We start from the raw sequence: 115,343 nt of genomic DNA on the forward strand, positions 1-115,343 counted from the left end.
TAATATCCGTTTTAATTTTATCTGAGTCACATAGATCTTGAAGATAGATCAAACAGATTTGTTGTTCGTAATATTCAAAAGAATGGACAATTAAATCATTTGATCCCTGAAATTCTTGCTTAAGAGCATCTATTACTGTAACTTGACTTCTCATAAATTTATGCTTCCTTTTTTATATTTCTTTAATTATTATATAGTATGTCAAATTAAAGCTTATCCATTCTATTCAAATTCGTATTACGATTCTTCCACCTTATTGATTTGAGAATTAATTAAGTTATTTTAAGAGTTTACTAATTGGAAATACCATAATCAAAATAAAAAAAGCTCTTACTAGAGCTTTTATATTGATTACCTTCTTTCTTGTATTTATAAATGAAGAAAACAAACCATATAGTCAAATAAAAAAAATATTGTTGACCTATCTAAAGAAAAAGTCCGACGAATCTCTTGTGTTCCAACTATGTCATTTTTTAATTCCTTACAATTTTAATCGAGGCACTAGTGGGGGTAAGGTATTTCTTTTCCTCAATGGAAAAATCAGATTGTTGACGACTTATTTCTGCGTATTGAACTACCTTGCCCTCATTAAGAAAAACCAATAAGTATAGATCATCTCTCATGTTAATCTTACTAGGGTCTTTAAAATAAACTTCTAATTGTTTATTTATACTTTCTTGAGTTGTATAAGGTGGAAAGACGAAGGCTTTGTCCCAAGTGAATTTAGCCAAAGACAATAGATCTATTTCACTTTTACTTTTGTTTTCCACTACTGAATGAATAGACTCTTCTAATTTTTTATTCTGTTGTACTTTACTTACACTACAACCTACTAACAAATAGAAAGAAAAAATGACATTACTAACTTTCTTCAATTCATATCCCCTTTTTCTTAATTACTATAAAACTGCTTACATACTCTCTTCAATTCACGCAAACCAATTTACTAAATTTTAACATACTCACTCTTTTATTGAACTAGACCGCATTATGTTGAATAAAAAAAGCGATCTTCTATTGAAGAATCGCATTGGTAATTATATTCCATTTTATTCGAATACTTGGCGAAGCTCAATCTGTCCTTCTCCAAGTCCATGTGGGTCTGGCGCCCGCATCGCCCACTCGATGGCTTCCTCTCTAGATTTCACATCAATGAACCAGTATCCTGCAATCAACTCATTAACTTCAGCGAAAGGACCCTCTGTGATGATCGGCGGTTCTCCTGGAACAGGGTAAGTAATACGAATACCATTCGAGCTTGGATGTAGTCCACCGACTGACACCAGAACTCCAGCTTCCTTCAGTTCTTCATTATATTTCTTCATCGCAGCAAACATAAGATCCATCTGTTCCTTTGGCATAGTCCCTGCTTCAGAATCCTTTGAAGCCTTCACAACCATCATAAATTTCATTTGTAACTCCTCCTCTGGGATTTGGCTTTCTATTGTTAAAGCCTTATACATTGGTAACATATATATTGTTTATACTATCCTCATTCTATCTTGGTTCAAGCTATTTGATTTGACAGTTTCGTTCATTTCAATTGAATAACAGTTCAGAACAAAATATTAGTTAATCTTTAACATATTTCTTATAGAAGTCACCAAAGACTACGATACTAGTGTCAAACCCAGCAGCTAGATTACTGTACTTCTTAATGATTTTCATCCTTGAGTAATTTCTATTATACTTTATTTCCTCAATGTTTTTTTCAAATGTTAAACATTCTCCAATTAGTATATCTCGATCTTCCTTTTCATTTGGATGAATAGTCCCTAAATCTAATTGAGTTAAACCCTCTCTTGCCTTTTTCACTTTTTTTAAGATTAAGTCAAGTTCATCGTATTTCAACTTTGTTTTCTTTTCACTGATTAACCACTTTTGTTCATACATCGCGAGTATTGATTGTATTTCGCCGTTTGGTTGGAATGTGTATTGGATATTTTGAATGTCCTTTCGGTAGATTTCTAAACCATCCGAATAAGGTTCAAATGTTACCGTTTTATTCATACTAAAACTTGTACTTTACTCTTTGCATTAGTTAGATATGAAATTCTTCAGAAACTGTAGTTAACTTAAGTGAACCGCTTAGAAAATTTTATATTAATCTAAACAAATAGTAGATTAAATTAATTATAAAAAAAGTACATGTATTTCCAATGAATGTAAAAAATATATGTAAAATATGGGTAATTTGCAAAAATCACTTTTATCATTCTACATACAAAAGATAAAACATTGGAGAATCAAATGACAATAAAGAAATATATAGTTTCATTTATGATTTTAACAGTAATTTTAAGTGGTTGCTCTAACTATAAAGAATTAAATCAAATATCGATTGTTCTAGCAATGGGGGTCGACTACTTACCGAAAGAAAAAAAATATGAGATGATCCTTCAAATTCTTAATCCTAGTTCGATTGCCACACAATCAGGTTCACAAGGTGTTCCAATTATTTCATTAGAAGATAAAGGTAAAACCATATCAGAAGCAGCACGAAATGTGACAAAGAAAGGATCTCGAACAAATATTTATTCTCATATTGCACTTGTCGTAATAGGAGAAACATTAGCAAGAGAAAAATCACTGAATTATATTTTTGATGTATTTGAAAGAGATTCAAAAATACGTGTAAATATTCCAGTAGTTATTGCTAGAAATAAAAACGTAGATAAAGTAATGAATAATTTGGCAACACTTGATAAACTTTCAGCTAAATCAATTGTAGGTAAAATTAATAATACATCAGCTCTTTTAGGTGAAAACCAAAAAACATTAATTCGTCATGCAATTTCAGCAATTTCTAGTAGTGGAAGAGAACCAATAATAAATGGTGCAAGTTTAAAAAATGAAAGTGAATCATCAGAGACACTTGAAGATTGGGGTAAAGTCAATTCAAGTTTTGATATGATAAATGGCACAGGGATATTTAGAAATGCAAAATTAGTTGGGTGGTTAGATGGACCACCAGCAAAATCAATCCAAGTTGTTGATAATTTGATCAAAGAAACTAATTTAGAAATACCATGTAATAAAAAAGAATATGATTCGATGGAGCTTACTCGGGTAAAATCAAAGACTGAAATTAAAATGAAGGGCAATATCCCAATCATTACGATCAAAATTAACTCCATTGGACATATTGACGAAGTGCTTTGTAATGACAATTTTGATAAAGCAGCATCCCTCAAAAAATATGAAATATCAGCTGAAAATGTTTTAAAACAATCAGTAGAAAAAGGGATAACTGAAGTTAAAAAACTCGGTGGAGATGCATTTGGATTTGGTGAAAAATTATACACCGCTAACCCTAAAGTTTATAAAAAATATGAGAAGAATTGGAACGATACATTTAAAAAGGCAAAAGTAACAGTTAGTGTCGATGTTAAAATTAATGATGTCGGAATGAGAAAGAAAGCTTATCCTTATTAGGTGAGAAGGTAAGAAAGGATAGCTAATGGCAATCCTTTCTTTCTTTTTTCTAACATGTTATTAGAATTATATATACTTATCCAAATGTATCTAAGAGAATTGTTCGTTCAATTAGAAATAAAAAAGAGAGAAACTCAGGATAAGGAGTTTCCCTTAAAAAATAGGTGATATTGGTAAAAAATAAAATGTAATTTTACCCTATATTATATAAAAAGTAATAGTAATTGTTTAGGTTATCTGCCTTTTTGAAAGGTGATATTTTCCAATAATTATACAACTAATGTATTAGCTGTATAAGGAATACGTTTAATCTGAAAATTCTTTGATCAAAACCTCTAATTCTGTTAGTACTATATAATTTTCTTCGTTATTTCCCTCAATTTTTTTAAAATCACTCTACATTTTAATCTAGTAATTCCTACTTTACAGAATTTTTAATTGATAATACCCCATCTTCCATATAATATACTTTGTCACAATAACCTAGCATTCGTTCATCGTAGGTCACCAAGATTGCAGCTTTTTTTATTTTCTTTACCTCACTAGACTAAAATAACAATTACTTCATTTTATAATATTCCAATTATATCCTTTATCGTAATTTTATATCTAGTTTAAAATAAGTAATTTAGTACCTTTAATAACAAATTTCCATCAATATTATAACATTACTTATAGAACTTATCCTACGAGTACTTCTATAGTTAATGTTCCAAAACAACTTTTCCATTAGAAGCTCTCGATTGATCTTGAGCAATTAACAACTCAAAGGGCTAATCGTCTTATTATAAAACTCCTTCTTCAGCTAACTTGCCAGTTTGTTCATAAAAAAAAGAGTCACTTTTGTGATCTAACTATTGCTTGGTTCTTTCAATCAAAAGTTTTCACGATTAAATTTTAAGATTATTTGAATACAGTAAAACTATCTTTTGATGTATTTTTACATATTATTTAATAAAAATGAGATACTAACATTTTTGTATAAAAGAACAGTTTAATGATTTGAATTACCTGAAATTTTAAACATCATAAAAGATTTTATTTTGTACTTGATTTATTTAGTTCAAGGGTGTAAATTAATTGATGTATCAATCGTTGACGTATCAATTATTGATACCTCAACAATTATTAACCGTTAATAATAAACAATATCCTATTTGTTTTGGAGGTTACGCGTGCCTAATAGAAATGAAACAAAAGTATTATCACTATTAAAAGAATTAAAAGTTCAAATTGAAACAACATTTGAAAAATGCATGGGAATTAGTCAATCACGATTAGAAATAATGAATCAATTGTATGAATGCGGAGAAATTAGTCAATCACAACTTCAAAAAACATTAAAGATTGATAGTGCTGCTATTACTAGACATTTAAAGCAACTGGAGATAAATGGAAAGATCACTCGAAGAAAGTGTGAAACTGATAACAGACTAACCTTGGTTAGTTTAACTCAATTGGGACAAGATCAAATGTCTAAATTATGGAAAGAAAAAGTAGAGTTTGTTGAGAGTATGCTTAAAGGCTTTTCAAAAGAAGAAATTGACTTAACACTCGACTATTTAAATCGCATTCAAATCAATATGAATCAAATAAATTCCAATCGAGATAATCTAGAGTAATTCTTAAAATGATAAAAAGGAGAAAACAACAATGACTACGACAACATTAACAAATAATTTTAATGAAATATTAAAAGGAAGACGCTCAATTCGTAAATATGATTCAAATGTAAAGATCTCAATGGAGGAAATGCATGAAATAATTGAAACAGCTACTTTAGCACCTTCTTCAGTAAACATGCAACCGTGGAGATTTTTAATCATTGAAAGTGATGAAGCAAAAGCTACTTTAGCACCTTTAGCTCGATTTAATCAATCACAAGTTGAAACATCTTCTGCGATGATTGCCCTGTTTGGAGACTTAAATAATTTTGACTATGCTGAAGAAATTTATGGTCGTGCAGTTGAATTAGGTTATATGCCAGCTGATGTTAAAGAAAAACAATTAGAAACACTTAGTGGCTTCTTTGCAAACAGTACAACAGAGCAAATGAAAGATACAGTTTTAATTGATGGTGGATTGGTAGCAATGCAATTTATGCTAACGGCTCGTGCTTATGGCTATGACACTTGTCCGATCGGTGGCTTCGAAAAAGACAAAATTGCAGAAGCATTCGGCATGGATAAAGATCGATATGTTCCTGTTATGTTGATCTCAATTGGTAAAGCTGTTGATGCAGGATATCAATCTGTACGCTTACCAGTTGAACGTGTAGCAGAGTGGAAATAAAAAATAAAAAAACACTATGAAAAGAAGGTAAATATACATGATTATTATTCATGCGACAATGACAATTGATTCAACAAAAGAAACAATATTTTTAGAGGAAATGACTTCGCTATTAGAATCATCAAGAGCCGAAGAAGGAAATATTTCATACGATTTAACAAAACAAACTGATAAGGAAAATGAATACATCATGGTCGAAATTTGGAAAGACATGGGTGCTGTAGCTGCACATAATACAAGTGCTCATTTTACATCGTTTGTTGCAAAAGCGAAAGATTACCTAACTGCCCCTACTGAAATCAATCTTTATGAAGCAAATAAATTAAAGTAATTTGTTGTACTTTTTTTAGTAGGAAATATAAAAGGAAACTTTAATATTTTGTTATGAAATGTTTACAAAAAAGAACCTATCTTATACTAATGTTAAGATAGGTTTTTTCATTCAAAGATTAAAACAATATTGTAGTTTTTATCAAAAAAAATCCTTATCCCTTTTTTTAATAAGGATTTTTTTCTTGTACAACTATCGCAAGCGCACAACCTGATTTTTTAAAGTTTAGTTTACCTTTGCATAAATGCATGTATCAATTAGTTTTTTTCCATCAGCTGAAAGATCTTCATTACGTAAGATCCCTTCAAGCTCAAAACCTAGTTTTTCAGGAATCGCACGACTTTTAGTGTTTTTAGATTCACATCGTATTTCAATCCTTCTAAATTTGAGTAGTTGAAAACCAAAGTTTATTATCCCACTTACAGCTTCATTCATATATCCATTGCCACTAAATTGCGAGTTAATCCAGTATCCAATTTCACATTTAGAAACCTCCCAATTAATTCTGTGAAGGCTAGTCGTCCCAATAAAATCATTAGTACCCTTATGATAGATAAGATAGCGAAAGCTTTCTCTTTTCAAAAATTCTATATGGGCATTTCTCAGGAGAATTTCCGTTTCTTCAACTGTTGGAATTGACTGGAATAAAACCAACCATTGCTTTAACTCATTAAAAGAATCCTTAATAGCTTGGTGTACTATATTCCCTTCCCCAGCTGGAAGTGGTGCTCGAAGAATTAGTCTGTCTGTTTCAATTTGTAACGGAACATCTAATAAAATAGGATTCATATAATTTCCCCTCTCGAAAATGCATGCCAGGTATATCCGAGATTACACCCATTTTCACAAATACTCCCTTAGTTTCCATAATCCTTTTTTGATACTCATACGTAATGATGTTAACATGCTGAATTGAAAAAAATGTGAAAAGGGTCGATTGTTGCCGTTCTTTAGCAATCTGTCTATTTACGCAAGCATATCTTGATATTCTTTTTTGCGTTCAAATTCAGCCTTAGCAAATGGACAAAGTGGTATAATCTTTTTGTCTTGTTCTCTCATCTCTTCTACAACGGAAGCAACAAGTTTACTTGCAATTTTTTGTCCTCTCAAGGATTCATCGACAAAAGTGTGATCAATGATCACTTTTGATGTCCCAGCTTGTACAAATGTAATTTCAGCGATAATTTTCCCTTCATCATTCTCAATAAAGTGTTTTTTCTCTGACTTTTCAATAATCATATTATTTATCATCCTTTTTATAAATATATTGTAGTGCACCACTTGGACATAAATCGATCGTTTTCATAGCTGAATCTGCTTCTCCATTATCAGCAAGAATCCATGGCTTTCTTTTTGTATCAAACACTTTCGGCATTGTCTTTACACAATTACCTGAATGTGTACAAATATCTTTATTGAAATAAATTTCAATCTCTTCTCCTGAATATTTTCGATATCCTTTACTTAGTAGGTCTTCTTTATTCATTTCATAATCCCTTCTCATTTTGTATATTTTCTTTAAACAAACACACTTATTAATTATTATACTGCTAACCTAAAAAAAGCACGACTTTTGGGGTGCTTTTCCCTTTGCCTAAAAAATAAAAATGTAACATTATCATTTTAAATTTATTTTGGGTTTAGTAGTTGTTAATTTTTTTATAGAACTAGCGCATGTGTTAATTCTATAAGTAAATTAGATCCATTTTGCAAACCAAGCAACATAGTATGCAGCAGGAATAAATAAAAGTTGAGACAAGATTGTGCCCAAAAATTTCGAACTAATCATAGTTATTGAATAGCTTTTTAAGTAGATATAATCACTTTGTTTTTTCATTACTCTATCTGCTAATACGGATGCTTTTGGATCAATAAATAAAGTAAGTAAAATTGTAGAGATTCCATTAATAACACCAGATGACATTAATGCTGCTTGAGCAAAATCTTTAGGTACTAACATTGATGCATATATTGATGAAAGAACAGATATTGTATACACAGAAGTGATAATAACATTTACAACAAAGAGACGTTTTGGAATCGTTTTTAAAGTGATATCTTTTAAATATGATATACTTGGAACTCTAAAACACTTAACAATCTTATAAAATCCGTTACGATTTAACTGACTTATAAACAGTCCTATAACTGAACCACGTTGATTAGATAACTGTATGATTGCCCTTGAAAAGATATTTACAAAAGTAGGAAATAGAAGGATTCCAAATAACACTCCAATTGTAGATACTCCAATTAAGATTCTATATTGTTCCTCTATATAAGTTAATTTGTTAACATCTGGCGCATTAGCAATGAGTTTTGCTGTCATTGGTTGCTGAATCATCGTCGAGAACCTTGAAACAATTACTAGTGTGCTAAATAAAGATAATGCAGTTGCAATTAATTTTACTCGCGCACCTGAAATCCTTGTTGAATAAGCTAAAGTTTCAATCATTGTCACAATAAATATAAATACAGATATTATGATTACTTTTCCTGTAATAAGTTCCATAACTAACTCCTCAATATCTCTAAAATATGAATATTAAATTTTAGAAAATCAATTACTATTTAGGTAAGCCAATTTAACTTTATTCAATATAAAATCTCTGAATCCTCTTTTTAAGTATTATTAAAATTTACTAAACTACGATTCTTTTAAACAAAAAAATCGACTTAATAGTCGATCTTGATAGTAAACAACGCATTTGCTAGTTCAGAACTTATTCTCTATATTTAATCCAAAATCTTTAAAATGATCTTTATATTTTTGAATTCTATTTGCATCATTTTTTGAATTTAAAAACGGTTTTCTTTTCCCAGTAACTATTATATCTTTTTCATCAGCAATTTAGCTCAACTAAAAAATCGACTTTTTCAGCCGCTCATATTTTCAACAAAAGCGCTCGTTTGTTTAATAAGAAAACATTATTTTTTTACAATCGGTATATAAATATCAAAATGTGGATCATTCAGATCATGATCTACTGGATAATGTTCATGTTTAATCGGCATATAAGGATCATAGTAATCTACACCAGCTTCTCTAAATGCGGTATACTCACTATCAAATAACCATTTATGTAAATCCGTATAGGTCTGTTGTACATCATCTCCTTTGTTATGTGTGGTTTTCACATACGTCCATTCAGGAACCCATATTTCAATCATTCCATCAGGAACTTCCTGCTCCTCATTCACTTCATACACCGCGTAATGTGTGAATCCATTCTCAATCACATGGTAAGATAGACCTAATTGAACAGTTGGATTCACCTTATACTCTAACTCATTAGCACGGTCTTTTACTTGTTGAATGACGTTTTTTAAATTCGGAGCAATTTCAGAGAATGTTCCCTCCCATATTAATCCCACTGCCCGATAAGCCGGTAACGTTATCATTTCATAACTCAAGTTATTCCCTCCTTTTCTAACAATTTTCGCTATCTATGGGTGAATCACCTTCTTTTAATAAACTTCCAAATTTATAAATAAAAAAAGCAACCAATGGTTACTTTTGCGCTTCAACTAATGCTAGCGTTCGTTAGATAAGATTATTTCATCGATCTTGCAATTTCTAATATTTTTTCTTCCGATAAACTCATACTATCTATTTTTATATGCGTTCCACCTTGGTTCCAAAAAAGTAAACCACCAGTAATGAGTTGACCATGATTATTATCCATTTGACCACTGTTTGCCCATTCTACGAAGTATCCTTTGTTTCCATTAATATCGACCTGTTTAGCGTTAGGTCCTAAATGCTCATCTTGTACTCGTAATTCTTTTCTTTGTTCAATCCCAATTAAAAGCTTAGTATCGTTGCTGTCCATGTAATGTAACCTAAAATAGGTGAACTTTTCTTTTTCTCCCCACGGGTATGTTTTTATTTCTAATGTCCAATCCTTTGGAACGTTTTTGGGAGCAAAGACCTTAAAATCTACATTATTCTTTAAAGTAGGTAAAGTAATGCTGTTGTGATTATACTTAATTTCTTTAGCCTTGATGATCACTGGGCTACTAATTAAAAATATTAGTACAATGAACAAACGAATAGAAGAAACCAAATTACTACCTCACTTCTAATTTAATTTTTGGTAGCTTATTAAAAGAATAGCTACCTCATGAAAAAGTTCTAATATAAAATAAGGTTCAAACCTAAATCGTCAGTATCGAGAACGGTTTTGAACCTATTTTTAGTTTAAATATATTAAGACTACATATAACAATTAGTCTTATTCCATTCAAATTGTTTTTAGCTACTAAGGTTGTGCTGTATTTTTGACCTAATAAAATTTACAACAAATAGAAAAGGAATATAAACATAAATTACATATAATCCAATTGTTCCTACAAAATGATTTAACATATTTAAACTTACTCTGCCTTTTATAATGAAAACTGTAGAATAGATTATTATTGAAATAATCAAAAGAGAGAACTTTGGTTTTACATTAAATGTGACTTCTAGAATTCTACCAACACTCCAAAGTGGTATACAAACTGTCGGCATTACAACAAATAACCACATGAAAATAACTACATACTCAAAACGTTCAAGAATTGGGAACGAAATGATCTTTGTCATATTTAATGTTGCCCAAAGTGCGTGTTTCATTTGTTCTTCATTAAAGTACATACATGATATGATTAAAATTACTGTATATAAAACCATAGTGGTTAAACTACTAATCTGTGCCCATTTATGTGATTTTTCCGGATTTTTAATAAATGGATAATATATTAATATTGACTCAAATCCCAAATAATTTATAGTTAAATCTTTAGTCGCCTTCATTATGCTAGTGAGGGAATGATTAAACATAGGTAAGATATTTTTTAGTTCGGCATATTTCATGGGAAATCCTATAAAAAATATAAGTAAAAAAGGTATAACGGTCCCCCAAAAACAAACACCAAGAACTACTCTAAATCCACCGGTAATAGCATAATATATTGCGATTATGAAAAAAAGACCTAGGTACCAAGCTGAAAAAGTAGGAAAGATCCATATTTGCAAGACATTTATATAAGTTCTAAATACGATTAACGCAGAAAAAATTAAGTATGTACTAAAGACTAATGTAAACAGCGTTCCAATTAATTTTCCAAAAATATTAGTATGGATATTGATTAAATTGTTATCGTTTTTTAACATTTTATATAATAAGAAAATTATTATGTTAATTGATATTCCGCTAATAATTGACACGATCCACCCGTCATAACCTACATCAGCAGATATTTTGTTTTGAAAGCCTAACATTCCTACCCCAGTTTGTGCGCCATTAATCAAAAAGAATACAAAAAACGGAGATATCTTCTCTTGCTCGCCTATAGGATGTTTCATAATTTTCTCCTTTTCTTTATTCCCCTATCCCAGATTGTAATATTGTTGTATCAACATCTACTTTAACTTTCATCTCTTGGAAAGTACTTTTGTAATCATCTAGTGACCAGTATTTCCTTTTACTTCTTATGAAATTACCAAAGCCTAATCCGTCCACATTTTTAGCCTGTAATTGGCGAACTAGCTTTTCAGATTCTTGCTTAATTTTCTCTTCTATTTGTTTTTCTACTTGTATAATATGTTTGTTTTTCTCAAGGTTGATCCACTCTGGTGAATCCTTAATCATTCCACTTAACTTTAGCTTGATATGAATTGTTGGTATTTTACTGTTATTAATAGAGTACTTTACATTGCTGTTTATATTTTGTAATAGCAACAACCCTTTTTTATCCTTTAGATGGATCGGAAATAAATGCATCCCTGATGACGAATCATTATACATGAGAGTAAAGAAGAAAGATTGGTCAACATTTAAGTTCATCACAAATTTCCCTTCTTTTAATAAGCTCAATCCACCAATGGTTACTTCATCATTTTCATTCTTTCTTAAATATGGTAAAAATGAATCTTCCCATTTGTTGTAATACATACAAAGGAATGTATGTAAGTTAAACTGTGGAATGTTTCCTGTTTTTATATTTTGTTTAATCATATTAAAGATATATAATGTATCCTTTTTCTCGGTTAACTTAATTAATTCTTGCGCTTCTTGTTCTGTAATAGCTAAATATAAGATCCTACCAATATCAGGATTATTAACCAAGCTCCTAATTGTTTCTCCAATACCTTTTTTAGCGTAATTCATACCAAATAAAACCGTTCTCAATTGGCCTACTTGGATTGTATAATTTGATTGATTATTGATTCTAAAAAGAACTTCATTATCCGTTTCAGACACCCCAGAAAGAGTTTCTGATTTTGCTGCTATTCCCTCTAAATAGTTTGGTGAAACGATTGTACCTTTTATATTTTTTCCTTCCTTATCAAATCCGATTGTATGAACAATCCGGATTTTATTCACTTCATTACTACATCCCGTTAGCAAAATACACATTCCAATACAAAAGTATCTCCAATTCAAATTCATACCTTATCGCTCCTTGCTAAAGCTAATCCTTTTTTAAGCGAGCTTTTTTACTATTATATCGCCACAAGTTTTTCGGCCTAAGATAGCCTGCTCTTTTTGATGTAAGACTATATGAAGACCGGATTATTGTATCTGCTAAATCTGCCTTTCTAAATGGATAAAAAGGTAATAAATAAGGCGCTCCTAATGAGGTCAATCGTAATAGATGAATTAATATCATGATCATTCCAAATATTATTCCGTATCCTCCTACTGCACCTGCTAATATAATCAAAGGAAACCTTAATAAGCGAATCGTATTTGACATTTTAAAAATTGGAGTTGTAAAGGATGCTAAAGCTGATAAAGCCACTATGATTAACAATATATTACTACTTAATGCAGCTGCCACAGATGCCTGTCCAATTACAATCCCTCCTACTATCCCTAAGGTTTGTCCAACTTTTGTCGGAAGTCTAGCACCGGCCTCACGTAGTAGTTCAATTGTAATTTCTAAAAATAGTACTTCTAGTAAAGGAGGAAATGGAACATTAGCTCTTGAGAAAACAATTGGCCCCATTAAATCTTTCGGAATCATTGTATAATGATGAGTTAAGACAGCTACATAAATTGAAGTAGTAAAAGTTGAAAAGAACACACCAAAAATTCGAATTAACCGAAAAAAAGAACCAACTATCCAAGGCAGATAATAATCTTCAGGTGAAATAAAGAAATCGAATAAATTAGAAGGTGCCGTTATAGCATAAGGAGATCCATCACTCAAAATAGCAACTTGTCCATTAATCATTGTATATACTGCACGGTCTACCCTTTCAGTTGATAAAAATAAAGGAAAGGGAGTATTTGAGTTATCTGAAATTAAATGTTCTATAGTTGTTGCGTCAAAGATTACATCAAAATCTAATTCTGTTATTCGTTGTCTTATTGTATTTATATATTCTTCGTTTGTAATATCTTTAATATAAGCTACTACTATTTTAGTTTTAGATGTTGAGCCCACAGTAAACTCTTCAAAAATCAGGTTTGGAGTTACGATATGTTTCCTTAATAAATTTAGATTTACTTGAATGTCTTCAACAAAGCCAGTTTTTGGACCAACGACACTATATTCATTCTCAGAGTCATTGTAAATTCTTTTTCCGACCTTCACATCTTTTACATTAAGAAGTGCTACTTTTTTAGGTTCACCTTTTATTTGTAAGAGAATATTTCCTTGTAATAATTTTTCTTCTACTTCTTTAGCATCTGAAGTAACAGATATATCATTTAATGGAATCATACTTTTAATTTCGTTTATATCATTTATTTCTTGATTCAAATATGGAAGAACGAAATGATGAATAGTTTCAGAATCTACCAATGTCTGATAAAAAAATAAATTATATGTAATATTATTGATTGGAAGGTTTATATGAGCAAAATCGCTTGATTGACTTACTAAATTTATCATTTGATTTATATCTATCGTGTTGTTTTTCGCTTCCACTTTCTTTCTATTTAAACGACTTTGCATAGTTACTCCTCCTTTTCAGAAACAAAAGGTTAAATGAAAATTTTCTTTCATTATTATTTGTGGAAAAAGTAAATGTATTCATTAAAATAAAATGGGGACGTCTCATAAGTCGATTTTTATGACTATGTGACGGCCGTCTGCATTCGGATAGTTTGCTACATACCCCCAAAATACTAAACTAGTTTTACTACCTACTCGGCTCACCAATATAAATTCCTCTTTAACTGTAGCATAATAGTTTTTAGCAAATTCTCCACCTGAATCATACACATAACCTTTATTTGTTTTTGTAAAACTATTTAAACTTACCATTTCCTTACCCGAACTGTTTTTTACAAGAAAAAATAACGATTCGTTCTCGCTCATCTTGAAATTAGACCATTAATATTCTGGAATTGGTAATTTTTTTCTTTTTCTTATTCTACTATCCTGCCAAATAAATAAAAAAGCAGCCAATGGCTGCTTTTGATCTTTTACTAACGCATTCGTTAGATTGAACTGGATTATTTAAGTAGTAAAAAGGGTCTTTAGAAGGTCCTTTTTACTTAAGAAGTATTAATTATCAAGGGAATTAATACTAGCATCATTTTATAACTTGACTTTATACATCAAAAAGATGAACAGAATCGCTAAATAAATCCCTTTATTCACCAACTAAGCCATCACCATCTCGATCATCCATATATTTATAGAGCCATGAATCTCTTGTAATTGGCATTTTATAGCCAGCAGCCTTTGCTTCAGCGATCGTAATAATTCCATTATGATTGGTATCGACCTTACTAACATCTTCATTACTACTTTCCGTTTTGTTTGCAGGCAAATTGCCTGACTTCGGTGTCTTACTTCTAGTACCTTTGGATTCCTCTAAATTTTTGTTCACTTTATCTGGGTTTACATTGTCAAATTCATCCGTAATGGTTCTGCCCTGAATTTTGTATGTGAATTTATAATGGTTAGGAATTTGCGTCTTAGTATTTGGATATGTAATTACTGCTACGAAATCAGTGCAACCTCCTGCATCTCGAATCACTTTTTCCATATAAGCTTGATCACCATGCCGATTGAGATTGCTGTCTTGAGGTGTAATGTTATATGCATTGGATACTCCCCCAAGCGAATCAGCAATCACATGCCCTTTATCCAAAGTTGGACTCTCTGTACCAGGAACATTTGCTTCATCAGAGTAATATCTACCTGTTGACAAAACGTGATCAGTTTTCGAATTTTGAAGTGTTATCTTTTTCGCCTCAACACGAATTAGCTGACCGAAATCATTTGTATAAGCCCAATATTCCCGTTTTCCAAATCCGACATCTACTTTGACATTCGACATTCTATGTCCTGACATATCCCCGCCGTTTACTTCAATTAGGGTATATTTGCTGTAATCAAATTCTCCCGTTGTACCTGTTACCTCACTAGATATAGGAACACTTTTGTTGGGTTCACTTTCACTTGTTGGGGATTGCACTTTATTTGATGAAGTCTGTTCAGTGATTTTTCCACAACCCACAAATACAGATAGTGAAATCACGGTAAATAAAATCAAATATAATCTTTTGTTCACACTTTTGCACGCCTTTCTCATGTTTCTACTCTAGACAAATCACATTTAACGATAACACATTTTGAGCGTTTGTTGGAATATTTCTATCGATTGTATTGAATCTTTATGCAACTAACTTGAACATTTTTTATATAAAAAATGACCGACAAAATTGTCGGTCACGTTTCATGTTGTACGAGTATGGCATGCGATAGTGTATTAAGGTTTAAATATATGTGATTGATAATCGTTAATTAGCTCCTATAAGTTAGTTTTCATTTGCACCTTCAAATCTATATACATCATTCTAACTTTTAAATTAATTTAAGGGTAGTCTAAAATATTGAATAGTAATATTTAAGTTAGGAAAAGTTAAGCCGTGTACAAATTATTTTCCTAAATAGTAGGTGATTTAAAATTAGACCGAATAATTATAAAATCTTGTTTGCAATTTTGTTGCTTATCTTATGGAAACTATTAATAGATCGTTCACCTGGATCATTTAATGTAACCTTGCATTTAATAATTTCCATTAGTGTAATTGCAATATCATGTAAATTATTCTTTGAAAATCGCAATCCACAAAGTACACTTTCTTGGCTATTATTACTCGCAGTCACACCTACATTTGGAGTTATTTTATATCTACTATTTGGACGTTTAAAGACAAGACGAAAAAAACTAATTCGACATTCAATGTTTAAAATCCCTCAAAATAATATTGTTAAATCGGATAATCGTATTACATTGTCATCTAAATCCTCTAAATTAAGTTCTATTATTGAAAAATTAACTGGTGCTCCAGTTGATCAAAATACAGATGCTACTTTATTAATTAATGGAGATGAAATGTTTTCTAAGCTAAAAGAATCTCTCTTAAATGCAAAACATTCCATCTATATCCAGTACTATATCTTTCGTACTGACACAATTGGTAATGAGATACTTGACATATTAAGAATGAAAGCAAATGATGGAATTGATGTACGTTTGATAATTGATGGTTTAGGAAGTAAAAGTTTTAAAAAGAAGATTTTTAGAACTTTAAGTGATTTTGGGGTTAAAGTAGCTAAGTTTGATCCAATTACAACTTGGTCATTTGGTACAATAAATTATCGAAATCATAGAAAAATCGTAGTAATAGACGGTATTAATGGGTTTACTGGAGGGTTAAATGTTGGAGACGAATATTTAGGGAGGTCAAAACTAGGGTTTTGGAGAGATACCCATTTATTGATCGAAGGTAATGCGGTAAAAGATTTAGAAAATATTTTTCTGCAAGACTGGTACTATTCTACTTTATATGATTCAGATGAAACGATAAAAAATATTTTAAACAATGATTCTAAAAAAACTAATCCGATTAATGAGCAAGTTAGTAAAATAAATTTTACAGGTGCTGTTCAAATAATTGGAAGTGGTCCTGACACAAAAGAACCAACAATGAGAAATGCGTTTCACTCTCTACTTACAATTGCTGAGGATAGTATCTGGATTGCTACACCTTATTTTGTTCCTGACCAAGAAATATTAACCATTTTAAAGCTTAAAGCCCTTTCTGGTGTAGATGTTCGAATAATATATCCAGGAAAAAGTGATAGTATTTTAAGTGATTCAGCTTCGCAATCATATTTTGCTCCTCTATTAGAAAGTGGAGTAAAAATTTATAAATATAAAAAGAATTTTCTACACGCCAAAGTAATACTGATTGATAATGAAATCGCTTCAGTTGGTACAGCTAATTTAGATATTCGTAGCCTTCATTTAAATTACGAATTAACAACCTTTTTATATGATTCAAATGTTGTTAAGCAAGTTAACCAATCTTTTATTAACGATTTTTCGGTTTCAACTCAAATAATATTTTCAGAATTTAAAGAACGAAGCCTATTTAAAAAATTTATTGAATCCTTAACACGCTTATTTTCACCATTATTATAAAATATTACTGTATGAATGGATGATACAAAGAGCGGTTATGAAAAATTCACCTCACCAATTATTTAAAAACATTAATAATTGGAGGTGAATTTTTTGTGAAATTTCATTTTGTCGTACAATAGTGCACGATACGCGTTAGTTTATGATGTTAAGGCGAAACACTGCTATTCAAAATTTCGAAATTGTTCCGGCAACAATTCAACTTGCTTGAGTTTTATTTCATTTTTTTGTTCTGACAATACAAAATCGATAAAAGATGGTAAATCACCAACAAAGGTTTTAACACCCTTAACATGATAAAAGGTACTAGTCGTTTCAAAATCCAAAATATCGTTTTGTTCAGAGTATAAGTAAATTGGTTTTCCAACTCCCAAAGCAATACCAAATTCGATATGGCTCCCTTTACCAGCTGGACTCAAAACAATGATAAAATCTGATTCTAGTACAGCGTTTACTTCTTCTTCACCAATTTGTTTTAAGTCTTTCAAAGTGTTGGCAGGTTGATTTTGAGTCCAATCATAAGTTTGAAAATATCCTTTTTCATTTAAACAAGAAGCAACTAATCTTACCGTATCTATATTTCTAAAACTTGATGCCACGTAGTACTTCATTTTCATTTAACTCTCCTTAAATTTGCTTTACTTACTAAACACACTACTTTCAGCTTAAACTAAACTGCTTGTTAGCAAAAAATCCCACATTACTGCCAATCATGTTATGCAACTAAATCATTCGTTAGTTGAAGATCGAATATTAATTAACTTACCATCCATTATTTGGAACAACAATATTTTTCCAACCATCTTTTGAATGTACTTGAATGATTTTACTGTTACTCAAAATCTCAACTGGTTTCCCATCAACATTATACGTCGTTACTTTAAATTTAATCTTTGCTGAATCGTATTCACGGTGACACACAGTTACTTCTTATTTTTAATAATTTAGTTAAAGCTAAATGAAAACTAGCGATCACTAACCCACCTAATAAAATAATAATAACGATTATAATATGATAAAAAGAAATTAATTTAAAACCTATTATTAAAGAAGCAATTAAAAACAGAATCATAATAACGTACCTCTTGTTTGCAAATAGACTAATAAAACAACTTGCAAGTATAAAAGTTGAAGGAACGAAAATAAAGATTATTACAATATTATTAAATAAAAGAAACTCATCTTCAAAAGGTCCCGTGGGATAAAAATTAATACTAAAAAACAATGAAACAAAGATACTAATAATTAACCAAGCTTTATATAACATTTACTTTTCCCCTTTATTCACCTTTTTTAATAGTACCTTTTATTTGACCACACACTCTAGTAATTTGTGAAAAGCTACCGTTAAACAGATCAATATTTCATTTTCTTACAAATCTATTACTCTTTATTTAAGTAATGTATACTATTATATTTCGAATACCCGTATACACAAAAACAATAGTTTGGATGAGAAACATTCCCTGTATTATTGAAAAAAAAGAAGTTACCAAATCGAAGGTAGCTTCTCTTTTGTTATTAATTAAGGTATAGTAGTAAACTCCACATTTAACAACCATTTATCCAGCGCTGACTTAGGATAATATATCTTTGAACCGATTTTTATATGAGGAAGCTCGCTTGTATAACTATCATCACCTTCTGGTAACTCAGTTAACTTTTGAATTTCCTCCTTACTTAAACCTAGATAATTAACTAATTCTGACTGTGTTAATAGTTGGTGCTGAACTGCTTGTTTTGTCGAAACATTGGGTTGAGCGAATAAACCATTATGGATAATCCAACTTCCTATTACAATGCATACACCTAAAAAGAATATTGAAAATGCAACTAGATTATTTTTCATTCTTCACCTCTTTTTATCTAATTCACTCACAGACATAATTACTCTTTCTTATTGAATATCTTACCATTAGCTCAATTTAAAAAAATCATCTGTAATCATATAATTTTAACAATAATTTACTTTGAATTTCTAAAGCAAATTATCCTATTAATAAATATTAAAATCCGATTACACAATAAAAAAATCGACTATACAGTCGATCAATTTGAACTCCTAAGGCTGAGCTTATTTGAATAAGAACCAATCCCTATTGCTCTTGGTATTGTCAAAACTTTTGTTTTGACTTTCCTACCGGCTAGAGATCTCCTTAAAATTGTAAACCCCATTAATTTGTGAAATACCCGTTAATAATTGAATCCACAGTTTCAATAATTGAAGTAATAGCTGTTTTTTTTTGTTTATTCACTAAAAGTAAAACATCGTACTTATTATTTAGTTCATTAAGTTGTACACTTAAGGGTGTAACAAATTCTTGTGAAATTGTTTCGTTACGATATTGTATAAATGCTTTCTCTGCTGCTGAATATCTTGTCCTAACTTTATCTATTTCTTTTGTTAATTCGTCTAACTCTTTATCTAGTCTTTTAATTTCTGCATTTAATTCTTTCTTCCATCTAAGTAATCCATGTACATTCGTATTACTCAATGTGTATTCCTCCCTAAATATCGAATACTACATCGTACTCCATTGGATACTTGTTTGTTCCTGATCATATCATAATACCGCTTTCATGGCTGGGACTTGCACCCTATAGAATATGCACATGCTGGGCGCACATAAGAAAGGCTCAAATTAAATTTCAGCTTAATCAATTTCAAAAGGTCAATATTTTTCAACTTTTCAACATCAAGATTTCATATTTAATTTCTATTGTTCACTTCACTCCAGAGAAGTCAAATTGGAACATTTTCAGCATAAAACTAACAATAATAATTTATCTTCTTATTCATTTAATATGAAAACTCACCCTTCCCCAATGGAAAAGACCTCGAACTTCTAGCTCAAGGTCTTTTGTTAAGTTCTATAATTAATTTACTTTTTTAATAGTTGCTACACTTCTATTATTCGATTTATCGTAAGAATATATTGTAAGAATCGTATTTTTACTTTGAGGTGAAATTTTAACTGACCAAGTTCCACTTTTTGTTACAGTTGTTGAAGCTAATAATGAATTCTTTTTATATATTTTAATAGTTGCATAAGGTTCACTATTACCAGATATTGTCTTGCTATTGGTAGTAAATGAACTTACAAGCGGTGCTTGTGGTGAAATGACATCTTTCACGCTAATTGATTTTGGGTAGCTTGTTACTCCATATTTGTTTCTTACAATTACTGTAATCTTTGAATCTGCAGGTTGAGGTTTAATCTTTAAACTATATGCTCCTTTGTTATTTACAGTAGTAGAGCCTATATTTTTTGAACCATTTTTCACTATAACAGTAGTGTAAGCTTGAGCTTTTCCAGTAATTATTGTACTTTTATTTGTTAGTTGATTAATTGAAGGCATTGCCGGTGCTTTTAATACCTTAATAATGGTAGCTTTACTGCTATTATTTGAATTATCTTTTGCTGTAACCGAAAGTAATGTACCAACCTTTTGCTTTGGAATTGTAATAGAGTATTTTCCATTACTTGATACTCTTTTTGAACTAATTAGTTTGTTATCTTTTATGATATTCACTAATGCGTAAGGCTCCGCTTTACCTGTCACTATAGTTGTAATATCACTTACTGGGTTGACAACTGGTGCAGTTGGAGGGGTTTTATCAATCAGTTTTGCTACGGTCGGTTTACTTTTATTTCCTACTAAATCCGTAGCAGTTGTATTAACGTAACCTGTGTCATTCAAACCTTTAATCGATAATTTAAATTTCCCATTCTTATCCGCTTTTGTTGTAATTACATTTTTTAATACTGTATTTTGTGTTGTGTTTAATTTCGTTTTTGTAGAAAACAGTTTTGCATTCATTGGCTTCACAGAAAAACTGGAACTGCTAGATGACATTGCATTTGTTTGTTGTAAACCTGAACGAACAGAATTTTGTATCGCATTTGCAGAAACAGACACCGTAGCATTTGGTTCGGTAAAACCTTGCATTACATATGTTTCTTCATCAATATTTGTAATAACTGGTGGCTTTGGCGCTACCGTATCACGAAGCACTTTTTCAGTTAAGTAATCTGCCCCTTGTGGAGCATCTGCTAAACCGAGTTCATCATAATCGTACCATAAGTTTACATTTGAATTTGCTTTAAGCGGTTTTTCTAGTTCTATTTTAAAAGACCCATCAGGATTAGTTATTGTATTGTAATTTTGACTTGTTAAAGCGTATAGATGAATATTACCAGGTGCGTGCCCAGTAATGGTTAAAGATGAATCGTATAACGGATCAACAAAAATTTGAGATGCCGCTTTACTTTTTACCTCAACAGAAATATAGTCTGTTAAACCTTGATAAGAAGCTTTTACAAGAGTATTACCTGTTTTATTTGCAATAATTTTATTAGAATGATCAATTGTAACAATAGAATTATCTAATGATTCAAGTGTAATTTCATTAGGATCTAATAATGTTCGAACGCCAGCATCATCTATGTATTCTAGACTATAATAGGTCGAGGATCCTTCGCGTAACAAAATAGCTGGATCTTTAAATTGTATTCTTTTTGAATTGTTTTTCAAAATTGGGAACCTCTGAACTTCAACGTAGCTAGAATTATTTTCATTATCGATTTTTGTGTAAGCAATTTTATTATTATTTTTTGAGAAAACTACATCTTTTATATTTTTTTCATTTCCAATATAAGACCCCGTTTAAGCATTGAAAAACTTAATCTGATCATTATAATGAAGAATTATTACATTTTTACTTTCATCATATGAAATTTTATTTGGTAAATCATCATGAGTTTTTGTTGATTGATTTAGATAAGCATCTAGCTTTATGCTTGAAGGCTCAAAGTTTCGTTCTACATCTAATTGAATAAAAGGCGAATTGACTGTAGAATCTGATAGCAAATTTAATTTATTACCATCAGGACTAAATGATATCTGTTTAAATATGTGATATTTTTGGAAAGGTTTATCTATTGGTAGTTGATAAGGGTTAATAATTGTTTTTATAAGTTCATTCGTTTCATAATTAATAATTTCAATATTAAATCCGAATGCAACTGCAACTATTGGCTGAGTTGGGTGCATAGCCACTCTCATAACCTGTTCAGAATCTTCATATTTCTTTTCAAATAGGATTGAATTAGTTTTTATATCATAAATCGTTAATACATTTGCTTTAATAAGCTCAGTAGGTTTTGACGAATACGCAAATGCAATAATATTATCTTTATCCTCTTTAAAAGAAAATCTCGGAAAATAGTAAGGAAGTTTAATAATTTTTTCACCTGTATTATCAAACAACATTGTATATTCCCCACTAGATACTAAATAATTTCCATTTGGGCTATATGTTAAATAGTCAGTGTTATTATCTACTTCTAAATTTTTTAATAAAGTTCCTGTTTCAGTGTCATACATTCCTATTAGATACTCTTTATCTTTGTTGAAGTTTGGCCTATCTTTACCAACAAACATTGTCTTCCCATCTGGAGAAAGTGCAGGGTATGTACCGTACGATGAAAAAACTATCTGATCAGTTGTATCAGACTCTGCAAATACACGATTTAAACCATAATTAGGTGCAATACAATTTAAGAGCAAAAAACAAAGTATAATGATAATATTATTTTTCCTTTTCATAGAAATCTCCTTATAGTCTAAGTTGTCTTATTATTTAAAGTATAGTTTAAACATGGAAAAATTAATATATTAATAAATTAAAATAATAATTACATATTATATGAATTGCTATTTCGTAAAATTGATCACACTAACATTCAATACATATTGAATTTAATTTATTATGGCAGGCCCGCAGAGATAATGTTCATTCATTTTTTACTTATTAATGTTCAAAAATAAACATAAAAAAAAAGCCGATAATCAGCTTCTTAATTTTTCACTTAACTAATGTATGTTTAGTTGATTAAGGAAATTAAATTAGTTTTTTCATTTCATAAAAATTGAAATGAAACTAAAAATAAATGCACCGACCATTCCGATTAATGCAATACCTTTAGTTGTTTTACTTGCTTGTTTAGTATGTTTTGAAACTGAAATGACTACGATAAGCGAAACCATCAAAACAATTCGAGCATCAATTTGGTGAAAGAAATACAAAAAAACTGATAACAATATTGCGAATGTTGAGACTATTTTTCTCATTAATTGATTCCACCTTTATTTTACAAAGTATACTTAGAAATAAGTTTGACTGTCTTATTTTTTTTCGTTTGTTTCAGTATTAAATAAATCTTTTAAAGGATTATGATTAGAGATATTAAATAGTATTAACTGATAAAATAAACCACCAAGAAATAAAATCCACCCTACTCCCCTCAACACTATAGGTCCTTCAAATGTATTAAAATACGTCAATGTTACAAGTATTAGTCCAAATAATATGTATAAAGTGCAAATAAGATTTTTCATATTTAATCCTCCTTTAGTTATATAAATAATAATAATTTTATCATTATTTTATTTTTATTTTCTAAAGCAATTTAACCTATTTATTCCTATTTCTAATTGAACTAACCTGCCAAATACATAAATAAAAAAGCAGCCAATTGCTGCTTTTGATCTTTATCTAATGGACTCCGTTTTAGTTGAAGATGGATTGAATTTTATTTCCTACTTCTTTTGATCTAACTCAATCCTAAATAGTTGAAACGTACCTCAAGTTCTATATAAATCTATTTTTGGAACTCTATTCCATGGTTATGTTATTTATTAAAATAGGCATAGTCATCGCATATAAATCATATCCTTTTGCCCAATAATCCTGTTTTACCAACTGTGTCCTAAATCCCATTTTTTCAAAGAAAACATTTGCGAATTGTGATGTCCGAACCGCTATACTTGTTATACTGCTATTCATTTGAATTTCATCTATACAATGTTTAACAAGCTTCGAACCAACTTTTTTTCCTTTATAGTTAGGGTCGGTAAATATCCAAGAAATTCCACCAATGTTTGTCTCAGGAAAATAATAACCACAAGCTCCAACTATTCTTTCATTTTCAATATAGACAAAATATGTAGAAGCATAGTTTTTTAGATATTCTTTAAGGTCTCTAATTTCTGATGGATCAAAACTATCAGGAACATTTAGATTAAACACTTCCAAAACTTCTGGTAAATACTTATCTTCATATTGATATATCAATTTTTCCTCCTAAAATACAATATTTTAAAAATATGAAATATTGTTTAATTTTATCATAAACAAAATATACAAAAGCTAGTGTTTGGAAATTTTTTATATGTATATTTTATTCAGTGTTAGTTTACATAAAAAAGTTATCAGTAACAAAGATTCCTTTCACTGTTAATTCAACTAATGCTCTCGTTAATTCAATCAGTATTATTTACTACTTTTACTTTTTCTTTTGAAAAAATAGATTAATAAACCTAATAATAAAATTGGTGTTGTCACGATAATAATTGGCAAATATGCAGTTATGTAAGAAAAATATGAAGTTGATTCTGAAATCTGCATCTGGATTCCTCCTTCTTATTGAGAAATATTTATTGATAACATATTAAATACATAATATATAAATACCTGCATAATTGAACTAAAGCGTCATTGTTTAATAAAGAAAGTCGCATTAGCAACTAGTAAACTAATATAACTAATGCATGCGTTAGTTGAACAAGATTGTATTAATCTCTGTCTTAGATTCCTCTTCATCAAATACGAATTAAGGAATGAAATTACATATCATAAGGTTCAAGCTTCAAAATAAATTCTTCAACATCCTTGCCTCTTGCGTTTGAAAAATCCTTATCTTCAGAGATGATTTTAAACCCACATTTTTCCAACACTTTGATGGAGACGAGGTTATCTTTAGCGGCACGAGCATATAGCGGGCGTAACTTTATATACTTCAGAAACTCTGTCAAAGCTAAAGTTGCAATACCTTTACCCCAATATTCCTTCCCAATCCAGTAGCTTACTACTGGTTCAGACCCTTAATTTGGTCAACTATTATTCTATCAAGCTTTCATTTATTTCTTTTAAAATCTCTCTATTTATTTCATCTGACATTGTTCAAATTCGCATAAGTTGAACTGAAAACTCAATAATTTAAGTAAATTTACTTTCGAGTAACATTAACTCTTTTATTAACTAATTTATCAAATAAAAACAAGAGGATTCCGACTAAGATTGTTAAAGATAGTATGAACTCAAACTTGAATTTTTTAGAACCATTTACAACATCAAATAATGTAAGTCCATTTGAAATTAATATTGTTAAAATCAAAATATAACCATAAATTTTCTTTGCCATAAATACTCCTTGAATAAAGAATAAGACTTTTTATGTAATTCAAGAAAAGGTACTAAAGCATGCCTTAGCTGTCCACTTTTGTTCATTAAGCCTGTAATAGATGTAACTTGCATCATCAATTGAAAGATCTAGTTCCGTTGAAGCAATAATTGTATTACCTAATGCAATAATAGCCAATAAAAAAATAATTGCCCCTCCTTCTTTAAACTTTAGTTTATTTTTTGTATGAAGTAATCTTGTTAAGATTGTTAAAATTAAAAAGCTTGATGTAAATGCAATTATCTTAATGAATTATATATTTATATCACTGACAGCTTCCTTTAAATTATATAATTCTTCTCTATTTTCTTCGTTCTCTTCAAATACCGATTTATTCCCTTTGTGACCTAATGTCCAAGTGTACTCATTACCTTCTTTTGTTATTGAATACTCGTATCCCCTGCTTTTTCTTCACTAACAACAGAGGATGAACCTGCATCAACATTCGGAATAGGTATTATGAGAATTGAAACAGCCAGAAATAGCCAAATGAATATTTTTTTCAAGAAATTCCTCCTTCCATTCTTTATTTTACCAAATTATGGAAATTCGAGGAAAATTTCTTGTTGAACTAAATGTTTGCTTCGTTATCAAACTATCCTGCCAACTACATAAATTAAAAACATTTACTACATTAAAAAAGAGTACCGATTAGGTACTCCTGATCTACAACTAATGCTCTCGTTAGCGACATTAGTTCCGCAGTTTCTTTTCCCGTTTGTGTCCGATATAACTGCCTTCTTGCACATCACCAACATAGCAATATCCAAGCCCTTCATAAAACGCGTTAAGTTTGATGTTTGAAGCTTCACAGTCTAATCTAATCGCATCGACACTATTATCAAGTGCCATTTGTTCACATAAATTTAGTATCTTTGTCCCAACTCCTGGAACCTTAGTATCGCTAACAAGGTTGTGAATATAGTAATTTTTTGATCCATCCTTGTACCATCGCTTATCTTCTTCGAGCAATACAACCGCACCAACAACCTTACCAGTTAATTCATTATACATAACAAAAAGTTGACCTTCTTCAATTTTGCTTTTAAAGTAGTCTCTTGGGTAGGAATCGAGATAATTTGTTTTATTCCATTGATTTATGTTGTTTTTATCCATCCAGTTAATTCGCTTTTCAATAAGATGATATATTTCTTCTATTTCACTTGTTTCTGCTTTTCGAAAATTGTAAAATTCCATACTTGATAAAATCCTTTCCATATCCCATACTTTTTCGTATTTTTTATAGTAATATGACATTCTCATTCTTTAATTCTTCTATTAGCTCTTTGTGTTAAAAATTATACCATTTTTTAATGCACATTCTGCCCGTAAGTACATTAAAAAAAGCCACAAAAGTGGCTCTCAAACTTTAACTAACGCTATCGTTAGTTATTTCACAGTTAATATTATTTTTTTTCTGATTCACAATTGTTTCTTTATTATTTATCCATTGAATACTAAAAGGTTCGCTAGTTAAACACAATTTGCTAAATTTATCAATTTTACCAAACAATAAAATTTACTTATTAATTGGAAATACGACCTTGATCGTAGTTCCCTCATTTAGAATACTATCAATAGTCATTTTCCCTTTTAATGTTTGAATAGTCTTTAAAGCAACCATTGAACCTAATCCTGTTCCTTTTTCTTTGCAGCTATAATAAGGCTCTCCAAAGCGGTTAATTTGCTCTTTACTCATCCCAATTCCGTTATCTTTTATTATTACTGTCGCTACTTTTTTATCAGTAAACGAAACAATTTGAAGTTCTCCACCGTCTGGCATTGCCTCTATTCCATTTTTTATTATGTTTAAAAAACATTGACGGAAATGATTCGCATTCCCAAAAATAATTCCTTGCTTTAGATTATCTGTTATTTGCACTGAAGTCATATTTGCTAATGGTTTAATAATTTCGATTACATTTCTAATTTCACGATCAATAAAAATTTTTTCCTCTTTATCAGGTGCGGGTTTTGCAAACGCTAAGTAATCATTAATAATGGATTCTGCATTGTTAAGTTCATTCACTACATGATGAATATATAGTTCTTTCTCTTCGTGAGATAGCTTCGGTGCTTTTAGAAGTTCAACAAACCCCTTTACAACTGTTAAAGGATTTCTAACTTCGTGAGAAATACTTGCTGCAAGCTGACTAACTACCTCCATTTTTTCTAGCTTAATGATGTGTGACCTTATTTGAATGGTATCCATTAACACTTCTAAAAGATATACGGCAAAAAACACGACGATAGGAGGTAAAATTATAAAATAAAAAATATAGGCATCCGTTAAGACCAAATAGTTAGAAATCTTCAATGCAATGTATGTAGTTATGGTTTCAAGTAATAAAGTAAGAATAATAGAAGAAAGTAACTTGTTCTTCTTATTTTTCAGATTGAATTTTGTTGAAAAAATTGCAGTTGCACAATAGATTACAATATAAACAATTAATGTTAGAACGTTGAATCCATAGAGAGCAATTCGGGTAGCTAGTAAAATAAATAACAAACCTGCTCCAACAACCCATCCACCATAAAGCGTACCAATGAATAGTGGTATTTGCCTAAGATCATGAACACAATATTCATCTATATAAATTGGAAATTTCATACATAAAACTATCGGTAAACCCATGCATATAGTAAGCAATATCTTTTTATAATTTATTAATATTTTTACATTATCGTATAAAACAAAAAATATAAAAATACTTACTAATATGTAAAACAAATTATCCAAGACATTGTTATTAATATAGATAAAATCCATAATGGAAAACTCCTTATTAAAAGTTGACAAATTGCCGTTCTTAAGTATAAAGCAAAAATCTTAAATAAGGAACACTTTGTTTGAAAAATGGGACTAATTGTTTTATACAAATCTAGTTTACATAAAGCTTCTAAGAGGAAGTACCCCCCCCTTGCGCTTCAAGGTGTGGACTTTTATGATTTCTAGTAAAATACTTTTTGAATTAAAAAACGAGTTGCTAGCAACTCGTCTTCAAATACTATGACGTTCTCTTTTCTGTTACGTACTTATTCCACGCTTTGTCTTGTTCCATCTTCTAGGTGTAAGACCAGACGATCTACCGGCATTCCATTCATAATAACCTTCCCTGATTTTATAACAAACGGTTTGTTAAATTCTATATTTTCCATGGAATCTTCATTATATAATTCTACATTTCTAAGTTCATAGTTTCCATCTGGTAAGCGGAAATTATAATTACCATCATAATTAATCCAGCTTCCAACTAGATTGAATTCACCTACTTCATCTAGCTTCTTTACTGTAATATTTCCGTCCAAAACAATTTCTTTTCCATCATATACAGTACCCGTTACTGTTACAGGAGCTACGTTTATTTGTAGTGTATCTTGTTGGTTTGCATTTACGTATAGCTTCCCTGATTTAATCTCAAATGCCATGCCTGATTCAAAAGTACTTCCATCATTTAAAAATAGACTAATTACTTCATACTTTCCATCTGGTAAACGAAATTTAAATATGCCTTCCTCTTCCGTAGATCCCCAATAAGGTTCTTGAGAATTTTCAACAGAGCCAATGACAATATCTCCCAATAAAGGAGCACCATTTTCGATTAACATTCCTTGCAGCGTAACAGGTGGAAGATGTATATCTAACGTTTCCTTCAGCTGACCGCCAACAAATAATTTTCCATTACGTATCTCAAACGGTTTATTTAATTTCGCTGGTGTTCCTTGACCATCATATACTTCATCAACATTATACACACCATCTGGCAAACGAAGTGTAAATGTACCATTCTCATTTAACATTTTCCAGTAGTAACTTTGTTCTTCTCCTTCTCCAGAAGTGATCGCTACTTCTCCTTCATGAATCAGCTGGTCCCCATCATATACAACTCCATGTAAAGTAACAGGTGGAACCTCAATATCTAGCATATTCTTTAGTTGTCCATCTACATATATCTTTCCATCCTTCATTTCAAATTCTAAAGACATTGGTACATTTTCGTTATCTGCATACAGGTACACAAAATCAACTCTGTACATACCATCAGTTAAACGAAGTGAAAATTCACTATCTGCATTTGGATATGCAGAATATTCTATATCTTGATTTCCTGAAACAGAACTTACATACAATTCACCTTCGATTTGTTTACCTTGTTCTGTTAATCTCCCAGTAAACGTAACAGGTGGAAGGTTCACCGTTAATGATGTGACTGGCTTTCCTTCTTGCATTAACTTTGTGTTTTCAATTGTAAATGGTACATTCACAGGTGTTTCACGGTTTTCTTCAACTAACGAGCCAATACGATATTTCCCATCAGGTAGTCTGTATTCGAATTTGCCTAGCTTGTTAACTGGAATTGAGAATCCTTCTGTAGGATCTTCTGCATTTGCATCCTCATATCGTTCAATCATTAATTGCGCATTAGCAATATTATGAATCCCTTCACGTACCGAGCCTTGTAAATTAATTTTTGGAACCTTAATTTCTATAGAAGAAACTTGTTTTTCTTTTTGATAAATCTTTCCGTTTACTACCTCTAGTTCTACATACTGCCAAGCTTCAAAAGTTTGATGGTAAATGCTAACAAAGTATTGACCATCCTCTAGCTGTCTTAACTTAAACTTACCATTATTTCCAGTAATCGCGGCTTGTACAAATTGTCCATAATCTTCATCAATCATTTTCTCAACCATTACTTCTGCTTGACCAAGTGGTGCACCGCCGTCAAATACTAGACCTTCATGCACTTTTTTTGGTAAAGAAATTTCGATAGATGACTGTTTTTGATCTCCAATAAACACTTGATTGTTTTGTACGGAGAAATCTAACACCGACAAATAAAAACCGTCCTCTTGAGAAACACCGTAGATTTCGTACTCCCCATTTGGAAGAGATGCAGAGAACGATCCGTTCCCCTTAGAAGAAACAGTAAATATCTCTTCATCCGATGTCTCCCCACCATAGTTAAAAATAATAAGATCTCTTTTTACACCATGGTTTCCTTCTGTCAATACACCTTGCAAATTAGGGTTTGCTGTTTCCTTTTTTCGCTTTAATGTGTTTTTAGAGCTTTTTAAAGATATTACATTTTTATTTGTACCTTTTACCTGCCCTTTCTTTATAGTAAAAGATTGGCTTGTATAACTCCACATACTTGAACCGTTCTCCTTTACTGCCTTTACAACATAATCACCATCAGGAACACGTGCTATGAAATGTCCTTGGCTATCAGTTGTACCATTGTACCACTTCGTTGATTTCCCTTTTACTTTAAATAAAAATGCTGTGTTTCGAATTGCTTTCGAACCCTCTTTCAGTACTCCTTTAGCTTGGCGTGCTTTTAGGTTATGTATATCAATATTTAAGGTATTATTTTTCTTTTGCTGTTGTTCAACCCTACTTAAATTATCCGATTTTTTAGCGTAACCTTTTCCATTCCATAAACTTACAATCATAAGAAAAGCAATCAATACTGTTAATACCCGCTGCATTCGCTTCATTCATTTTCCTCCTAGAATTTATGTATAATCTATTGTAGTAGTACATACAGCTCTCCACTTGTTATGCATGTACCAAATAGTTAAATTCTTCATTAAGGTCCTCACTCCTTCAATATTAAATTGGGTTATTTTTGGCTTGATTTTAAAAGTATTAATAAGTTTTTAAAATAAAAACTGTCTTTCATTAGTGATAATTAACCCAAATATATGCAAATTCTTATCAATTTTTCAGTTACGTGTAAACTTTCTCTAATAAATGGAAAGAAAAAAATAAATAAAAAGCAGCCATTGGCTGCTCTTTCACTTAAACATATGCATGTTTTACAACATTTAATAAATGTTCTACTTATTTCTTTTTACTGCTAGGTTGCCAAATCTCTATGCTGCCATCTTCTCGCTCAGCAGTAATACTTAAGGAAGGATTACTGTTCAAGTAAAACCAGGCCTTTGAGTTGCTATTCTTTAACTTGATGATTTTGGCTTTTTTATCACCAATTAATACGTTCGTATAAATTGGATCATTTATGGTTCCACAATAGATATTCTCTTTCTCATTTTCATAGGACGAGATATTCCATTTATCATTACATCCTCCCGAAAACTTTAATTTCCAATCCTCACCTTGTTTAAGAAAAACTGATAAAGAAATCAATTGCCCTCTACTTAAACCATTTTCTAGTAATTTGTATTGATAGAAAATTGTACCAGTATTAGATTGTATATCTTCTGACAAGATAGTATATTTTTGAACATTTTTTTCTTTTTTCATATTCTCATTGAATTCATCTCTTAATGACAAATTATTATTACATCCTATAAGAAAAAAAAAATAAAACTAACTAAACTAGTTTGTTTATACAAAAATAGTCCCCCTATAATTACATCCTAATACTTGAGAATATTCTTTATAAGTTTGATTATTCCTCTTAACCCTTTTGAAGGATATCGTCATTTAATGTAATAAAAAACCGACTTTAAAGTCGATCATGTTTGGATATAAGTTATAAATTTTTAATATTTTTATGTATAACGCTAATAATATTACTGATTAACTAAATAGAAAAGGGGCTTTAATAATATGAATAATGAATCAAAAAACACTACACAATCAGCACTATTGAAGTATAAAGAAGGGCTTGGGTTGTTTAGTCAGAAATTTCCTCACTTTGTAAATAAATTTAACTCTTTTACAGAAGAATGCTTTAAAGAAGGGGCATTATCTCAAAAACAAAAACAATTAATTGCGCTAGGAATTAGCCTTTATGCTCAGGATGAATATTGCATCATCTATCATACAAAAGGATGTCTTGATCAAGGATGTTCTGAACAAGAAATTCTAGAAGCTATCGGAGTGACTGCTGCATTTGGTGGTGGGGCTGCAGTTAGCCAAGGGGTAACTCTTGTTCAAGAATGCATACACGAGTTAAGTCAAGATTAGAAGAGAAATTGTTGAAGTATGAAACATCAGTTTAATAGCATGTTGTTTGAAATGCACCTCAATTGTTAGAAAACTTAATTAACCATTGGAGGTGTCATTTTTTTGAAATAAATTTAGAATAGTTTTAAAGCAAGTTTTAATGATGTAAAAAATGTTGCAATAAGCAACTTATGATGTACAACTAAAGCAATCATCGCTAGTTGAATAACATAATTTAATTTCCTTCATTAACAATTGAGTGTCATTTTGCAGCATAAGATCAGGATTAGCTTATTCGCAAAGAAAAAAAGGATCTTTGTTTTAGATCCTTTTTTCTTTGATTTTATAAATTATTTTAAAGCATTTACAGCATTGATTGAACCAAATCCTGATTGACCATCGTAACCATTTTTAAACCAATCATCAGCTGAGCTTTGAATGATATGTTTTACTTGTGAAGGAGAAAGAACATCCTTACCGTATTTTGCAATAATTACCCCAGCTAGTCCTGCAGTCTTAGGAGCTGCCATAGATGTACCTGCATAAAATGCATAACCTCCAGGAACAGTCGATAAACATAATTTATTTTCTCTTAGCGATTTATCGCCAGTAGCTAACCAAGCTGTACCATAGTCACCACCAGGAGCGATTACATCGATTTTTCCTACACCATAGTTTGAGTAATAAGTTAAATTCTTCTCTTGTCCACTTGCAGAAACACGAATTAATGATTGGCTGCTTGGGCTTCTGTGTGTAGCTCCCTTATCATCTCCAGAAAGCTTACCAGGACTTGTAAGATCCACACCAGCATTTCCAGCAGAACCAACTACCGTTACACCATTTTTAATTGCATATTGAATTGCACGATTGAAGAGACGTACGTCAGCTACAACATCCTTTGTTGCATATTCAGGATTTTGGAACCAATCATATCCACCAAGAGACATATTAATAACATCGACATTGTCATCTGCGGCAGTCATTAAGGCATTTGCAATATCGGCTGTAGCTGCTCCACCATCTGGTCCAAATACACGATATGCAGCCACTTTTAATTCAGGACCGATACCCAACACTCTTCCATTACCAGCGATTGATCCTGCAACATGAGTTCCATGTCCATCTTCATCCATCGCACTCGTGATACCCGGAACGAACGACTTTCCGTACGCATAGTTATTTTTGATATCAGGGTGAGTATAATCAATACCTGTATCCACAACAGCTACAATTACATCTTTACCATTCGTTGACTTGCCTGTTCCACCTTGCATTTTCCAAGAAGCACCATTATTTGTGACTTGTTTAATATCCCATTGATATTGGTTATATAAATCATTTGAAGAAGTAGCAGCAAAATCTTGCATAGCTTCAACATCTACAGGTGCTTCAGGATAAATAGTATTTTCAACACCAGCGTTTAAAACAGCTGGACTTTTTTGGATATCATTTAAGAAATTTGGATTATCTGATTTGACCTCAATAACGCCTAAATTTGCTAACGATTTTTTTACTTTACCTCCAGCATTTTTCACTACATCCATATAGTTTGACGGTAAATTTGTTTCTGATTTAAAAACGACCACATAGTCCTTGTCCACGACTTGAGCTTGTCCAACATTAAGACTACTAATTACTGTAAAAGCACTAAATGCACCAGTTAAAACACCTGTAATCAATTTCTTTTTCATAATAACCTCCCGTTTTTAAGAATTTTCTAATAATTTTATTATAAAATTTTAATGTTTTTATCACAACGGGGAGATTTTGTTAAATTCTGTCTTTCCTTAGCTTATTTTTATAAACCTTTCGACAACGTAATGAAAAAACCTTATTCAATATTAATTCGAAGATTACCATCTGTTTCTTTTATGATTTCTATGCTCTTTCAATAGAATGACTACATAGAATTTAAAGATGACGTCTTAAAAAAACAATGTTGTTTCTTGAAGAGATAGAATATATTAATACACTAATGCTATACCTTATTCAAATTAATCATTACTAATCCAATTAAAATTTAATTCCCAATCAAATGATAGATTAGTTGAACAACACCGGAGCAGAAAGTCCTTGTATTAACTAGCTTTAAATTCAACCTCTTTTTTATATCAATAAACAAGGGTTTTCCTTCTCCCAATATAACAGGGTGAACTGATAATCTTAATTCATCTACAAGCCCTAAATTGATAAATGTTGTAATAAGACTTGTTCCTCCATATAGCCAAATGTCTTTACCAGGAATATTCTTTAATTTATTTATCTCATTAATAAGATTATCGTTTATGAATATTGCTTTATTATCAATCCCTTTTTGTGTTCGTGAGAACACATACTTTTTTTTACTATGTACTAAATCCCAAAATTCTTTATCATCTGGATCTTCAATTTCTGGAGTAAATTGTCCCCATAATTCGTAGCTTTTTCTACCATATAAAATAGTATCAATTTGATTTAAAAAATTAATAAAATCAATCTCAGGGTCCATGATGCACCAGTCAACTTCTCCATCTTTCCCTTCAATAAAACCATCTAAAGTAACTGCTAAATCTAATATTATTTTTCTTGGTCTTACATTAGTGTCCATAATCATTTCTCCCTATAAGAATTAAGATTTTGTTCTCCCTACTAAAATTTCAATATTTAAGAGCATTAGTTCCCTCCTATATCATTTAATCTCCTAACTCTATCATTACTATTTTTATAATTGTGATACTTCAATTTTGAAAGTATACCATATGACTAATACAACTATCACTTTCGTTAGTTGAAAAAGAAAAAATTCAAAACACCTTTGCATTCTCTAATATTAACCACATATTTATTTCATCGTAACCATTTACTTTTCCTGTTATTTTGTGATGAGGGTAAAGATTTTCAGGTTGTGAATTATCTTTACATTTAATATAGTCAGCGACTCCAATTACGTTTTCGGAGATACTTACTATTACACCTTGAGGATAAAAGACTTCAATCTTCCCTTCAGCTAAATAATAATGATGTTCCTCATCTTTTCGGTTAGATGCAATGTACCTGTTTTGTGTAACTGCAATTTGTTTTATTGCAAAACCATCTTCAATTTCAATATATGTAGTGCCTCTAATATAATCATCTTCCCAACTGAAATAACGCTTCATAAAGCTCATCCCTTCAGAATATTTTCTCACATAATAATACCATTTCCGATTGAACTAACTGCCAGTAATCAATAAAAAATGGGCCACATTTGTGACCCACGATCTTGAACTGACGCATGCGTTAGTTGGATAAGTTTTTTTGAATTAAAATACATTTTAATTTAACTAATCATTTACATCTGAATTGATATTTTCTTCAATTAACTCAAACGAGTTAACTTAGACTTTGAAATTACGAGTGCCGAACAATCAAATGCTTTTAATGTATAAAACAACCTCCATATCCTAGGTTTTTTTGTAATTTATCATTTCTATTTGCAATCGCTAGTTTACTAAGTGCAATTGCAATTGAATTTCTTATTCTATGATTCTCTGCTTTTTAAGTTATTTTATTAAAAAATAGTTAAATAATAGTTAAAAAAAGTCTATTAATCTATCTAAAATACTAGTAAAATATTCTTGCAAGACTAAATATTTTGTCGAAAGGTGGAAAAATGGGTGAATAGAAAGACAAAAAACATAAAGAGGCGACTGTTTAATGGTTCTCTAGCAGCAGCACTAGCCCTTACAGTGGCTCCTTTAAATATTTTTTCTCAATCTGTGAAAGCGGATACAAATGGAGACATTCATGTTCAATTATTAGGCATTAACGACTATCATGGTCAACTTGATACATGGAGATCTATTAAAGATTCAACTGGTAAAGTTGTTGATTACTCTGGTGGAATCGAGTATTTAGCTGCTTATTTAAAGGAAAGAGAAGCTACTAACCCAGCGAATACGCTTATGGTTCAAGCTGGTGACCTTGTTGGTGCAAGTCCTCCAGTATCTGCATTATTACAAGATGAGCCTACGATTCGATTTATGAATGAACTTGGGTTTGATGTAGGTACAATCGGTAACCATGAGTTTGATGAAGGCGTTGCTGAAATGAAGCGTTTAATCTATGGTGGAAGCAATCCAAAAACTGAGAAATACGAAGCAAAATATGGTAAGTTTACTGGTTCAACAATGGACTATGTGGTAGCAAACGTAGTAAATGATAAAAATGAACCTATTTTACCTCCTTATGTAGTAAAAGAAGTTGGTGGAGCTAAGATCGGATTTATTGGAGTTGTCACAACTGAAACGCCAACGATTGTATCGCCAAAAGGTGTTGAAGGTGTTAAATTTACTGATGAAGTAGCAGCTATTAACAAATATGCAAAAGAATTAACGGATAAAGGTGTTAATTCAATTGTCGTTCTTGCACATAATCCTGGTTCTTCTCAAGCTGACGGAACAAATGCAACTGGTAGAGTTGTCGAGATTGCAAATGCAACAGACGCATCTGTCGACGTAATTTTTGGTGCACATGATCATAAACTTTTAAACGCAAAAGTAAATGGCAAGCTTTTAGTACAATCATGGTCTTATGGAACAGCATTCTCGGATGTTGATTTAACTATTGATCCTGTTACACAAGATATTATTGAAGCAAAGGCTGAAGTTGTTGATACGCTACATAGCAAAATTACTCCTGATGCAAAAATTAAAGCTGAACTAGATGGTTATCAAGCTGATATCAAACCAATTACAAGTCAAGTAATGGGAGAAACAGCAGATATACTAACAAATGCAGCTAATGCAAGCGGTGAGTCTTCACTTGGTAACTTTATTGCAGACGGCATGAAAGCAACTACAGGCACAGATTTTGCATTCATGAATGCTGGTGGTATTCGTAACCCACTACCAAAAGGAACAATTACTTGGGGAGATTTATTCAAAGTTCAGCCATTTGGTAACGATTTAGTTACTATGACGATTACTGGTGAGCAAGTAAGAACTTTATTAAATCAACAATTCAATGCTCCACCAAACTATAACAAGATCATGGCAATCGCTGGTCTTCACTATACTTGGACGGATAAAAATGACTACGGTAAGAAAATTCTTGATATCTATCTTCCAGATGGAACAAAAATCGATCCTACTAAAGAATATTCAATCACTGTAAATAACTTTATGGCTGATGGTGGAGACGGCTTTACGATCTTGAAATCTGGCAAAAACCGAGTTACAAGTGTTGTAGATTTAGATGGATTTGTTAATTATTTCAAATCATTTAAAGGTCAAGTTAGCTCAACTGTTGAAGGTCGAGTGCAACTTTTTGAAGTGACTCCAGCTACTCCTGTTGTTGGTGAAGTGACAAACAAATCGACAAAGGTAAAAGGTACAGCTTTTGCTGATGCTCTAGTTCAATTGCAGGCAAATGGAAAAGTATTCGCTACAACTACTGCTTCTAAAGAAGGAAGCTTTACAGTAGACATTCCAGTTCAAAAAGAAGGAACAACAATTAATGTCATTGCAAGTGACGCTAGACTAAACGTAAGTAATGCACAAGTTAAGGTTAAAGATGTTATCGCACCAGCAAAACCTGTAATTAATCAAGTTGACGACAATGACTTGAAAGTTACTGGAAAAGCAGAAGCAGGTACAAAAGTAACTGTTAAATCTGGAAAAACTGTATTGGGCACTGTAGACGCTAACGATCTTGGAACATTTACAGTAACATTAACTAAACCTTTAAAAGCTGGAACTACTCTATCTGTAGTGACAGTAGACAAAGGTGGTAATACTAGCCCTACAGTAACTACAAAAGTAGTTGACAAAACAGCTCCAACTGCACCTATATTGGTAACAAAAGTAACAAGTACTTCTACTAGTTTAGTAGGAAAAGCAGAAGTAGGTTCTTCTGTACAATTAAAAGTTGGTAAGAAAGTTTATAAAGCAATTAGTAATAAAAAAGGATTGTTTACTTTCAAAGTTTCTAAACAAAAACATGGTACAGTCCTGTACTTCACTGCTGTAGATAAAGCAGGAAATGTAAGTAAAGTAACAAAAGTAACCGTAAAATAAGTAACACAGAGAAGAACCCTGAAATTAGTTTTCAGGGTCTTTTTTATTATACTTTTGTACATAAACTCTCTGTATATTTGAGCCGATCGTTGTTACACTTACGCATACGTTTGTTCAATAAGGACTGTATCCAAAAATAGCCCAAGGAAGCCAAAAAACTGACTAGGTAATAGTCCGTTCCCCTTCTTATGGTCTAAAGTAAATTTAATTTACCAGTTAGACCCAATAAAAAAATCGACTATATAGTCGATCATGTTGTATAACACACGCATTCGATAGTTGATCTAAGTATTAGTCATTTTTAAGTATGAATAAGGCTAAAACACCACCTATTAATGTAATGAACCCACCAAATATTCCAGCAACCAAACGATTATCCCACTGAATAAAATGATCTAATATTGTACTTACAATTGCATAAAAGACAGCTATAAAAAATATATGAGAAATACTCATTTTTCTATTTAACTTTCCCATAGGTTCATATCCACCCTCTCAAGACCTAAAATTATTTTCAAGTACTGCATGCGTAAGTTGCATAAGGTTTATATCCATCCAGTACACAATTTTTAACATATTGTTATTTCTGACCATTCCATTCATGCACCTGTTTCAATAACTTTTTATTTAATTCCTCTCTTGTTCCATTACTCAAAACGCGATTCACATATTTTTTTGGAAACATCTTCTTTACAGTTTCAACATACAATTTCCCATCTCTTGGTTCTTCATAATCTATTACTTCATATGATGAATTAGTTTTCTTAATCTTGATAACAGCAGGAACAACATAACCCGAGAGAATTGCATCTATTGATTGTCGGAATACTCCAAATGCTGAATTTATATAGAAGGTTGTAACATTTTTCTTCGTTTCTGTTCCAAATACGTGATGTACCTCAAACGCTTTTGTAGAATCTCCGTAATTCGGATCATTCGGATCATAAAATCGATCAATCAAATAACGTGTGATAACTTTATCCATATTTTTATCGTATTTCGAGTTGATTTTCATTGTATTTATTGCACAACCTACACAGATAATAAACAAAATACTTATAAGTGTGCCAATTAGAAATTTTTTCATATATATGTACCTCTTACTCTCATTTTTAAAAATGTAAATTTTTACCATTTTAATCTATTCTCTATAAGTTGTTAATATCCTTCAAAAGGTCTATCCTTTCTAATCAACTGCAAATTAGTACAATGAAAAATAGACTGCTAGCTGTAGCAGTCTATCGTTGTACAACTAACACTCTCGGTAGTTAAATAAGGTTTAAACATAAAAAGCACCTTGGATTTGAGAGGTGCTTTTATTAAAAAAACATGTTATTTTTTTATTTCTATCGTTACTGGGTTAAAATCAATGTGTTTACCATTTTTTCGTGCTACTTCTGGTTTCACTAATATGTTACTGTAATGTTCATTCAACACTTGTGGAATCACAATTCGTCTTTCAACCGTCATGATCGAGTTTTTTTCCATCTTTTGAACAACGCCATCGCTTAGCATATGAATTTCTCTTCCATTTTGCTCGGATAACTCTAATCGATACACCTTAATGTTATGATTAATAGGGTATGAAACTTGGTAGTTAATCACTGTAGTGGCTTTTCCATACACGATGGAGGTAACATCTAATGAGATGTTTTCGGTTTCGTTTTTGCCTTTCGCATCTTTTAATAAGTACTTCGTTGGTTCAATTTGTTGAATAGGTACATGAAAATTCCAATGTCCATCTTTTTCACCAATTTTTGTAAATGAAAGTGGGATATCCATATTCTTTAGTAATTCTTTCGAGAAATTATAGAATTGTATATTACCCGTAAATCCGTTTTTGGTCTTACTTAGTTCAGTAATTTCAATACTATCATCGATTGAAGGATTCCCTCCAAATAACTCATACATGGCATAATATCGGTCATCAAGATTGCTCTTTTGAACATTCCCTTTTACTTGAAAATTAAAACCAATGACATTCCCATCATAATACGCACCTTTTATTTTTACGCCAATATCTTGATCAGTTGCCGTTTGATTTAATTTTGTGACTAGCTTTTGATTTTCTAGGTTTCGACCAATCAGTTGATTAAATGACGTATAGAAATCACCAATAAATGGCGTATCTGCCAAAACATGAGAAAATGATGGGACGATAAAACTTGATGTTAGTAACAAACTAGCTGCAATTGTAAGAGTTGCTACTATTCTTTTTCTCTTTTTAGCCGTTGGTAAAATTTGAGTTGTTTTTGCTCGATTAACGCCGATTTTAATTGCTTGTAAAACATCTGCTTCGGGAATGTCAATTTTGTCTACACTTTCACGAAATGTATGTTTGTCCATTTGGTAATCCCCCTTCTATTAATTTCTTTAAATGTTTTCGTCCACGACTTAGATACGTTTTAACCGTATTTTCAGGAATCTCCATTGTTTTCGCAATTTGTTTAATTGATAGATCGTGATAGTAAAATAAAATAATAGCTGTTTGATAGTTTTCTTGGAGTTGGTCAATTGCCTCTTTAATTTCGATCTTCTGATTTGTTTTTTCATGAACGAGCATTGTAACTTCTTCAATAGACTCATGAATTTGTCTTTTTTTGAGTATTGCGTTCGCACAATTGATTAAAATTCTCGTAACCCAAGTCAGAAAAAAAGATTCATTTTTTAACTTTCCAATCGATTCGAAACTCCTATAAGCTGTTTCTTGGACGACGTCTAAAGCATCTTCTCGGTTGCCAACATATAAGAATGCAGTTCGATATAATTGTTGTCCATACTTTGTCAAAAGTTGTTCAAAAGAGTGTGAGTCTCCACCTTTAGCCAATTTAACTAATTGAATATCATCCATTTTCACCCCTCCTCTACTATTAGAGTTCAAAATATCACAAAAAGTTTCAATAAAATGTTTAATGTTTAAATATTTATCAATTTGAGACGTCTTTTTATATCTGCCAATAATATCAACTAAAAAAGCCGCTTTTAGCGACTTATGAACTTAATTGCAGTTAAAAATAATTCTGTTTTTTATCTAATTATCCTGCCAAATACCATAATATAGGACTGTTTAAAAGTTCTATATAATCTTCAACTATTGCATGCGTCAGTTGCATAAAAATATAAAAAAACTCCTTCAGATATCGTTACTGAAGGAATTCTTTCTATTTTTATTCGACATAAACTCATATATTTTAGGGGGCATCAGGTTTTTAATAAGTTTAGTTAGGAGCTTTTATTTGTAGTAGCTTAATCCCCATACCAATAAAGATTATTCCAGTTACTTTGTTTAAAACCATTCCAATTTTCTGGTTACCTCTTAGTTTCTTTGTTACATAAGAAGAAAAATAAGCAACAAATAAACACCATAACAACCCTGTTGCTGTAAAAGTTAGTCCTAAGATCAGAAAAGGAATCGGACCAGAAGCCTTTGTATCAATAAATTGTGGAAGGAACGAAAGAAAAAATAGAGATACTTTGGGATTTGTTAGGCTCGTTAAAATACCTTGCACATAAACTTTGGGAATATTTAATGTATCAACTTCGGTTGCTCGAAACGTAGTATTTGATTTATCTAGTAGCATACGTATCCCTAAGTATACCAAGTAAATAACACCTATAATCTTAATCGTATTAAATAAGAAAACAGATTTTAATAGTATAAGGGATAATCCAAACGCAACCAAAAGCGTATGAATTAATGAGCCTGAAATGATTCCTAAAACGGAAAATACTCCAGCTTTTCTCCCTTGAGAAATACTTCGACCTACGATATACATCGTATCTGCACCTGGAATTAAATTTAACAAAATTCCTGTTATTAAAAATACTTCGAAATGAATAATACCATACACTTTTATGCACCCTTTCTTTTTTTAAGGTGCCCTTATCGATATTACAGTATCATGTATGATTTTGAAACTATTTTTTTCTATTTTGTGGTAATTTTCAAATGAAAAGGAAACACTTCTGTTTTGATTATTGACCTAACGCTTGCTTAGTTGAACAAGAGCTTAAATCCACTCTTTTCCATGTACTCGTATAAATTTAATATCTTTTTGATAATGTTCAAGATGACCTTCATCTACCATCTTTTGAAAAGCAGCGTCCCCTTCAATCGCTTTTCTGTTAATTGTTTTACATAACCCTTCTAAACGTAGAATAACTATGTCTAAAAAATCTTCATTTATTTCTTTACCATAACTATCAAAAAACAATCTAATACGATGTTTAAAACGGTTAGCATGCTTTTTTGAATCATAATAAACTTTCTCACCATTTTCAGAATGATAAAATCTACTTAATGGAAGGCAAGTATAAAGTGCATAAGCTATGTCCCAAGTTCTTGGACCAGGTCCTGCCACATCAAAATCAATAATACCTAAAGGTCTTTCATGTTTAAAAATAATGTTGTATATCGCAAAATCATTATGACATAGTACCTCAAATTGTTTAGGTGTATTATCAATCGGTATCCAGCTATCATTAATTAGAAAATCACTCACCGCATCATGATATAGTCGAAGCATTTTCGCTATTTCAATTAAGACACTATCAGACCACATGTATTCTTTTAATGGATAATTACCAGCTTCACCATCAATAAATGATAAGATTTCTCTCCTTTTCTCATCTACACCTAAGAATTTTGGTGCAAAACTAAAACCTTTGTTTTCTAAGTGCTTTAATAAATTATGAATTTTTGGACTTTCTGGCTTTAAATCTCGTCGTATATAGTATCTCCCGAACGGTAAACGTTTGAGATATTCCCACCTGTTAGTATTTCTTCGTTTTCATGGTTTAACATTCAAGTATCCCTCTTTATAATAATGAGCCACTAATGTGACTCATTCTTTTCATCGAAAGTATACGATTGTCAAAAAAAAGCAATCTATTATCCTCTATAAAATCCACCTTCAGAATGAATCACTTGCCCAGTTATCCATTCAGCATCATCACTAGCTAAAAACGCCACCAATCGTGCTGCATCTTCAGGCATTCCAATTCTTCCTAATAAAAATTTAGGTAGTATGTGCTTTCTTATTTCTTCCGTCATCCAAGTTGAATCCGTTGGACCTGGATTTACAGCATTTACAGTAACACCTAAGTGTGCAACTTCTACCGATAAGGATTTAGTAAAAGCTGAAATTGCGCCTTTTGTTGCTACATAAGCCAATTCATTTGGCATTGGACCTAATTCTTGTCCGGATGTCATATTTATTATTCTTCCTGTATTCATTTTTAACTTTTCGAAACGACGAGCATACTCTGTACAGAGTAAGAAGGTAGTTCGCATATTTACAGCATAATGATCATCAAGAGTTTTTGCATTCAAATTTAAATAACCATCGCTGGTAGAATGCGCTGCATTATTAACTAATATCGATGGAAAGCCCAAATTAGTTGAAGTAGCATCTAGTAATAGATTTGCTGCATTTGCATGTGACAAATCAACACTTAAACTTTCACATCGAACACCAACTTCTAAAAGCTCTTTTTGAAATGTATCCGCCCAACCAACTTCAGATAGCCAATGCGTAAAAAAAATATCGATTTCTTTCGAAGCTAACTTACGACAAATAGCTGTCCCAATATCTCTTTCGCTACTTACACCTGTAATTAAAGCGATTTTTCTTTTTGTATTTCTCATTTTTTCTCCCCCTTATTTAGGGATGCATTGATTTTTCTTTTTTTAGAGATGTATTTTCCTCAAACAAAAAACAGATACACAAAGGTATCTGCTTAGTAATCGGGTTTAAAAACGCCACACCATGCATCCCTTGTATGATTATTTAAATAAATAGACAGACTTACCCTTGCTGACAGGTAAATACAATTCTATTTATTTACTAAATTAATCATTAAAGGATTGTCCACATGTAGAATCTTAATTCCCCTTTCATTACATCTCTTCTTTTATCATAGTCGCAATACTTGTAATATTCAACAAAATATTGACTTAATATCCTTCCTTTTTTAACTATAATGATATATTGATAAAAAGAGATCAATTATTATTGACTCATTAATTTGGTCAACTATTGCTGTCGTTAGTTAATTAAGAAAATTACGGTAGGCATTATTTTTCTTCTATTAACAAATTCTTGATCTTATTTTGGATCATAAAAGACTGGAGCAGAATCAGCGTTCTTAATCCATAAATGTTCATGCCCAGTTATACCATCTTTTATCCATACATCCCCCTGAAAATCATCTGCCTTCCTACGAAAAAAAGAAAGATAAGAATTAACTATTTGAGGATCTTCGTCAAGTTCATTCTTCCTTGGAAATGAGATTTGTTGTTGCTCTCCTGTTCTTATGTTTATAGCAAAAAGTGATGTCAACATAGTTGGTACAGGTCCTTCTTTCCACTCCTTGTTTTCTTTCGAACGAGCCACAATGACCAAATCTTTAGAAAACCATTCCAGATCGAGGTCTACATATCCTTTTGGTGTGTATTCCTTTTGTTGTTTAGATGTTGGGATTTCGGCAATCGTCATCTTCTTGTTTTCAACAAAAAATCTTCCTTCTCCTGAAATATAGGCCAATTGGTTAGCTAGAGGAGCCCACTTAAACCAATCTTTAAACCCTAACATTTTTCCCACTGATTGAAAGTGTTTTCCTTGTGATGATAAGACACATAACGAATTGCTATCCATTGACCAGGAAGCTGTAGGAATAATTTCTTTTTCAATGAAAATATACCTCTACTCAATTATTTTACTTCAATTATATCATTCCTTTTTTCACTAAACTGCCCGTTGGTACAAAAAAATAGACTACCAAAGTAGCCTATCTTTCTTCAAAAAAAGCATGCATTAGCTGAATAAGGAATATTTAAACAAGTGATTTTACCATTGTGTAATAACTACTACCTGGTGGATAATCTTTAACCTCACCAACAATCTTATAACCATATATTTCGTAAAATGAACGAGCTTGAAATTCGAATGTAGTTAATAATGATTTTGTTGCACCTTTACTTAGAGCGATTTCTTCTGCTTTTACAAGAAGATCACGTCCTATTCCCTTGCCTCGAAATTCTTCACTAAACCAAAAATCCTTAATTTCAATCCAATCCCAATAAACTTCCGCAGTTAGTCCACCAATCCAATTTTTATTATGATCCGATACCATAATATTGATAGGATGAACCGCACCTATTTTTCTAGCCTCATTATGATGAAGTGAATGTTTATTATTAAACTCTTTTATCTTGTTTTTTATGAAAATTGCAAACTCATTATTATCCTCTAATGAAACTTCTATATTATAGTTCATCATTTTCTCCCTTAGTTACGCAATATATTATTTCTCCACCTAATATTTTACCAAAAATATCCACTAATTTAATACTCCTTATTGAACTAACTTCCAAATATAAAAGCAGCCAATGGCTGCTCTTGAACTTCAACAAACGCTTACGTTAGTTGAATAGCTTTCAGCAATATGAACTATTTTTTGAATAACTTAATTAACCTCTTCGTTAACTTAAATTACAAATAAATAAGTTCACCTTTAATTGGATCCATACTTAGAAGAGCGCCACTTGTTCGATATCTCCTCAATGTGATAAGGTGTCGTTCTGCAGCATCCACCTATTAAACGTGCACCTGCTTGGTACCATTCTTCAGATTGAATATCTAACACGTTACATTGTTCATGACCATGCCATGTTTTTGTTTCTGGATTATAAGTTTCACCAGAGTTTGGATAAACAATAATCGGTTTTCTTGTGTTTGCCTTCAACTCTTGTATTGCACCAGTCACAACGGTTACTGGCGCACAATTGATGCCTATCGCTACAATTTGTTCACTTTTCTCAAAAACTCGTGCACACTCTACGAGTTTCATGCCTTCACTAATCTCTTGTTCATTTTTTAACGAAAAGGAAAGCCACGCATATGTTTCTGGATACTCACGTAATAATGTTTCTAATACTCTTGCTTCTTGCAGAGAAGGGATTGTTTCAAATGCCAATAGATCTGCACCTGCTTCAATTAACACTGACATTCTCGAACGGTGGAAGTCTGCTAATGTTTTATCTGTCACACCATAGTTGCCTACATACTCTGAACCATCTGCAAGGTAAGCCCCGTACGGCCCAACCGATGCAACAACCAATGGTTTTGGCCTATTCGTTTGCTTATTTTCCTTCCAAAAATCATCTCTTGCCTTTCTTGCAAGTAACACCGTTTTCTTAATTAATTCTAAAGCTTCCTGTTCTTGTATTCCACGCGATGAAAAACCACTTATAGTAGCTTGATAGCTTGCTGTTATGGCACAGTCCGCACCAGCACGAAAATAGTCCGAATGAACCTGATAGATAAGTTCCGGATTTTCTAGTAACACACGTGCTGACCAAAGGGGATCGTCCAAATTACATCCACGCGCCTCCAATTCTGTAGCTAATGCTCCGTCAAGAATCATAATGGAATGTTGGGATAAAATAGCTTCAATTGGATTGACTTTGTTCGACATAATCTACGCCCCTCTTTTTTAAATTATTTGTTAAATAATAACTTCCATAGCAAAATAAAATAAACGGTATGCCGCAATATAAGGCAATTCTCTGTGTTGGATCGAATGCAATTCCAATACACGAAGCCAGACAAAGGATAAAAGATACAATTGGTACGAATGGATACAGTGGTGTGCGATAAATCAAGTCCTTTTCAGAATTTCCTTCTTTTAAAAATTGTCTGCGAAATAGGAACTGGGAAGCACTAATACTCATCCAAACTACAACTACTGCTAGACCGGAAATGGAAACAAGTACGATATAGACAGTATCTGGTGCCACAATACTTGAGAGCAAAGCCAAAGCTCCACCCACCATGCTGAAAATGACAGCGTTGATTGGAACACCTTGCTTCGTCATTTTTCCAAAAATCGGAGATATTGTATTCTTATTAGCAAGCGACCAAAGCATTCTAGAAGAGGCATAAAGGCCTGAGTTTGCCGCAGATAAAATAGCTGTTAAAATAACGAAATTCATTATGTCAGCTGAATATGGTACTCCAATTCGTTCTAGAACTGCAACAAAAGGGCTCTCTAATACACCAGCATCGGAAATAGGCAATAACGCAGATAAAACAAAAATCGTTCCTACAAAAAAGATAATCAATCTCCACAAAGTAGTTCGAATGGCCTTAGGTATCATTTTTTCCGGATTCGCGGTTTCTCCAGCTGCAATGCCTATTAATTCTGTTCCCGAAAAAGCAAAATTAACCGCAAGCATGGTCATTATAATACCCGTAGCACCATGAGGAAATAAGCCTCCACTTGTAAAATTAGAAAATAACGGTGCTGCTTTTGAATGACTCATTGGAAGAAACCCAATCATTGCCGCTGCTCCTAAAACAATAAAAATCACAATAGCTATAACCTTTATCGATGAAAACCAAAATTCGGATTCGGCGAAAAATTTAACAGTCATGACATTTAATACAAAGATCAAAATAGCAAAAATAGCACTCCATATCCAAACACTAATCGATGGAAACCATCGCTTCATAAGTAATCCTGCGGCTGTAAATTCAGAACCTAAAGCAACAGTCCAAGTTAACCAATACAACCAGGCTACTGTATACCCTGTACCCGGTCCAATGTATTTAACTGCATAACTGTGAAATGAGCCCGTTTCAGGCATATGTACGGAAAGCTCTCCTAAACATAGCATAACTAGATAAACCACTAACGCACCAATCAGATAGGATAGAATTGTTCCAAACGGGCCAGCTTGTTGAATAGTGTAGCCCGAGCTTAAGAATAAGCCAGTTCCAATCACCCCACCAAGTGATAGCATGACTAAATGACGTGCTTGCATGTTCCTTTGAAATTCTTGCCCATTTTTGTTCCCCATTACTACTCTCCTTTAGTTACTATCCAGAAAAAACAAAAACGCACTCTAAAAAAGAGTGCGCTACTGACAAATAAAAACGGAAGCTCTCATCTATCAGGATTATCACCCGCTGGAATTAGCACAGTGTCTACTTAAGCAGACCTGTTGCTGAGGCTTCATAGGGCCAGTCCCTCCACCTCTCTGGATAAGAAATATTTTTTTTATAACCATATCAATCAATTTAATAATTGTCAATATAATTCAGTTTTTTTAAAAAATTAGTAATATAGACTTACTATTTTATCATTTCTTATTAGACTAATCTGCCTTTTTTTATTCCGCAATAAGAAAAACACTCCCTTTCTTTTTCTGGTTTCTGTTACAATAGTACATGTGTCTTATACATAATAAAAATTATTTTGGGAGAATCATATGAAAAAAATCATCTTAGCTGCTTCCATCATTGGAATATTTGGAACTTCCTTTGTTCATTCGACCGAAGCAATAACAAATCCTACACCAAAAAAAACGATTTGTATTGATGCAGGACATCAAAAAAAGCAAAACCTTCAGACCGAACCAATCGCACCTGGATCAAAGGTGAAAAAAGCGAAAGTGACCTCTGGTACACGAGGTGTTGCGACCAAAAAATATGAATATGAGCTGAATTTAGAAGTGGCGCTGCAGTTACAAAAAGCGCTCGAAAAAAAGAATTTCCACGTAGTCATGACAAGAACGAAGCATGATGTAAACCTAAGTAATATTGACCGAGCAACAATTTGTAATAACGCAAAATCCGCTTTAACGATACGTATTCATGCTGATGGCAGTACGAACAAAAATACACAAGGTCTTTCCCTGTTGTACCCATCTGGTACTTATACAAAAAGTATTAACAAGACTAGCGAAACGATCGCGAAAACTCTGTTAACAGAAACGATACGCATAACAAAAGCGAAAAAAGGCTACGGAGACGGTCTAGTCCCTCGAAGTGATTTAACAGGCTTTAATTGGTCGAAGACACCGGTTGTACTAGTTGAAATGGGCTTTATGTCCAATGCAACAGAAGACAAACGACTATCAACCAAAAGCTACCAGCAAAGTATTGTGAACGGACTGGTGAACGGGATCGTTAAATCTGTTCATTAAGCAGATATTTTCATCTTTGGATATTTAGTTAAATGGTTTTATGATAGGATAAGGCTAGTAAAAAAGAGGACGATCGATTTATGATCATCCTCTTTTTGTTTTTCTTAAACTTATAGAACTAGCTTATGCGTTAGTTACAGATCACGAGCTGATTTAAAGTGCAACCCTTAAACTAGATGTCCATTAAAATCTTGAAACTCTAAATTTAGCCATCAACCTTTTTTAAAGTTTAATTTTATTAAGTTTTTTCTTAGACTAGACTAAAAAGTAAAAGTCTGCTTTATGAAGATTTAAAATTATATACTGGTTTTAAATATTTAACAATTTCAGCAGTTGGTTTAATTGCATTAATAATTTGCTCCATTGGCTTATAAGCAAATGGACTTTCATCAATCGTATTTTCAGTTACAGATGTTGACCACACATTTTTCATCGCCTCTTCAAAATCAACAAAATCAATATTTTCTTTTGCTTTTTTACGACTCATTAATCTTCCAGCTCCATGTGGGGCAGAATGATTCCAATCTTCATTCCCTTTCCCAACTGCAATTATCGATCCATCACGCATATTCATAGGAATTAAAATTTTTTCCCCTTTTTCTGCTGAAACTGCGCCTTTACGAAGCATATTTTTATCAACGTCAATGTAGTTATGAATTGTTTCAAACTGATCTTCTACTTCCCATTCCATATGACGGAAAATTGTTTCTGCCATTGCTTTACGATTATATGAAGCAAAAATTTGAGCAATGTTCATATCATTAAGATAATAATTTCGACTTTGACCTTTTAAAAAAGCTAATTCATTTGGAACTTGTTCTGTTTTTCTTCCTTTTAAATTTGAAATTGTTGAGGCGATTTCTTGAAAACGACCTTCAGCCTTCAATGAATTTATTGCATTTTGAATTTCTTCTTTTGATGTAAATAAACTAGCTATAGCTTCTTCTTGGTATAGTTCAGCTACTTGTTTTCCTAAATTACGTGAACCTGAATGGATAACTAAATAAAAATTACCATTTTCATCCTCATTTAATTCAATAAAATGATTTCCACCACCGAGAGATGATAGCGATAAGTTAATTCGTTGACGATTTTTCAATTGATCTAAACATTTCATTGAATCAATTGGTACATTTTTGATATAAGAGTGCTCCTTGGAATTTACATTGAAACCATGCGGCACATGATTACGAATAACTTTATCCAACTTATCAAAATCAACTTTTTTTATATTCATTAATTTTGTTGTTAGCATGCCACAACCGATATCTACACCTACAACATTTGGAACTACAGATTCACCTACCTGAATAGTAGTACCTACTACGCTACCTTTTCCAGCATGACAATCTGGCATAATACGGATTTGACCATTACTAAAAGATTTTTGATTACACATTTCAATAACTTGGGCTATTGTTACTTCATCTACAATTTCTGTAAATATTTTTGCAGAGTTAAATTTCCCTTGAACTTCTATCATGTACATATCTCCCATTTACTTAAAAGTTTGTGGAATTTACATCACTAAATTCCTTTAAATTGATACTTATAATATTTCGTTTCTCCAAATGAAATTACCTTTTTTTATTGAACTACCCTGCCATTTAGGACAAAAAAAAAAGAGTACCAATTAGGTACTCCTGATCTTCAACTAACGCATGCGTTAGTTACATATAGAATTCTTTAATTCGAAAATTCTTTGATCAAAACCTCTAATTCTATTGCATCATAAAAATCCCCATCACTAATAAACTTTTCAATTTCTATCGTACCATCATTCATTATTTCTATTTCCCAACGTTGTCCAGGTACTGTGACTTCTACCATAATACTTTCATCTCTTGTTTTATTTAATCGATAAATATGCTTTTTATTTCTAGTACATTTAAAAACTCAATAAGTTCTTTTATTGTTTTCATACAGTCGTATACTTCCTTTTTATAGAATTAACGCATATGTTAGAGATACAAGAAATATGTTGTCTATTTCAAAATAACATCTTTAAAGACTATAATTAGAGTAGTTGCTAATGTAAAAGTTAACCAGCCTCGTTTCTTTGATACTGGTTTCTGGAAGAATTTTATTTTAGATGCAAAACAATGGATTGTAGAAAGTATCATTATCACTAAGGTTACTTCGAACCAAAAAGAAACCGTTATTTTATCAAGCACTATTAGTAATATTACTATTAAAATACCTTGTGTTACATTTTCCCATCTCATCATCTACACTTTTCTCCTTTAGATTCCTTTGTAGCAAGTATAGTTGCTTTTGATGTGTAACTAACGCATGCGTTAGTTGTATAAGAGTTTGAAATTATACTAGTTTCCAAATAATATTTTTTACATCATTTTTTTTATTTTAGGCTCTGTTAAAAAAGAATGTTGATGATTTCCGTTACAGGATGCTCGCTTTCCATGGGGAGTGAGGCTTTAGCCTCCTCGGCAAGCCTGCGGGGTCTTACTCCCATAGGAGTCTCCCACCTTCCACTCCAATCAATGTCTCTAAATTGTATAAAATCTTTCTCAAAAATGTGTTTTGTAAATTATCAACAATTAACATTAACAGAGCCTTATTTTAATAAATATCGGATAAAATCCTTGATGATTATAGGATAAAGAATAAGTAAAAAAAATAACATAAATGTGAAATTTGATTTAATAATTTCTTTAAAAGTCATATTATTCTTAAATCCTATTAAAAAGGTTTTAACAAAATAAGTAATTGTCAACAACAACAAGATAACATCTATCAATAACGTCCAAATCATAATAACACCTCCGTTAATAGAAGAAATAGTAATAGTTAAATGATACCTAACGTAACAACTTTAGTAATTTGGAGGATTTACCTTTTTAAATAAAAAAATCGACTAAACAGCGGAGGTCACTTAAAAAAGCATTACTTCTATGAAATAATGCTTGAAAAAGTTAAAGATAAAGCAGGTTCAGATTAACTCAACCCTTTTTTATACTTATTTTCCTATTTAATCGTAGTTTGTACATAACTTAAGATATTTCTATTTAAACCATTTTTTTATTTCTTGTTGATATACCTCATGTAATCTTAAGTTAACTAAGCTATTAATAATCGCTTTCTTTTCTGAGGACAAAACATTAGATGGAATGATAAACAAAGGTTTGAGGTTATTAGCAAGTGCATTGTGAGGTACAGAGATTTTCGATAAATTATTAGCGATTTTTCGATGTGTCGCTAAATGAAATCCCCATAATCCAAAGGAAGGAACAACAATATTGTACGGGAGAGTGTATAAGCCTGCCTTTTCCAAAGTCCTAGCAATACTCCAAAATGCTATTGGTGTATCTTCTGGAGAACTAGATTGGCAAACTAACGCTCCGTTCTTTGATAAGAGGCTTGAAACTTGATTGAATAGTTCTTTAGTATATAAACTACTTAAAATAGAATCGACTGGGTCTGGAAAATCAATGATAATCACATCATATTGCTCATGATTACCTTTTATAAATATCTTGGCATCCTCATTATGAACATTTACACGCTTGTCCAAAAACGAACGATTATTTAATTCCAATAAGACTGGTTGGGTTTTAGCAATTTGAATCATCAAAGGATCAATATCAACTAAATCTACATGTTTTACATTAGGATACTTAAGTACTTCACGTAATGCAAGTCCATCTCCACCACCTAAAATAAGAACACGTTTATGGGATGCTGCCATCTCCATTGCCGGGAAAACTAATGCTTCGTGATAATACTTTTCATCTAATGAACTAAACTGTAACTCTTGATTTAAATACAAACGTATATCATTCGCTTTAACTAAAAAAATATCTTGGAATTGACTAGTTCCATGAAAAAGTACATCATGATTGCCATTACTTAATTCCTTTAATTGAATATTGTCCCAATCGTTACCTTTATCATCTTCAACTTGAAAAAGCTCCTGAACTGTTCCTCTTTTTACTGTCATTGTGATTGGGGTCAGTCTTCTTAATTTTGGTGAATTATTTAACTTACCACCCCGAACTAACTCATTTACTTGGATCCTTCTCGCCTTTAATTTGTATAGAATATCTTTAATTGTTGGCCATAGTTCTTGATTACCACATGTATACAGATCTAAGGCAGCATATCTTTCTTCTGGCCAAGTATGAATTGAAAAGTGTGAAGTTGAAATACCAATCACCCCCGTAACACCTTGTGGTGAAAAAGAATGGAAATGAACTGAAATAATTTCCATACCTAAATTTTCTATTGCTTTAGTTAATAATTTTTTTAACCCCTCTGCATCATTTAAAATATCAGACTGACATTCAAAAGCATCAATAATGAGATGTTTCCCCTCTGTATTCAATAGATCACTCCCACTTACTATTATTTTCTTAGAAAATACTTTAAACTCTACTCCTTATATTTAGAAATTGCTTGTCTACTAAATTAATATATGTTCATTGAAATGATAGGATTGTGTATATTTCTTAAATTTTTACTAAAGTGAAGTAAACTTAATAGATTTACAACCACTCATTCTACTTAGTATGATTAATACGATGGTGGACACCACGTTCCATTCGGCAAGGACCGAATGACTTATCGGATTTCTTATGGACCTGAAGTGAAGTTAATAAATCACACGCACTTAAAAACCTATAAATCCCCTCCCAATTTACAATCATCTTTTGATATTAAAAAGCTTCCACGTTTGATTTAGTATCTTCTTACGAAACATTTTTAGGTTTATCTTTTTTCTACTAACTGCCAAATACTTAAGAAGAATCGATCATCATCGACTCCTGATTTTGTTCAACTAACGCAATCGATAGTTAAATAAGAACTTATTATTTCTATTAAATTAATACAAAACATCTTGGAAATACTACTCCTAATATACGGGAAGGTAGTGAATAACAAATTTGATGAAATCTACTAGCATAGCGATGATTTTTGTGGTTACTCTTTTCTATTTTAATGGTATAGTAAGTGCTAAAACGTCCGAGAAACCCAAACCATTTGAAGAGTTCTATCCTAAAAGTGGATACAAATCGATAGAATCAGCAGCTCTTGAATTTAAACATTATTTTAAACAACCATTAAAGTTGCCATTAAGGGTCCCACCTATTAGCTTTACTCATTATTTCGGAAGATTTCAACATACGAATGATGGAATGAATGATTGTTTTATCTTGGATGCATTAAACGATAAAGTACCTAAAAATCATTACAGAATTATTATTCGACCAACTGAACAAAAGTGGGAAATCAAAGGTAGGAACGTTCTTGGAACTTACAGATTAAAGAATGGAAAAACCGCCACACTAATTGAGTTTGGTAAAATCCAAAATCCTAATAACAAAAGTGAATATTTTGGCTCTAATGCTTTGTTTTTTGAAAGAGAAGGTTGGCAATATAATTTAAGTATTGATTTAAGGGTAGCTAATATCGTTACCCCTGAAGTATTAGTTAATATTGCTAATTCAATCGACTACCCTGCTGAGCGTCCGTTAGAGTAAAAATTAAAAGGAACTTCGTTCAACACGAAGTTCCATCTTTTCTTTGTTCAACTCTCGCAATCGTTAGTTGAACAACAAACTAATAACAAATATTTCTTTTATAGTCCGCGGCTTTTATCTAACCATTCATCGGGATTCCATTCAGCAGAAAAACCACCTAAATCTGGGAAATCAATCTCTGGGTCATTTGAATGTACAAAAGCAAGGAGTTTAAGGTTATCATCCACAAGTAGAAATCTCCAAGAATTAATTTGAATGATATCTAAAATTGAATGTGCAGCATATTTGTCCTTCTTAGCAAACTCTTCATAGTTTCTAAATTCTAATACAATACCAGTTCTTTCAGAAGTCATATCACTTAAACAGTCATTAAATGCATCCAAATTTTCTCCATAATAATCTGGTAAAAATATACAACTAAAGCTTACCGTTAGTAGATAATATGTTTAAGAATTCGCCATCACACGAACAATATCCCAAAGATGTTCTTTAATATCACTTAATTGAATTCCTATGTAAATTAAAGCCCCAACACCTATAAGTAAACAAAGTGTTTTAATGATTCTATAAGTTTTTTCTTCCATATTTTATTTCTCCCTGAGACTTACTTTTTAATGTATTTTTTTATAAATTGGTATACCAAATTAATATTCAATTTTAAATTGAATATCCCTTTTCTTATTGAACTATTCTGCAACTTAGTGCATTAAAAAAATCGACTATACAGCCGATCTTGTTGTTCAACTCAAGCTATCGTTAGTTGCTTAACGTTTCTAATTTTCATTTATTTTTTTATGAAGTTAATATTTCTAAAGCATCTGAAAGTATGTCCTGCAGTCGCTTATGTCCATACAGTTCTTCATTTACTTTTAAAATACATTTTAATATTACTTCATCTTTTACATCAGAATTAATATTTTTTTCGATTAATCGAAACGAGTTTGCTTGGACTTCAAAATTTCCCGTTAACAGGTGGTGAACTAACACTTCTAAGTGTGCAGAACAATCAAAAGGTGTCAATGCGTAAAACAAAGTACCCCGACTTCCCAATGTTTTAGGGTCATTTATCATTTCTCTTAGAGGCTCAATAGCTTCTTCACTACCAATATCGCTAAGAGTAATTGCAATTGCATTTCTTAACCTATGATTATCTGTATTCTTTAAGTGATCAATGAGAAGTTGGATACAATTTTTTTGTTTCTTTTCTCCGATTTCTTCCAATATATTTTCTGCTTCTTGAACATTATCACTTTCTAACACTTTCCTTATTATTTCGAAATCCATTTCTGCAAATCCCCTTCAATAGAATCAATTTTGCTGTTCAACTAAACAAACACCACTAACTCTTCTTATTTTTTATGAAGTTGAATTAATTCGTTATGTGTCTTATTTTTATACTTATACTCCACCAATACTTCTATTTTTTCAGTATCCCTAGGTTTATTGGTTGCAATTACAAAACTGTTATCTTTGACGTTTGAATTTTTCTTAGAAGAAGCTTTAGTTTTTCCATTTTCTATATATGCAGTATATGTTATTGTCGCTTTGTTTTCTTCACTTTTTTTACCTACCCAATATAGTTCACCATCATAAACTTTTGCACTTCCTTCTTGAGTCTCATACAAAACTGCTTTAATATTTCCGTCTTTTGTTGTCCCTGACCATTTTGGTGACTTCAATAAATAAACAAAAATGAAAATGAATATAACTAAAATTGAAAATGAAATTAGTATTTTTTTCATATTTACACCCCTGTGACTTGTTAACTTTAAAAACTTCTATTAAATGAATTCTATTTAAATCCAAATTTTACCTTTTTTAATTAACTTAACTTCAAGTTAGCAAATAAAAAATAGACTGCATAAGCAGTCTATTTTTATGTAACTAACGCAATCGTTAGTTGAATTAATCAAGTAACTTTCTATTAATAAAAATGTACACTATGGTTATTAAGATTAACATTATCATTATAAGAACCGTTTTCTCATAAGGATAGTCGATAAAACTATTTATGATTACTAACAAGCTTAGTGGTAGAAAAAAGCCAACACCAGTTACTGTACCTAACTTGGATTTGTTTTTAATCATTTTTTCATTAAAACCAGCTAACAACCATGTTTGTTTTTTCACAGCTACTAAGTAAGAAACCATTAGAAGCACTATTCCAATAACGAAACTGTAATCCAATAGTAACACCTCGATAGGACAAACTCATTTTCTATTATGATTTATTCCCAGTTATATTACTTAACATATTCTACAAAAATTAATTGAACCCTTTTTATCCGTTAATATCGTCAATTTCTTCAAAAAAAGAGCCACAACTGTGACTCTGAAATTCAACCGACGCTTCCGTTAGTTGAAGATCAAAAAAGGAATTTCAAAGTGAAATTCCTTTTTAATTTCTAGTTTTTATACTTTTTCATTTTCGTTACTACTTCAACAAATTAAGCCGTAGTTGTTTTAGTGTATTTCTCTTCTAATATCTTCTTTAAATAAGAAGCTAATTCTAGCATTCCGTATTTTCCAGCTTTTGCTTCTGCATCAGAATTATAGTTCGTATTTGTATTGATATCATAAGTAAAAATTTCACCTTCAGAATTTCTAATAAATTCGATGCCAGCAACTTGAATACCATTGCTAGATAGAACCTCTTTATATTTATCTAAAATTTCGTCTTCAAACCCTTCAATGATTTGGAATTTAGGCTTCTCTTCTACTTCTTCTCCAACCGGACAGAATAAATCGCCAATTTGACAAACGTCCGCTGGGCAAAGTTCAAATCCCCCGGAAGTATCAACTTTAACGGCATAAACAAAGTTTCCTCCTATAAACTCACAACGAGTTATGTAACTTTCAGGAGATTTAATATATTCTTGAATAAGGGTAATGCCATCAACTGGTTCTTCGAAAGTAGGTCCTTCCACGTAAGTTTTTAAAGATTCTATACTATGGAATAATTGAACTCCTAAGCCTTTACCGGCACGATTATGCTTCGTAATAAACGACTGTCCTGCAAATGATTCGGCTGCCTTAATAATATTTTGTTTACCAACCGCTGCAATAGTTTTTGGCGTCTTAACACCATACTTGTTTAGCTTTAAGTATTGTAAAACCTTACTAACTTCTAGATTTAAAGCGCTCGTTCCATTTAACACAGTACGCCCATGTGCTTCAAGCCAAGCTAATACTTGCACAGTAAATTCAGCTGCAAAACGATGATCACGTGTATGAGAAGAAGCACTCATTCGGCTATAGAAGACTCCTTCCGGTGGTTCTGTCGATAAATCTAATGTTCCTTCGTCTAAATGCCATTCTTCATAAGGAACACCAAGTTCCTCTAATCTTTTTGTTAAATGGACTGTCCACTCACTATTTTCATGTATTACATATACTTTGCTCATTTTTATGACCCCTTCTTAGCTATTTATTAAACTACGTTTTTGTTCAACTAATGGCATTACCTGCTTTGAAAAGCGTTCCATTTCATCTAATTGAGGTGAAAATTGTAATAACAATAAGTCTAAGCCAACTTCTTCATATTCTAAAATTCGATCTGCAATTTGCTCTGGTGTTCCAACTAAGTTTGGTCGCAGACCTCGATTCGAAACTGAATAATCCTGTAATTGGATTTGTTGCTCTAATTGAGATTTTGTAGTGAAGTCTTTAAAACCAGTATAACCGCTAGAATCCATCACAGTTGTGATTTTTTCAAGTTCAGCCAACGCCTCTTCTTCTGTATCACGGCAAATAACGTAAGCAGCCATACCGAAAGATCTAAATGGCTCCTTCCCAATTTGTTTACGGCGTACCCTCATATCAGCAATTTTCCGTTCAATCTCTTCAACTGTTCCACCGTGCATAACATAAGCATCACATTTTTCTGCAATGGTTTGCTTGCCTTTTTCGCTTTCACCACCTGCATAAAGAATCGGGTTGGGTTTTTGAACAGGTTTCGGAGCAAGTTTCGTGTCGATTAACTCATAAAATTTTCCTGAATAGTTGAATGTTTCTTCAGTCCATAATCCTTTTAGAACATCAATAAACTCCTCGGTACGAGCATAACGCTCATCATGTTCAGTAAAAATACCACAATATTGACGAGCTTCATCTGCCCACCAAGCAGAAACAATATTTAGAGTAAAACGGCCATTACTTATTTGATCAATATTTGCTGCCATTTTTGCTGCAACTGCAGGATTATGAAAACCAGGACGAATCGCAGTCATAATTTCAATTCTTTCAGTGACTGCTGCAATTGCGGCTGCCGTAGACCAAGCTTCAAGAGAATCATGTTCAGGTCCTTTAATATCATTTAAATACAATTCAGCTATTAAAGTAGTTGAGTATCCCCATTTTTCAGCCGATTGAGTGAGCTTTTTAGCATAATCAAATGTTGGAGGCATATTTTCTTCTTTTACATTTCGTAGCCACCCACCAAATATTGGTAACCAAAAACCATATTTCATTTTTACTCTCTCCTCCACTATTATAATAATCCAGTTTTCCTATAGATTAAGTTGGTTTTATGAATAAATAAAAAAACTCCCTTCCAAAGAAGAGAGTTTTTTTACTCTCCCCTCATCTTTCAAGCGATTTGCTTGCTGGAATTGGCACAGTATTCAATAGAACCTGTTGCCGAGGCTTCAAAGGGCCAGTCCCTCCACCTCTCTCGATAAGAAGAAAAACGAATATTCAATTATTAATCAACTAATGAGATAATAGTTTAAATTCATTGAATTGTCAATCAAATACTTCTATACGTAGATTTAAAAATACACCACCGGCAAAAACTATCATTGCTAAATTACTAAAAGAATTACTAAAAGAATAAATGGCCTGTAATATACTTTAAATTGTTAAATATTAATTTATATATCCTTCAATTTTTTTCTTAGTTTAGTAATTCCTTTTAAAATCTCTTCTCTATTTTTAGCGCTCTTGATCCAATTAGGTAATCTACTCGCTAAACTACTATTAATTTTAGGCACACGCTCTCTTAAACTTGCTCTAACATAGTTCTCTAAAAAATCTAGATGCTCTTTATTGTATGCCCATAGTGTTTTGCCACAACAATGTGTCTGTAACCACAAACTTTCTTCTCCACCGATGTTACTTATTGAGTTCGATACATAAACAATTCCACACTTTTGACAAACTAACTTTTGTTTCGATTTATTAGCCACCCAGGTTATTCTTGTACCCTTTTTACATTGTGGACATTCTATCAGAATCTGATTATAAAAAGTACCAATCCATTCTCCTTTATCCCTAAACCTTGCTTTTCCCATTTAGTTACTACCTTTCTAAAACTAATAATTTGAACCTTAAACAGATGCTTTCCATCATAATCATTTGCGTTTTCTAGTTCAACTTACTCTAGCGTTAGTTGAAAAAGGTAAAAATAAATTTTAAACAGATCCATTTTCCGATCACATAAAGTAATGCAAGTAAAACAAAAGTAATTGTTATCCATAAAACCATTGCTATAATTGGATAATCCTCGAAAATACTATGATAAGCAATAAAGTAACTATCATTAAAAGAAAAATCATCTTTAGGTTTTGATTGGAATAAACCTAAGATCAACTTGAAGTTACTTAGGACAAGTATTACATGAATAGTTAATGAAAAAATAATAGATTGTAAAATTGTAGATTTTAACATAAGTCCCTCTAATATCCATTTATTTAACTAAAATTATATCATTTTTATAAAATACTCTGTCAGTTATTTCATAAAAAATGAGCCACTTCTGTGACTCTTCATTTTTAAATAACACATGTGTTAGTTGAATAAGAAAAAGGAATAAGTTAAGCTTTAATGTTCTTACTACGTTCAATTAGATTCGAAACGAAATAAGATATTATTAAAATCATCCCTATTAAGAAAGCGATAAAAAAACCAACCATCCCTTGAATACCAACCCATCCAACGGTGAATGTTAGAAAAAATAATTCATAACAAAAGCCAGCCATTATTATAGCAATAGGTACGTTAAAAGGAAATAATCGTTTCCAACCTATTGCTAATGAAGTCGAAATGACCAATATTGCAATCGAAATGATTGTATGTAAAAAGCCCCAACGAAATTCCATACGAGATTGTGCCTCTTCACCAAAAGTGGTAAGAGCTCTAATATTTAATTCATAGACTGTGAGGATTACCGTAACAGCCCCTACAAACATGACTAGGATAAAAATAACCCAGTTTACCATTTTTAATGTATTTTTATTCTTCACTTGATCCTCCTAAATTAAATAATACTTCTCCCATAAAAACCTCCGGTAAAAAATTAAAAATAATTGTATGTCCATTCGAAAAATAATTTTTACTAATTTTTTGCAATTACTAATTCTATAAAAATTTGTTTTCTCCTCTTTCCTTGTTCAACTAAATTCCCGATTACTTTAATAAAAATAGAACAGCCTTGCCTGCATTTGATCTTCAACTAACGCGTGCAATGATTAAAAATTCTTTACCCAAACCATGTATTTGTTACTTTGAAATTTTCCACTTAAATCATTTTATTTTTTGTCCGATAAAATTTATAAGAAATACAATAAAAAAGTTACAATCCGTGAACCAAGAATTTTTGGATAAGCTACTATAAATAAAATTTCAAAATCCATAAAGTGTATTTCTGTAAGTTACATGCATTTCAAATAGCTTGCAGAAGATATGAAAAAATACAAATCAATTTAAGAAGATAAAGATTTTAAACATGCCCCTAATGCCGGTATAACTCCAGACATCATTCAAGATATAGTTCTTTTTTGCATTTCATTATATGCCTGTAGTTAATATATTTCGAATGTTTAAGAGGAATACTGCCTACCAATCACTAAAGCTTTATAACTTATAATATTAAGTTTTTGATTTGTCTCTCCTAATTTACTGTAAACATTACCTCACTCATTAAAAAATCTCACATTTAAATAAATTGGTATTTTAATAATCTAAATATTTATCTGTTCAATTTAGATTAAAGTACAAATGTAATAGAGAGGAGCCAATACTTTATGAAAATGAACACCATTGAAAGAAATAATGTAAAAATTAAAGGTCACGGTGAAAAAACAATTATCTTTGCTCATGGATTAGGCTGTGATCAAGATATGTGGCAATATATTGTTCCACATTTTGAAAAAAAGTATCGCGTAGTTTTATTTGATTATGTTGGTTCAGGTAATTCTGACATTAAAGCTTACGACATTGATAGATACAGTAATCTCCTAGGATATGCTAAAGATTTATTAGAAATATGTGATGAGCTAGAATTAAGGAATGCAATATTTGTAGGACACTCCGTAAGTTCAATGATTGGTATGCTTGCTTCAATTAAAGATAATGATATATTTAGCAGACTAATAATGATAGGACCATCCCCAAGGTACTTAAATGATTTACCTAAATATTATGGTGGATTTGAGGAGAATGATATTTTAGAGTTACTAGATATGATGGAAATGAATTTCGTTGGTTGGGCTAGTTATCTTGCTCCAATTGCATTAAATAATCCAGAACAACACCAATTAACAAATGAATTGGAGAAAAGTTTTCGATCAACCGACCCTTTTGTTACAAAGCAATTTGCGAAAGTTACTTTATTCTCTGATCATCGAGAAGATTTATCAAAGGTAACTGTTCCTGTTTTGATCATGCAATGTTCTGAGGATAGTATTGCCCCAATAGAGGTTGGAAAATACTTATATAACCATCTGCCTACAAGTACATTTATATTAATGAATGCAAAAGGACATTATCCACATCTAAGTCATCCAAATGAAACTATCGATCTAATAGATGCCTTTGTTTCTTTAAAAGAAGAAGAAAGAGTGGAGGCTAATAAATGGATAATCAATTAAACTTTGCTCCATGTGGGTACATTACTCTTTCTAGCGATGGTGTGATAAAAACTGTTAATCAAACACTTTTGAATTTACTAGATTATAAAAAAGAAGAATTGTTAGATAAGCATCTTGAGTCAATACTTTCAAATAAAAACAAGTTTTTATTGCATACGTATTTTTACCCTCATATACGTTTATATAATTTCTTGGAAGAAATGTTTCTGTCCATTATCGCAAAAAATGGGCAAGAAATTCCTATATTATTAAATGCAAGATCTTATACAGATAATAAAATCGAATACATTGATTGTATTTTAATTAATGCAAGTAAAAGAATTCAATACGAAAAAGAAATAAGAGATATAAAAATGAAACTGGAAGAAACGATTATTGAAAAAGACAACGCTATAGATAAATTAGAAGTTTTATTCCAGGATAATCAACTTAAACAAAATGAATTAATCTCTTTAAATACAAAATTAAAATTAATGGCAACATCGGATATGTTAACTGGTTTAAAGAATAGACGATTCTTTCAAGAAAGCTTATCGAATAGTATCGACATATACTTCAAACAACAAAAAATCTTTTCACTCCTAATAATAGATATTGATTACTTTAAACAGATAAATGATAATTTTGGACATCTTGTCGGTGATCAAACATTAGTTGAAGTAGCTAATATCCTACAATCAGTTTCTAGGAAGGTTGACGTCATATCCCGTTTTGGTGGAGAAGAATTTGCAATTATATTGCCTAATACTGATAAAATAGGTGCAAAGAAAGCAGCCGAAAAATTGCGATTAGCCGTGGATAATGGTCATTGGAATAATTTCCATATAACTGTTAGTATAGGAGCTTCTACCTTTACTAATATAGATACCGAACAATCCATTTTAAATAAAGCTGACGGGGCTTTATACACTTCAAAAAACATTGGTAGAAACCGAATAACTCACTCAGATGAGTTGGCAAATCAGACAAATCAGTTATAAATTTTAAGCGTTTATGAAGAGATTTTGAAAATAGTTATTTAACTTTTTGATACATAATATTTTATTAAATCTTAAACTCACTGAAAAGAAAAACCCCATTTTACTTTTGAAATGGGGTTTTCTTAAGCATCTGAAACTATTATTTTATATATATTTTAATAAAGTCGTGTCTTTATAAAGTTTTTCTATTATTGATCGCACTTTTTATTTTAAGTGTAAAACCAATTACAATATATATTATTCCATTTAATACAATTACCCATCCTAAAGCTACTGATGCTAGAGCTCCACCAACTCCGTCTCCTCTAGTACCCTTATCTAATTTCACAAAAATAATGCCTATTAAGAATGCAATCGCTGGTGCAAGAATGCTAATTAATAAACCTAATAACATTAAGTTACTGTTTTTCTTTCTATATTGTTTAATAGCACTACTATTAATAATAAATAATAAGATAAAAATTGTTATATAAAATAAAGAATCACCAGAATTCCCCATAAAAGTCTCCTTTGAAGTCTAAATTAATTTTAATTACCATTCTAGAAAACAAACATTTTCCAATATTTTACAAATTATTCCATCTCATTTATTTATTCAATAAAAAAGTTGATCTTCCTCTTTCCTTTTTTTACTTTATAATCTATCAACTAAAAAAAGACTACCGAAGTAGTCCAACATTGTTCAACTAAAGCAATCGTTCGTATTATAAGGTCATCCAGTTTATACTGGATGACCATTTTACATTTGGTCTTATTATTATGGTAACCGGGGTAGAACGTTGCATTGGTGGGGCTTTGACCACGTTAACTAAACAGTTCGCCCCCTATTTGTAGAAGCATGATTTGGGCTAGTTGGGACTTTGCTCTCGATCGAACTTCGAGTTAGAGACTGACGCTAATCGTTTATAACGTCATGCACCAGCATAACGGATCACTTCCACCACAATGAGGGCAACACCCTCCTGTATAAGTAATTCTAATTTGAGCTGAATGGAGTACATAATAATCAGTAATTGGTTCAACGTCAGGGATCGCTATTCCGCCTGGAATCTCCGGCAATTTAACTTCCCGCACTGTCATGTCCGACCACTTACCGCTCCAGGAACAAATACTGCACTTTAAAATCTCTTCCGAAAAGTTCGGAGCATTATGGATGACAATAATACAATCTCTACTATAGGTATTACAATTAGGACAATCGTGTACTTTCACGAATCCCCACCTCTCTTCAAATTTAAAACTTTTCACGTACCTTCTTTTTATTATTCTTTTTTACAGTCAATTAGTCCTTTTTAATAAAAATAGAGGATAATCAAATGATTATCCTCTAAATGTTGTTCAACTAACGCAATCTTTAGTTTAATAAGAAAATCCCATATGTTAGTTAAATGGTTTGAAAATATATATTATTATCACAACAATTACTAACGTAATAAAGAATTGTTTCCAACTAGTTGAAACTCCCATGCTATTATTAGAAATGTTTCATTAATGAATTAGACTAAATCTTTCTTTTCTATGTTTCGAATTGAATAGTATCCGATATACAAACCGAACAATCCTAGTGATAAAGGAACTGCTAAAATTGAAAATAAGGTAAAGTCCTCACTTGTTGAATTCAAAATTGTAGCGATAAGAATTGAAGATACAATGGTTGCAGCCGACGATTTACGATGCATACCAAAGAACAGAGGAATAAGACTGATACCCGCTGTCGCAATAGCATTCATAAAAGCAGTCAATAAATGTCTTGAGATATCTTCTAATTGGATCGCTCCCGGTAGAATATTAAAATTCGCGTCCGCTAAATTAACAAGGCCTTCTAGAAATAATGTTGAAAACAAAACGTTGACAAAAGTAAATATAAAAACGATTGTTAACTTTGCGGAAATAATTTTTTTGCGTTTAATCGGATAAGTGAATAATACATCTATAGATTTATTTCTATATTCGTCTATTATTAATTTCACAATAATTACTGATGCAAAAATTGTAAACGTTGTCCGTACCAATGCACCTATTATGCTGGCCGCCATATCGAAACTTTCAATAGGTATTTTCCCACCATCTATCTCTATAAAAAACATCATACTGAGAAGTACAATAAATGCGATATTGCATATAGAAACAGCTTTCCAGTAGTGCCATAATTTAAATTTTTTTATTTCAAGATTAATAAGTTTAAGCATGGACAACGCCCCCATTGATCATCTTTAAGAAATAATCTTCTAATGTATTATCTTTTTTATTTATTGATTCCACTGATACACCATTTAACACAAGTGTTTTAGATATCTTCCCTTGAGCCGTGTTTATGTCATAGATACGAATGGTAACATCATCGAGTATTTTAAAATTCGTTATGTACAATGATTCTTTTATGACGTATGACGCTTTTTTTACATCATCCGTTTTTAACTCTATATATTCTGTATTTTGAAGACGAATTGTCTCCATTAATACTTCCTCTACTAATGTTCCGTCCTTGATTACTCCGATGGTATCGGCAATTTGTTCGATTTCTCCAAGAATATGACTGGAGATTAATAGTGTCATTCCATAATCCTTACTTAACATTTGAAATAGATTTCGAAATTCCTTAATTCCAACAGGGTCTAAGCCATTTGTTGGTTCATCTAAAATAAGGATTTCAGGCTTTGTAATAATTGCTCTAGCTAAGCCAAGCCTCTGCTTCATCCCTAAAGAGAAATCTTTGACAGCCTTTCCTTCAAAATTTTTTAGTTTTACCATGTCAAGAGCCGTATCAATCGCACTTTTGTTGTAGTAACCCATATAATCGGAGTGTAACTCTAAGTTTTCCCGTGCTGTTAACTTGTCATAAAAAACGGGATATTCAATAATGCTCCCCATGCGCTTCAATATTTCATAAGATTTTGGGGTTACTGTTTCACCAGAAATAATAATTTCCCCACTCGTTGGTTTGATTAAGTTCATAATCATTTTCATAACGGTTGTTTTTCCTGCACCGTTCGGACCTAAGAAGCCATATATTTCGCCTTTTTTGACATTCATATTCACATTGGAAACGACCGTGGTACCTTTATACTTTTTGGTAAGATGATTTGTTTGAATTATATAGGTCATGTTATTCCCTCCTTCATCATTTGATTTCATTCTATCGATGAATGTTTTCTTTTCTCTTAACCATTTCTTACAAAATTCTTAAGTTATTACTATATCGATTAATACGTCATACGCTTCAATTCAATGGTGAAAGTGGTCTTGTGATTGGGGATGCTTTCTAATGAAATCTTTCCGCCCAGTTGTTCTACTAATCTTTTCGTAATAGTTAAACCTAATCCGCTACCTTGATAGAGCTTATTTCTTGAATCTTCCATTGTGTATAATCGTTCAAAGACTCGATCTTTACCATCTTCCAAGATGCCCTTTCCTCGATCGAAGACGTCTATGTAAACCTTATCCTCTGTACTTCTTAGGTGTAACCCAATTACCTTTCCATCTGAACCATATTGAAGAGCATTAGAAATTAAATTATTTAAAATCCGCTCAACCGCTCCTTTATTTCCCCATATAAAATTCTGTTCATTCGGAATATTAATCGATACGTCAAATTCTTTTTTTGTTAGTATTTCATAATAATCCAGAATTGTTTTTTTGCAAATCTCTCCTAATTCAATTTTGGACATTTCAAGATTAACATCATTGGATTCAAGTTTAACAAGATCAAAAAAGCGATTGATTAACCCTAAAACCTCTTCTGCTTTTAAATGAACAGTTTGTAATAAGGATTTTTCTTTTTCTCGATTAATTGTTTCATCATGTAAAATGATTTCAATATAACCTAGAATGACAGTAAGTGGCGTTTTTAAATCGTGCGAAATATTCGAGAGCATTTTTCTCATTGAGCGTTCAACAGAATGATAATTTGCCACTGTTTTCTGTTTATGTTCTAAGAGGCGATTGATTTGAATTAATAATGATTTCATTTGAGAGTTGCTAGTGTAAAGTAGAACATTTCCATCAGTTTGTTGTTCAATGATGGATTGTAGCTTCTTTTTGATATAGGAAATTTCTTGATTCGCCACTCTTTGATGTTGAACTAAATAAATATTAAAAATTAAGGAAGCTGTTAGAAAAAATACAATAAGATAAATCATGTTAAAATTCACCCAATTTATAACCAATACCCCATAATGTCTTTAAATATTTAGGGTTGGAAGGATTGTCTTCTATTTTTTCTCTGAGACGTCGAATATGCACATTAATAACATTTTCATCACCATAATATTCTTCTTGCCAAACAAGGCTGTAAACCTGTGCTTTTGTAAATACTTGATTTGGTCTTGTAATAAAGAGTTTTAAGATATTAAACTCTTTTAACGTAAGCTTTACGTCATGACCACATTTTTTTAGAGAATAATTTTTCATATCAATGATCAAATCACCTAGTTGAATAGTTTCGTCTTGGTAAGTCGGATTTACGACTTGAGTGGTTAAGTCCATATAATGTTTTTCTCTTCTAAGAATGGCTTTCACTCTAGCGACAAGTTCAATCATTGAAAAAGGCTTTGCAATGTAATCATCTGCACCGAACCCTAGACCTAACGCTTTATCGACGTCTTCTCCTTTTGCAGACATAATTAAAATTGGGATCATACTTTTGGTTCTAATAATTTTTAAGCATTCCATCCCATCAATTTTCGGAATCATAATATCAAGTAAAATTAAGTCAAAATTTTGTACTTCTACTATCTGTAATGCCTCTTCACCATCAAAGACGGTGGAAACTGCATATCCATGTTTCACCAAAGTATCCTTTATCATCTCACTAATGTAGTGATCATCTTCTACAATTAAGATTCGATTGTTCATAATCCCATCCTCAACTTTTATTCTGATTTTCCATTAAACTATATTAATATATAAAAATACTCCCAAGATAAAAATATCTTAAGGAGTACTATAAGACAGTTATTTACTAACGCCGAGCGTTAGTTATATAAGAAAGTATAAAAAGAAACGAATATATTAAACCCTGATACAAGTATAAGTGAATAATTTAGTGGCTTTCGTTTTTCTTGTAACCCCATTACTAATAACATTACTCCCAAGAAGAATATCATAAAAGGCATTACTACAAATCTATCAGTAATTAAAGCTTATACTGCTAAAACTAATGTAAGTAGACTAAAAACACTTTTTAAAATTTTAACACCGAACATCCTTCTTAATAATTAATTCATATGTAATATTAAAATTTTACCATATTATTCCTTATAGGAGTATTTCAATTCTGCTAAATACTTAAAATGAATCGATCATCATCGACTCCTGAAATTGTAAAACTTAAGCAATCAATAGTTGAATACGAAATATTAAATTAATCACTTATACTTAATAAAAAAATCGACTATACAGTCGATCATGTTGTTCAACGAACGCATGAGTTGTTCAACATCATGAGTCTTTTAGGTGGCTCTTTCTTGTACAGTAGCAGTTTAATTAAATAAATAATTAAAGCTAATTTCAGTCGTGACTTATTGAAGGAAATATCATTTAAGTGCAATAATTAACATATTATAGGAATTAGGTACCACGGAATAAGAGTAGAATTTACTTTTTAATTACGTTTATCTCCTTAAAAGGAAGGGAAGAGACATGATTTGGAGTGATTGGAATGAATAAAGCAACAAAAGGCTGGATTAATGGTTTCCTAGGAGTACTCATCTTCAGCGGTTCTCTTCCTGCGACGCGCTTGGCTGTCGCTGATTTTGATCCGTTGTTCCTAACAGTATGCCGCGCCGCGATAGCTGGTGTATTGGCAGGAGCTCTCCTTTTACTCTTCAAGCAGAAACGACCTGTCAGAAGCGACATTTTCCCACTATTGGTAGTGGCGTTCGGCGTTGTGATTGGTTTCCCTTTACTGACAGCCTTGGCCCTTCAGTATGTCACGTCCGCACATGCTATTATCTTCATTGGGCTACTTCCACTCTCGACGGCAATTTTTGGCGTACTTCGTGGTGGTGAACGACATCGACCAGCCTTTTGGATCTTTTCAGCTATAGGCAGTTTCTTGGTGACAGGATTTGCGCTAATCCATGGTGGGGAATCATCACCAATCGGTGACGCTTTCATGTTAGCATCCATCATCGTATGTGGTCTCGGTTATGCAGAAGGTGCTCGACTTTCACATCGTCTCGGGAACTGGCAGGTGATTTCTTGGGCTCTCGTTCTATCTCTTCCCCTTATGATTCCACTCTCGTTCTATTTAACTCCGGGCTCGTGGAAGGACATAGGTCATCCTGCTCTCTTCAGTCTTGCTTATGTATCTTTATTCAGTATGCTAATTGGCTTTGTGTTCTGGTATCGAGGTCTGGCGCAGGGCGGCATAGCGGCGGTTGGGCAGCTACAACTTCTCCAACCTTTCTTTGGACTATTACTTGCCTCACTGATTCTACACGAGAAAGTTGGTTGGTTACTTGTGGCAGTTAATATCGTCGTTGTACTATGCGTGGTAGCTGCTCGCAGATTTGCAAAGGAACAAGTAGTCCCAATTAAAAACGAGATTGAACAGAATTAGAACACTGTTCAATCTCGTTTATCGTTTACCTAAGAAGGAGCTTATTAAACTATCGCTCTCTTTAGTTGAATAAGAAAATAATTGAATTTCTATAATTCTACCAGAATAAAAATTGCATTCAATTATCTCTTTTTCTACACAATCTTAAGTTAATAAATACCAAAGTAGATAATAATACTATTGCCGAAAACCAAAAATAAAAACCAATGTTATGTTCCGTAACTTTAGATGTAGTTACTCCCTAATCAAGCATTAATTCCATCAAAACACGTCAGGTAAATCCCTAATGTCAGTAATCATACTTTTTGCTTGTAAATACTTTTGTATTAATTCTTTTTTAGAACACTTTCTTCCTGAAAGAAATACTCTTAAAAAAAACCATCAATTTCTACGATCATGTAAGCCACGACTGATTGCTAATCAATAAATATAGCTCTAATTTATATATATTTATAGTCACAAATTCAACTAATGATCTAGTTAGTTGAATTAAACACTTATATTTTTCATTAGAGTTTCATAGCGTTAAGGAACTGGTATCACGAATATACCCATAAATATATATTGTATTATTGTCTATTTTGTAAGGTATTTTATATTTATGTAAAATTTCAAGAAACTCATTTGATATATCAATTACTTTAGGCGTAATGTTCAGCCCATTTGATTCTAAACGCATAGGTCGAACCCTTATCCATTCGATTAAAGGTCGTGGCACACCATCCATCCAATCTCCAGAACCATAAACATTATTATCATTATCAAAATCTTGAGGATTTGGAGTGTCTTCCAAAACGGTTTTAATTTGAAGAGGTGGAACAAATGGAAGTGTGGTTAGTACGACTTCTTTCAGTTGTCTCCACTTGGTGTTATTCATAACTGAGCATAATTGTTTTTTTTCGAGAGCTTTATACAATTTTTTCTTTTCTTCCTTTTCAATATCCATAAAACCATCCTTTTTCATAACCTCAGTATTTAACTACTTTTATTTTACCATTCCTTATGCAACTAAACTGCCTTTACAACTATAAAAAAGAGTACCAATTAGGTACTCATGATCTTCAACTAGCGCATTCATTAGTAAAAGTGTATTAACATATTTTTTTATAACCTACTAGCGTCATATTTTCGTTTAAACGTTTTGTTTCGTCTGTCATTCTATAACCCATTTTCTCATATAAATGGCAGTTACGTTTTACTTCTAAAATTGTTCTTAATTCCCAAGTAGTTGCCTGTGGAAATTGTTCCTCGATTAACTCGATAGCTTTCCGCGCAATTCCCCTTCCTTGGTATTCTGGCAAAATGAACATTGGGCTAATCCAAAATTTTGTTTCCTCTTTCCAATAAATACAAATTGCCCCTACAAGTACTTCATAATGTAATATTTTATATAATCCACCAGTAGAATAATTAATTCTCTTAATTACATTTTCAATCGGTTCGTTCGCTGGACTTGTATCAGCATCTTTATATTTCTCTAATAATGGCATAAAGGATTTTACTTGCATATCAAAAATTACTTGTGCATCTGAATCTGTTGCTTTGTCTAGTCTTAAGTTCACTAATTCTCACCTCTAAATTTTTTCCCAATTTATTAAATTCCATATTATTTCTTGTTTTCCTTGTTCAATAGAATGCAGTTTTAAAAAAAAGACCAGCAATATGCCGATCATGTTCTTCAACTAGTCTAGTAGAAAGGAAGTTGATGATTATATCAATTGGTTTAACCATCAACATATTTATGGAACTTTAGGTTATCTAAGTACAGTTGAGTTCAGAAAACGAGCCCTTAAAAAAACAGTCTGAATTTATTTGACAATCGACACCTCAATCTATACTTTCAAAAGAACCTTTATTCTGTTACAACTTGAGAAATCCATTGAGCAGTTAGCTCAGGGCATTCAACAGGAAACTGATGACCGTACTGAATATGTGTAATGTCCAAGTCTTCAAACTGCTTTGGGACATGATGATCTTTGTCCAAAGCTCCCCATAGTACCTTAATTTTCCTCTTATCCCATTTCTCGGGATTTAGTTGAAAGGATTTTGATCTAGTTAGGCTAGACATGATGGTAGCGTTAGTTTTGCGTATGCGGGGGGATTTTAAATCACGAGCCACAGAATGAGCGTAATTACTCAATAACTCACTGGATGTTATGAAGCTACTGGCTTGAAGTAGCTCTTTTTCCAAACGGACGGGCTCCATATATTTTAGAACGAAACTTGTAAAACGTCGAAATCTAAATTTAAGTTGGATAGGATGCAGTACTGGCTGCAATAAAATGAGTTGTTTGATCAGTGAGGGCAGTCGTTCCATCACTTGAGCCGCAATCAATCCTCCAAATGAATGCCCCACTAATATAACAGGTCTGTTCATCTCAGCGATCATAGTAGAAACGCTCTCTACATAGCCTTCTAGCACAGAAGGATTATGGTGATATGGGGTACGCCCAAATCCAGGTAAATCTACGAACCAAGTATTTAAACTGCTTAAAAATTGTGAGAGAGGCAACAGGGCATCCGCATTGCTGATCGTCCCATGAAGAAAAATAATAGGCGTTTCATTCCTATCTTTCTCTAGCGAAACTAAGTTAGCCCTTCTTCGTTGACTAAAATCTTTCTGCACATTTTGATTCAGGCCTAAATGATTTAATCGATAATCCAAATCGCTAATGATAAATGGGAGCGTGGATGGAACTACGAATGAATTTCTTCCGTTCCTTTGTTCTATTTCTAATTTACTGTAAACAGGAAATTCCGACTTAACAAGAAAACTCATCGATTCTTTAGGAATACCAAGCATTTTACCGGCACCCATTTTAAGCACAGTTTTCAATAATGGAAGTGGTATTGTTCCTAACGGCTGTGTTGCCTGCAATTCGTATGCCATGAGTTTGATTAAAGTTCGGATCGACGGACTCTCTTGTTTAGAATCTAAAAGATAGTAGGTATTGCTTGATACTCCTTCTGTATTAGCAAGTTTTGAAATAAACGAAGCCACATGATCAATATGAACCATTGGCAACCAATAATCGTCGCCACCTGGCACAAGCGGCATAAGATTTCGCCTTACGGCATCAACTAAGATACTAAGGCCTCCAATCTGTTCCGTTTTCCCTGAGAAGGAGTCTCCGACGATTACACTAGGATTAACAGTAGATAAGGGAATGCTCATGTTATGAAGAGATTTTCGTATATAAGAATCGGCTAAAAACTTCATTTTTTCATAAGGCGGTTGATTGTCCAGTAAATGATCTAGATCCAACAATGCATTTTGTTCATGATAGGGACTCATAAATCCTGAGACATGGATAAAATGCTTTAATTCTTTTGCAGCGTGGATATCCTGTGCTAGCCGAACAAGGGATTTTGCAGGATAGAGGAAAGACTGCTCAGCTTCACTGAGGTTCAGCTCAATATTCATTGGACCACCTGCATGAATAATCAGATCAGTTGCAAGTAATTGCTTATAGCTGGCATCACTTAAACCTAATCGAGGCTGTGTTAAATCACCGATAACGGGAACAATGTTGTTCTGTTGATCGGGTGCCAGATGATTGATGATGGTAAGAAGACGATTTTTTTGGCGTACAAGTGCATAAATCTTGTGCTGAGAAGCTAAATTTGCGATTAGATGACGTCCAATAAAACCAGTTCCGCCTGTCATGAAGATATTCATAATATAAACACTCCTTCATTATTTTTTAGTACTAATTAGTACTAAAATAACTAAAAATATTACTTTAGCATGAAAGCTAAAGTAGGAAATAAATTTTTTATCATATCTTGGTTATTAGAAGCTTGAGCCAAGAAGAGAGCACCCTCAATTGAGGAGACAATCAGCGTAGCTGTTTGTTTAACGGGCAACTCTGCCTTTAGTTCTTGCCGTGCAATCCCTTGGGCTAAAATCAGTTCAACACCATGTAGCTGTTTTTCAAAAAAACTCTTGATTCTATCTCTAATTTCAACGGCGTCAATAGGCGTCTGTGTGTACAGAGTCAGGAAAGGACAACCGCCAAGGTAGTTATTTTCTTCTATATTATCGCTTAAAATGTGGAGAACCGCTTCTAATTTATCCTGAACGGTGAGCTCACTTTGAGACACAATATAATTAATTCGCTCCTCGTAATGTGCTATCAACTGATTAACAATAGCGAGCAGCAACTCCTCCTTGCTCTTAAAATAATAATAAATGTTCGTTTTCGAAACTTTGCTATGTGCGACTATGTCGTCCATGCTTGTTGCCAGAAAACCTTTAGTAAGAAACAGTGTAAAAGCGGATTGTAGAGCAATATCTTTATTGCTAAGTGTATTTTTCTTCATATTAGTACTATACAGTACTACAAATAGCGAGTCAAGAAATGATTGATAAAACGAATACACGTATGTTAAATTACGTATAATCATTACCTTTTTATAATTTCTTTCGCCTATTAACAAAATAAGCAGTTCCTAATTAAAAAAGAACAAGCTATTTTATCCTTGTCCTTCTTTAAATACTTCTATACGTTTATTAAATTGCAGTCTATTTTAATTTATTCTTTAACTTATCTAATCTACACAATTCAATTGTAACCTGTTCTTTTTTGTTTACCATCACTTGTGGTACGACTCACCAAAAAAAGTCGCAATTGCGACTTATGATCTTGTTAAACAAACGCATGCGCACCTTCGAATAATTTTAGACTTTAGTTTCTTTTCCTTGTTTCAAATTTTTTTAAGTGCTTTATTGACTATTTTATCTTCTATAATTAGAGTCAGCTCCTTGTTTTTGTTGAACTAACGCATGCAATTCCTCCGTTTTATAAATAAAAGAGAACTAAAGCCTAGCTTCAGTCCTCAATAATTGCATTTTTAATTTTTCTTCATCTCGTATAATGTATTAAAAGGTATTTCTTTGTTATTTTTATCTATACCATTTAACAAAACCAGTCCTACATTTGGAGCATAATAAAAATATTTAATATCCTTTATATCTCCATTACTGTTTTTATATACACTTTTTACTTTAATTACCTTTTTAAATGTTCCAGCTTTTACTTTTACAGTTTCATTATCCGACACAATTTTATTTATATACATACCTTGTTCCCATGTCTTCCCTACTTTTATTGGGTAAACAAGATTTAATAAAATATCGTTATTAGAGCCACTATGCAAACCACTTTTATTTTCCCACTGAAATATTACGATATTGTCAGAATCCCATTTATTTGAACCAAGATATTTTTTATTTGTGCCAGTGTATTTTCCAATAAATTTCTCTGTAAAGAATAAATCAAATTTACTATTGTAATAAACATAATCATACTGTGTATTCATTAAATAACTAACTGTTGAGTTTTTTTTCGTAAAACTCAAATATTTAGTCATAACGTTTGCTTTCTTACTTTTATATTTTATTTCTGACCAACCACTTTTTAATTTAGAATAACCAGCAATTTTTGTCCCTTTTTTCAAAGTACCTACTTTTTTTGATGATGTAGATACCTTCTGATAAATTTTTAAATTATTTGCATTTACTATAGCTGAAGTTGATGCTGCTTTAGATTTTGATAGTGGAATACTTATACAGACTATTATTGATATTATAATTGCTAAATATATTAAACTTATTTTCTTCAATACTATCTCTCCTATTTTGTTTATCCACTACAACATTAACAAAATATCCAAAAATAGTAAATATTTTCTAAATAATAGATTATTTCTCTTTATAAGTCACGATCGACTGCTACCCCCGTATAGTTTTTCCAGCATCTTTTATAAAAATATCGAATATTTGCAATTAGTTATAGTTACTTTCTTTTTAAACTAAAGTGCCACATAGTGAGATAGAAGATGATCGATTTATGAACATCCTCTATTTTTTGGTACAACTAAAGAATGCGTTAGCTTAACAAGTAAACACTAATTTTTAACTATTTTGTTCTCTGTTCCATTTACAATTCTCTTTATATTTTGTCGATGCAGAATGATTATTGATACGCTTATTAGTAGAGAAAGGGCAATGATAACTTTATCTTCAAATATAAGACTATAAATGGTTAATGCTATACTAGCCAACATTGAACTTAGTGATACAAACTTAGTAAATAGCAAAGTTAACACAAATACAACAAATCCAACAAAAACACCTAAAGGAGTAAAAAATAAGAAAACTCCAGTTGCTGTCGCAACAGCCTTTCCACCTTTAAAACTAGCAAAAACAGAAAATATGTGCCCTAATATGGCTAATAAACCACATACAATAGGGTTTACTGTAGAACCAAGTATTAGGGGAAGTAAACAAGCAAATGTACCTTTTAATATATCAGCAATTGCAACAATTACTCCTGCTTTTATGCCTAAAATTCTATAAGCATTAGTTGCACCAAGATTACCACTACCGTAATCACGAATATCTTTCTTATAAAACATTTTACCGATTACTAAGGCAAATGAGATTGAGCCAATTAAATAACTTAGAATTAAAGTTAAAATGTTCAAAGTACTATCTCCTATCATAGTTTGTTAAGTAAGTATTTCTATTTATTGCATATGATTTCCTGAAATCCTTCTTACATTAACCCCGTTCCTTTGATAACTTTTCTTAATATTAACTACTTCGATGTCTTTCCCGATTCACCTTCTTCTTCAACTTAACTGCCATTACTTCAATAAAAAAACGAGTTGCTAGCAACTCGTGATCTTCAACTAACGCAGCCATTAGTTTAATAAACTCCAAAAAATTTCTGTATATTCATCGCAATAGAATCCTTCTAAATTACACAATTCAACGATCTTATCAATAGTAATTCTATCTGAACATAGCATTGAAAAGTGGCTGTCCCAATGTGTAGTTATCAGGATTTTGCTATCATGTGTAAAAAGATTTAAATTGTCGCATATAAGTGCATCATTATCTTTAATTAAGTCATCGATATACTCTAATTTACGTTCTGTGCAAAATTCATCTCCAATCCAAATCCAATCATGTCCTACTTTCTTAATCGCACTGAGGATTGAATTCATTAATATCTCTGGGAAAAAACCCTCAGTTGGAGTTATTATTTTCTCTTTTTCACAGATTGATTGTATGGCATCTGCCGTTACATCATTTTGGTATTTATGAATTAATCCTGTTATTAAAGTTCTTAATCCAATGTCTAACTCTTTGTAACTTTTAATTCCAGAAATACTTAAGAATTCACTCCAATTTACCATATCACAATTATTAATAATGTCATTTTTACCTATATTAGTATCTGATCCAAATACGTCGTAATCTATAGTATTTGGTTTTAAAAATGGATGATAAAAAATATATACTTCTTCAAATACTCCTCGATAAAACTCCTTAATAGACATATCAGCTGGAGCACATACTGCGTATCTATGTGGTTCTGGTATTATTCTTGTTTTTCCCACTAATTACACCTGCCTTAATCACATCTTAAAACGTATTTTAAAATTTTTGATTTAATTAAACTAAAGCTCTCGTTAGTTATATAAAATGGAATAATCGGCGCTAAAAATGTAATTATCAATTCGATTTCGGACTTCCTTCAAAGCAAATTGAACAACTCTGTCAGTAACTTGCACCCTTTAGTTCATATGTATAACTATTTATGAGCGTGGACTTTTTATCTTATAAAATAAACTAATTGATGCAAACACAAACGTTACTGAATTCGCAGAAATGACTGCAAAATCATGAATAAATATTCCGTAAAGTAACCAAAGAAAAACTCCTGCACTAAATAAAATGTACATTATTAGTGAAATGCCTGAAGTGTCTTTAGTTTTTATTGTTTTGATTGCTTGTGGTAAAAAGGAAGCTGTCGTTAATACCGCAGCGATGAACCCGATGATTGTAATCATTAATAATATCCTTCCTTTATATTAGACTGTTTTTTAATAAAAGAGCCACTTTAAATATCGATCTCGTTAGTTTAATTACTACAAACTAAAGATGATTATATGTTTTGATCTTTATTTTTAAGAAATTCAATTATTTTATCAAACTGTTCTTCTTGTCTTTTAAAATAAGACTGTATTCTTTTCATTAAATCAATGAGAAGATATCCAAAACTAACAATAACCAATGCTATTAAAAAAATATATAAAAACATTAATATTCCTCCACAAATTAATATATATTAATTCGTTTTGAATTATTAGTATTCCTTTTATGCAAATTACTTCAAAATAATCCTTAAGCGACTCATGATCTATAGAACTAACGCTATCATTTGTTAAATAAGTTAATTATATTTTTTATTGAATTGAATATTTACCATGAGTTATATTACCGCTTTTATCACTTACATACTAAGTTCCACTTATATAACAAATCTGCCATTTATTTGAATAAAAAAACGAGCTTTTGGTGATTAATTATCAATCTCACTTAAACCAATAGATTAATAATGCCTCATATCCCATTGATCCTTTCTACTTTTAGATTTATTTAGGATAATAAATGCACCTAAATGTTAAACGGTGTCTAACATTTGGGTGCACTTCAAAATCCAGTGATTTTCTTTTATAAAGCTGGGTATTTTAACTTCCTTTTTATTAGCACTATTAGTATTAAACAAATTGGGATAATAATCTGAAGAGGTATTTGTAGTAAAAAGGGGACAACATTACTTGCTTGATTACGTAAGTCAACATAATTCTTTGACATCCAGATTGAACAAACTAACATTATAACGGAAGTAGGATAAACTAATTTCTTACTTTCCTTAATGTCAAATAAATCTGCTGCTCCTGACACAGCACAATAGAAATATATGGTAATCTTCACGAAATAATTACATACCGAAACCACTACAATAAAGGTATCCAATCTTTGAATAAAATCAGCAATATTAATATAACTAACAGCTGTTAGAAGTGGATATATGGTTCTTTCTATTTCAGAAGCTCCCATTATGGAAGTATTTAACATTGAAAATAAAGTCAATATAAGCCCAGAAAATAATAATGATGTTATTCCCACTTTTACTACTTTCTTTTGTTTATTTAAATATGGCAAAATCATAGTAAATGTAAATATCTCACCAAAAGGAGTTGCAGTTAATATCGGAGTTGCCTTTAAAACTGGTTTCCATCCACTTTCTAATACAGGTCTTAAATTATTAATATTGATTAATCCAGAAATAATTTCAAATCCAATAATTATGAAAATAAGAAACGCTATAAATAAAAAAATAAATTCATTTGCACGTGCAAATACTTCAATTCCTTTATAACTTGCATATATGACTACAATCATAGTTAAAATTCCAATTGAAATATGTGATGAAGCATTGTAAAGACTAATAATCATTAACTCCTCAAAATTACGCAAAACTCGTGCACCTATATAAATAAAATATAATATATAGATTAGTGCTAACAGTTTTCCAACGTATTTACCTAAAATATATTGTATATATTTTGTAAATGGTACATCAGGAAAAAATGAATATAACTTTATATATACAAGAAATAATAGACACCCCACAGTAAGTCCTAAAAATAAACTCATCCATGAATCTTGTTTGGCTAAAAAATAGATTTCAATTGGTGGCGATGTACCATTAATAAACATAAAAATCATACATAATAATTGAAAACCACTTACGTTTAATTTACGATTCATTATAGTACCTTCCATTTAATACTTCCTCTATTATCTTTTTAAAACAAGTTTATTTTTACCATTTAGAATCTAAATTATAATATATACTACAAAAATACCCTGTATCGAATTGATACAGGGACATTAAAGAGAAAAATAACGCTTTGTACCTATATGAAGATACGAATCGTTATTATCTATAATTTAAAATGATATATTTGCGATTCTTACTCTATTCTCAATAACGTCTCCATGAATTTCAAGAACCTCAAATTTTCATAGTTCAACAGAAATGAAACCTCGACTTAATAGACTGTAAGCCTCGTGTAAAATCCCAAGTTCTAAAGCAGCAATTTCGACTCGTGATTTTGTTTAACTAAAACATGAGTTAGTTTTCTAAATTCCATAACTCTAAATTAAATTTTTTTAACTAGAAATCCAAAATATCTTCTATTATTGAAGTTCCTTATTTGACTTACCAGTTCCACCAGATGTTACTACGACGGCCGTTGCGTCTATCGTTGTCACAACGATCTATTGCACGACAGAATTCATCTTTATCAATCATGATTTTCGTATTAAACGTAAAATCTCTATCATTTCTCCTGTTTCTATCATTATTTCTTTCATAATTTTATTGCTTTTCAGATACTGGTGCATTGAAATCACATGTTACTTCGTAATTTAGCCCTTCAGTATGTTGAATATAATCATGCTATCTTTTTCGAGTCTTTTTTTAGCCCGTTTAAATTTTTATTTAAAAGCTCCATTTACTTCCTACGATAAGGTAATGTTAACTATATTATACTTTCTAAATGTTAGAATTTCTTTCTTTTTTTAGAACAAAGAATATCCAATTAAACAGCCAAATTAAAAAGAAAAAGTCGCATAAGCGACTTTTGTTCCACAACTATTGCTCTCATTAGTTGCGTAAGATTATCAATATTATCAATAAAATGTTGTAGTTACACTCTCTTATTTAGACGATATATAGTTACTTTGATTTAATTGATTACTATCTAGCAATTTGGATATATAAACAAATCCTAGCATTGAGACCCCAGTCATACTCAAATTTAGTATTTGCCTAATTAAAAGTGCTTTATCGAATGCTTCAACACCATATTTTAATATCAATCCAGATTTAAGTGATGCTAATAGTATATCTCTAAGAGCAAATCCAAAAGTAATTAATTTGAAAATTAATAGGATCTTCTTTTGAAAAAATAATGATTTCATTTTATTCCGGTTATGTCCTTGTAGTTCCACAAAATTTAGTGAAAAATATAGGATTATAGGTTTTAGCTATTCCTTGTCATTGTAAATCTCGGTGTACAACAATATCATAAATTGTCGCATTAAAAACGCCATCCGATATCGCTCTACCGAATGCAATAATTCGACCATTTACTTTTTTGAAGCTCATGGAAAACAGCCAGATTTTATTTGGGATACCTTTTCTCTATCGTTACCTTGATGAACATGCGGCTGAACCCCAAAAAGAATTGATATTTAACATAAGTTTCATTAAAAGAAATACTTACTCATGCCATTTTTAAATATAGGTAGGGTCTTAGTCACTAGCTCTTCTGGTGAAATAAGTCTTCCATCCTTATTCCATGAGTATGTAGCTCCGTATATACTCCAACTCAGTATAGTAGATAGGGTCGTTACCAATTGTTTATCCTCTAATACAATGGTATTTTTAGTGCCTTTTAGCACAAGATCAGCTATTAGATTTTGTAACTCTTCTTTAATTTTACTTTCTATAATAGTTCCTAAAGAATTGTAACCTTTAGGACATAAGTCGCTTAATTCTTTATGGTGATCACACATGGCTAGAAAAATATTTGCAATGACTTCTTCATTGAATCCCTCGTGACCATTTAGTCCTTTTTTCAATTTGTCTGTAAAAGTATTGGTGATGGTGGAATGTAATAAATCAAATTTATCGTCAAAGTGCGCATAAAATGTAGCGCGGTTAATAGTAGCCTTTTCAGTGATATCACGTACCGTTATATTGTTAAAATCTTTTTCACTAGCTAACGAAATAAAAGAGTCTACAATCAATTGTCTTGTACGAAGTATTCTCGGATCTTTTTTTGGCATAATCAATTTTTTCTTCTCCTTTTTAGGCTACACAATGGTGTTTAAAAACGACAATATAATAGAAGTGTTGTGTAAACAACATATTAGCCATTTTGCTGGTTGTTAATAGTTCTTTTTCATCTTATCATCAACTATACAACGCGCGTTGCTTAAATAACACATGTTTTTGTGGAATGGTTTTGATCAAGCAAATTGTTGTGATCATTCAGAATCATACCCAAAAGATTGAAAATGTGATTGGTAATAAATAAAGTAGTACCTATTGTAACAAATGAACTCTCTTAGAAAAAATAATTAGCTAAGAAGTTATGGAGGGAATTATATTATGAAAAATATTGTAATTGTTGGGGCAGGACCAGGATTAGGAATGTCTATTGCGAAGAAGTTCGGAAAAAACGGATTTCGTGTAGCGCTTATAGCCCGTAATGAAGAAAAGTTGAACCAACTGGTTATTGAACTAGAACAATTAGGCATTGAAGCAGCATCATTTCAAGCTGATATATTAAGTAAAGCCCAAATTAGTTTAGCTTTCGCAAAGATCAAAGAGAAATACGGATTTATTGATGTGGTTGAATACAGTCCAACTCCAAGTATCGATACAGTAACAACCGCATTAGATGTAACAGAAGAAAATGCGCTATACCAATTTCAATTCAACGTTTTAGGTGCGATATCGAGTATTCGAGAAGTGCTTCCGGATATGTTGAATAAACAAAGTGGAGCTCTGTTATTTACGACAGGTGGAGCCGCAATCAATCCAGTACCAATGATGGGCAATGTCGGAATTGCAGTTTCCGGTCTTCGTAATTATATCTTTAATTTGAACAGTGAATTAAAGGACAAAGGTATTTATGCAGGGCACATTTCGATCGGAATCTGGATGCAGCCGAATTCGGGAGTTCAAGACAAAATCGCCGACATTTGGTATGACATGTACACCAAAAGAGATCGAGTCGAAGAATTTATTACGGAAGATAAAGTATGAATCGGGTAGATTAAAAATCAATCATCTCGGGTATAAATCCGGCATCAATCACCAAAAAGGTAGCCGTTTTTGATGTGAGAAACGGCTACGCTGATTGAGGCACAGAAATGGTAGGATTTTATTTAGGACACCATAACACAAGGAGGCATAAGACCATGAACATCACTATTTTTGGTGCAAGCGGTGAAATCGGGCAACTTCTAACGCGATTTGCATTAGACAACGGAGATTTCGTTACGGCATATGTTAGAACCCCTGAGAAAATCAAGCTAAATCATTCCAATTTGAGGCTTGTAACGGGACAACTCACGAACGCTTCAGCCATTGAAACGGCAGTTGCGGAAGCGGGTGTCGTGATCAGCACCTTAGGACCTCCGTCAGATATGTCGCGAAAGCTTAAAGGAACGCCGGTTGCGGACGGACATGACTTGATTATCAAAGCGATGAAGAAGTTCAATAAAAAAAGGTTGATTACGCTCGCGACACCGGCCTTGCAATCTGAAGACGATAAGAAAAACTTATTGACGGTGGTACCGGGAATATTGGCCAAGATCTTTTTGCCAAACGGTTATGTCGAAATGAAGAAGCTGGAAGGAATTATTAAACATTCGAACCTGGATTGGACAGTCGTTCGAATTATTAATCCTAATGTCAAATATAAAGGGCAATCTTATGATTATTCATTCGGCGATCAGCCAGGTAAAATGTCCGTCTCTAGGGAAAATGTGGCGAAATTCATGTATGCCGCTGCTCGGCAAAGCCAATTGATCAGAAAAATGCCCATTGTCTATAATAATTAAATCAGCTTTAAAGGGAGCATTCAAAATGAAAATTGAGATATGGTCGGACTATGTCTGCCCATTTTGTTATATTGGCAAACGTCAATTTGAAATAGGGTTAGAAAAGTTTAAACACAAAGAAGAGGTAGAAGTCGCATTGCGTAGTTTTCAATTAGATCCAAATGCGAAAAAAAATACAGGAATGGATATCCATCAAGCATTATCATCCATGCATGGTATATGATTATTACATCTATCCTATAAAAGGAAAAAGCCCTATTTTTGGAAACTAACCTACCTTAGAGTGAAATAGAGGATGAACGATTAACGATCATCCTTTGTTGTTCAACTAATGCATACGTTAGTTGAATAGCGATCAAACTACATACCAGGCATCATCAGTGAATTCATTCCATTCCAATTTAAAATTTTTTGCCTTAAGTTTAATACAACAAAAATTATTTGTTTTCCAATCTGTACCAAACATTTCATATATGTAATCTTCATCATCAGGCTGTTGCTTTACCTCTAAAAATTCCATTTCATCCAAGTCAGTAAGTCCGACCTCTTTTTCCTTATCATCATCTAAAAAGATAATAGCTTTACTAATTTCAACATTATTGAAAGTAAGTCTACATTTATCTGTTGATTTTGCTACTTTATAAGGATTAAGAGGATGTTCATTAGAAATGTAAATATACTCAAAACTAATAGTGACAATATCCTTTTCGAACTTTATTTCGTCAACGACACAATCGTGAAAATCCAAGAATTCAAAGTAATCGTTTGTTGTTTCACATTTCCATGAGTTCACAACCAGCCCACCTTTCTTACCAAACTAAAGCACTCATTAGTTACATAAGGATTACTCATTTTTTAATAGATCTATTTCACTAAATTTATGGTAATTACCATCTTCTCTTTCTACTATAATAACTTTCGAGTCCTCATTTGAGGAGTAAATTTTTTCCCCAACTTTTAAAATATTTGATGAAAAATTTTCTGTGGTATATACATCAGCAGCTACTGATTTCTTAACTTCACCAATTTTCTTATTTATTGTATATTCATTATTTTTTATAATACCTACCCACATATATTCTTTTCCATTTACATTCAATACACCTAGATATGAACTTTCTGTATCAGCGATTATCCCATTTTTCTCAACTCTTGAAAATCCTAATCTTTCTTCAATCATAGTCCTAAAGGATGTATTTATAAGTACAATAAAAGCAAGTACAGTTACAATTACAATTGAAGCCATTGGCTTTCTATAATTTCTATATTTCCTCCTTGAATGTGCTGAATTCCAAACATCTTGAAATGAAGCAGATGGATTATCATTCCCCAAATTTCTTTGTAAAGTACTCTTGATTTCATTTTCAGAGAGAGTTGAGTTTCCCTTCATTTATAACTCCTCCTTTAGTTTTTCTTCTACCATAAAAAATTCGTTGACAGACATACTTTTTCGTAATTTTGATAGGGCATAATTTAATCTAGACTTACAAGTAACTATAGGAATGTCTAAGGAATTTGCAACTTCATCAAGTTTTAGTTCCAAATAGTAATGTAGTATGATTACTTCCCTGCTTTTTTGAGGCAACGAATTTTATCTCTTTCCACAGCTCATCTTGAAACTCATTTTGTAAAATTGATTTTTCAACTAGTTCAAACTCTGGAATTCCTGAAGAAGAAATGCCGAAAATTCTTAATAATTTTTGTTTTCGCAAAAAAATTCGTGTAATGTTAATTGTTATTTTATAAATCCAAGGTTCGATTGATTTTGTCGGATCAAATAAATGAAATTTTTTAATTAAACGGATAAATGTTTCTTGAGTAATGTCATCGGCCATAGCTTTTGATTTTGTTAAAAAGAAAGCTGTTCGATAGACTAATTTGGAGTGTTTGTTAAATATTTCTTCTATTTTTTCTTTATTATTACTTTCATTCAAAATTTTTCCTCCTTTCTTAATTCACTTTATATACACTTGAAATCCAAAAATAGTTCGGTTTACTGAGTAATATTTTTATTTTTACAATAATTTTATCTGACAATAAAAAAAGCTGCCATAGGCAACTTCTTTTGTACAACTAACGCTCTCGTTAGTTCAATAACACTTTTTATAATTTCTTAATTTATCTAACATGTAATCTCCAGAAGCAATCAAGTATCCATGGTGATTTCCAACTACTTAATAGTTTAATACTCACCTAACTTAAAATATAGAACCATTCCCTATCCCAAGCACAAATGTAGCCTGTTTCAACCAACGTCTTTTGTTCTCCACTTAGTATCTTAGGGTAGCCATACATCGCTAATCTAATTTCATCCCACTTTGTATCATTCTTTACTTGCTGAAATTGATTATCGATTTTCTATTCACACCTAAACAACATTAATTGATGCTAGGATAATTCTAAATGATTATAGAATCCTTCTTCATCTATTGACTAGAGCGCATCATGTTTGTAATTTCCACCTATTATTATATTACGAACCACTAAATCTGTAGGGTTATTTTCCCTTTGGTATGACTTTTGCACTTCTTCTACAACCAAAACTTTTAAGTCATATATTTTCTTATCGGAAACTAGCTGTGTTCATAATGAGATAGAAAAAAATGAAAAGGAAAATAAATATAAATTAGGGGTAACGTTATAAAAAGACGCTACCGATTTTTTAGAATATAAATATTAATATATTTTTATCTCAAGTACTCCATTCCAACCTCGTGAAGTATATCATCTAATGTTTTCCCTTTATAACTTTTACTTGCTTTAGGCGAATTGTCTATCCATGGGTTTTGCATTAAATAATTATTGATTACATATTGCATATCTTTCTCATCTACTACACCGTCATAGTTTATGTCAGCTTCACGGTTATTAGATTTCCAATTTTGTTGGATGGAAACTGCATCTTTCACGTCAATTACATTATTTTTATCCACGTCACCACCAGGGATATAGCTATAGTCAACCGGTTTAGATCCAGCTGTCACTTTACCGTCTTCTTTTATACCAACAGTAAAGTCTTTTTTGAATGTAAAGTGTCCTGGTACGTTAATTGATAAAGTAAATGGTTTATCTGTAATTGGTAATCTAGTTGTGAAACCTTCTGGAGCAGTTACACTATAACCTAAAGGATTTGATACGCCATATTCTTTTCCATTTGAATCTTTTACACTAATTTTTGAACCAGCTTTATTATAGTCAATCTTTGTATTCATTATTGCATTCCCTAAATTATCAAATCCTGAAGCTAATCCTTCTGCTTGAACCGCGCCTCTCATTAGAGAATAAGTAGGAGTCACATAGAAATATGGTTGAATGCCTTGAGTTGTTACTGTACTATTATCAACATTTGTATAAACAGCTTTAAAGAATCTAGATGTACCAGTTGGATCTTCTAACTGCATTGCTCCTTTGTAGTATTGGTCTTTTGCTTTGAAAGTCAAGTCTACTAAAGAAGTATCTCCAGCAATACCCGTTGTTGCTAGGTCACCAGTTGCTGTTGCTGTAATTGTCATAACATTGTACGTATTATTAAAAGTTGTATTTGTATATTTAACGTCTAATTTTCCATCATATGCTCCATGTGGCTTTACATTCGTAACGTCTAAGAACTTAGCTGGATATAAGAATGAGTATTCAGCTTTTTTAACTGGCGTTGCTATATTTTTAGTTGAGAATGTTACTATTGTAGAATCTCCCATGTTGATTCGTTGTTTATCAGAAATTGCTGTAGTATAAGCAGTCCCTTTTTTAATAAAATATATGTCTTTAAAGCTACCATAATTTTCTACAGTTGATTTATCTCTGTCATAGAAATCATATTCAGTAATTGGTAAAGTATTTGGACCAGCTGTAGCCAATGGAATAGTAGAATTGAAGTTTCCATTTTCGTCTACTGGAATATTAATTTCAGCTGATCTATTTGGATTATAATAATACATTTTATTTTCGCCTTGTGAAGCAGTAATGCCAGCTGCTTGCATTTCAGCTATATTTTTATCAAATGCATTACCTGATACTGTAACAGTTTTATCTGTTGCATTAGCAGTTTCTACAATTTGACCAGCTTCATAGTTCATCGTAACTTTTGGCTCTTTTTCACCATAGAAAATTGGAGCGTCTTTAGTGAAGGTTTCTCCTTTATCATTCGTACCAACCATTCTAATTTTCCATAGACCTGGTGTAACTTCATCGAAACCAAATCCAACAGGATTGTCTGGATCTCCTGTTAACGGGCTATATTGCCCATTGTTTAACACGCCTCTGAAATAATACTCAGTATTCTCATCTGCACCCATTCCATCTGCTGTACCAAGATAACCGATTTCTTCGTTTGTTTTTGGATCTACTAAGAAGAAATCAAATGTACGCATATGTGAATTTAGTTTAAAGTTAACTCCGACTGACCATTTTGTCGCATTACTTCCTGCTTCATAAGGTAATGTAAATGCTGCTGGATTACCTGTGACATAGTTAATACCCTCTTTTACTGTATGAATAGCAAACGGAATTTTATATGTTTCATCAGGATTTTTTTGATTTGTATAGACTACATATCCTTCATATGTTCCAAGTTTTGCAGTTTTAGGAACGTTGATGGTAGCATCCATATTTGTACTGCTTTTTCGTTCCACTTTTACAGATGAACTAACATCTAATGTTACGCCATTAGTTGCAGCATCTTGGTCTGCTCTAGAATCATTTGTGAATCGTCCGTCTAATGTTTGGAATTGAACCTTAACATCAAATGTTTTATCTTCAGAGCTCTTATTAAATAAAGTCATTGAACGTGAATCTGTGAAGTCCGTTCCTTCTACAGCTTGTTCGCCAAAGCTTAATGCACCAGTAATGTTTTTAATTGTTTTGATTCCTTTACTTGCAAGAGTAATTGAATCATCAGTATCTTTTGCGTTACTGCTTAACGTTTTCGTCTTGTCTTTTACTTGAATCTCCGACTGTGCATGAACTGCTTTGTAAGGATTAACAAGGCCTGCACCTGCTTCATATACACTATATTTATCATTTAATGGATCAGCTGTATTCATAAGTGTTGCCTTTATATCAGCTGGCGTCATGTCTGGATTAGCTTGTTTTAATAGTGCTGCTACTCCTGAAACGTTAGGTGTTGCCATCGATGTACCAGATAAGCGTTCATAAGCATATTTATAATCAGATAATGGATTTCCATTATCATCTTTATGCATATATGAAGGTACAGTTGAGAATACAGAAACACCTGGTGCTGTTACTTCTGGTTTAATATCATATAGCACACGTGATGGACCTCTAGAGCTAAAATCTGCTAATTTATTACCTGTCGTTACAGTTTGGCTCATATCACCGAATGTAAAATCCAATGTCTTACCTTTATTAGCTTCATTTAAAGGTATTTTTATACTAATATTCATACCTTGTGAGCTACTTATTAAAAAGGTTGGAAGATACCCATATACATTACCTAAGAAAACATCTTGCAATGTATCTCCAGAAGTATTAATTAAAACTACAGCCTTAGCTCCATGTGATTTAGCTCTTTTAACAATTTCTTCTATACCCAGGGTACCTCGTTGAGCAAGTACAATCTTTCCAGTAATATCGATTGGTATTGTATATTTTCCATCTGCATCTCTTTTATAATAGGCATTTTCCGCTCCAGTACCAACATTAACAATTTGATATGTTTTTCCTTGGAAATCTGCTATATCATCAGAAAGACCTTGAGCTGCCAGTTTCAGATTAGCTGGTAAATCTCCAGTAGTTGATTTCGCAGTAGCTGTATAATTTGGAATCTTTGCTGAAGTATCACTTGCTCCAACTGTAATTGCTAAAGGAGCATTACCAGGTGCTCCTAATGAATACATCTTATTTCCTGAGTTACCTGCTGCTACAACTGCTGTAGCACCTGTAAGTACGGCATTATTTACTGCAATTGCTGTTGGAAATAATGGGTCATTGTAATTTGCACCAAGTGACATACTGATGATATCCATACCATCTGAAACCGCTTTGTCAATTCCTGCTAATATTGCTGAAGTTGAACCCGATCCGTAATGACCTAAAACACGATAAGCATAAATTTCAGCATCTGGCGCAACACCTGTTACCGCATAGTCTGCAGTATTTTTACCTTGACCTGCAATAATTCCAGCTACGTGCGTTCCATGCTCTGTATAATAAGCCTCGCCACCGTTTGTTTCAGGCATTCCAGATTTCTTCCAATCTGCATATGTTGTCTCCATTGGATCATTGTCATTATCAACGAAATCATATCCACCTTTATACGCACCTTTTAAATCTGGGTGGTTATAGTCAATACCTGTATCAATAACCCCAACTTTAACGCCTTTTCCTGTATAACCTTCTTGATGAAGTTCTTCAATACCTGGAAATGTTACCATATTATGAGTTGAACCTTGTTGCTCAGACCCCTGTATTTTAGTAGTAGGATCATCCAACTTAACTTGCAAATCACTCCATACTCTTTGAACGACATTAGATTTAAGCAAAGACCTTACTTTATTAGCGGGGAGTGTCATTGAAACGCCATTAAATGATTTTTTATAAGAACGATTAATTTTATAAGGGTTTTTATTTTCTTTTATTTCTTTACTAAATATCGTTTTTAAATCTTTATCAAACAATTCGTGTGATGCATCTACTTTTGCTTGTGCGTCCGTTTCTGAAAGAATTGTACCTTCTGTTTCAGCTACCATCACTGCTGTTTTTGCTGGCTTGTCCTTAAATTCAACAATAATAGAAGTTGGAACATCACTTGTTAAATCTAAATCAGGAGATACTTGAAGTCCTTCTTTGTCACTAAGTTTAATTTGTTTAATAGCCTCATGTTGGGCAGGTGTTAGTGCTGATAGTACTTGTTCTACTCTGGATGTTGATTGAGCTTTAGCAATTGAACTGTAACTAGCATTTGGTAAACTGCTAAACAGTACCCCTGTACTTAACGTCATTACAGCAACGCCTTTCGCAAATTTGTTTTTCATTTTTTTCTCCCCTTCAATCAAAGTTTAATTCTTATTAATGAGTAGATTTGATGAAAATTTAGTTTTAAAAATCCCCATCAAATGAATTACCAATAGAATACTAGGTCCTGGTGTATTGTTCTTATAACAATTCTTATTCGTTCGCAAGTTATTGGGTACAATTTCATTATAAGGTGGCTTGATGGTATTTTAACGTTTGGAAAAATCCATCAAATTCAAAAAAATATAATTTTCAGACTTCTAATAATATTTATTTTTTCTTATATTTAGTAATTCTATATCTTTTTCTTCCTGTTCCACTGTCGAAATATCTCTATAGTTCTCGTACAATAGCAGACATTTTTATAATCGTTCAACATTCCGAATTCGATTTGCTAAGTATGCTACTTCTAACCGTTCGTTCTATCCTTCTTGAAATGATTTTCTTACATAGTTAGAGCAAATGCATAGCGAAAATTTAGATTCATCTTTTGTTTTAACCAAGATTTTTTACTTATTTTCAAATTAATGATTAGATTTGGAAATCTTTCAATGATCTGCTTTGCATCTTCTAATCTATGAAGTTTAACAATAGTCTCCAATACTTTTGCTAACCTATATAGATATCCTCTCGTTTTTCGAGACAAATTAGATAATCATACACATTCCAATTTTCTTTAAATCCAACAGTGCAACAAAGTTTCCAACTGGTAAGTCAGCAAAATATTTATTTATTCAAGAATATAGTTTGATAAGAGACAATACTTCATGCATTGATGCGCCAAGTCGAGTGAGCGCAAAACTTTTATACATATTGGTTCTCCCAGATACTCACCTTCATGAACATTACTTTCTATTCTTTTAGCGTAATAAAGAACTTCTTCCCAATTTTCACTTGAGTAGTTTTAAGCAATAATCTATAAATACACTTCTTTTCTAATGCTCATTGGCATGTACGCGAGATGATCTATTAATGACGTTAAATTCAGAAGACTATTATCTTTTAATCTTTCGAAATTAAATTTTCTAAAATAACTAATTGCCAATTGCTCTGAAGTATGATCCAATTCATTTTTAATTAAAGTCGTTTAAAGTTCGTGCTTTTTCATCTTTCCCCTCATAAATGAGCTTTTAGCAACTGAAAAAATGATAGATAAATTCTTTGATCGAATTGTATTGTTCTTTTCGTGTAATATCAAAAATAAAAGGTCTTTAAATGGTCGATAGTATTCTATATCAATACATTTATACAAAAACTGTTCACTTCTACGTTTCTAATAGCTGGTCGTCCTTGAAACACTCTTCTATGTAATACGGATACAATGAGTTTTCCACAAAACCAAACGCTTCTGTAATCAAATTCAAATGTTTCAATGATAGCGACTGCTTATGATTCATTTTTCGACTTATATCACTGAATTTGAGTACCAAAATTTTTAGCTAAATCTGATTTATTCCACTTTTTCTCCTGCATGTATTGATTATTTTTTAGAAAAATACATTATTCATTCTACTCACCTTCTGTCAATTTACTTATATCGTTATTTTTCTAAGTAGAACGATAGACTAAAATAATAATTTTATCAGTTTGAAAACAAGCTTCTTTCGATTAATACTTGATGATTTATCGCCTCTTTCTAAATTCAGATAACTTTACTATTAATTTATCTACATTTAATAACTTTTTAAGTTTTAAGAAAACGCTCAAGTTTTAAATTTTAAAAATATATTATTTCCAAAATAAAAAGGTAAGAACGATTGTTCTTACCTTTTTATTTCTATTTTACGTTAATAAATTTCTGTCTTTACGCAACATCGACTTAAGGAACTTTACTCATTTGGTCAGTGTCCAATAATTTTAGATATATTTCCTCATGTTTACTAGTAACATGTTCCCTATGCTTCCAATAAATGAGTAGGCACTGTTTAAATCTTTCTATTATACCAATTTTTTTCGAATTAAAAGCAACATTTAACACTTCATCCAGACCTTCAGAAATACGATTACACTCAAATAAATATAAAGCATAGGCATATCGAAAACGTAAGTACATTTGCTGCTTATAAGAAGAGACATTACTTTTAGCCATTTCGTTAATTATATGTTGATATTTTGTTATTAATTGTTTAGCATCTTCTAATCGGGACAACTTAACAAATGCCTCTAATACTCGTGGTAATCCAGCAAAAATATCGTTTCTATCTTTTAACCAATTAAAATACTCATCTACATAATCTAATTGACCAAAATCAATATAAGTAACTAACCGATTTCCAATCGCAATTTCAGCAAAATACTCATTTACTTGAGCATATCGATCAATTAGGCTTAAAACTTCTTCAAGTGATCCACCTAAACACCTTAATGCAAAGCTTTGATACAGAAGTGCCCTCCCGTAATACTCATCTTCTTCTGCCAATTTTTCTAATCTTTGTGCATAATATAACGTTTTCTTCCATTCCCTACGAATATAGAATGTTGCTGTTATCCACATATAAGCTTGAAGCTGAATTTTTTTAGGCATATATGCAATATGCTCTAAAACTTGCCCGAGTGCATACTGCCCTTCTTCCGTAAACCTAACAATATAAAAACGTCTAAAATAGCTAATTGCTACTTCCTCTGAAAATTTATCAGGCATGTTCTCAATAATCACCTCATAAAGAGGTAAAGATTCTCTTTCTTTTCCTTCAGTAAATAGTTTCTCTGCAACCATAAAAATAGATGACAGACTTTTATTCCTGATTGGCTTAGATCGTTCTTCCAAAATTAAATCAAAAAAAGAAAGCAGCAGACCTTCAAAACCTTTATCTGCACAATTATATAAAAATTGTTCACTTTTTCTTTTATCTAAATAACGACTCTCATTAAAACATTCTTCTAAATAAAAAGAATAGAAGAATCCTTCATCAAGTCCAAGAGATTTCGTAATAGTATCTAAATTTTGTAAAGAAAGTGATTGCTTGTGATTAAAAATCCGGCTAATATCACTTAAATGTAAACCTGAGTGCTTTGCTAAGTCTGTTCTATTCCAATTGTTCTCTTGCATTTTTTTCATAATGTTATCGAACAAATTTGCATTCATTCGTCTACCTACTTTCATGTGATAGTTCTTTGTTGAAATAAAAGAAAAAGAAATACAAAAATCCTTTTATGAAATAAGCAAACTTACTCTTAGTAAGAGTACCTTATAAGTCTTTTACATACTAGTCTAATATAATTGTTTATTATTTCAATAGTCATTAAAAAAGTTTCAGAAAAAAACTAATAATCCGTTAAAACACATTTAAATTTTCATATTTAGCATTTTCAAAAGAATACATAGAAAATTAAATATAAATAGAGACCTTTTTTATTGTTCTTGTCAATTTCATAAAATCATTAATGTAAATAATGTGATAAAGATAGGCAAGTACTTCCCTCTCACACTATCACTCCTTAAATATGTAATCAGTAATTGTATTTAATTGTCTACTCCGATAAAAATGGAAATAGTATCCCTATTTCTTATTCAATAATTCACCTGAAAAACCTTTAATCTTATTCTAGAAAACTCTAATTAGCACAAAAAAAATCAACTATACAGTCGATCATGTTATACAACTAACGCGCTCGTTAGTTCAACAAGAGAATGTTAAATACATAAGAATATCGTTAAACAAATATTTGATTTAGCTATAGTACATATTAAATAAGCTAACTACTTTCCTTTTATTTTATTAAAGTTAATTTTCCGATTTTGTTACATTCTAACACGAACCAAACGGCTCCATCCCTGTCGCATACAATTCCGTGGGGTTCAGCATTAGGAGTTTTTATTGTATATTCCACAATGGAATGGTCACTTCTTAACCTTCCTATTTTATTTGCACCCCATTCAGTAAACCATAAATCACATTCTTCTCCAACCGCAATAGCATGTGGACGTGCATTAGGTGTAGGGATGTCATATTCTATTATCTCGCCAGAATAAGAGATTCTCCCTATCCTATTTCCCATTATTTCCACAAACCAAAGTGCATCATCTTTCCCTCTTGTAATGCCTACAGGTCCTGCCAATGGTGTAGGAATTGGGAATTCCATTAATTCTCCAGATTCGGTTATTTTACCAATAGCATTGTTCTGGTTTTCCGTGAACCAAAGAGAATTATCAGAGCCCAATGTAATAAAAGAAGGGTATGAACCTTTGTTAGGCAGTTCGTATTCATGGATCTTCCCATCTTCCGTCAATTTACCTATCCGATTTCCATTCATCTCGGTAAACCAAATATCCCCATTCGGACCTTCTGTAATTCCAAATGGGGCTGAATTTGGATTTGGCAAAGGATATTCTGTAAATACACCACTTGTAGAGAGCATTCCTATTTTGTTGGCTCCATGTTCCGTAAACCAAACATCTCCTTTTGAAGATACTGTTAAACACATCACTTTAGCATCAGGAGTGGGAACAGTATATTCTTGAATTTGTCCTTCTTGATCAACACAGCTAATCTTGTTTGCTTTATGCTGGGTAAACCATATTTTTCCATCGTTTGAAACTGCTATCCCATATGGACCTGAATCAGAATTTGGAATATTTATTTCTTCAAGTACAAATTGCATTTTAACCCCTCCATTAAATATTACCTTTAACTAACACATACAAAAACATTTTAAAAATTCCACATATTAATAATTCCATTTTCCCGCTCAAAAAAAACTCTTCATTGTTGAAAATAAATCCAAATATTTATATTCAACAATCTATAAGTTATACCTTTTCCTATTCAACATTCCTACCATTTAGTTTAAGTGTAATCTTTCGCAAACTTAGTTGTTTATAATAAAAAATGAACATATTCTGTAAAAAGAATATGTTCATTTTTTATTATAGATTTCATTCCGGTTAATTATGAAAAATCACACTTAATTAACCGGAAAAAATATAAATACGACCGACTAATTTATCGTTCATATTCTTGTTGAACTAACGCTCTCGTTAATTGAATAAGAAAATTTAAAATTCTATTTACATAAAGTTTTTACTTGTTCATCAAGCTCAGTATTACTCTTGTAGAATTCGCCTTTTAATTTTAATAGTTTAAAGTCTCCAATTTCTTTATTTTTATGATAAGCCTTTACTGAGCATCCGTCGTCAAAGAGTAAAAGAACGGCACGGTCTTCTTGATTTTCGTCACGAAAAAACTTAATCTTCCTTACATTATTAACCCAATTATTTATATTCTCAAGGTCAGTTAATTCTTTAAAGTTTCCATTTTTACCGTATACGATTTTAGTTATATCTTTATCTGTATAGATTTCCTTGAAAGATATTCCGTCTTCTTTTTTTTGACAGGACATTAAACTTGCTACAATAACTAATAAACAAATGCACAAGAATAATCTTCTCACAAGATGCTCCTCCTCATTTACCTCTAAACACTACATATTATTTAATTCAATTTCCCCCTCATATAATCCTTTCCATATTGAACTATCCTGCCAGTTGCTTCAATGAAAAAAGCTGCTTATTAGCAGCTCTTGATCTTCGACTATCGCGCCAGTTTGTTGAATAAAGAATATTAATTTGGTATAAACTCTCCAATCTTATTTGACAATATAGATGTATCCCACGGATGCCAGAAATAAGTGCCCCCGTCAAATTGCATATCATACTGATAGGCTATTGGTTCGCCTGTATATAAAATAATTTCAAAATAAGTAGGATCACCTTTTGTTGTATCGGGTTGGAAATTCGGATTTTCTTTACTGTTTTTCAAGATTTTTAGGAAAGCATTCAATTTCTCTCTGTCTTTTATCTCTGTTATCATTTTCGCATTTGGTTCATAACCTTGATAGATTTCTATCGCATTCACTTTTTCAATTGGTACATTCTTAAAATGCCAATGATAGTCAGTTTTATCTCTTGCATAATAAACGCTATACCCGTTTATTGCACTTTTATCTTTTAATGCGATTAAATCAGAGTTTCCTTCGATCGTGTAAATTTCTGTTCCTTTTTCATGGAATGCAGCATCTCCATTTTTGATCTTGTACCCCGAATTCGTGACATTGTCTGCTACTTCAAACTGTACTTCTCCTAGTTTTTTACCAATGAATTGCTCATCAGCTAAAATGCCTGAATGGATTCCGTTATACTCTATTCCATCCCATTTCACGAAGTCAACCCAATCGATGATTGCTTGACCTCCTAATGGATTAGAGCGACAACCCACTAACAAGAATAGCAATAAGATAAACAATACTAAAAACTTATTTAATCGTCTCATCAGCTCCCCCTTACTCAATCAGTTCCATTTAGACTTCAGCTAGTACTTCTATTTAACATACTATTCAATTTCGTTTTTGAAATACCTTCCTGCACTAATCTAGTCCATTCTTTTTGAACTAACGCACGCGTTAGTTCAACAAGTTTTATTTTAACAACAACCATCTATCAAAAAAGTTATCTTCTTTAATTCCAAGTTCGTATTTTAAAAAACGTATAAATTCTTTTGTGTCCAATTCTTTATATTGATAAGTGGAATAATACTTCTTTAAAAAATTCTCCATTACTTTCCTTCCTCCGTAATGGTTAAAAATTTTCAATAATTCGTGCGAAGATTGTCCGTAAATATAACTACTATATTCATTTTGTGTATATTGATCAATTGGTAAATTCGATGGCTTTGGTTCTAATTTGACTGGAAGTTTATAATTCGGAATTTCATCTTTCCCAGCTAGAAACAAATTCGTTGTTAACGATGCAAGTCCTTCATCAATCCAAGCATCATAAAATGGATCATTACTGATAACACCATAAAACCATTGATGAGCAATTTCATGTACAGTCATAATTATTACATTGTTACTTCTACCATTTGAATCAACTGTAACAATTCCTGGGTATTCCATTCCAGCATCACTTGCTATAATATCGAGTTGCTTAAATGGATAAGGTCCTACGGTTGATTGAAAATATTTAAGTGATTTAGCAGCAGACTCCAATGCTTCTTGTTGAATACTTTCCTCAAAGTTAAAAAGTCTAACTTGAACATTATCCACTTTTTTTGTAATTACGCTTGGACGCTTTAAAATGCCAATAAATATTTCTTTCACGTCTTTCACTGAAAGCGTATTATTGTTCTTGCTCGGAAACTCATCGTTTTCACTTGTTGTTACAATAGTGTAATCCTTAGGAATTTCATACTTAATTTTAAAATTACTAAATGTTGTATGATAAGATTCTCCTTTAAATTGATAATTATTTTTATTCCAACCTTTTTCTTCAATATAGGTCGGTACCATTGGATACCACTGTGCTAAATAAAAATTTTCTCCTTGTTTCGTAAATCGAAATCCTTCTTCAGGTAAAGAAAATGAATAAGAAATTGATAATCTTATTTTTTTGTTTGTTTCTAGATTTTTCTTTAATGGGATTGTTAGTTTATCTTTAAAAAGCTTATAGGTAGAGGGACTATTATCTACATTAATACTGTTAATAAGTAGTTTAGAAGGATGCTCTAACCCAGGAGAATTTTCTTTTGTGAACATATTAGGCATGAAATATAATTCAAGTGAATTTATATTGTCCATTGAAGTATTTGTAATGTCTATGAAAGCTTGAACATTAAATGTCTCATCTTTATTCATTTTTAATGAAAGATCATAGGTAGTTTTTACACCAGGTAATTTTCCAACTGGTTCAAAATTTTCCTTAACTACTTCTACTGACTTTTTTGGATGTAACTTATTATACGTCTGCCATACCAAAATCAGTGTTATAACAAGCACTAATGAGGTTAAACTAATTTTTTTGTTCACATATGACTCCCTTCAGTTTTGAGTAAGTTATAACTTGATTAATAGGTTTATTAGATATATCTAAGAAGTAATCCTTCTTTCTTATACATTTAAACTGCCAAAAAGTAAAACAGAGCCGATCATCGGCTCCAAAGTGTTATGTAACTAAAGCAAGCGTTAATTGTATAAGTAAATTTTGTAAAGTTTTTATTTAACTACAAGCTCCCATTTTATAGACAACTACTGTTATTAGTTGATTCTTATGATTCAGCACTCCTACATAAACTTCATCGACTGAGCCTTTTTTTATCAAAAGCGACAAATTCCCTAGTTTATACCCTGTATCTACCATCCGTTCTGGAGAATATTCAACAACTTCTTCAGTTGAACGATAAGTTAGATGTTCATCGGTAAAATTAACGCCAATGAATCCAGGTAGATTCAACTTTTTTGCAATGTCGGACTTTCCGCAGAGTCCAAGATCCCTGGAAGTGACACCTGAATCAGTCGGTCCTTTCCAATTTTCAAGTATCGTCGTTTGATCTTCCTGACTAGAAGTCATTTTAGGATGTTCCTTACTGCATCCAATTAATACGAAAAGTAACCCGAATACCAAAAACAGTAGATTTCTTTTTACCAAGAGGGACCTCCAATATAAATTGATATATTCGTTTTGGATAGGTAATATTTGTTAGTCATTATATTCAATAGTAAGCGTTATAATCCTTTAGTTTTCTTCATGTAGATCTATTTAGCGTAATAAAAAAATCGACTAAACAGTCGACTCGTTGTTTAACTGATGCAGGCGGTAGCCAACCATGAATCAATAATTCACCACAATGAATGGAAGTTAGTTTTTAACTTTCTTCTATAGTAGTTGTATAAGCTGCTACCTATATCGTACTAAGTTCATTAAAACGGTTAAAACTTGATAATCAAACCCCGATTCTTTTATTTACTTCATTTCTAAATCGCTTATTGTTTGATTCCTTATCCTTTTACCAATCGCATTAATGAAAAGTTCAATATGGTAAAACACATTTGAAGCGTATGAGCCGTATAATAACATGAAAATCAACCAACGAATATTATCTAGAATGCTCAGATTGCTCAGATGCAAACTTAGTGTTTCATATAAAAATAATGGAAATGTCACAAACATCCCAGCAATTGAATACATTCCTACTTTTGCGAAATACGAAGTGAGTTTTGAACGATAGTGTTGTAGTTGATGACATTTATCTACTCCATAAGACAAAAGGATACCAACAACAAAGTAAATGACTCCTGAATAAATAATTGCTAACGAAAAAAGTTCAATAAAACCAAAATGATATGTATCTTCTGGTGTGTGTGGGTCATAAGAAAAACAGGCGTAAATAAATGAAAAACAAATCGTTGAAAGTAAAGCTATGAAGAGTTTTTTAAGCATTTTTTTGACCAATTAGTATCACCTCTAAATATTTTAAAGAACTGAAATGAAAGAAATTATAATTGCGGTAATATTATAATTAGTTTAAAACTTTGCTTTAAAGATTCAATGATTTAATAGACCTATTTTCAAAAATATATATACTATTTTATAATTAGCATTATTAAATTTAAATGTAATTTTAAGCAATGAAAAGACCACAAAATAGTGGTCTTGTTTTTCTTTATATAATTAACGCTCTCGTTAGTTGCATAAGGAAAAAGTTATTTCAACTTATCAGAATGCCAGTGATCTGCTTCCAAAGAGTGCCTTTAAGGAGAAATTTGATAAAACGGTAATAAAAAAGGACAAATTGGGCAGGGATTTCAATTACAGTCGGAGAGTCTCCTATTTTGTTCAATAAAGAAATCAACAAAAGAAATTTAGATGCATCTGCAGTGATTAAAATATAATAAGATTACTATTTAAATCATAAAAAATGATATATCATATTCAATTAAAAATTAAAATAAACCGCAAGTAATTATTGCGGTCTTTCAGCTTGTTTTTATTTAGAATTAAATGCCTTTTTCTTATGCAATAATCAACATTTTTAAAATTTAATAAAAGTTATTCAATATTCTTTTAAATGGTTATTACTGAAAAAATAAACCCATGATTCATATTTTTCTTTAAGTATTGCTTCGTTAGTATTTCCAATTTCAACCATTCGCTCTGTCAGATTGCTAATTTGATTAGTCGGGTTTATTACCACCTTAGACGAATTACTAATTAGAACAGGACGATTTACATCTATTGAAGTCTTGGGTCTTCTAATTCTTCCCCATTTTATTTCTGAATTACTTCTTATTAATACCTCAGCAGTGTAAATTGCAATATCCATCGCAAGAATTTGTGTTCCAACACTTAATTCTTGCGTCTCTATTTCAATTATGTTTCGAAGTTGTTCAGGAATATTCAATTTCTCGATCATGATTTCTTCTTGTGTCTTTTCCTTAATTTCAATTTGGTCTAAGAACCAACGCCACAAGGGTATCAATGATAAGGGACTAAAATCTAGAAAATCAGTTGAATCATCGGTCGTATGTTTTATTGCTTTTTGTAATAAATCTAGACGTACAGGTATTTGACTCTCAAACCAATTTAAAAGTGCCTTCGATTCTTTAGCACTTAATTCCCTAAAAGATTTTATTTCAAATGGTGGTTCCATGATTGGATATTCCATAAATTATTTACCTCACTTATAATTTAACTATTTTATATTTAATATGATGAAACTCAAGGTACTCAAGCAAATTTTTTGAAGCTCCAACATTGATTATCTATTAAATTCTACTTAAAAGTCTATTTATCTTTTGATTAAAAATAACCTTCAAATTCAAAATAAAATTCTCATCATATTCATTCCTTATGCGACTAATCTGCCATTTTGTTCAATAAAAAGAGACCGACAAATCGTCGATCACGTTGTTCAACTCTTGCGGCAGTTAGTTCAATAAGAAGGTGTTATCCTTCTATGAAATTTGTATCGTCAAATCCAACTAATAAATATAATATTTTTTTTCCTTTTAATGCTATATCACATAGATGAACAAGATACTGAAACACCTCACTTACGTCATCTTTTGAAATATCAATCTCAGTTAAATTACACCTATCTATATATGCATCAATTGTTTCATTTATATTTTTAATTTCAAATGATTTTAAAACAGTATTAGCAAAATCCCTTAATTCTTCTACTTCTTCATTATAAAAGTAACGTATTTCTTCTAATTCAAATTGTGTGAGTACATCTATACTTATATTCAATTCAGATTGGCATTTGAGTAAAAAATTTAAAATAATATCGGGAATTGTTAAAGTTATTAGAGAGTTATTCTGATTAGTGCTTTTAACCAATCCAAATTGTAATACAGTGCCGAAATAATTCATTCTTTCACCTCTATATATAATATGTAACTATATTATAGAAGAAATTTTTCTTCAAATAACCTATTGAATGCAAAAAATAAGAGTCACAAATGTGACTCTTGATTATTTTTAACTAAAGCTTTCGTTAGTTGCTTAGATTTTCAAATAGATTATTCCTCATATTCCTTTGAAACTTTTTTACAGTATTCTTCTAATTCATCTAAAGTAACTAACTGAGTTTTAGGGAAATCCGCTGAATTTTCTTTCGAATATGTCAAATGGACTAATGCATATTTGTTTAATTCATTTATCCAATAAACAGCATCATCATTATCTTCTCTTCTAGCGACTGCTATAGCTTCTTTTCCGTATAGAATGTGTTTTGGTGATAGTTCTTTCGTTAATTCTTCATTTAGAAATTCTGACATTTTTTTTGGAATAAACCACCACGGATCGTTCATAAAACTTTTTAAATTCTCATGCATAAGATTTTCACTTCCTATAGTTCCGTTTACTTTAAATATAATTCAACGTTTAATTTTAGTGTTCCTTCTTCAACAATAATACGATGCACACAATAAAAAACGCCCAATTAGGTTGCTTTTATTCTTGAACTAATGCGCTCGTTAGTTGAACAGTGTTTTACTCCTTACGAAAATCATAAGTTTGATTTGGAACAATTAATTTATGACCATTTATTATCACGGTATCATTCTTTATCCATTTTATATTTGCTTTTTCTTCATGGTAATTCCAGTAAATGTTTTTAGGTTTAATGTCTTTCTTGTTAAAAATTAATTCTCCCCTAATAGCATAGTCTGTTGTTGCTCCCCCACTCGATACGTACGCTTTTATAGTATATTCTTGATTTGGCGACTTACTTTGTGAGATAAATTTACCTTTTGGAATATAACTTAAAGTAGGTGGTGCAAAGAAAGTCATATAAATATGGTATGAAATCCAAATTAGAACTGGTAATGAAACTATTATAAATCCAATCGTTATGTATCTATATTTCTTAGCCAAAACTTCTCCCCCAGGTGGATGTATTCTTAATTAATATACCATATAAACTTTCATTTCTTTTCAAACTAAATTGGTAAATTGCACAATAAAAAGGCTGCAAAACAGCCTTTCATGATCTTCAACTAACGCGCTCGTTAGTTCAATTACAAACATAAAATTATTGATTAATAACTACTTACAATTTGCATTCTTTTATCCATTTCCAAATTCGAAAACTACCGAAAATAGAAACTAATAGAAGAGCAAGCATTGCTATAACCCAAATCGAAAATCTATTTATTTCTTTTAATCCTTCAGCGTTTCGAATTATAAAAGTTGAAAAACAAATAAACATTAAATAACAAAATACATTTGGGATAATCCATCCAATTCTTAATTTTTTATTTTTCAATGATGGTCACTCCTCAATGAACATTTTATAAATAAACTACTATTAAGTGGATTTCAATTGAAAACTTCAGTGATTTTATTTAATTATTTATTCGATTTATGAGTCGAAAAATCCTTTCCTTATGCAACTAACCTGCTATATGTTTCTCTAAATTGATATTCCTTTAAACCTTATGATAGACCCAGTTTGCTCAAGCAGTTGGCTAAAAATTCTCCCGTTTTTTATGCAGGATTTTATCAAAAATAAGAGAATAGATATGAAGTAGATATCTCTTTATCCCATAAATATAGTTGTATAAAAGTCTGTATACCCCAAGAAAAAATAAAAGCCAAACCCTTTAGTTATAAGGAGTTGGCTTTTTGTTTTACTTCCGTTAAGAACCAATATTTTAACTAGAAATCAATCTTTTAAGCTAGTCTTTTTTCCATTTCTTCAAATTGATCTTCTATTTTCTGACTTTGATTTGAAGTTAGCAAACTAACAATGATAACGGCTACTAAGCTAAAAAAGAATCCTGGTACCATTTCGTATAAATTAATCGTTTGTTTAATAACATCAACACTTATCCAAACAATTACCGTGAAAGCTCCTACAATCATACCCGCAAGTGCTCCCCAACGAGTCATTCGTTTCCAAAATAAACTTAATAAAATTGCTGGACCAAATGCAGCTCCAAAGCCTGCCCAAGCATTACCTACAAGATTTAGAATCGTGTCACTTGGTTTTAATGACAATAGAAGTGATACAATTGCAACGATTAAAACAGCTAAACGTCCTACACGTACAAGCTCTTTCTCCGTAGCATCTTTTTTACCAAAAATACGATATAAATCCTCAGTTAATGCACTTGATGTTACTAAAAGTTGTGAAGAAATCGTGCTCATAATAGCTGCCAAAATGGCTGATAACAAGAAGCCTGTAATTAAAGGATGAAATAACGTATTCGCGAAAAAAATAAAGATTGTTTCAGGATCTTTTAACGTCAAATTATTAACAGATATATAAGCGATTCCTACAAGTCCTGTTAGTGTCGCACCTACGATTGTGAAAAGCATCCAACTCATCCCGATTCGACGAGCTGGTTTTAATTCCTTTACAGTTGATATTGCCATAAATCGTACAATAATATGAGGTTGTCCAAAATACCCTAATCCCCAAGCAAGTAATGAAACAATTCCTATGAATGAAGTTCCAGTGAAGATATTTAATAACTTAGGATCAATATGTTGAATCTCATCAAACACAGGCTTTACACCACCTATATTTGTAAACGCCACTAAAGGAACCATAATAAGTGCAATAAACATAATTAAACCTTGAACAAAATCTGTTAAACTAACAGCCAAGAAGCCACCGAATAATGTATAAGCAATTACAACTCCTGCCGTTACAAATAGCCCAATTTTATAGTCAATTCCGAATGCAGATTCAAATAATGTACCTCCAGATACAAGACCAGCTGAGCAATACAATGTAAAGAAAATAATAATAACAATTGCTGAAGCGATTCTTAATATTCTACTTGTATCTTGGAATCTCTTTTCAAAGTAGTTTGGGATAGTAATCGAATTGTCTGCAACCTCTGTAAAAATTCGTAATCTGGGAGCTAATAGTAAATAATTTAAATATGCACCAATTGTTAAACCAATGGCGATCCATACAGAAGAAATTCCAGTCGCATACATTGCTCCAGGTAATCCCATCAACATCCAGCCACTCATATCAGCTGCACCAGCTGAAAGTGCAGTAACTGCTGGTCCAAGACCACGGTCTCCGAGCATATACTCAGATAAACTATTAGTAGACTTTTTATAAGCGTATGCACCAATAGCTAACATAAAAATAAAATAAATAGAAATCGATATAAGTACTTGCTTATCCATTGACATTCCTCCGTTTTACGATGAAGTAGAAAAAACTATTAATTGATAACATTTTCTTCAAGAAAATATATGCCAAATCGTGTAGAAAAAACTCTCCACTATTACATAAAATTATTTTATTATAATAACCTGAAAATTACAATTATTATAAAAAAGTAAAACTATTTATAAAATTCAATTTTTTTACCGTGTATTAAAAGAACTGATTTACATTTCATCGTCAAAAATAAAGAAAATGATTTAATAACGATCTAAATGAAAACCAAAATAAAAAATGAAATAAATTGTTTCGTCTCTCCGTACACTGGAACAAAAGATACTTGGTACAGTAAATGGACAGATTCACATTTTATCATCAAAAGATATTTTTTATTTCGAATCTGTTGATAAGAAGAATTTTATTTATACAGATAAAGAGGTATTTGAAACAGCATTACGATTGTACGAGGTGGAGGAAATACAAGGCGATAGTGAATTAAAAATAGCCTATCACAATGAACAATTTTGCACATTGATGACAGGCTCTTCCAAGTTTAATCTACAATATTTTTATTAATTGAAAAAAATTTTTTTCTATTAACCAGTTAATATATCTTCATTAGGATATTTAATTCTTGAATTCACAGGTTTCGCTAATGACAGCGCAAGTGTTAGGGGACCAATTTTCCCTAAAAACATAATAAAAACAATTATTATTTTACCAATGACTGATAAACTAGCTGTAATTCCCATCGATAAGCCAACTGTACCAAATGCAGAAATTACCTCAAACAATATTTTAATAAAATCTGCCTTTTCCGTTATGCTTAGTATAAATACAGCTATACTGATAAAGATCAGTGCAATTGTGGAAATTGCTAATGAACGGAAGATAAAATTTTCACTTATTGAACGATTTGCAATTTCAATCTCTCGTCTTCCTTTTAAAAATGAAATGACACCTAAGATGATTACCATAAAGGTAGTTAACTTTATTCCCCCACCAGTTGAACCACTTCCAGCTCCAACAAACATTAGAATAATCATTAAGAAAATCGTAGAATGATCAAGTTGACTAATATCTAATGAATTAAAACCTGCTGTTCTTGGACTTGTTGCTTGGAAATATGAAGCCCATAACTTGTCCGACAGAGAATGAAGCCCCCCAAGTGTATTTGGATTATTGTACTCTAACGTAAAAATAAAGAACATGGCAATAAAATTTAGAATTAATGTCCCAACAATCATAATTTTAGAATGTAAACTTAACTTTTTAAAGCTTTTCTTTTGCCATATATCAGCTAACACCGTAAATCCAATTCCACCTATAATAAATAATAAAGAAATGACGATATTTACAAGTGGGTCTCCTACATACCTCATTAAACTATCAGACCATAACGAAAAACCCGCGTTATTATAAGCAGAAATAGCATGGAAAAAACTTAGATAGATTCCTTTCCAAAAACCAAATTCAGGAACCCATCTAATTGATAAAAATATCATCGCAATTAACTCGACAAGAAATGATATGATAAACAAGTTCTTAACTAATTTTATTACTCCACCAATTGAGTTTTGATTTAGTGCTTGTTGTACAAGTATTCGTTCTTTAAACCCAATTTTTTTCCTAACATAATAAAAACCAATATCGCAAAAGACATGATTCCTAATCCACCAAATTGAATTAGGAAAGTTATCACTAGTTCTCCAAAAAGAGTAAACGTTTTTTCTGTATCCACAACTCCTAATCCAGTAACTGTGCTTGCCGAGGTAGCTGTAAAAAGAGCATCGATCCAACTAATTGACGTAGTAGTTGCGAAAGGTAACTTGAGTAATATAGTTCCTAAAGTAACAAAGCAACCAAACACTAATATTAGTAATTGGTAAGGCGAAATAGCCTTTTTTTTCATTTTTATACGCCTTCTTCCTCAAACCTTTTAATATCATCATTGTGCCCAATGACTATTAATATATCGTCTTTATGAATTTTATAATCTCTTAATGAGGAAACAATCATTTCGTCGTTTCGCTGTAATCCGACTATATTACATCCGTACTTAGCTCGGACATCTAATTCGACTAGTGTTTTATTATGTATTTTTTCCGTTGCACGAATCTCTACAATGCTATGGTTTTGGGATAACTCAAAATAATCAACCATCTTGTCGGTGACTATATGACGTGCAATTCGTTTCGCCATATCCCTCTCGGGGTGAATCACACGATCTACACCGATTTTTTCTAAAACTCTTTGGTGGTAATCATTTTGTGCTTTCGCCCAAACTTGTGGAATACCTAATTCTTTTAATAAGAGTGATGTTAGTATACTGCCTTCTACGTTGTTTCCAAACGAAACAAAAACATGATCAAAATTACGTATGCCTAATGTTTTTAAAGTTATTTCGTCAATCCCATTAGCTTGTACAACATGGGTAGCATACTCTGAATACTCATTAACCTTTTCTAAATCTAAATCAACAGCCAACACATCGACACCTAATTCTGAAAAAGCTTTAACTAAGCTTCCTCCAAATCTTCCTAAACCAAATACTGCAAATTGTTTTTTCAACGTTGATTTCTCCTTTCATTGAAAGATGACCATTCTAAATAATAAGAATGATCATCTTATTAATCCTTCTCAAACAAATTCTTCTTAACCACAATAAAGTTTATTTACATTAGAAATTTTACATATATATATAAGTTAGATAATAGAAGCGAAAATAACATAATTGGAAGTCCTATCTTCAAGAAGTCCCAATAACCAAATTTGTGCCCTTCTCTTGATGCAATTCCAGCAGCTACTACATTGGCAGAAGCACCTATTAATGTTCCATTCCCTCCAAGACAAGCTCCTAGTGCAAGTGACCACCATAACACTTCAATTTGCGGAGCATCTGGTGCAAGACCCATTCCTACTGATAAGTCTTGTATTAAAGGTATCATAGTTGCAACAAAAGGTATGTTATCGATTGTAGCCGAAGCTATTCCTGATACCCACAATATTAAAGGTGCAGCTACTTGAATATTTCCATTTGTTAATTCTAAGACTTTTTTTGCTAAAGAACCAATTAAACCAATATCTACTAATCCACCTACAAGTACAAATAGACCAGCAAAGAAAAAAATAGTCACCCATTCTATATTTGCAAAAACATCCTCTAAATCATGTTCCTTCACACCAATAATCATTAGTATTGTTGCACCTAACATTGCTACAAGTGCTGCATCTAAATGTAAAATAGAGTGAAGTATAAACCCCAATAAAGTAATTCCTAGTACAACCAGTGATTTTATTAATAAAGATTTATCTTTTATATAGTCTGTTTCATTAATTGACATCAATGTTTTAATTTGGTCTGATGTGGTTACCAACTTTTTTCGGTAAATAAAATAAATAATGATTGTTGTTGCCAGGATAATAATACAAATAATAGGCGCTAAATTTATCAAAAAAGAATTAAACGATAAATGTTTATTGGCTGAACCAATCATAATATTAGGTGGATCACCAATTAAGGTAGCTGTCCCACCAATATTTGAATAAATAACCTCAAGAATTAAAAATGGTCTTGGATCAATCTTTAAAATTTTTGTTATGGATATTGTAATTGGAACAATTAATAATATCGTAGTTACATTATCAAGAAATGCTGAACAGATTGCTGTTAGTAACGACAATGAAATTAGTATAAGTATGGGTTTTCCTTTTGAGATTTTAGCTGTCTTAATTGCTATGTATTCAAATAACCCAGATTTACTTGTAATATATACAATAATCATCATTCCAATTAAAAGTGTAATAGTTTCCCATTCAATATGAGTTGTTAATGCAAAATGTAAATCAACTACCCCAATTCCAACCATTAGTCCTGCACCTAATAATGCAACTAAAGCTCTATTGAGCTTTTCACTTATAATAAAAGCATAAGCAATTAAGAAAATTATTATAGTTGCATAATACCTCCAATTATAGGCATGTTCAAAATGTTCCATTTCTTTCCCCCCGAAACTTAAGTAAATATTTTTCTTTATTCAACCCTTTACAACTGATTACCAAAATTTAAAATTAATAGATTGGACAAATTTGATAATGTCTACTAATCTTTGATGCAAAAGGATGTATGTTATTTTATCTCTTCAGGATTTAACTGTATTCCATTTTCTAAATTTATTAAATTAATTATTCTTTTAAGATCATAATCAAACTCACAAATAGCAATGTGTTTAATCCATATGTCTTTATTTGTTTTTTGAAAGCATGTTATCAAACAAGGGAAGTTTTTATTTGATTTAATTAGATACCAGCCAGTTTTTTTTCTTCTCCAATATGCTTGATTCACCACTTTATTAGATAACTTAATGCGTTTCTGCCAAAGTTCTAACTCTTGTTTTTCACGGATAGTAAAATAGACTTCATTGATCTGTTCATTTTGTTTTATAAGTTTTTTCCCATGCCCTGTTTCTATAATGTTCATTAACTCTTCTTTACTTTCTGCAAACCAATACCCGATAATATAGCGATATCCATTTTGAAATTTCCACACTGCCCCAAAAAATCGATACGTCATTGTATCTATATCAAGTTGGTGGTTAGATATTCCCAAAAATGTTGGACTTGAATTAAGTTTTAAAAAAAATTTCAGTACGAGATTTCTTAAAAATTTAATCATTTCAGTACCTCATTCCAATTAATATCAATTTTCGTCTATAGACAAAAAAAGCCTGTCATCAAGGCATAATATCCCCTTGTTTTGACAGACTCCACCTAAAAAAATATGTATTTCTTGTAGTATATCATCTTATACTTATAAAGATGATTATATTATGAATATTGATAATAATAAAGATGTTTGAATAAACTCTATAAGGTTACCATATTTGAAGACAAATTAAAAAGAGGTGCTATATGGAAATTATATACTTAGTCTTTGGAAAAGGTTTTAAAAAAGAAGATATCATCTATGTTGGCACAGAAAAAGATAAAGCAATGAATTATTATTTTGCCTGTCATGACGTAGATTTAGATAACCAAGCTGATATTTCATTAGGCATCAATTATACTGATAGTTGGATACAAACTTGGAAAAACGGCGATTTAGTAGAAAAAGAGTGGCGACCTGACATCAATGGATTGGACTAATAACAAAATAAAAAACAAGCAAAATTGCTTGTTTTTTATTTTCAGCACATAGGATTGCATCTAATATTTTCTTTCAACTCTACTCTCAAATCACCAATCAACTTCAGATAATATGTATTACATGATAATCAAGCTCTAGTATTACATGTATAACTATGAACTATATTTATTTAACAATTGATAACATCTTGTAAGATACATAAGTTACATAAAGATAGCAATTCTCCATTACGCTCTATATTGTTCTTTATTTTTTAAATACACTATTATTTTTGGGATACTCAAACCTTGAATCAACAATGAGAACACTACATTTGCATATACAATTAACAAAATATTTTCTCGATACGGAAAATCAACGGGTAAAGTTAGCGCCAGCGCAATTGACAATGCACCTTTTAATCCCCCCCAATTAATCAGGAACTTTTCGTTATTTGTAAAAGTTTTAATCTTTAAAAGACTAATATTCACAGCAATTGTTCTTGCTATTAATACAATAATTATCGTTAATAAAGAAACTTTCCAATTATCAAGAACATCTAATCGATAAACTACTAAACCAATCAGAAGAAATAAAATCGTATTTCCTACAAATGAAACGATGTCCCAAAAACTTGATATGTAATCCTCTGTTACTTTGCTCATTCCGATTTTCTTTCCATAATTCCCAAATACTATGCCTCCAACTACAACTGCGATTACACCACTTCCATGAAAATGCTCTGAAATTATATAACTTCCATAAAAAAGTAAGAAGGACACCAATGTTTCTAAGGGATAATTGTCTACGAAACTAATCATGTAAGAAGCTAAGAAGCCTAAGCTTAACCCTATAACTGCTCCAATTAGGACAACCTTAAAAAATAATAATATACCTGCTCCAATACCTGATAAGCCCATATTGATATAACTTAATAGGAATACAGTAGATATTTTAAAAAATACTACTGCTATACCATCGTTAAATAAGCTTTCGCCTTCTAAACTAGCCGCAATACTTTTTTTTACATTGTAAATTTTAAACATCCCCATAACTGAAATTGGATCAGTTGCACACATTAGTGAAGCAATCGTAAAGGATACTACTACTGGTAACCTGCAAATATAGATTAATCCAATTGCAACAAGTACAAATGTTAAAAAAGTACATAAAAGAGCTAAACTTAATATTTCATTTTTAAATTTTTTAATTTCTTTATATTCAAACTTCATTGAAGCCTCTCCGAGAAGCGATGGCAAAAAAAGACTAAGAACGATTAATGAAAAAGTCTCACTATTTGTAAATAGATCGGCAATTTTATCTAAAAAGTCAATATTTATAAAACCGATAATTAAACCAAAAATTACAAGTAAAATAGTATATGGTTTATTATATTTATTTGCAATCAACCAAGATAAAACACCAAATAAAAGTAATATTAAAAATTCTCCTATTATCCTATTTGAAACTTCTAACAATTCATGTTCCATTAACTCTCTCCTCAGTTGAAGTTTGACACTCAAAAATAAATAAATCTGAAACCAAATGTATTTATTCACCTTTACTTTGTTCTTTAACAGGATTCGGATTTCCTCCTGGAGGCAGAACTAAAATAGTATCTCGTTGGCTTTTAAAACGAAATGGTGCAAAAGGAGCAAAGTATGGTTCACTAAACGTTCGAAGACTACATAAATGAATCAAAGTACACACGCCCACTATAAAAACTCCTAACAAACCTATATATGCTCCAGCCAATAATATTGCATATCGAAAAATTCTTGCTACAATCCCCATATTGTAATACGGTATAGCAAAACTAGATATTGCAGTAATCGCAACAATTATGATCATAGAGTTTGATATAAATCCAGCTTGAACGGCTGCTTGTCCTAATATTAAAGCGCCAACTATTGAGAGTGTCTGTCCAATTAATCGTGGCATTCGAACACCAGCTTCCCGTAATAACTCAAATACTATTTCCATTATTATAGCTTCTACAATTAGTGGTAAAGGTACGCCTTCACGCTGAGCAGCAAAAGTTACTAATAACACTGTTGGAATAATCCCTTGATGAAATGAATTAACCGCCACAAAAACACCAGGGACAAACATAGTTAATAAGAAGCAAAGATAGCGAAGCATTCTTATAAAAGTCGATACATAAGTACTTTGATAATAATCTTCTGGAGATTGAAAAAATTGGTTAAATGTTGCTGGTATAATCATTACAAATGGACTTCCAGCAATTAAAATAATTATTCGACCTTCTAATAAATTACCAACTGCAGCATCAGGTCGTTCCGTAAATATTGAGGTTGGGAAAAAAGTTTTTTGATCATTATGTATATACTTCTCTATATAACTGGAATCAATAATGGCATCGACATTTATAGAAGTGATTCTTTTTTTCACTTCTTTTAAAAGTTCCTGATCGACAATACCTTGGATATACATAATTTCCACATCAGTTCTCGTAACTTCTCCTACTTTAAATGTTTCTAATCGTAATGCCGCATGTTGAATACGATTACGAATTAGAGACGTATTTGTTCTTAAACTTTCGATAAAACTATCTTTTGGCCCCCGTATAATTGTTTGTGTCGAAGGCTCAGTTATATCTCTCGATTGAACCATTTTTGTACAAGCAACTAAAAAATTACAGTCTTGATTCAATAATATAATTGTATCTCCAAGAAGAAGCGCTGTTAAAAGATTGGTATAACTTGATAATGATTTCAAACTTGATACAGCAATTATACCTTTTAATCCATTTTCCAAATCCACTAACGAAATTTTAGTATTTGTACGAATGCTATTAAAATTTAGGCAAACAATTTTCTCAATAATACCCTCATTTACAACTTCTTCATTTGATATTCCATCAATACGAATAATTGCATAAGAATGATCTATATTTCTTCCAATAGTTCCCTGTCTAATGATGAGATCAGAACTATCTCCTAAATCTGATTTAATTCTATTAATATTTTCATTTATATCTTTACTTAAAGTCCGAGTCAGGTCACCTTGAAATGGAATCTGGTTATTTCTTACTGAACTATTTACTTTTTTATAGTTAAGCATTATATTCACCTTTCCTCCATCTTGGATTTAAAGATACTTTTTCCAAAATCTAGAAAGGTTATGTAAAAGCTAAAAAAAGAGCTTTTACATAACCTTTCTAGACTATCGGACAAGATGATTAAAGGCAATTCTTACTTTCCTTGCAAAATCTAAAGGGTTTTCAACTGACATAAAATGAGCATACATAATATTTGGTTTAATAAACAGCCAGTGATTATGTAACGCACTAACTAATATCCCTTGGTCCTGTAATGATTTGGTAAATGGATAAACTTCTTCTTCTGTTAAAGCAAATTCTCCAAGATTGAGGGAATATCCTTTTTCATCAATACTTTGAAAAGAGATTGATGCACCTGTTGTATGATCAGATTTTGAAGATCTCCCTAATATTGATACATTAAGATTTCTATGAAATGTAACAGAACAAACTCCATTTTCAAGATGATGTTTGCCACCAGCAATTTCGCCAAATTTATTACATAACTCGTTTATATTCATCATCTTTAGCCTCCTTCTAGGAATCAAATGATTTAAAATTGACCAGTTAATATAGAATCTAGATTTAATTAAAATAAATTTATTTCTTCAATAATTTATATTAAATTCTGATTCGAAAAGAACTACAAGTCATGTAATTTTATAATATATCTATCTCAAGTGCGCTTTAATAACCTAGATAAAACAAACCCAATAATTATATGAATTAACTTGTTTATCCACCAATTAACTAAAAAAAGCCTATCACAATGGAAATAACAAAACCATCAGTGAAAGGCTCTTTCTACTTTTTATACATCAAAATTAATTGTTCCTTTAAACTACCATTATTTTAAATAGTTAGGATTCTTTTGAGTTTTCTTTTTAATTTCATTAAATATCGTTGACGAATTCTCATTATCATTCATGTTCATTTTAAATCCAAAAGACTCCATCATTTTACTAAATTCTCCAATGGTTAAAGGCTTTACATCATTCTTTAATTCATAACCTAGTAAACCATTTGGTTCGATAGTTGCAATTTTTATATCTTCAATTCTTGAAATTCCTTCGTTTCGAATGCGCATTTCAAGTTGATCGACAGTTAAACGTAACTTTTTTAAATTTTTTATGTTTAACACACCGTTATCAATTACGATAATAGATTTTCCAGTAATGAATTTCTCAATAGCATTTGATTTTAATTGTAAAAACTCTAAAATAATTACAGTGAATACAAAAATAGCAGCAGCTGAAATAGTCTTAACCATATCCTTACCTACAATTGGAGCTACAATGATTGTTCCAATTGAAATCATCACAATTGTTTGTGCTAGGGTCATTTGCGAAATTGATTTTCTCCCTGATATTCTTAGTAATAAGATACCTGCCAAAATTAAAATTAGTGAATGAAAAATAAAAGTCATGTAAAATTTCCTTTCGAAAAATATAGTTTAGAATTTAAAGTTTAAAAGTGGTTTCATACTGAAATGAAGTGAATATTTCACAAACTTTAATACTTTTAACACATTTTTACCAATTCTTTACGATTTAATGTAATCCTATAGCATTTAATTTTCCTTGTTTGATTTACTATTGGTTTTGTTTTCAATAA

At 31.5% G+C, this 115,343-nt stretch carries 117 protein-coding genes, 7 pseudogenes and 2 riboswitches; of the genes and pseudogenes, 19 read left to right on the forward strand and 105 right to left on the reverse strand.

The window, feature by feature from the left end:
* Positions 1-473 precede the first annotated feature (473 nt).
* From B7R67_RS04585 to B7R67_RS04595, 3 genes are all read right to left on the reverse strand, one after another.
* Positions 474-875, reverse strand: a complete 402-nt coding sequence (locus B7R67_RS04585) for a hypothetical protein (RefSeq protein WP_088068004.1) — start codon at positions 873-875, stop codon at positions 474-476.
* Positions 876-1,049: 174 nt separating this feature from the next.
* Positions 1,050-1,412 (reverse strand): YciI family protein, encoded by a 363-nt coding sequence (locus tag B7R67_RS04590; RefSeq protein ID WP_088068006.1) that lies wholly within the window; start codon positions 1,410-1,412, stop codon positions 1,050-1,052.
* A 160-nt stretch (positions 1,413-1,572) separates the two neighbouring features.
* Positions 1,573-2,010 (reverse strand): hypothetical protein, encoded by a 438-nt coding sequence (locus B7R67_RS04595; RefSeq protein ID WP_088068008.1) that lies wholly within the window; start codon positions 2,008-2,010, stop codon positions 1,573-1,575.
* Positions 2,011-2,250: 240 nt separating this feature from the next.
* On the opposite strand from B7R67_RS04595, the gene B7R67_RS04600 reads away from it, so the two are divergent.
* The 4 genes from B7R67_RS04600 to B7R67_RS04615 all read left to right on the forward strand — a co-directional run bounded on the left by B7R67_RS04600 (position 2,251) and on the right by B7R67_RS04615 (position 6,058).
* Positions 2,251-3,435 carry a Ger(x)C family spore germination protein gene (locus tag B7R67_RS04600; protein WP_088068009.1) on the forward strand — a complete coding sequence of 395 codons (1,185 nt, stop codon included), beginning with the start codon at positions 2,251-2,253 and terminating at the stop codon, positions 3,433-3,435.
* Positions 3,436-4,610: 1,175 nt separating this feature from the next.
* Complete coding sequence (locus tag B7R67_RS04605) at positions 4,611-5,057, forward strand: MarR family winged helix-turn-helix transcriptional regulator (protein ID WP_235822088.1); 447 nt, start codon at positions 4,611-4,613, stop codon at positions 5,055-5,057.
* Between the two features lie 31 nt (positions 5,058-5,088).
* Entirely contained in the window at positions 5,089-5,727 is a 639-nt protein-coding gene (locus B7R67_RS04610) for a nitroreductase family protein (RefSeq protein ID WP_088068011.1), read from the forward strand.
* Positions 5,728-5,764: 37 nt separating this feature from the next.
* A complete protein-coding gene (locus tag B7R67_RS04615) occupies positions 5,765-6,058 on the forward strand; it encodes a putative quinol monooxygenase (protein WP_088068013.1) in 294 nt (97 codons plus the stop codon).
* Positions 6,059-6,283: 225 nt separating this feature from the next.
* Here the strand turns inward: B7R67_RS04615 and B7R67_RS04620 are convergent, their stop codons facing one another.
* The 11 genes from B7R67_RS04620 to B7R67_RS04670 form a co-directional block, all read right to left on the reverse strand.
* On the reverse strand, positions 6,284-6,847 hold the full coding sequence (locus B7R67_RS04620) for a GNAT family N-acetyltransferase (RefSeq protein ID WP_088068015.1): 564 nt from the start codon (positions 6,845-6,847) through the stop codon (positions 6,284-6,286).
* Between the two features lie 177 nt (positions 6,848-7,024).
* Positions 7,025-7,297, reverse strand: a complete 273-nt coding sequence (locus tag B7R67_RS04625) for a GNAT family N-acetyltransferase (RefSeq protein WP_235822089.1) — start codon at positions 7,295-7,297, stop codon at positions 7,025-7,027.
* 1 nt (position 7,298) lies between these two features.
* The gene (locus B7R67_RS04630; protein ID WP_088068018.1) at positions 7,299-7,544 is read right to left on the reverse strand and encodes a (4Fe-4S)-binding protein; all 246 of its coding nucleotides are present in this window, start codon (positions 7,542-7,544) and stop codon (positions 7,299-7,301) included.
* Between the two features lie 210 nt (positions 7,545-7,754).
* Entirely contained in the window at positions 7,755-8,570 is an 816-nt protein-coding gene (locus tag B7R67_RS04635) for a lipid II flippase Amj family protein (protein WP_088068020.1), read from the reverse strand.
* Between the two features lie 416 nt (positions 8,571-8,986).
* Positions 8,987-9,472, reverse strand: coding sequence for a GyrI-like domain-containing protein (locus B7R67_RS04640; protein WP_088068022.1), 486 nt, complete (start codon positions 9,470-9,472; stop codon positions 8,987-8,989).
* Between the two features lie 140 nt (positions 9,473-9,612).
* Positions 9,613-10,125 (reverse strand): DUF4367 domain-containing protein, encoded by a 513-nt coding sequence (locus tag B7R67_RS04645; protein ID WP_088068023.1) that lies wholly within the window; start codon positions 10,123-10,125, stop codon positions 9,613-9,615.
* Positions 10,126-10,313: 188 nt separating this feature from the next.
* On the reverse strand, positions 10,314-11,408 hold the full coding sequence (locus B7R67_RS04650; protein WP_088068025.1) for a GerAB/ArcD/ProY family transporter: 1,095 nt from the start codon (positions 11,406-11,408) through the stop codon (positions 10,314-10,316).
* A gap of 16 nt (positions 11,409-11,424) precedes the next feature.
* Entirely contained in the window at positions 11,425-12,495 is a 1,071-nt protein-coding gene (locus B7R67_RS04655; protein WP_088068027.1) for a Ger(x)C family spore germination protein, read from the reverse strand.
* A 22-nt stretch (positions 12,496-12,517) separates the two neighbouring features.
* Entirely contained in the window at positions 12,518-14,008 is a 1,491-nt protein-coding gene (locus tag B7R67_RS04660; protein ID WP_088068028.1) for a spore germination protein, read from the reverse strand.
* A 102-nt stretch (positions 14,009-14,110) separates the two neighbouring features.
* On the reverse strand, positions 14,111-14,374 hold the full coding sequence (locus tag B7R67_RS04665; protein WP_142289519.1) for a hypothetical protein: 264 nt from the start codon (positions 14,372-14,374) through the stop codon (positions 14,111-14,113).
* 277 nt (positions 14,375-14,651) lie between these two features.
* Positions 14,652-15,599, reverse strand: coding sequence for a DNA/RNA non-specific endonuclease (locus tag B7R67_RS04670; RefSeq protein WP_088068032.1), 948 nt, complete (start codon positions 15,597-15,599; stop codon positions 14,652-14,654).
* 414 nt (positions 15,600-16,013) lie between these two features.
* On the opposite strand from B7R67_RS04670, the gene cls reads away from it, so the two are divergent.
* Complete coding sequence (gene cls, locus B7R67_RS04675) at positions 16,014-17,498, forward strand: cardiolipin synthase (RefSeq protein ID WP_158095025.1); 1,485 nt, start codon at positions 16,014-16,016, stop codon at positions 17,496-17,498.
* Positions 17,499-17,662: 164 nt separating this feature from the next.
* On the opposite strand, the gene B7R67_RS04680 is transcribed toward cls, so the two are convergent.
* The 18 genes and pseudogenes from B7R67_RS04680 to B7R67_RS04750 all read right to left on the reverse strand — a co-directional run bounded on the left by B7R67_RS04680 (position 17,663) and on the right by B7R67_RS04750 (position 32,105).
* Positions 17,663-18,115, reverse strand: a complete 453-nt coding sequence (locus B7R67_RS04680) for a group-specific protein (RefSeq protein WP_235822091.1) — start codon at positions 18,113-18,115, stop codon at positions 17,663-17,665.
* Positions 18,116-18,260: 145 nt separating this feature from the next.
* Complete coding sequence (locus B7R67_RS22025) at positions 18,261-18,419, reverse strand: hypothetical protein (RefSeq protein ID WP_158095026.1); 159 nt, start codon at positions 18,417-18,419, stop codon at positions 18,261-18,263.
* Entirely contained in the window at positions 18,406-18,765 is a 360-nt protein-coding gene (locus B7R67_RS04685) for a hypothetical protein (RefSeq protein ID WP_088068035.1), read from the reverse strand. Before B7R67_RS04685 ends, B7R67_RS22025 begins: the two co-directional genes overlap by 14 nt.
* Positions 18,766-19,023: 258 nt before the next feature.
* Positions 19,024-19,347 carry a helix-turn-helix domain-containing protein gene (locus B7R67_RS04690; protein ID WP_088068037.1) on the reverse strand — a complete coding sequence of 108 codons (324 nt, stop codon included), beginning with the start codon at positions 19,345-19,347 and terminating at the stop codon, positions 19,024-19,026.
* Positions 19,348-19,672: 325 nt separating this feature from the next.
* A complete protein-coding gene (locus B7R67_RS04695; RefSeq protein WP_088068039.1) occupies positions 19,673-19,993 on the reverse strand; it encodes a hypothetical protein in 321 nt (106 codons plus the stop codon).
* A 382-nt stretch (positions 19,994-20,375) separates the two neighbouring features.
* Positions 20,376-22,034 (reverse strand): Ig-like domain-containing protein, encoded by a 1,659-nt coding sequence (locus B7R67_RS04700; RefSeq protein WP_088068041.1) that lies wholly within the window; start codon positions 22,032-22,034, stop codon positions 20,376-20,378.
* Between the two features lie 132 nt (positions 22,035-22,166).
* The gene (locus B7R67_RS04705) at positions 22,167-23,108 is read right to left on the reverse strand and encodes a WD40 repeat domain-containing protein (protein WP_088068043.1); all 942 of its coding nucleotides are present in this window, start codon (positions 23,106-23,108) and stop codon (positions 22,167-22,169) included.
* Positions 23,109-23,417: 309 nt separating this feature from the next.
* Positions 23,418-23,633, reverse strand: coding sequence for a hypothetical protein (locus tag B7R67_RS04710; protein ID WP_088068044.1), 216 nt, complete (start codon positions 23,631-23,633; stop codon positions 23,418-23,420).
* 54 nt (positions 23,634-23,687) lie between these two features.
* Positions 23,688-23,900 carry a hypothetical protein gene (locus B7R67_RS04715; RefSeq protein WP_088068046.1) on the reverse strand — a complete coding sequence of 71 codons (213 nt, stop codon included), beginning with the start codon at positions 23,898-23,900 and terminating at the stop codon, positions 23,688-23,690.
* Positions 23,901-24,177: 277 nt separating this feature from the next.
* A complete protein-coding gene (locus B7R67_RS04720; protein ID WP_088068048.1) occupies positions 24,178-24,636 on the reverse strand; it encodes a GNAT family N-acetyltransferase in 459 nt (152 codons plus the stop codon).
* Positions 24,637-24,834: 198 nt separating this feature from the next.
* Positions 24,835-24,969: a hypothetical protein gene (locus tag B7R67_RS22630; protein ID WP_268875998.1), complete on the reverse strand. Its 135-nt coding sequence runs from the start codon at positions 24,967-24,969 to the stop codon at positions 24,835-24,837.
* Between the two features lie 218 nt (positions 24,970-25,187).
* Positions 25,188-25,439: pseudogene (locus B7R67_RS04725) on the reverse strand (GNAT family N-acetyltransferase); the annotation flags it as partial.
* Between the two features lie 131 nt (positions 25,440-25,570).
* Entirely contained in the window at positions 25,571-25,765 is a 195-nt protein-coding gene (locus B7R67_RS04730; protein WP_088068050.1) for a hypothetical protein, read from the reverse strand.
* A gap of 419 nt (positions 25,766-26,184) precedes the next feature.
* Complete coding sequence (locus B7R67_RS22635; protein WP_268875999.1) at positions 26,185-26,310, reverse strand: hypothetical protein; 126 nt, start codon at positions 26,308-26,310, stop codon at positions 26,185-26,187.
* A gap of 187 nt (positions 26,311-26,497) precedes the next feature.
* Positions 26,498-27,067 carry a GNAT family N-acetyltransferase gene (locus tag B7R67_RS04735; protein WP_088068052.1) on the reverse strand — a complete coding sequence of 190 codons (570 nt, stop codon included), beginning with the start codon at positions 27,065-27,067 and terminating at the stop codon, positions 26,498-26,500.
* A 256-nt stretch (positions 27,068-27,323) separates the two neighbouring features.
* On the reverse strand, positions 27,324-28,574 hold the full coding sequence (locus B7R67_RS04740; protein WP_088068054.1) for a LytS/YhcK type 5TM receptor domain-containing protein: 1,251 nt from the start codon (positions 28,572-28,574) through the stop codon (positions 27,324-27,326).
* 266 nt (positions 28,575-28,840) lie between these two features.
* The gene (locus B7R67_RS04745; protein ID WP_088068056.1) at positions 28,841-31,306 is read right to left on the reverse strand and encodes an MSCRAMM family protein; all 2,466 of its coding nucleotides are present in this window, start codon (positions 31,304-31,306) and stop codon (positions 28,841-28,843) included.
* Between the two features lie 346 nt (positions 31,307-31,652).
* The gene (locus B7R67_RS04750; protein ID WP_088068058.1) at positions 31,653-32,105 is read right to left on the reverse strand and encodes a hypothetical protein; all 453 of its coding nucleotides are present in this window, start codon (positions 32,103-32,105) and stop codon (positions 31,653-31,655) included.
* Positions 32,106-32,384: 279 nt separating this feature from the next.
* Here B7R67_RS04750 and B7R67_RS04755 point away from each other — a divergent pair, with 279 nt between their 5' ends.
* Positions 32,385-32,744 carry a carboxymuconolactone decarboxylase family protein gene (locus tag B7R67_RS04755; protein WP_088068060.1) on the forward strand — a complete coding sequence of 120 codons (360 nt, stop codon included), beginning with the start codon at positions 32,385-32,387 and terminating at the stop codon, positions 32,742-32,744.
* A gap of 329 nt (positions 32,745-33,073) precedes the next feature.
* Here B7R67_RS04755 and B7R67_RS04760 read toward each other — a convergent pair whose 3' ends face one another.
* The 3 genes from B7R67_RS04760 to B7R67_RS04770 all read right to left on the reverse strand — a co-directional run bounded on the left by B7R67_RS04760 (position 33,074) and on the right by B7R67_RS04770 (position 35,860).
* Positions 33,074-34,414 carry a S8 family peptidase gene (locus tag B7R67_RS04760; RefSeq protein ID WP_088068062.1) on the reverse strand — a complete coding sequence of 447 codons (1,341 nt, stop codon included), beginning with the start codon at positions 34,412-34,414 and terminating at the stop codon, positions 33,074-33,076.
* A gap of 329 nt (positions 34,415-34,743) precedes the next feature.
* Entirely contained in the window at positions 34,744-35,310 is a 567-nt protein-coding gene (locus tag B7R67_RS04765; RefSeq protein ID WP_088068063.1) for a dihydrofolate reductase family protein, read from the reverse strand.
* 196 nt (positions 35,311-35,506) lie between these two features.
* Complete coding sequence (locus tag B7R67_RS04770) at positions 35,507-35,860, reverse strand: hypothetical protein (RefSeq protein WP_088068065.1); 354 nt, start codon at positions 35,858-35,860, stop codon at positions 35,507-35,509.
* 531 nt (positions 35,861-36,391) lie between these two features.
* Here B7R67_RS04770 and B7R67_RS04775 point away from each other — a divergent pair.
* Both B7R67_RS04775 and B7R67_RS22805 read left to right on the forward strand, forming a co-directional pair.
* Positions 36,392-38,014 (forward strand): annotated as a pseudogene (locus tag B7R67_RS04775) (bifunctional metallophosphatase/5'-nucleotidase); the annotation flags it as partial.
* The gene (locus tag B7R67_RS22805; protein WP_407920377.1) at positions 38,015-38,758 is read left to right on the forward strand and encodes an Ig-like domain-containing protein; all 744 of its coding nucleotides are present in this window, start codon (positions 38,015-38,017) and stop codon (positions 38,756-38,758) included.
* A 291-nt stretch (positions 38,759-39,049) separates the two neighbouring features.
* Here the strand turns inward: B7R67_RS22805 and B7R67_RS04780 are convergent, their stop codons facing one another.
* The 11 genes and pseudogenes from B7R67_RS04780 to mmuP form a co-directional block, all read right to left on the reverse strand.
* Positions 39,050-39,235 carry a hypothetical protein gene (locus B7R67_RS04780; protein ID WP_088068069.1) on the reverse strand — a complete coding sequence of 62 codons (186 nt, stop codon included), beginning with the start codon at positions 39,233-39,235 and terminating at the stop codon, positions 39,050-39,052.
* 103 nt (positions 39,236-39,338) lie between these two features.
* On the reverse strand, positions 39,339-39,845 hold the full coding sequence (locus B7R67_RS04785) for a hypothetical protein (RefSeq protein WP_088068071.1): 507 nt from the start codon (positions 39,843-39,845) through the stop codon (positions 39,339-39,341).
* Positions 39,846-40,090: 245 nt separating this feature from the next.
* On the reverse strand, positions 40,091-41,104 hold the full coding sequence (locus B7R67_RS04790) for a DUF4179 domain-containing protein (RefSeq protein ID WP_088068073.1): 1,014 nt from the start codon (positions 41,102-41,104) through the stop codon (positions 40,091-40,093).
* On the reverse strand, positions 41,082-41,609 hold the full coding sequence (locus B7R67_RS04795; protein ID WP_088068076.1) for a sigma-70 family RNA polymerase sigma factor: 528 nt from the start codon (positions 41,607-41,609) through the stop codon (positions 41,082-41,084). The genes B7R67_RS04790 and B7R67_RS04795 overlap by 23 nt, the downstream gene beginning before the upstream one ends.
* Before the next feature lie 367 nt (positions 41,610-41,976).
* A complete protein-coding gene (locus tag B7R67_RS04800) occupies positions 41,977-42,609 on the reverse strand; it encodes a LysE family translocator (protein ID WP_088068078.1) in 633 nt (210 codons plus the stop codon).
* Positions 42,610-42,768: 159 nt separating this feature from the next.
* Positions 42,769-43,562: pseudogene (locus B7R67_RS04805) on the reverse strand (phosphotransferase).
* A gap of 87 nt (positions 43,563-43,649) precedes the next feature.
* A complete protein-coding gene (locus B7R67_RS04810; RefSeq protein ID WP_088068080.1) occupies positions 43,650-44,405 on the reverse strand; it encodes an SDR family oxidoreductase in 756 nt (251 codons plus the stop codon).
* Positions 44,406-44,865: 460 nt separating this feature from the next.
* A pseudogene (locus tag B7R67_RS04815) lies at positions 44,866-45,432 on the reverse strand (translocation protein TolB); the annotation flags it as partial.
* Positions 45,433-45,592: 160 nt separating this feature from the next.
* Entirely contained in the window at positions 45,593-46,036 is a 444-nt protein-coding gene (locus tag B7R67_RS04820; RefSeq protein WP_088068082.1) for a GNAT family N-acetyltransferase, read from the reverse strand.
* Between the two features lie 237 nt (positions 46,037-46,273).
* Positions 46,274-47,236 (reverse strand): homocysteine S-methyltransferase, encoded by a 963-nt coding sequence (mmuM, locus tag B7R67_RS04825; protein WP_088068084.1) that lies wholly within the window; start codon positions 47,234-47,236, stop codon positions 46,274-46,276.
* Positions 47,211-48,620 carry an S-methylmethionine permease gene (gene mmuP, locus B7R67_RS04830; protein ID WP_088068086.1) on the reverse strand — a complete coding sequence of 470 codons (1,410 nt, stop codon included), beginning with the start codon at positions 48,618-48,620 and terminating at the stop codon, positions 47,211-47,213. The genes mmuM and mmuP overlap by 26 nt, the downstream gene beginning before the upstream one ends.
* Positions 48,621-48,703: 83 nt before the next feature.
* A riboswitch (SAM riboswitch) is annotated at positions 48,704-48,811 on the reverse strand.
* A gap of 220 nt (positions 48,812-49,031) precedes the next feature.
* On the opposite strand from mmuP, the gene B7R67_RS04835 reads away from it, so the two are divergent.
* Positions 49,032-49,748, forward strand: coding sequence for an N-acetylmuramoyl-L-alanine amidase family protein (locus tag B7R67_RS04835; RefSeq protein WP_088068088.1), 717 nt, complete (start codon positions 49,032-49,034; stop codon positions 49,746-49,748).
* A gap of 280 nt (positions 49,749-50,028) precedes the next feature.
* Here B7R67_RS04835 and B7R67_RS04840 read toward each other — a convergent pair whose 3' ends face one another.
* The 4 genes from B7R67_RS04840 to speD all read right to left on the reverse strand — a co-directional run bounded on the left by B7R67_RS04840 (position 50,029) and on the right by speD (position 54,090).
* Complete coding sequence (locus B7R67_RS04840; protein ID WP_088068090.1) at positions 50,029-51,231, reverse strand: RtcB family protein; 1,203 nt, start codon at positions 51,229-51,231, stop codon at positions 50,029-50,031.
* A gap of 203 nt (positions 51,232-51,434) precedes the next feature.
* The gene (locus B7R67_RS22455) at positions 51,435-51,578 is read right to left on the reverse strand and encodes a hypothetical protein (RefSeq protein WP_235822092.1); all 144 of its coding nucleotides are present in this window, start codon (positions 51,576-51,578) and stop codon (positions 51,435-51,437) included.
* A 155-nt stretch (positions 51,579-51,733) separates the two neighbouring features.
* Positions 51,734-51,976 carry a hypothetical protein gene (locus B7R67_RS04850; RefSeq protein ID WP_088068092.1) on the reverse strand — a complete coding sequence of 81 codons (243 nt, stop codon included), beginning with the start codon at positions 51,974-51,976 and terminating at the stop codon, positions 51,734-51,736.
* A 794-nt stretch (positions 51,977-52,770) separates the two neighbouring features.
* Positions 52,771-54,090 (reverse strand): adenosylmethionine decarboxylase, encoded by a 1,320-nt coding sequence (speD, locus tag B7R67_RS04860; RefSeq protein ID WP_088068095.1) that lies wholly within the window; start codon positions 54,088-54,090, stop codon positions 52,771-52,773.
* 559 nt (positions 54,091-54,649) lie between these two features.
* Here speD and B7R67_RS04865 point away from each other — a divergent pair.
* The gene (locus tag B7R67_RS04865; protein WP_088068097.1) at positions 54,650-55,246 is read left to right on the forward strand and encodes a hypothetical protein; all 597 of its coding nucleotides are present in this window, start codon (positions 54,650-54,652) and stop codon (positions 55,244-55,246) included.
* Positions 55,247-55,344: 98 nt separating this feature from the next.
* Here B7R67_RS04865 and B7R67_RS04870 read toward each other — a convergent pair whose 3' ends face one another.
* From B7R67_RS04870 to B7R67_RS04910, 10 genes are all read right to left on the reverse strand, one after another.
* The gene (locus B7R67_RS04870; protein ID WP_088068099.1) at positions 55,345-55,659 is read right to left on the reverse strand and encodes a barstar family protein; all 315 of its coding nucleotides are present in this window, start codon (positions 55,657-55,659) and stop codon (positions 55,345-55,347) included.
* Positions 55,660-55,692: 33 nt separating this feature from the next.
* Complete coding sequence (locus B7R67_RS22030) at positions 55,693-55,830, reverse strand: hypothetical protein (protein ID WP_158095028.1); 138 nt, start codon at positions 55,828-55,830, stop codon at positions 55,693-55,695.
* Positions 55,831-56,038: 208 nt separating this feature from the next.
* Positions 56,039-56,530 carry a HEAT repeat domain-containing protein gene (locus tag B7R67_RS04875; protein WP_088068101.1) on the reverse strand — a complete coding sequence of 164 codons (492 nt, stop codon included), beginning with the start codon at positions 56,528-56,530 and terminating at the stop codon, positions 56,039-56,041.
* 65 nt (positions 56,531-56,595) lie between these two features.
* Entirely contained in the window at positions 56,596-56,988 is a 393-nt protein-coding gene (locus tag B7R67_RS04880) for a DUF4944 domain-containing protein (protein ID WP_088068103.1), read from the reverse strand.
* Between the two features lie 163 nt (positions 56,989-57,151).
* Positions 57,152-57,433, reverse strand: a complete 282-nt coding sequence (locus tag B7R67_RS04885) for a DUF3784 domain-containing protein (protein ID WP_088068105.1) — start codon at positions 57,431-57,433, stop codon at positions 57,152-57,154.
* Positions 57,434-57,693: 260 nt separating this feature from the next.
* Complete coding sequence (locus B7R67_RS04890; RefSeq protein ID WP_088068107.1) at positions 57,694-58,650, reverse strand: ATP-grasp domain-containing protein; 957 nt, start codon at positions 58,648-58,650, stop codon at positions 57,694-57,696.
* Between the two features lie 15 nt (positions 58,651-58,665).
* On the reverse strand, positions 58,666-59,715 hold the full coding sequence (locus B7R67_RS04895; RefSeq protein ID WP_088068109.1) for an LLM class flavin-dependent oxidoreductase: 1,050 nt from the start codon (positions 59,713-59,715) through the stop codon (positions 58,666-58,668).
* 109 nt (positions 59,716-59,824) lie between these two features.
* Positions 59,825-59,928: riboswitch (SAM riboswitch) on the reverse strand.
* A 189-nt stretch (positions 59,929-60,117) separates the two neighbouring features.
* Entirely contained in the window at positions 60,118-60,537 is a 420-nt protein-coding gene (locus tag B7R67_RS04900; protein WP_088068111.1) for a hypothetical protein, read from the reverse strand.
* 94 nt (positions 60,538-60,631) lie between these two features.
* Complete coding sequence (locus B7R67_RS04905) at positions 60,632-60,913, reverse strand: hypothetical protein (RefSeq protein WP_088068112.1); 282 nt, start codon at positions 60,911-60,913, stop codon at positions 60,632-60,634.
* A 146-nt stretch (positions 60,914-61,059) separates the two neighbouring features.
* Positions 61,060-61,488: an RND transporter gene (locus B7R67_RS04910; RefSeq protein WP_088068114.1), complete on the reverse strand. Its 429-nt coding sequence runs from the start codon at positions 61,486-61,488 to the stop codon at positions 61,060-61,062.
* A 780-nt stretch (positions 61,489-62,268) separates the two neighbouring features.
* Between B7R67_RS04910 and B7R67_RS04915 the strand changes: the two genes are divergently transcribed.
* Positions 62,269-63,114 (forward strand): alpha/beta fold hydrolase, encoded by an 846-nt coding sequence (locus B7R67_RS04915; protein ID WP_088068116.1) that lies wholly within the window; start codon positions 62,269-62,271, stop codon positions 63,112-63,114.
* Entirely contained in the window at positions 63,099-64,094 is a 996-nt protein-coding gene (locus tag B7R67_RS04920; RefSeq protein ID WP_088068118.1) for a GGDEF domain-containing protein, read from the forward strand. Before B7R67_RS04915 ends, B7R67_RS04920 begins: the two co-directional genes overlap by 16 nt.
* 172 nt (positions 64,095-64,266) lie before the next feature.
* On the opposite strand, the gene B7R67_RS04925 is transcribed toward B7R67_RS04920, so the two are convergent.
* The 7 genes from B7R67_RS04925 to B7R67_RS22810 all read right to left on the reverse strand — a co-directional run bounded on the left by B7R67_RS04925 (position 64,267) and on the right by B7R67_RS22810 (position 69,208).
* Positions 64,267-64,593 (reverse strand): ABC transporter permease, encoded by a 327-nt coding sequence (locus B7R67_RS04925; RefSeq protein WP_088068120.1) that lies wholly within the window; start codon positions 64,591-64,593, stop codon positions 64,267-64,269.
* 404 nt (positions 64,594-64,997) lie between these two features.
* Positions 64,998-65,174, reverse strand: coding sequence for a hypothetical protein (locus tag B7R67_RS22035; RefSeq protein WP_158095029.1), 177 nt, complete (start codon positions 65,172-65,174; stop codon positions 64,998-65,000).
* A 416-nt stretch (positions 65,175-65,590) separates the two neighbouring features.
* Positions 65,591-66,283, reverse strand: coding sequence for an ABC transporter permease (locus B7R67_RS04935; protein ID WP_158095030.1), 693 nt, complete (start codon positions 66,281-66,283; stop codon positions 65,591-65,593).
* The gene (locus B7R67_RS04940) at positions 66,276-67,199 is read right to left on the reverse strand and encodes an ABC transporter ATP-binding protein (protein ID WP_088068125.1); all 924 of its coding nucleotides are present in this window, start codon (positions 67,197-67,199) and stop codon (positions 66,276-66,278) included. Before B7R67_RS04940 ends, B7R67_RS04935 begins: the two co-directional genes overlap by 8 nt.
* A gap of 98 nt (positions 67,200-67,297) precedes the next feature.
* Complete coding sequence (locus B7R67_RS04945) at positions 67,298-68,233, reverse strand: sensor histidine kinase (RefSeq protein ID WP_088068127.1); 936 nt, start codon at positions 68,231-68,233, stop codon at positions 67,298-67,300.
* Position 68,234: 1 nt separating this feature from the next.
* Positions 68,235-68,948 carry a response regulator transcription factor gene (locus B7R67_RS04950; RefSeq protein ID WP_088068129.1) on the reverse strand — a complete coding sequence of 238 codons (714 nt, stop codon included), beginning with the start codon at positions 68,946-68,948 and terminating at the stop codon, positions 68,235-68,237.
* Positions 68,949-69,067: 119 nt separating this feature from the next.
* Positions 69,068-69,208, reverse strand: coding sequence for a DUF3953 domain-containing protein (locus B7R67_RS22810; protein ID WP_088068131.1), 141 nt, complete (start codon positions 69,206-69,208; stop codon positions 69,068-69,070).
* Positions 69,209-69,753: 545 nt separating this feature from the next.
* Here B7R67_RS22810 and B7R67_RS04960 point away from each other — a divergent pair.
* Complete coding sequence (locus tag B7R67_RS04960; RefSeq protein WP_088068133.1) at positions 69,754-70,656, forward strand: DMT family transporter; 903 nt, start codon at positions 69,754-69,756, stop codon at positions 70,654-70,656.
* Positions 70,657-71,173: 517 nt separating this feature from the next.
* On the opposite strand, the gene B7R67_RS04965 is transcribed toward B7R67_RS04960, so the two are convergent.
* Entirely contained in the window at positions 71,174-71,602 is a 429-nt protein-coding gene (locus B7R67_RS04965) for a DUF6678 family protein (RefSeq protein ID WP_088068135.1), read from the reverse strand.
* A gap of 145 nt (positions 71,603-71,747) precedes the next feature.
* Positions 71,748-72,218: a GNAT family N-acetyltransferase gene (locus B7R67_RS04970; protein ID WP_088068137.1), complete on the reverse strand. Its 471-nt coding sequence runs from the start codon at positions 72,216-72,218 to the stop codon at positions 71,748-71,750.
* Positions 72,219-72,360: 142 nt separating this feature from the next.
* On the opposite strand from B7R67_RS04970, the pseudogene B7R67_RS22815 reads away from it, so the two are divergent.
* Positions 72,361-72,462, forward strand: a pseudogene (locus B7R67_RS22815) (IS3 family transposase); the annotation flags it as partial.
* Between the two features lie 46 nt (positions 72,463-72,508).
* Here B7R67_RS22815 and B7R67_RS04980 read toward each other — a convergent pair.
* The 10 genes from B7R67_RS04980 to B7R67_RS05025 all read right to left on the reverse strand — a co-directional run bounded on the left by B7R67_RS04980 (position 72,509) and on the right by B7R67_RS05025 (position 82,375).
* Positions 72,509-74,335 carry an alpha/beta fold hydrolase gene (locus B7R67_RS04980; protein ID WP_088068139.1) on the reverse strand — a complete coding sequence of 609 codons (1,827 nt, stop codon included), beginning with the start codon at positions 74,333-74,335 and terminating at the stop codon, positions 72,509-72,511.
* A 59-nt stretch (positions 74,336-74,394) separates the two neighbouring features.
* Complete coding sequence (locus B7R67_RS04985; RefSeq protein WP_088068310.1) at positions 74,395-74,979, reverse strand: TetR/AcrR family transcriptional regulator; 585 nt, start codon at positions 74,977-74,979, stop codon at positions 74,395-74,397.
* A 531-nt stretch (positions 74,980-75,510) separates the two neighbouring features.
* Positions 75,511-76,281, reverse strand: coding sequence for an SH3 domain-containing protein (locus B7R67_RS04990; RefSeq protein ID WP_088068141.1), 771 nt, complete (start codon positions 76,279-76,281; stop codon positions 75,511-75,513).
* Positions 76,282-76,566: 285 nt separating this feature from the next.
* Entirely contained in the window at positions 76,567-77,145 is a 579-nt protein-coding gene (plsY, locus tag B7R67_RS04995; protein WP_088068143.1) for a glycerol-3-phosphate 1-O-acyltransferase PlsY, read from the reverse strand.
* Between the two features lie 219 nt (positions 77,146-77,364).
* A complete protein-coding gene (locus B7R67_RS05000) occupies positions 77,365-78,066 on the reverse strand; it encodes a DUF2711 family protein (protein WP_088068145.1) in 702 nt (233 codons plus the stop codon).
* Positions 78,067-78,264: 198 nt separating this feature from the next.
* On the reverse strand, positions 78,265-78,519 hold the full coding sequence (locus B7R67_RS05005; protein WP_235822093.1) for a SemiSWEET transporter: 255 nt from the start codon (positions 78,517-78,519) through the stop codon (positions 78,265-78,267).
* Between the two features lie 95 nt (positions 78,520-78,614).
* Positions 78,615-78,770, reverse strand: a complete 156-nt coding sequence (locus tag B7R67_RS22040) for a hypothetical protein (protein WP_158095032.1) — start codon at positions 78,768-78,770, stop codon at positions 78,615-78,617.
* 413 nt (positions 78,771-79,183) lie between these two features.
* Positions 79,184-80,302, reverse strand: a complete 1,119-nt coding sequence (locus B7R67_RS05010; RefSeq protein WP_088068147.1) for a GerAB/ArcD/ProY family transporter — start codon at positions 80,300-80,302, stop codon at positions 79,184-79,186.
* Positions 80,303-81,241: 939 nt separating this feature from the next.
* Complete coding sequence (locus B7R67_RS05015) at positions 81,242-81,505, reverse strand: hypothetical protein (RefSeq protein WP_088068149.1); 264 nt, start codon at positions 81,503-81,505, stop codon at positions 81,242-81,244.
* 288 nt (positions 81,506-81,793) lie between these two features.
* Positions 81,794-82,375, reverse strand: a complete 582-nt coding sequence (locus B7R67_RS05025) for a TetR/AcrR family transcriptional regulator (RefSeq protein ID WP_088068314.1) — start codon at positions 82,373-82,375, stop codon at positions 81,794-81,796.
* 325 nt (positions 82,376-82,700) lie between these two features.
* Here B7R67_RS05025 and B7R67_RS05030 point away from each other — a divergent pair, with 325 nt between their 5' ends.
* From B7R67_RS05030 to B7R67_RS05040, 3 genes and pseudogenes are all read left to right on the forward strand, one after another.
* Positions 82,701-83,360 (forward strand): SDR family NAD(P)-dependent oxidoreductase, encoded by a 660-nt coding sequence (locus B7R67_RS05030; RefSeq protein ID WP_088068151.1) that lies wholly within the window; start codon positions 82,701-82,703, stop codon positions 83,358-83,360.
* A 155-nt stretch (positions 83,361-83,515) separates the two neighbouring features.
* Complete coding sequence (locus B7R67_RS05035; RefSeq protein WP_088068152.1) at positions 83,516-84,160, forward strand: NAD(P)-dependent oxidoreductase; 645 nt, start codon at positions 83,516-83,518, stop codon at positions 84,158-84,160.
* Between the two features lie 25 nt (positions 84,161-84,185).
* A pseudogene (locus B7R67_RS05040) lies at positions 84,186-84,380 on the forward strand (DsbA family protein); the annotation flags it as partial.
* 135 nt (positions 84,381-84,515) lie between these two features.
* Here B7R67_RS05040 and B7R67_RS05045 read toward each other — a convergent pair.
* From B7R67_RS05045 to putP, 18 genes are all read right to left on the reverse strand, one after another.
* The gene (locus B7R67_RS05045) at positions 84,516-84,953 is read right to left on the reverse strand and encodes a hypothetical protein (RefSeq protein ID WP_088068153.1); all 438 of its coding nucleotides are present in this window, start codon (positions 84,951-84,953) and stop codon (positions 84,516-84,518) included.
* A gap of 51 nt (positions 84,954-85,004) precedes the next feature.
* Positions 85,005-85,550, reverse strand: a complete 546-nt coding sequence (locus B7R67_RS05050) for a hypothetical protein (protein WP_088068155.1) — start codon at positions 85,548-85,550, stop codon at positions 85,005-85,007.
* The gene (locus tag B7R67_RS22460) at positions 85,551-85,745 is read right to left on the reverse strand and encodes a sigma factor-like helix-turn-helix DNA-binding protein (RefSeq protein ID WP_328587365.1); all 195 of its coding nucleotides are present in this window, start codon (positions 85,743-85,745) and stop codon (positions 85,551-85,553) included.
* Complete coding sequence (locus tag B7R67_RS05055) at positions 85,687-86,094, reverse strand: RNA polymerase sigma factor (RefSeq protein WP_235822095.1); 408 nt, start codon at positions 86,092-86,094, stop codon at positions 85,687-85,689. Before B7R67_RS05055 ends, B7R67_RS22460 begins: the two co-directional genes overlap by 59 nt.
* Before the next feature lie 753 nt (positions 86,095-86,847).
* Positions 86,848-91,155 (reverse strand): S8 family serine peptidase, encoded by a 4,308-nt coding sequence (locus tag B7R67_RS05060; protein WP_088068157.1) that lies wholly within the window; start codon positions 91,153-91,155, stop codon positions 86,848-86,850.
* Between the two features lie 1,799 nt (positions 91,156-92,954).
* Positions 92,955-94,220: a helix-turn-helix domain-containing protein gene (locus B7R67_RS05065; protein WP_158095033.1), complete on the reverse strand. Its 1,266-nt coding sequence runs from the start codon at positions 94,218-94,220 to the stop codon at positions 92,955-92,957.
* Between the two features lie 626 nt (positions 94,221-94,846).
* Positions 94,847-95,737 (reverse strand): Vgb family protein, encoded by an 891-nt coding sequence (locus tag B7R67_RS05070; protein ID WP_088068161.1) that lies wholly within the window; start codon positions 95,735-95,737, stop codon positions 94,847-94,849.
* Positions 95,738-96,139: 402 nt separating this feature from the next.
* Positions 96,140-96,526 carry a hypothetical protein gene (locus B7R67_RS05075; protein WP_088068163.1) on the reverse strand — a complete coding sequence of 129 codons (387 nt, stop codon included), beginning with the start codon at positions 96,524-96,526 and terminating at the stop codon, positions 96,140-96,142.
* A gap of 170 nt (positions 96,527-96,696) precedes the next feature.
* The gene (locus B7R67_RS05080) at positions 96,697-97,404 is read right to left on the reverse strand and encodes a hypothetical protein (RefSeq protein ID WP_088068165.1); all 708 of its coding nucleotides are present in this window, start codon (positions 97,402-97,404) and stop codon (positions 96,697-96,699) included.
* Between the two features lie 145 nt (positions 97,405-97,549).
* Positions 97,550-98,938 (reverse strand): M1 family metallopeptidase, encoded by a 1,389-nt coding sequence (locus tag B7R67_RS05085; RefSeq protein WP_088068167.1) that lies wholly within the window; start codon positions 98,936-98,938, stop codon positions 97,550-97,552.
* A 190-nt stretch (positions 98,939-99,128) separates the two neighbouring features.
* Complete coding sequence (locus B7R67_RS05090) at positions 99,129-99,557, reverse strand: hypothetical protein (protein ID WP_088068169.1); 429 nt, start codon at positions 99,555-99,557, stop codon at positions 99,129-99,131.
* Between the two features lie 315 nt (positions 99,558-99,872).
* Positions 99,873-100,361 (reverse strand): hypothetical protein, encoded by a 489-nt coding sequence (locus tag B7R67_RS05095; RefSeq protein WP_088068170.1) that lies wholly within the window; start codon positions 100,359-100,361, stop codon positions 99,873-99,875.
* A 601-nt stretch (positions 100,362-100,962) separates the two neighbouring features.
* Positions 100,963-101,574 carry a hypothetical protein gene (locus B7R67_RS05100; protein WP_088068172.1) on the reverse strand — a complete coding sequence of 204 codons (612 nt, stop codon included), beginning with the start codon at positions 101,572-101,574 and terminating at the stop codon, positions 100,963-100,965.
* A gap of 281 nt (positions 101,575-101,855) precedes the next feature.
* Positions 101,856-102,284: a hypothetical protein gene (locus tag B7R67_RS05105; RefSeq protein WP_088068174.1), complete on the reverse strand. Its 429-nt coding sequence runs from the start codon at positions 102,282-102,284 to the stop codon at positions 101,856-101,858.
* A 149-nt stretch (positions 102,285-102,433) separates the two neighbouring features.
* Positions 102,434-102,748, reverse strand: coding sequence for a hypothetical protein (locus tag B7R67_RS05110; RefSeq protein WP_235822096.1), 315 nt, complete (start codon positions 102,746-102,748; stop codon positions 102,434-102,436).
* Positions 102,749-102,905: 157 nt separating this feature from the next.
* Entirely contained in the window at positions 102,906-103,289 is a 384-nt protein-coding gene (locus tag B7R67_RS05115) for a DUF5412 family protein (RefSeq protein WP_088068176.1), read from the reverse strand.
* Positions 103,290-103,464: 175 nt separating this feature from the next.
* The gene (locus B7R67_RS05120; protein ID WP_088068177.1) at positions 103,465-103,680 is read right to left on the reverse strand and encodes a hypothetical protein; all 216 of its coding nucleotides are present in this window, start codon (positions 103,678-103,680) and stop codon (positions 103,465-103,467) included.
* 407 nt (positions 103,681-104,087) lie between these two features.
* Positions 104,088-105,563, reverse strand: coding sequence for a sodium/proline symporter PutP (putP, locus tag B7R67_RS05125; protein WP_088068179.1), 1,476 nt, complete (start codon positions 105,561-105,563; stop codon positions 104,088-104,090).
* A 346-nt stretch (positions 105,564-105,909) separates the two neighbouring features.
* Between putP and B7R67_RS22820 the strand changes: the two genes are divergently transcribed.
* Positions 105,910-106,119: a LytTR family transcriptional regulator DNA-binding domain-containing protein gene (locus tag B7R67_RS22820; RefSeq protein ID WP_407920378.1), complete on the forward strand. Its 210-nt coding sequence runs from the start codon at positions 105,910-105,912 to the stop codon at positions 106,117-106,119.
* A 20-nt stretch (positions 106,120-106,139) separates the two neighbouring features.
* Here B7R67_RS22820 and B7R67_RS05130 read toward each other — a convergent pair.
* The 4 genes and pseudogenes from B7R67_RS05130 to B7R67_RS05145 all read right to left on the reverse strand — a co-directional run bounded on the left by B7R67_RS05130 (position 106,140) and on the right by B7R67_RS05145 (position 110,218).
* A pseudogene (locus B7R67_RS05130) lies at positions 106,140-107,461 on the reverse strand (TrkH family potassium uptake protein).
* Positions 107,458-108,114 (reverse strand): potassium channel family protein, encoded by a 657-nt coding sequence (locus B7R67_RS05135; RefSeq protein ID WP_088068181.1) that lies wholly within the window; start codon positions 108,112-108,114, stop codon positions 107,458-107,460. The pseudogene B7R67_RS05130 and the gene B7R67_RS05135 overlap by 4 nt, the downstream one beginning before the upstream one ends.
* Before the next feature lie 104 nt (positions 108,115-108,218).
* Positions 108,219-109,541 (reverse strand): ArsB/NhaD family transporter, encoded by a 1,323-nt coding sequence (locus tag B7R67_RS05140; protein WP_088068183.1) that lies wholly within the window; start codon positions 109,539-109,541, stop codon positions 108,219-108,221.
* 131 nt (positions 109,542-109,672) lie between these two features.
* Positions 109,673-110,218 (reverse strand): hypothetical protein, encoded by a 546-nt coding sequence (locus B7R67_RS05145; RefSeq protein ID WP_088068185.1) that lies wholly within the window; start codon positions 110,216-110,218, stop codon positions 109,673-109,675.
* Positions 110,219-110,454: 236 nt separating this feature from the next.
* On the opposite strand from B7R67_RS05145, the gene B7R67_RS05150 reads away from it, so the two are divergent.
* Positions 110,455-110,688 (forward strand): hypothetical protein, encoded by a 234-nt coding sequence (locus B7R67_RS05150; protein ID WP_088068187.1) that lies wholly within the window; start codon positions 110,455-110,457, stop codon positions 110,686-110,688.
* A 228-nt stretch (positions 110,689-110,916) separates the two neighbouring features.
* Here B7R67_RS05150 and B7R67_RS05155 read toward each other — a convergent pair whose 3' ends face one another.
* The 4 genes from B7R67_RS05155 to B7R67_RS05170 form a co-directional block, all read right to left on the reverse strand.
* Complete coding sequence (locus tag B7R67_RS05155; RefSeq protein ID WP_088068189.1) at positions 110,917-112,158, reverse strand: cation:proton antiporter; 1,242 nt, start codon at positions 112,156-112,158, stop codon at positions 110,917-110,919.
* A 61-nt stretch (positions 112,159-112,219) separates the two neighbouring features.
* A complete protein-coding gene (locus tag B7R67_RS05160) occupies positions 112,220-113,752 on the reverse strand; it encodes a spore germination protein (protein ID WP_088068191.1) in 1,533 nt (510 codons plus the stop codon).
* 102 nt (positions 113,753-113,854) lie between these two features.
* Complete coding sequence (locus B7R67_RS05165) at positions 113,855-114,253, reverse strand: DUF1259 domain-containing protein (protein WP_088068193.1); 399 nt, start codon at positions 114,251-114,253, stop codon at positions 113,855-113,857.
* A 323-nt stretch (positions 114,254-114,576) separates the two neighbouring features.
* Positions 114,577-115,155 (reverse strand): DUF421 domain-containing protein, encoded by a 579-nt coding sequence (locus tag B7R67_RS05170; RefSeq protein WP_088068195.1) that lies wholly within the window; start codon positions 115,153-115,155, stop codon positions 114,577-114,579.
* Positions 115,156-115,343: the final 188 nt, after the last annotated feature.

Origin of the sequence: Gottfriedia luciferensis (assembly GCF_002156865.1) — a bacterium.
Classification (GTDB): Bacteria; Bacillota; Bacilli; order Bacillales; family Bacillaceae_G; genus Gottfriedia; species Gottfriedia luciferensis.

Coding starts and splice junctions, on each gene's coding strand:
- B7R67_RS04590 (WP_088068006.1), bottom strand. CDS start 1,412: ATGAAATTTATGATGGTTGTGAAGGCTTCAAAGGATTCTGAAGCAGGG.
- B7R67_RS04595 (WP_088068008.1), bottom strand. CDS start 2,010: ATGAATAAAACGGTAACATTTGAACCTTATTCGGATGGTTTAGAAATC.
- B7R67_RS04600 (WP_088068009.1), top strand. CDS start 2,251: ATGACAATAAAGAAATATATAGTTTCATTTATGATTTTAACAGTAATT.
- B7R67_RS04610 (WP_088068011.1), top strand. CDS start 5,089: ATGACTACGACAACATTAACAAATAATTTTAATGAAATATTAAAAGGA.
- B7R67_RS04615 (WP_088068013.1), top strand. CDS start 5,765: ATGATTATTATTCATGCGACAATGACAATTGATTCAACAAAAGAAACA.
- B7R67_RS04620 (WP_088068015.1), bottom strand. CDS start 6,847: ATGAATCCTATTTTATTAGATGTTCCGTTACAAATTGAAACAGACAGA.
- B7R67_RS04625 (WP_235822089.1), bottom strand. CDS start 7,297: ATGATTATTGAAAAGTCAGAGAAAAAACACTTTATTGAGAATGATGAA.
- B7R67_RS04630 (WP_088068018.1), bottom strand. CDS start 7,544: ATGAATAAAGAAGACCTACTAAGTAAAGGATATCGAAAATATTCAGGA.
- B7R67_RS04635 (WP_088068020.1), bottom strand. CDS start 8,570: ATGGAACTTATTACAGGAAAAGTAATCATAATATCTGTATTTATATTT.
- B7R67_RS04650 (WP_088068025.1), bottom strand. CDS start 11,408: ATGAAACATCCTATAGGCGAGCAAGAGAAGATATCTCCGTTTTTTGTA.
- B7R67_RS04655 (WP_088068027.1), bottom strand. CDS start 12,495: ATGAATTTGAATTGGAGATACTTTTGTATTGGAATGTGTATTTTGCTA.
- B7R67_RS04660 (WP_088068028.1), bottom strand. CDS start 14,008: ATGCAAAGTCGTTTAAATAGAAAGAAAGTGGAAGCGAAAAACAACACG.
- B7R67_RS04665 (WP_142289519.1), bottom strand. CDS start 14,374: ATGAGCGAGAACGAATCGTTATTTTTTCTTGTAAAAAACAGTTCGGGT.
- B7R67_RS04670 (WP_088068032.1), bottom strand. CDS start 15,599: ATGAGAAAGGCGTGCAAAAGTGTGAACAAAAGATTATATTTGATTTTA.
- B7R67_RS04680 (WP_235822091.1), bottom strand. CDS start 18,115: ATGAAAATGAAGTACTACGTGGCATCAAGTTTTAGAAATATAGATACG.
- B7R67_RS04685 (WP_088068035.1), bottom strand. CDS start 18,765: ATGTTATATAAAGCTTGGTTAATTATTAGTATCTTTGTTTCATTGTTT.
- B7R67_RS04690 (WP_088068037.1), bottom strand. CDS start 19,347: ATGAAAAATAATCTAGTTGCATTTTCAATATTCTTTTTAGGTGTATGC.
- B7R67_RS04705 (WP_088068043.1), bottom strand. CDS start 23,108: ATGAAAAGGAAAAATAATATTATCATTATACTTTGTTTTTTGCTCTTA.
- B7R67_RS04710 (WP_088068044.1), bottom strand. CDS start 23,633: ATGAGAAAAATAGTCTCAACATTCGCAATATTGTTATCAGTTTTTTTG.
- B7R67_RS04715 (WP_088068046.1), bottom strand. CDS start 23,900: ATGAAAAATCTTATTTGCACTTTATACATATTATTTGGACTAATACTT.
- B7R67_RS22630 (WP_268875998.1), bottom strand. CDS start 24,969: ATGCAGATTTCAGAATCAACTTCATATTTTTCTTACATAACTGCATAT.
- B7R67_RS04730 (WP_088068050.1), bottom strand. CDS start 25,765: ATGGCAAAGAAAATTTATGGTTATATTTTGATTTTAACAATATTAATT.
- B7R67_RS04735 (WP_088068052.1), bottom strand. CDS start 27,067: ATGAGAATGTCATATTACTATAAAAAATACGAAAAAGTATGGGATATG.
- B7R67_RS04740 (WP_088068054.1), bottom strand. CDS start 28,574: ATGGATTTTATCTATATTAATAACAATGTCTTGGATAATTTGTTTTAC.
- B7R67_RS04745 (WP_088068056.1), bottom strand. CDS start 31,306: ATGAAGCGAATGCAGCGGGTATTAACAGTATTGATTGCTTTTCTTATG.
- B7R67_RS04755 (WP_088068060.1), top strand. CDS start 32,385: ATGAATAATGAATCAAAAAACACTACACAATCAGCACTATTGAAGTAT.
- B7R67_RS04760 (WP_088068062.1), bottom strand. CDS start 34,414: ATGAAAAAGAAATTGATTACAGGTGTTTTAACTGGTGCATTTAGTGCT.
- B7R67_RS04765 (WP_088068063.1), bottom strand. CDS start 35,310: ATGGACACTAATGTAAGACCAAGAAAAATAATATTAGATTTAGCAGTT.
- B7R67_RS04770 (WP_088068065.1), bottom strand. CDS start 35,860: ATGAAGCGTTATTTCAGTTGGGAAGATGATTATATTAGAGGCACTACA.
- B7R67_RS04780 (WP_088068069.1), bottom strand. CDS start 39,235: ATGGGAAAGTTAAATAGAAAAATGAGTATTTCTCATATATTTTTTATA.
- B7R67_RS04785 (WP_088068071.1), bottom strand. CDS start 39,845: ATGAAAAAATTTCTAATTGGCACACTTATAAGTATTTTGTTTATTATC.
- B7R67_RS04790 (WP_088068073.1), bottom strand. CDS start 41,104: ATGGACAAACATACATTTCGTGAAAGTGTAGACAAAATTGACATTCCC.
- B7R67_RS04795 (WP_088068076.1), bottom strand. CDS start 41,609: ATGGATGATATTCAATTAGTTAAATTGGCTAAAGGTGGAGACTCACAC.
- B7R67_RS04810 (WP_088068080.1), bottom strand. CDS start 44,405: ATGAGAAATACAAAAAGAAAAATCGCTTTAATTACAGGTGTAAGTAGC.
- B7R67_RS04820 (WP_088068082.1), bottom strand. CDS start 46,036: ATGAACTATAATATAGAAGTTTCATTAGAGGATAATAATGAGTTTGCA.
- mmuM (WP_088068084.1), bottom strand. CDS start 47,236: ATGTCGAACAAAGTCAATCCAATTGAAGCTATTTTATCCCAACATTCC.
- mmuP (WP_088068086.1), bottom strand. CDS start 48,620: ATGGGGAACAAAAATGGGCAAGAATTTCAAAGGAACATGCAAGCACGT.
- B7R67_RS04835 (WP_088068088.1), top strand. CDS start 49,032: ATGAAAAAAATCATCTTAGCTGCTTCCATCATTGGAATATTTGGAACT.
- B7R67_RS04840 (WP_088068090.1), bottom strand. CDS start 51,231: ATGATAGAAGTTCAAGGGAAATTTAACTCTGCAAAAATATTTACAGAA.
- B7R67_RS22455 (WP_235822092.1), bottom strand. CDS start 51,578: ATGGTAGAAGTCACAGTACCTGGACAACGTTGGGAAATAGAAATAATG.
- B7R67_RS04850 (WP_088068092.1), bottom strand. CDS start 51,976: ATGATGAGATGGGAAAATGTAACACAAGGTATTTTAATAGTAATATTA.
- B7R67_RS22030 (WP_158095028.1), bottom strand. CDS start 55,830: ATGGAAGAAAAAACTTATAGAATCATTAAAACACTTTGTTTACTTATA.
- B7R67_RS04875 (WP_088068101.1), bottom strand. CDS start 56,530: ATGGATTTCGAAATAATAAGGAAAGTGTTAGAAAGTGATAATGTTCAA.
- B7R67_RS04880 (WP_088068103.1), bottom strand. CDS start 56,988: ATGAAAAAAATACTAATTTCATTTTCAATTTTAGTTATATTCATTTTC.
- B7R67_RS04890 (WP_088068107.1), bottom strand. CDS start 58,650: ATGAGCAAAGTATATGTAATACATGAAAATAGTGAGTGGACAGTCCAT.
- B7R67_RS04895 (WP_088068109.1), bottom strand. CDS start 59,715: ATGAAATATGGTTTTTGGTTACCAATATTTGGTGGGTGGCTACGAAAT.
- B7R67_RS04900 (WP_088068111.1), bottom strand. CDS start 60,537: ATGGGAAAAGCAAGGTTTAGGGATAAAGGAGAATGGATTGGTACTTTT.
- B7R67_RS04905 (WP_088068112.1), bottom strand. CDS start 60,913: ATGTTAAAATCTACAATTTTACAATCTATTATTTTTTCATTAACTATT.
- B7R67_RS04915 (WP_088068116.1), top strand. CDS start 62,269: ATGAAAATGAACACCATTGAAAGAAATAATGTAAAAATTAAAGGTCAC.
- B7R67_RS04920 (WP_088068118.1), top strand. CDS start 63,099: ATGGATAATCAATTAAACTTTGCTCCATGTGGGTACATTACTCTTTCT.
- B7R67_RS04925 (WP_088068120.1), bottom strand. CDS start 64,593: ATGGGGAATTCTGGTGATTCTTTATTTTATATAACAATTTTTATCTTA.
- B7R67_RS22035 (WP_158095029.1), bottom strand. CDS start 65,174: ATGACAGTGCGGGAAGTTAAATTGCCGGAGATTCCAGGCGGAATAGCG.
- B7R67_RS04935 (WP_158095030.1), bottom strand. CDS start 66,283: ATGCTTAAACTTATTAATCTTGAAATAAAAAAATTTAAATTATGGCAC.
- B7R67_RS04940 (WP_088068125.1), bottom strand. CDS start 67,199: ATGACCTATATAATTCAAACAAATCATCTTACCAAAAAGTATAAAGGT.
- B7R67_RS04945 (WP_088068127.1), bottom strand. CDS start 68,233: ATGATTTATCTTATTGTATTTTTTCTAACAGCTTCCTTAATTTTTAAT.
- B7R67_RS04950 (WP_088068129.1), bottom strand. CDS start 68,948: ATGAACAATCGAATCTTAATTGTAGAAGATGATCACTACATTAGTGAG.
- B7R67_RS22810 (WP_088068131.1), bottom strand. CDS start 69,208: ATGCCTTTTATGATATTCTTCTTGGGAGTAATGTTATTAGTAATGGGG.
- B7R67_RS04960 (WP_088068133.1), top strand. CDS start 69,754: ATGAATAAAGCAACAAAAGGCTGGATTAATGGTTTCCTAGGAGTACTC.
- B7R67_RS04965 (WP_088068135.1), bottom strand. CDS start 71,602: ATGGATATTGAAAAGGAAGAAAAGAAAAAATTGTATAAAGCTCTCGAA.
- B7R67_RS04980 (WP_088068139.1), bottom strand. CDS start 74,335: ATGAATATCTTCATGACAGGCGGAACTGGTTTTATTGGACGTCATCTA.
- B7R67_RS04985 (WP_088068310.1), bottom strand. CDS start 74,979: ATGAAGAAAAATACACTTAGCAATAAAGATATTGCTCTACAATCCGCT.
- B7R67_RS05005 (WP_235822093.1), bottom strand. CDS start 78,519: ATGATTACAATCATCGGGTTCATCGCTGCGGTATTAACGACAGCTTCC.
- B7R67_RS22040 (WP_158095032.1), bottom strand. CDS start 78,770: ATGTTTTTATATATTTTTTTAATAGCATTGGTTATTGTTAGTTTTGGA.
- B7R67_RS05010 (WP_088068147.1), bottom strand. CDS start 80,302: ATGGAAGGTACTATAATGAATCGTAAATTAAACGTAAGTGGTTTTCAA.
- B7R67_RS05015 (WP_088068149.1), bottom strand. CDS start 81,505: ATGAAATCATTATTTTTTCAAAAGAAGATCCTATTAATTTTCAAATTA.
- B7R67_RS05025 (WP_088068314.1), bottom strand. CDS start 82,375: ATGCCAAAAAAAGATCCGAGAATACTTCGTACAAGACAATTGATTGTA.
- B7R67_RS05030 (WP_088068151.1), top strand. CDS start 82,701: ATGAAAAATATTGTAATTGTTGGGGCAGGACCAGGATTAGGAATGTCT.
- B7R67_RS05035 (WP_088068152.1), top strand. CDS start 83,516: ATGAACATCACTATTTTTGGTGCAAGCGGTGAAATCGGGCAACTTCTA.
- B7R67_RS05050 (WP_088068155.1), bottom strand. CDS start 85,550: ATGAAGGGAAACTCAACTCTCTCTGAAAATGAAATCAAGAGTACTTTA.
- B7R67_RS05060 (WP_088068157.1), bottom strand. CDS start 91,155: ATGAAAAACAAATTTGCGAAAGGCGTTGCTGTAATGACGTTAAGTACA.
- B7R67_RS05065 (WP_158095033.1), bottom strand. CDS start 94,220: ATGAATGCAAATTTGTTCGATAACATTATGAAAAAAATGCAAGAGAAC.
- B7R67_RS05070 (WP_088068161.1), bottom strand. CDS start 95,737: ATGCAATTTGTACTTGAAGAAATAAATATTCCAAATTCTGATTCAGGT.
- B7R67_RS05080 (WP_088068165.1), bottom strand. CDS start 97,404: ATGAGACGATTAAATAAGTTTTTAGTATTGTTTATCTTATTGCTATTC.
- B7R67_RS05100 (WP_088068172.1), bottom strand. CDS start 101,574: ATGGAATATCCAATCATGGAACCACCATTTGAAATAAAATCTTTTAGG.
- B7R67_RS05105 (WP_088068174.1), bottom strand. CDS start 102,284: ATGAATTATTTCGGCACTGTATTACAATTTGGATTGGTTAAAAGCACT.
- B7R67_RS05110 (WP_235822096.1), bottom strand. CDS start 102,748: ATGCATGAGAATTTAAAAAGTTTTATGAACGATCCGTGGTGGTTTATT.
- putP (WP_088068179.1), bottom strand. CDS start 105,563: ATGGATAAGCAAGTACTTATATCGATTTCTATTTATTTTATTTTTATG.
- B7R67_RS05140 (WP_088068183.1), bottom strand. CDS start 109,541: ATGGAACATTTTGAACATGCCTATAATTGGAGGTATTATGCAACTATA.
- B7R67_RS05145 (WP_088068185.1), bottom strand. CDS start 110,218: ATGATTAAATTTTTAAGAAATCTCGTACTGAAATTTTTTTTAAAACTT.
- B7R67_RS05150 (WP_088068187.1), top strand. CDS start 110,455: ATGGAAATTATATACTTAGTCTTTGGAAAAGGTTTTAAAAAAGAAGAT.
- B7R67_RS05155 (WP_088068189.1), bottom strand. CDS start 112,158: ATGGAACATGAATTGTTAGAAGTTTCAAATAGGATAATAGGAGAATTT.
- B7R67_RS05160 (WP_088068191.1), bottom strand. CDS start 113,752: ATGCTTAACTATAAAAAAGTAAATAGTTCAGTAAGAAATAACCAGATT.
- B7R67_RS05165 (WP_088068193.1), bottom strand. CDS start 114,253: ATGATGAATATAAACGAGTTATGTAATAAATTTGGCGAAATTGCTGGT.
- B7R67_RS05170 (WP_088068195.1), bottom strand. CDS start 115,155: ATGACTTTTATTTTTCATTCACTAATTTTAATTTTGGCAGGTATCTTA.